The sequence below is a fragment of the Streptomyces sp. YKOK-I1 genome (assembly GCF_054660435.1).
Map to the genome: position 1 here is coordinate 7,968,999 of NZ_BAAGDR010000001.1, position 114,438 is coordinate 8,083,436.

Genomic DNA, 114,438 nt, shown 5'->3' on the forward strand with positions numbered 1-114,438 from the left:
CGAGTAGGTCAGGAACACCTTGTCGCCGTGCTGGATCAGCGCCGGCCCCTCGTTGACCTTGTAGCCCACCGTCTCCCAGGACAGCGTCGGCTGCGAGATCTCCGTCGGAGTGCCGGAGATCGTCCAGGGGTTGGACATCTTCGCGATGAACAGGCTCGTGTTGTTGTCCTCGGACGGGTTGCGCTGCGCCCAGGCGAGATAGCGCACGCCGTTGACCACGAACGTGGTGGCGTCCAGGGAGAAGCTCTCCCAGGTCGTGGTGATCTGGCCCTTCTCGGTCCAGGTCGCGGTCAGCGGGTTGGCGCCGGTGCCTTCGAGGACGTACATCCGGATCGCCCATACGTCGGACGTCGACCCGGCCGCGAAGTACACGTACCACTTGCCGTCGATGAAGTGGATCTCCGGCGCCCAGATGTGCGCGCCCATGATCCCGCTGGAGTGCTTGGTCCAGATGGTGACCTCGGAGGCCGTGGCGAGGCCCTGGATGGTCGTCGCCCGGCGCAGCACGATCCGGTCGTACTCCGGGACGGTGGCGGTGAAGTAGTAGTAGCCGTCGGTGTGCTTGAAGATGTGCGGGTCGGCGCGCTGCGCCGCGATCGGGTTGGTGTAGGTCACGGCGGGGGATTCCGGTACGGCGGCCTGGGCGGGGGAGCCCACGCCGGTGAGGACGGCCGCGAGGGCGACGAGGACGGCCAGGAGCAGCCGTACGGCGTTGCGTCTCAAGGGGGTTCTCCTGGGGGAGGGGGTGCGGGGATCAGGTGGTGGGCACGAGGCGCCACTGCTGGCAGGTGTTGTCCAGCCAGGTCCACTGACGTACGTCGGTGCCGTTCGCGGTACCGCAGTTCGCGACGTCGGCGACCTTGCCGGTGGATTCGTTGACGATCCGGACGTAGTCGCCGGTGGCGGTGAACACCAGCCGGAAACGCTGGCACTTGTTGTTCAGCCAGGACCACTGCCGGATGTCGGTGCCGTCCGCGCTCGCGCAGTCGGCGATGTCGGCGACCTTGCCGGTGGCCACGTTGACCAGCCGGTTGGTGTCGTCGCCGAGGTCCTCGATCTTCCACTTCTGGTTGGTCCCGCCGTTGCAGGTCCACTGGAAGATGTTCGTGCCGTCGGCCGTGGCGCCGCCCTCGACGTCCAGGCACTTGCCGCTGTTGCGGTTGACCAGGGTGTACGCGGTCGGGGTGGTCGCCGTCTCGCCCGACGGTCCGGGCAGCGAGGTGCCGAGGGCGACCGGGGTGCCGAAGTTCGGGGTGCCGTCGGCGTTCCAGGTGAACTTCTGCGCCCGGGTCGTGCGCCCGTTGCCGCAGCCGCCGCTGCTGGAGGAGTTGGCGTGGTAGACGATCCAGTTCTCGGTGCCGTCCGGCGAGCTGAAGAAGCCGTTGTGGCCCGGGCCGTAGACCCCGCCTGCATCACTGCGCTGGAAGACGGGCGACTGCGTCTTCGTCCACGAGGACGGGCTGAGCGGATCAGAGCCGGTCAGCTCCAGCAGCCCCAGCTTGTAGTCCGCCGTGGTGCAGTAGCTCGCCGAGAACGTCAGGAACGTCCGGCCGTCGTGATACAGCGGCTCGGGGCCCTCGTTCACCGCCGCGCCCGAGGTCTCCCAGCTCAGGGTGGGGCTGGAGATGATCGTGAAGGTGTCGCTGGACAGGGTGTACGGGTTGCTCATCGGCGCGATGACCAGGCTCTGCTTGCTGCCGTTGATGAACCCGCTGCCGACCAGGTACAGCTTGCTGTTCGCCTGGAGCACGGTGGCGTCGATCAGCCAGCCGCCCGGGGTGAGGTTGGAGCCGGTGAGCGAACCCTTGTAGGTGTACGGGCCCAGCGGATCGGTGCCGGCGCTCTCCAGGACATGGGTGCGCTGGGAGTCGCAGCAGGAGACACCGCTCGGTCCGGCCGAGTAGTACAGGTACCAGTGGCCGTTGAACTGGTGGAGCTCCGGCGCCCAGATGTTGGTGTTGCGGGTGGACGTGGTGTCCGACCACACCTGCACATTGGGCGCGGTGGCCAGGCCGGCCAGCGTCGGCGACTTGCGGATGCCGAGGATGCCGGTGAACGTCGTGGTGATCAGGTAGTAGTTGCCGTCGTAGTACTCCAGCCAGGGGTCGGCGCCCTTGTACGACTTCAGCGGGTTGGTGTACGGGCGGCCGTCCGCCGCGGACACCGGCTGGGTCGCCGCCACCAGGGCCACCAGCAGCGTCAGCACGCAGACGAGCAGAGGTCTGCGGCGGCGCTTCGCGGGCGAACCGGAGCGTCGACGGAACATCCGAGGCATACAGGACCGTCCCTTGTCCGTAATTTCGAACGTAGTTCGTAACTTCGGCCCAGAACATAAGGGGGCTGCATGTCCGCGTCAATGCTTTCGGCGGGGCGGGGTGGGGTCCGCCCGTTCGAAGGGGTTTTTCCTGAGGCGCCTGCATGGTGCATGCCTACTCGTGCGGGTGACGGCCCAGGTCTCGGCCTGGATCCGGAGCCATCGCCTCTGATGGCCCGAGGCGGTTCGCGCATGCCGGAGGAAATGGTCCCGGCGGTCGGTTCCGGAACATGTGAGTCCCGAACAATTGAAAAGGAAAGAACGGAAAGGGTGTGCTTCATGCCGCCTGTGGTTGCCCCGTTCCTGATCGGACTCATCGCCGCACCTCTCGCCGAAAGGGTCGTCAAACCCCTGATGCGCGGACTGGTGAAGACCTCCGTCGGACTCGTCCTCGAGGTCAAGCGTGCCGCCCGCGAGGCCGGTGAGGGACTCCAGGACCTCGCCGCCGAGGTGACCGCCGAGGTCGTGGCCGCGCAGATGGCGGGCGGTGACGGTGTCCGCGGCGCGGCCCCGGCCGGGCGCCCGCCCGCCGTCGCCACCGGCAAGGCGCACCGGGACACCCACGCCGTACCCGTTCCACGGAAAGACCTCGGGGATCCGCTGACCATGCTGGTGACAATGTGCTCCGCCGTTCCCGGGCGGCAGTGCCGGAAGATTCCAGAAATGGCGGGGAAAAGACATTTCGCGAGCGTATTCGCCGACGTGCTGGAAAAAGCTTCCGGCATCAGAACGGTGCGCGCCGGCGAGGTCACCGGAGGCGTCCCGGTCCTCCATGACCCGGCACTCGGAACCGCCGAGATCGGCGAAATCCTCAGGAATTCACCTACAGCCGTACTCCGCTGTGTCCGCCCCCGATCCGATGAGAAATCGGCACCGGCGAACCGGACGGCGGAATCGGCCGCGGCACCCGCCCGGAACGCCCCGGGCCGCACGCTCGCGCTCGCCGGCGGTGCCACCGTGGCCGCCCTCGCCCTCGGCCCCGGCAAGCTGCTGCGCCGCCCCTCGCCGTCCTCGGCGCCGTGGTCACCGCCACCGCCCTCGTCGTCCGCAGGGCCGTCACCACCGCGGCCACCGCCGCCGCCCCCGCCGACGAGACCTCACCCCGGCGCCCGGCCTCCTTGCTGCGCTTCCTCCTCGATATCGTCGGACCGCACCGGCCCCGGCCCCCGGCCCCGGCTCTGTCTCGCCTCCGCCCTGTCCGCCCTGTGCCGGCTCACCGAGGTCGCCCTCGGCCTGTTCCTCGGCTGGATCGCGCTCGTCCTCATCAAGGGCCAGGCCCACCCCTGCTCGCCCTCGGACTCACCACCGCCTCCGCCCAGTTGTGGTTCCTCGCCGGGGCGGCCGCCTACGCCGCCCCGACCCGCACGGTCATTCCGGGCGCACCACCACGACTGCCGCGGCTTCCGGTGCGGGGATGACGGACGGTCACCCCGGGTTCCACACGGCTTCCGGTCTCCAGGCAACCTCGGCGGGCCTGCGCCCCTCCTAGGAGTCGAACCCCGCGGAACCCGGACAGGAGTGCCCGTTGTCCCGTCAGTTGTCCCGTCGTCGTTTCATGGTCTACACGCTCGCGGCGTCCACCCTGACCGTCGCGGCCCCCCTCGCCTGCGACGCGCCGCCCGCCGAGGGGGCCGAGCCCGCGCGGCGGTCCTCCGACGTGCTGGTGACCGGGGCCGACGAGGAGATGCTGGTCCTCGAGGTCACCGCGGCCAACAGGATCGTCGTACGGCTGCCGAGGGTCGAGGTCGGGCAGGGGGTGACCACCGCCGTCGCGATGATGATCGCCGAGGAGCTGGACGCCCGGCTCGCCGACATCGACATCCCCCTCGCCGACGCCCGCACCAAGGGCAACCAGTACACCGGCGGCTCCAGTTCGGTCCGCTCGCTGTACGGACCGGCCCGGCAGCTCGCCGCCACCGCGCGGGCCAAGCTGGTCACCGCGGCGGCCCGGCTCTGGCACGTCCCGGCGCGCGCCCTGCGGACCAAGGACACCAAGGTCTACGCCCCGGACGGACGCTCGGCCACCTTCGGCTACCTCACCGGGTACGCCGCCGCCATCCGCGTGCCCGCCGTGTCCGCCAAGCCCAAGCCGGCGTCCAGGCACCGGGTGATCGGGCGGCCCACGACCCGGATCGACGCCCGTGACATCGTCACCGGCAAAGCCCGCTACGCCGGTGACCTCGCGGTGGCGGGTGCCAGGCCGACCGTGGTCGCGCGGCCGCCCACACTCGGCGGCACGGTGGTCTCCCTCGACGACCGCGCGGCCCGGGCGCTGCCCGGTGTGCACGCCGTGGTGCGGGTCGCGGGCGGGGTCGCCGTGGTGGCGGAGACCTTCCACCACGCCTTCCAGGCCCGCGACGCGCTGAAGATCACCTGGGCCCCGGGCCCGCTCGCCGCGCTCTCCGACGCCGACATCCGCCGCCGGCTGCGCGCCGCCGTGCCCCGCCTCGGCACCCCGCCACGCGGATCGGCGCAGGTGGAGGGCGAGTTCGAGTTCGCCTTCGTCAGCCACGCGCCGATGGAGGTGCTGACCGCGGTGGCGGACGTCCGCAGCACCAAGGCCGCGATCTGGTTCTCCTCGCAGACCCCGATGGACGCCCGCGACAGCATCGCCGAGGCCGTCGGCCTGCCCGCCGCCAAGGTCACGGTCCATGTGATGCGCGGCGGCGGCTCGTTCGGCCGGCGGCTCGACTCCGACGCCGCCCTGGAGGCGGCCCTCATCTCGAAGGCGGCGGGCCGCCCCGTCAAACTGATGTGGAGCCGCGCCGACGACCTCCGGCACGGCCGGATGCGCCCGGCCGGCCATCACCGCATCCGCGCCAGCCTCGCCGGCGGCCGCGTGGTGGCCTTCGCCCACTCCATGGCCTCGGTGAGCGAGGACTACGAGGGGAAGGGCGCCGTCCGGCGGGCGTCCTTCGCGTCGGCGGCCGGACCGCTGCCCAGCGACAGCGGCCTGTACAACTTCGGCGCCCTGTCCGGGGACTACGGCTCCGTCGGGCTGGCCAGGATCCCGCTGGGCGCCTGGCGGTCGGTGGACTCCGGGACCTCACGGACGGCGGAGGAGATCGTCGTCGACGAGATCGCCGTACGCCTCGGGAAGGACCCGGTCGCGTTCCGCCGTACGACCCTGCGCAGCAAGGCCGTCCGGGCCGTGCTCGCCAAGGCGGCGGCAGCCGGGCACTGGGGCCGCGCCCTCCCGGCCGGGCACGGACAGGGGGTCGCCGTGCACGAGGAGTACGGCTCCTGTGTGGCCTGCCTGGCCGAGATCGACGCCACCGACCCGAAGAAGCCCCGGGTGACCCGGATGGTGATGGCCGCCGACGTGGGCACCGCCGTCAACCCGCGCGGGCTCCAGGCCCAGCTCATGGGCACCGCGCTCGACGGCATCTCCACCGTCCTGACGGCCGGTCTGCACATCGACCGGGGCGCCGTCCGCGAGGGCAGCTACGCCGACTTCCGTTACGCTCGCCAGCGCGACGCCCCGCTCCGCTTCGAGGCGTACATCATGCCCTCGCACGGGGAACCGGGCGGCGCGGGCGAACTCGGCGTCCCGGCGGCGGCCGGCGCGGTCGCCAACGCCTACGCCCGCGCGACGGGCACCAAGCCGCGGCGCTTCCCCCTGAACTTCTGAACTTCTGAGCCCCTGAGCCCCTGAGCCCCTCAACGGAAGGTGCCCATGCCCTCCTACTCCTTCGTCCTCAACGGCAAGCCGGTCACCGTCGAGGCGCCCGCCGACATGCCGCTGCTGTGGGTGCTGCGGGACCTGCTGAACGTCACCGGCCCCAAGTACGGCTGCGGCGTCGGCGTCTGCCGCGCGTGCACGAGCCATCTGGACGGCGGTGAGATCCAGCCCTGTGTCGTCCCGGTCGCCGACTGCGCGGACCGCGAGGTCACCACCATCGAGGGCCTGGCCGACGGCGACCGGCTGCACCCCGTCCAGCAGGCCTGGCTGGAGTGCGACGTGGCACAGTGCGGCTTCTGCCAGCCCGGCCAGATCATGGCCGCGGCGGCCCTGATGAAGCGCACCGCCCGGCCCACCGACGCCGACATCGACCGCATCGAGAACGTGTGCCGGTGCGGCACCTACCCCCGGATCCGCGAGGCGATCAAGAAGGCGTCGGCGACCGGCTGAGACCGGGCCGGAGCCCACCGGGGCCGACGTTTGCCCGGCGCTGTCGGATCCGCGGGAACTGAACGGCGTTCCCGTCCGACTCGTGAGGGGGAGGCGGGATCAGCCGGGCGGAGGGCGTGGACGGTGGTGTGCATGTGGGGGCGAGCGGAGCGAGCCGTGGGCTGCGTGGCAGCATCGGGCGACGTGAGCGTGTCCCTGGCGGTGCGGAGCCTGCGGGCGGCGGTGTTCGCCGTACTGTGCGTGCTGCTCGCGGCCGGTGGCCATGTGCTGGCCACGGGCGTGGCCCCGCCGGTGCGGACCCAGGCCGCGGGGGCACTCGTGCTGTTCGCGGCCGGCTGTCTGCTGGGCGGGCGGGAGCGCTCGCTGGCCGGCATCGGGGGCGGCACGCTCGCGTCCCAGGCCGGGCTGCACTTCGCCTTCGCCACCGCCCGGCCGCAGACCGTGATGGTCATGCACGGACTGCGGATGACCCACTCCGCCGGGCACCCGCACACCCCGCACGCCACCGCCGCCCACCTCGGGGCGGCCCTGCTGCTGACCTGGTGGCTGCGGCGCGGCGAGGCCGCCCTGTGGTCGCTGCTGCGGTGGGCCGGCGCCCTCGTGCCCGGGCTCGTCGCCTGGTGGCAGGTGGCGCGGGGGGCGCGGGCCGTCCCGGCCGTGCCGCGCCCCGGCCGGCCGGCGGGCGGGGGAGCGGGAACGCCGCGGCAGGCGCTGCTGCGGTACGCCGTGCACCGGCGCGGGCCGCCGGCGTGGATGTCGTACGCGATCCGCTGAGCGGACCACCACCCGACATCCCGTCCCGACCGTCCCGAGTACGGAGAGCCACTCACCCATGTCCATGACCCGCACCACCACCCTGCGCCGGGCCGCCGCCGTCGCCGCCCTCGCCGTCGCCGGGGTCCTCACCGCCGCCGGCGCCGCCTCCGCCCATGTCACCGTCCACCCCGAGACCTACGCCAAGGGAGCCACCGACGGGCTGCTGACGTTCCGGGTGCCCAACGAGGAGGACACCGCCTCCACCACCAAGGTGCAGATCTTCCTGCCGACCGACCACCCCCTCCTCGGCGTCCTCGTCTCGCCCCGGGACGGCTGGACGGCCAAGGTGACGAACACCAAGCTCAAGACGCCGGTCAGGACCGACGACGGCACCATCACCGAGGCCGTCTCCGAGATCACCTGGACCGGTGGGCGGATCACCGCCGGGCAGTACGAGGACTTCGACGTCGCCTTCGGGCAACTTCCCGACGACACCGACCAGTTGGCCTTCAAGGCGCTCCAGACCTACTCCGACGGCAAGGTCACCCGCTGGATCGAGGAGGCGGCCTCCGGCGACGACGAACCGGAGAACCCGGCGCCGGTGGTCACCCTCACCGCCAAGGGGGCCGACGCCGGGGACACGGACACCGACGGCGCGACCGCCGCGACGGCCGAGAAGAGCGGCTCCGGCACCGCCTCCGCCGCCTCCGGCTCGGACAGCGACTCGACCGCCCGTGGCCTCGCGGCCGCCGGTCTGGCCGCGGGCGTCCTGGGGCTGGCCGCGGCCGCGTTCGCCGTGGTCCGCACCCGGCCGAACCGCTCACGGCCCGAGTAGACCGGACCGGTCGCCGCCCCGCCCTGCGGACCGTCCCGGGGCGGGGCGTCGGCGTGTCAGGGCCCGGAGTTCAGGGCGACCGCCTCGCGGAAGGCGGCGCGGCAGGCCAGGACCGCGGGGTGATGGGTGCGGCCCTGGCGCACGACGGTGAAGACACGGCGGGTGCGGCGGCCCCGGGGGAGCGGGTGGAGGGCGACGGTGGGGCGGCGGCCGCACCAGACGAGGTCGGGCAGGAAGGCCGCGGCGAGGCCCTGTTCGACCAGCCGGAGGTGGAGCAGGAGGTCCGTGCTCTCGAACCGTACGTCGGGCTCGAAACCGGCGTCCCGGCACAGCGCCACGGCCCACCGCCGCGCCGGGGTGCCCTCGGGCTCCATCACCCAGGGACACCCGGCGAGGGTCCGCAGCACGGCCGGCGGTGCGCCGGAGTCGGCCTCGTCGCCTTCCCGGGCGTCGGCGGCCGGGCCTTCGGCCGGGCGGGGCGGGGCCAGGCGCAAGGGGTCGTCGAGCAGGTCCTGCTGTTCGAGTCCGGCGGGGCGCGGGTTGGGGCTGCCGGGGTACTCCTCGGCGAGGACCAGGTCGAAGTCGCGGGCCTGGAGCGCGGGCAGCGCCCGCTCCGGCTCCCACTGCGTGACGTGGACGCGCAGGAGCGGATGCCGGTCGCGCAGCAGGGCGAGCGCCGCCGGGACCAGGGCGAGCGCGGCCGTCTGGAAGGAGGCGACGCGCACCGTGCCCGTCAGTTCGGTGAGCGAGGCGGCGATGTCCGCCTCCGCGCGCTCCAGACGCGCGAGCACCGCCTCGGTGTGCGCGACGAGGATCTCGGCCTGCTCGGTCAGCCGTACCCGCCGTCCCACCGGCTCCAGCAGCGGGACGCCGGCCTCGGCCTCCAGCTGCGAGAGCTGCTGGGACACCGACGAGGGGGCGTACGACAGGGCGGCGGCGACGGCCGCGAGCGTCCCGCGGTGCTTGAGCTCGCGCAGCAGGCGCAAACGGTGGAGGTCGAACAAGGGCCGTACCGCTTCAGGAGGGCTTATCCGTCGGGATCCGGCGGGATCCGGCGGGATCGGGCAGGATCCGTCGGTTTTTCCGATGAGTATAGGTCGGAAACATGCGCTGGACCGAACATGACGTCCGGCCCGAACCTGAACGGGTGCCCGAGAACCCTTCCTCCCTTTTCTCCCTCCCCGCGCCCCGCTGGCTCGCCCGCCCCGGCGCCCGCGCCTGGCGATGCGCCCCCGCCCCCGACGGGGTGCGCGACTTCCACGCCGCGCTCCCCGGCTACGCCCCCACCCCGCTCACCGAACTCCCGCCGCTCGCCGCCGAGTCGGGCGTCGGCCGGGTCTTCGTCAAGGACGAGTCCAGCCGGCTGGGCCTGCCCGCGTTCAAGGCGCTGGGCGTGTCCTGGGCCGTCCACCGCATCCTCGCCGAGCGGCCCCAGGACGGCCCGCTGACCCTGGTCACCGCCACCGACGGCAACCACGGCCGCGCGGTGGCCCGGACCGCCCGGCTGCTCGGCCGGCCGGCGCGGGTCTTCGTGCCGAGCGGCGTCCATCCCGGCGCCGTGGCCGCGATCGCCGCCGAGGGCGCCGAGGTCACCGAGGTCGCGGGCTCCTACGACGACGCCGTGCGGCGGGCGGCCCGGGCGGCCGACGCGCCGGACGCGGTCCTCGTCCAGGACACCGGATGGCCGGGATACGAGCGGATCCCCGGATGGATCGTCGAGGGCTACTCCACCCTCTGCGCCGAGATCGACGACCAACTGGCCGCCGCGGGAGTCCCGGGCCCCGGACTCGTCGTCGTACCGGTGGGCGTGGGCTCCTTCGCCCAGGCCGTAGTCACCCACTACCGCAGCCGTCCCGCCCCCGGTCCGGCGGCCCCGGCGCTGCTGTCCGTGGAGCCGGACACCGCGGCCTGCGTCCTCGCGAGCCTCGCCCACGGCGTACCGGTCAGCGTCCCCACCGGCGACACCACGATGGCCGGCCTGAACTGCGGCACCCCCTCCGGCCTCGCCTGGCCCCGTCTGCACGGCGGGTTGGACGCCGCGGTCGCCGTCACCGACGCCGACAGCGCCCGCGCGGCCGCCGACCTCGCCGCGCTCGGAGTGTCGTCGGGCCCCTGCGGCGCCGCCCCGCTCGCCGGTCTGCGCGCGGCCCTCACGGGCGACGGCGCCGACGCACGCCGTACGGCCCTGGGGCTCGACGCGACCTCGGTGGTCGTCCTGCTGAGCACCGAGGGCACGGCCGCCAACCCCCATGCCCACGCCGGCACCCGCGACGCCCGAACCACCCCGGAGAGCCCGTCATGACCACCCCCACGCTCACCGTCGACGGCCCCCGCCTGTGGCGGTCCCTGATGGACCTCGCCGCCATCGGCGCCTACGACGACGAGCGCACCGGACTGCGCGGCGTCAACCGTCTCGCGCTCACCGACGCCGACGCGGCCGGCCGCCGCCGGGTCGTCGCGTGGATGGAGGAGGCCAAACTGACCGTCCGTGTCGACCGCATGGGCAACATCTACGGCCGCCGCGAGGGCACCGACCCCACCGCGGCCCCCGTCCTCACCGGCTCGCACATCGACAGCGTGGCCACCGCCGGAGCCTTCGACGGCTGCCTCGGCGTCCTCGGCGGCATCGAGGTCGTACGGACCCTGAACGAGCGCGGCATCCGCACCCGCCACCCGATCGAGGTCGGCGTCTTCACCGAGGAGGAGGGCGTCCGCTTCGGCACCGACATGCTCGGCAGCGCCGTCGCCGCGGGCCGGCTCCCCCTGGAGTACGCCCACGCCCTGACCGACCGCGACGGCCGCACCCTCGGCGGCGAACTCGCCCGCACCGGCTTCGACGGCCCCGCGGACGTCCGCCTCGCCCCGCCGCACGCCTACGTCGAGTGCCACATCGAACAGGGCCCCGTGCTCGCCGAGAGCGGGGTGGAGATCGGTGTCGTCACCGGGGTGCAGGGCATCTCCTGGCAGGAGATCACCGTTCACGGCCGTGCCGCGCACGCCGGGACCACACCGACCCGCCTGCGCGCCGACGCGGGCCTCGCCGCCGCGCGGATCGTCGTCCGGCTGCGGGAGCTGGTGGACTCCGGGGCGTACGGGGACCTGCGCGCCACCGTCGGCCATCTGACCGTCCATCCGGACCTGACGAACATCGTCCCGGCCCGCGCGGAGCTGACCGTCGACCTGCGCAACCCCGACGACACCCTGATGGCCCGCGCGGAGGAGGCCCTCGCCGCCTTCCTGCGCGAGCTTCAGGAGAGCCGGCCGGGGCTGTCGGTGACCACCCGGCGGATGGCCAGGACCGGGTACGTCCCCTTCGACGAGGGCGTGCGGAAGGTCATCGCGCGGGCCGCCGACGAGCTCGGCCTGGCGCATGTCCCCCTGCTCTCCGGCGCCGGGCACGACGCCCAGGAGATCGCCGCGCTCTGCCCGACCGCCATGATCTTCGTACGCGGTGAGTACGACGGCATCAGCCACAACCCCCGCGAGTACTCCACCCCCGAGGCCTGCGCCCACGGTGTCGACGTCCTCGCGACCACGCTGCTGCGCCTGGCCGGCCAGGACTGATCCCCCGTACCTTCCCCGAGAGGCCCGCATGCCCACCGAGACCCCCTCCACGCCCTCCACCCCCTCCCAGCTGCTCGCCCGTCTCGTCTCGCTCGACTCCGTCAACCCGGACCTGGTGGCCGGCGGCGCCGGTGAGAGCGCCGTCGCGGACTTCTGCGGCCGGTGGCTGGCCGACCGCGGCTTCGAGGTGCACCGCCTGGAGCGGCGCCCCGGCCGGCCCTCGCTGGTCGCGGTCGCCCGCGGTACCGGCGGCGGCCGCTCCCTCATGCTCAACGGCCATCTCGACACGGTCGGCCACGCCGGCTACGACGGCGACCCGCTCGACCCGCGGATCCACGACGGCAGGATGTACGGCCGCGGCACCTTCGACATGAAGGGCGGCATCGCGGCGATGATGGTCGCCGCCGCCCGCGCCACCGCGCGGGGGCCGCTGCGCGGCGACGTCCTCCTCGCCTGTGTCGCCGACGAGGAGCACGGCAGCTCGGGCACCGAGGAGGTGCTGGAGTCCTTCACCGCCGACGCGGCGATCGTCACCGAGCCGAGCCACCTCGAAGTCACCCTCGCCCACAAGGGGTTCGCCTGGTTCGACGTGGAGATCGAGGGCCGCGCCGCGCACGGGTCCCGGCCCGACCTCGGTGTCGACGCCATCGCCAAGGCCGGCCACTTCCTGGTGGCCCTGGAGGAACTCGGCGCGCGGCTCGGCCGGGGCCCGGCGCACCCCCTGCTGGGCACCGGGACCGTGCACGCCTCGGTCGTCCACGGCGGTGAGGAGCCCTCCACCTATCCCGCGCACTGCCGGATCACCCTGGAGCGCCGGACCGTTCCCGGCGAGAGCGCGGAGGCCGTCGGGCGCGAGCTGACCGCCGTACTCGACCATCTGGCCGCCACGGTGCCCGACTTCCGGTACCGGCTGACGCCCGGGCTGCACCGCGAGCCGTTCGCGGCCGACCCCGGGGCGGCGATCGTGCGCACCCTCACCCACCACGCCGAGCGGGCCCTCGGCCGTCCGCCCGTCGTCCGCGCGGAGTTCTTCTGGACCGACTGCGCGCTCCTCGACCGCGCCGGCATCCCCTGTCTGCTGTTCGGGGCCGACGGCGAAGGCGCCCATGCGGCCACCGAGTACGTCGACCTCGCCTCCCTGGACCGTCTCACCGACGTCCTCACGGCGACCGTCGCGGACTTCTGCGCCTGAACCGGCGGGGGACGGGGGCCCGGGCGGGTGTGCTTGAGTGGGGGCGTCGCGACCGCCCCTCACGAACGGACCCGTACCCCCATGCATGTGCTGATCCTCGGCGGGACGACGGAGGGCCGCCGGCTCGCCGAACTGCTGCACGGCAGGCCCGGCCTGGCGGTGACCACCTCGCTCGCCGGACGGGTCGCGAGCCCCCGGCTGCCCCCGGGCGAGGTCCGCGTCGGGGGCTTCGGCGGCCCCGAGGCGCTGTCGGCCTGGCTGCGCGAGCGGCGGGTCGGCGCGCTCGTCGACGCCACCCATCCCTTCGCCGCGACGATGAGCCGCCACGCGGCCCTGGCCGCCGCCGGCGCCGAGATCCCCCTGCTGGCCCTGCGCCGACCCGGCTGGACCCCGGGGGAGGGGGACGACTGGCACGAGGCCGGCTCGGTCGAGGAGGCCGCCGCGGTGCTGCCCGCGCTGGGGCGCCGGGTGTTCCTGACGACCGGCCGCCTGGGGCTGTCCGCGTTCGCGGGGCCGGCCGACCTGTGGTTCCTCGTCCGGTCCGTCGACCCGCCCGAGGGCCCTCGTCCCGCCCGGGCACGGATCCTGCTCGACCGGGGCCCGTTCACCCTCGACGGGGAGCGGGAGCTGCTGCGCCGGCACCGTATCGACGTCGTGGTGACCAAGGACAGCGGGGGAGCCGCCACCGCCCCGAAACTGACGGCGGCCCGGGAGGCGGGCCTGCCGGTGGTCGTGGTCCGCCGTCCCCCGCTCCCCGAGGGAGTCCCCGTCACCCCCACCCCGGAGGCGGCGGCCACGTGGGTCACCGAACGGTGGTCCGGTACGGCCGGCTGACCCCCGTACCGCTCCCTGACCACCCGTCGGCCGTCGCCGCCGTCACTCCTCCTCGCTCGCGAGGGCATTGACCGCCGCCGCGGCGATCGCGCTGCCCCCGCGGCGGCCCCGCACCACCAGGTACTCCAGTCCGGACGGGTTGGCGGCCAGCGCGTCCTTGGACTCGGCGGCGCCGACGAAACCCACCGGCGCGCCGATCACGGCGGCGGGCCGGGGCGCGCCCGCCTCGATCATCTCCAGCAGCCGGAACAGCGCGGTCGGCGCGTTGCCGACGGCGACGACCGCGCCGTCCAGCCGGTCCCGCCACAGCTCCAGCGCGGCGGCGCTGCGCGTCGTCCCCAGCCCGGCCGCCAGCTCCGGCACGGCCGGGTCGGACAGGGTGCACAGCACCTCGTTGCCCGCGGGCAGCCGTCGGCGGGTCACCCCGCTCGCCACCATCTGCACATCGCAGAGGACGGGCGCGCCCCCGCGCAGGGCCTCCCGGGCCCGCGCCACGACACCCGGCGTCCAGGCCAGGTCCCGTACGAGGTCCACCATCCCGCAGGCGTGGATCATCCGGACCGCGACCTGTCCGACATCGGCGGGCAGCCCCGAGAGATCGGCCTCCGCGCGGATCGTGGCGAAGGACTGACGGTAGATGGCCGCGCCGTCCTTCTCGTAGTCGTAGCTGGTCACGGTGTTCGCCATGGCGGCGAGCATACCGAGGGCACCCGACCGCCCCTCGCCGGTGCGGGTGTGCGGGATGCCGGGCGCCTCGATGATCTCGTCGGGGACGTGCCGGGGCGAGGCGCCCCGCGGACGGCCGCGCGCATGCGCTCGCGCAGCGCCTCGTCCAGGACCGACACCTCCCGCCCCACCCTCCGGCGGCACCCCTCCCCGCCCGCCCGTCGGCCCCGGCCGTGACCCGGTCCACTCCACGCTCGTGGTCCCCCTGTGTGCCCGGGGCGCCACCCTCGGGGTCGCCCGGTTCTGTCGCCACCGCAACCCCGACCGCTACGACGACGAGGACCTGCTGCTCGCCCAGGAGATCGCCGCCCGCGCGGCCGTCGCCGTGGACAACGCCCGCCGCTACACGCACGCCCGCGCCACCGCCCTCAGCCTCCAGCGCAGTCTGCTCCCGCCGCGCACACCCCCGCAGTCCGCCGTGTCGGTCGCCTGCCGCTATCTGCCCGCCGGGGGCCGGGCCGGGGTCGGCGGCGACTGGTACGACGTCATCCCGCTGTCCGGGGCCCGGGTCGCCCTCGTCGTGGGGGACGTCGTCGGCCACGACATCCACGCCGCCGCCACCATGGGCCGGCTGCGCACCGCCGTACGCACCCTCGCCGACATCGACCTGCCGCCCGACGAACTCCTCACCCACCTCGACGACGTCGTGCTGCGCCTGTCCGCCGAGGCCGCCGCAGACCCGGACCGCGAGGACACCGGGGACATCGGCGCCACCTGCCTGTACGCGGTCCACGACCCCGTCGGCCGCTGCTGCACCCTCGCCCGGGCCGGCCATGTGCTGCCCGTGGTCAGGGCGGCGGACGGCACCGTCGACACCCTCGAACCGCCGCCGGGACCCCCGCTGGGCCTGGGCGGGCTGCCGTTCGAGGCCGTGGAGGTGGAGCTCCCCGAGGGCAGCCTCCTCGCCCTCTGCACCGATGGTCTGATCGCGGCCCGTGACCACGACGTCGAGACCGGCCTCGCCCTGCTCCGCGAGTCGCTCGCCCGGCCCGCCGCCGATCTGGAGGCCACCTGCGACACCGTCCTGTCCACCCTGCTGCCGGACCGCCCCGACGACGACGTGGCCCTCCTCCTCGCCCGCACCCACGCCCTCGGGGACGGCCAGGTGGCCGGCTGGGACCTGGAGCCCGACCCGGCCGCCGTCTCCCGGGCCCGCTCGGAGGTGTCCCGGCAGCTCGCCGACTGGGGACTCGACGGGCTCGACTTCACCGCCGAGCTGGTGGTCAGCGAACTGGTCACCAACGCCATCCGCTACGGCACCCCGCCCCTCGGACTGCGCCTCATCAACGACCGCGGTCTGCTGTGCGAGGTCTCCGACGCCGGCAGCACCACCCCCCACCAGCGCCGCGCCCGGGTCTACGACGAGGGCGGCCGCGGCCTCCTGCTGGTTGCCCGGCTCGCCGCACACGGGGGCACCCGGCACGCCCGCCACGGCAAGACGGTCTGGGCCCAGCTCGGCACCTCGGCCGGCCTCCCGGAGCCGGCCTTCGCGTAGACGGCGGCCGACGGGCGGCGGGACCCGTCCGGTGTCAGGCTGAAGGGGCCAGGACCTGCGGCTGCGGAAGGGAATCCCCGTGATCACCACCGACCCCACTCCCGGTGCCCCCTGCTGGATCGACCTCGGTTCCCCCGATGTGGGGACCGCCGCGGACTTCTACGGCGCCGTGCTCGGCTGGGAGTACGAGCCCATGGGCGGCGAGGGGGAGGAAAGCCAGGGCGGGATGTTCAAGAAGGACGGGAAGACCGTCGCCGGGCTCGGCAGGCTCACCGAGGAGGGGGCGCGCTCCGCCTGGATGATCTACTACGACGTCGCCGACGCCGACGCCACGACCGAGGCCGTCCGGCGGGCGGGCGGCACGGTCCGGGTGGAACCCCGTGACCTCGGCGAATGGGGTCGGATGGCCCAGTACAGCGATCCCCAGGGCGGCCAGTTCGCCGTCTGGCAGCCGGGCAGCGAGGCGGGCTTCGAACTGGTCGAGGAGCCGGGCTCGCTGTCCTGGACCGAGCTGTACACGACCGACGCGCGGGCCGCCAAGGAGTTCTACGGCGATGTCCTCGGCTGGCGGTTCGGTGACATGGAGATGCCGGGCGGCGGGGGCACGTACACCCTGATCACCCCCGAGGGGCTCCCCGAGGAGCGGATGCAGGGCGGTCTGATGGAGGTCCGCGAGCAGGACCTCTCCCTCGCGGACGGACACCCCTACTGGCACCCGGTCTTCGCCGTCACCGACTGCGACGCCGCCGTCGCCGAGGTGACCGGCCACGGCGGCAGTGTGCAGATGGGGCCGGTGGACGCGGAGGGCGTGGGCCGCCTCGCCGTCTGCGTCGACCCGGCGAACGCCGACTTCGTGGTGCTCAGGCCCACCAGGACCACCGGGAACTGAGTCCCCCGGCCGAGCTTTTTGCGGTGTCCGCCCCCAGCGCGTCCAGCGCGGCGGAGGGAACGGGCGGCAGCAGGGCCGCCGCGGCCGCGCCCGCGATCAGCAGATACGGGTGGGCGCTCGCGTCGCCGGGCCGCGGCTCCAGCCGGGCCCCAAAGCCACGCTCCAGCGGGATCCGGACCATGGCGCCGGGCCGCTGACCGCGCCCACGCGAAGGCGCCGCACCGCCACGACCCGGGGGCCGGTGGCGCCGTGCCTTCCGCGTCGCTCAGCCCTTCGCCCGCCGGCCGCTGCGACGCGGGGCCGGTTCGGCGCCGTCGAGGAGGGCCAGCCGGCGCTCCTCGCCGTGCTCCTCCACCTGCCGTACGACCTGGCGCAGCCCCTCGGCGACGCCGCGGCACTCCGCGTCGCTGAGCCGGGAGGCGACGAACGCCTCCTCCTGGTTGAACTCCGGGAACAGGCGCCGCATCAGCGTCTCGCCCTCCTCGGTGAGGCTCAGCAGCACCAGCCGGCCGTCCGAGGGGTGACCGGCCCGCCGGAGCAGCCCGCGCCCCTCCAGGGTCCGGGAGACCCCGGTGAGCGTGCCCTTGGAGATACCGGCCTCCTCCGCGACATGCCGGGTCTCGGACTCGCCCCAGACCCACACCACCCAGAGCACGACGAACGCCGTCCAGGTCAGATCGGCGCCGCGCAGCACGGAGTTCTCCAGGTGCTGGCGGACGGCCGACGCGGCGCGGTAGATGTTGGCGACCACCGCCATCTGCTCACCGTGGATCGGTATCCCGCCGAGCTTGGCCGCGGCCAGCTTCTCCGCTTCGGTGATGGACCGGTGCCCTGGCACTGGCACGCCCCCTTCGATTCGATCATCGGTCGATCGTTCGGAGTCAAAATATACGAGGGCGGACATGCTGGGGTAGACCAGGGGTTTCCAGGGGGCGGGTCACCCGCCGTACCAGGTCCACCCAGGTGGCCCGCAGACGGTCGGCCGGGATCCCGCAGGAGCCGCCCAGATGGTCCATCGTCTCGAAGTTGGTGAAGGCGAGGCCCGTCACGGAGTCGTTGCGAACCGGCGGAACAGGGTGCCCTTGCCGACCCCGACCCCGACCCCGACCCCGACCCCGACCCCGGCCGCGTCCGCGACCGCCTGCATGGTCACCTGCCGTGTTCGCCGGTCGGGTGTGCGGTCTCCGCCCTCGGCCGGTCATTGCGTCGGCTGCCGTCTGGGCGCGGGCGGCGGCTTCCTCACCCCGCTCAGGTCCAGGGCCTTGGCGAGTTCCTGCAGCCGGGCCCGCTGTTCCTGCTCGCTCCACAGGCCGGTGGTCGGCTCCGGGGTCGAGCCGTCCCAGAAGTCGTGGGGCTGCCAGTCCCTGCGGTCGCCGAGCTTCTCGACGGTTCCCCTCGGGCCCTGTTGGGTGACCGCACCGCGGTTCGGGTGCAGCTCGGGGTGATCGCGTTCCTGGAGGGGGTCCGCCGTCGCCATGGTCGCCGTGACCAGTGCCTGGGCGGCATGCCGCCAGGTGAAACTCCTGAGGATGTCGTACAGCTGATCGGCGTCCTGGCGGGCGGCCGGCAGTCTGTGGCGCAGCGCCGCGATGGCCGTGGCCCATGCCTGCGCCCGCGCGTCCGAACCGCCCTCGGCCTCCTTGCCGCTCCCGGGGTCGATGGTGAAGGGGGCGTCGACGGTCATGCCGGCGCCGATGTCGGTCACCTGTTGGAGGAACTGGGCCGCGCCGCTCTCTCCGTTGACCAGGACGGGGATGCTGCGTCCCGCCGCCTCGGTGGCGACCAGGCCGAAGCCTTCGTGCAGCGAGGGCATGATCAGCGCGTGGGTCCGTTCGCGGTCGTTCTCCAGATCCGCCGGGTTGGTGCTGAAGGGGAGCATGGTGACGCCGCCCTCGCCATGGGCCTGGATGATCGACGTCCACTGGGCGTGTTCGACCGGGTTCTTCTCCGGGTGCGGCCCGCCCCGGATCGTCAGCCGGACGTCCAGGCCCTGGCCGCCCCTGGCCTTCGGGCGCCGCAGCAACCCGATCGCCTGGACGGCCGCCTCGACGCCCTTGATCTCGTCCGTGGCCCGCCCCGGCAGAAGCAGTTTGAGCTTCCTCGGGAGGTGCAGCTTGTACTTGGCCTTGTTGAGGAACGACGGTTCGACCGGGGTCCCGATCTCTGTTCCCGGCACGAAGGCGTGCAGCGCGGGAACCCGCAGGATCTGCTCCGAGAGCCGTCCGGCCTCCTTGGCGAGCAGTGGTCCCACACCGGCCACCAGATCGGCCTTGTGCATCAGCTTGCGTTCGGTGACGGCCTTTCGGGCGCCCTTGTCCGGCTGGTGCTTGATCTTGTCCAGTCGCACGGGACTGGTGTGCAGGAAGTGCACCACCCGTGCACCGGGGTACCAGGCGTCCCGTATCCGCTGCGCCGCGGGACCGGAGAAACGGGAATGCCCGATGACGATGTCGAAGGCGTCCTCCGCCGTGGGCAGCTCGTACTGGCCGGGTGAGCCGTTGGCCAGGACGTCCAGGCGGTCCCGGCCTTCCTTCACACCGGGGACCGAAGCGTTGACGATCTTCGCGCCACCGTGCTGGCCGGTCATCTTCCTGTGGTCGTAGTCCTCGTGGTCGTCGACGGTGAGCAGCGTGACGTCGTGGTCGTGGTGGAGCCCCTTGACCAGCTCCATGTTGAACACCGGGACTCCGCCCAGGCCCAGCCCGCTCTCGTCGCAGACCACCAGCACCCGGCGGCGGGGTCCGGCGGCCGCCTCGGACTCCTCGTCGTCGGTCTTCACCCGCTGCACGATGTCCGGCCCGGCGGTACTGCGCTGCACGGCCGGGCCCTGGTGGTGGCCGTGCCCGTCGCCGGCGTGGTGCTGCGCGGGTGCCGGGGCGGCGGCCAGCCGCTCGTTGGCGGCGGCCTCCCGTTCGAAGGGGTCCCGCGGGTCGGACACCCGTACACCGTCTCCGCGGTCGGTGCCCGCGACGGGTCCCTTGCGCTGCTGGGAGACATGGGTCAGCTCGTGGAACAGGGTCCGGTCGTCGATGCCGCCGGTGCCGGAGACGATGTGGTCGCCCACCGTGTAGGCGCGGGCGCTCAGGTCCGCCGCGGACCGCTGGGCCACCACGTCCGTGTGGAGGCGTACGGCGGAGAAGTCCTCCTGGAGCACCGCCTCGGCCTTTTTGCGCCGTGTCGCGTCCAGCGGACTTCCGCCCCGGGACGTCACCTTCTTGATCTCCGCACCCACGTCGGTCCGTGAGGCCTCCGCCCCCGAGGTGTCCGGGCCCTGGAGATGTCCGGAACGCCGCAGCAGCTGGGCCACGGCGGCGTTGCCGGCGGTCCGCTGGAGTGTGGCCAGCCGTTCCGCCGGTGTGGGTGACGCCGGTCGCGGCGCTGGTCCGGGCTTCGCCGGGCGCTGCTCGTCCCGGGTCTCTCTACGCGTGCTCATCGCGGTCCTCGGCGTCGTGGGGCCTTCTCGCCAGCCTAGGTTCGCGGCCCCCGGGCCGCTGTGGCAACGAGGGCAGTCTCAAGGGCAGTCGAAGCGGCGGCGAGTGCATGATGACCATCAGCGGAACACTTCGCGCATCTCGGTGGACGAGGATCGTCACCGGGCGGCAGCTCACGCAGCTGCCCGGCGTCAACCGGCCCGCCGTGCGGGAGGCGATCAAGGATCGAGAGGCCGCGCCGGCGGCGCGAGCGGAGCAGTCGGCGCCCGGCGCCCGAGCCTGTGAGCACGGGTTTTCCTGAACAGACCAGGCGTCCCCTCCGTATACGCCGAGGTGACCGCGAAGAAGCCGGACCGTGCCTCCGCGTGGGTGCGAGCCGGGCTGTTCGCGCTCGTCGGCAGTGTGCTCGCGGCCCTCGGCCATCACGCCGTCACCGAACAGGCGGTGCCCTGGCGGCTGGTGACCGTCTTCACGGTGGCCCAGTGCGCGCTGGCCAGACCCTTCGTGCGGCGCGCGCTCTCCCTGCCGGTGGCCGTCGGCTGCACCCTCGTGGCGCAGACCGGGCTGCACCTCGCCCTGGCCCGGGCCGGAGACGGGCACGAGACGGCGACGGGCCCCATGGGGCACAGCGGTCATACCGGTCACGCCGCTCACGTTGCTCACGCCGCGATGACGGGCGGGCATGTCCCGCATCACGCGGGCACGGTCATGACGGTGGCTCACCTGCTGGCGGCGCTCGCCACGGCCTGGCTGCTCCACCGGGCCGACGCCGCCGTGACGGTGGCTCTGGCGGCGGCCCGGTCCGTGCGGTCGGCCGTGCTCGCCGTGCTGGCGAGGGTGCTGCCGCCGCTGGTCCGCGGCACGCTCCGCGAGACGTCGGCGGCCATGGACCGGACCGGGCACTTCACCCCGCGCGCCGCCGCGGGGACACGCGATCTGGAACACGCGCTGGTGCGCAGGGGACCCCCGGGACGGGCGTCGTACGTCCCGGTCCTTCCCTCACCCCGGCCGGCCGGCTTCGGCCCGCCGGGTCCCAGCACCAGCAAGGAGTGCCCCTGTGCCCCTGTTCCCCGTGTCCCCGTACGCGTCCGTCCGCACCGTGCGGCGGGCCGGTGCGGTCGGCGTCCTCACGCTGACCGCCGCCCTCGCCCTGGCCGGGCCCGCCTTCGCCCACGCGGAGGTGGAGGCCGACACCGCGCAGGCCCTGGCCGAGAACGTCACCCTCAGCTTCGTCTCCGAGGCGGAGTCCGCCGAGGCGGGCTTCACCGAGATGCGCGTCGTCCTTCCTGAGGGCATCGCGCCGGGTGACGTCACGCTCGTCGACGCCCCCAAGGGCTGGACGTTCAAGGCCACGAGCGACGGCTACACCGTCGGCGGCCCGAAGCTCGCCGTCGGCACGGACGCCGAGTACCAGGTCAAGGTCCGCCAGCTGCCGGACGAGAAGGAACTCGCCTTCAAGACCGTCGAGACGTACAGCGACGGTGAGATCTCCCGCTGGATCGAGCTGCCGGGCGGCGGGGCGGAGCCCGAACAGCCCGCGCCCGTCCTGAAGCTCAAGGCCGCCGCGGCGGGCGCCACCCCCGTCAGCCCCAGCCCCACGTCGAGCGCCTCGCCTTCGGTGACCGCGTCCACCCCTGCCGCCGACCCCTCGGAGGAGACGACCCCGGTCGCCGGCACCGAGGAGAAGGAGGACCGGGACGAGGGCGGCTCGACCGGGCTGCTCGCCGGTGGCGCGATCGCGGCGCTCGCCGTTCTGGGCGGCGGCGCGTGGTGGCTGGTCCGGCGCCGCTCGACGGCGGCCGAGGACTGACCCGCGCCTCACCCGCGCAGCGGGGTACCCCCGTCCGGTCCGGGCGGGGGCACCCCGCCGCGTCCCCGCAGGCCGCCCACCGGACGTCATACGACGATGCAGGTCGGCGCGGCCCAGAGCACGGTCGTCACCCCCGACGGCCGGGACATCGGGGTGCCCCGGCGCTCCGGAGGTCCTGCGGGCCGCGGGCCCGACACCCACCGATCACCGGGCACAGCGCCACCTCGTTGAAGCCCCCGCGACGCACCGAACGTTCGGGTCACGACATCCCGGAGGCGCGCAGGACCGCCTTCACCGTCTCGTCGTCGATCTGCTCGGTCAGCCGGCGCAGTACCTGTTCGCCCTGGCGCAGGGTGCCCCGCTCCAGGGAGCGGCGCACGCCCGTGTCGACCTCGTGCCGGAGGAAGGGGTCGGCGGCCAGGACGCGGGCGTCCAGTTCGAGGCGGTGGCCCTGGGTGTCCCGCAGGACGAGCCGGGTGGTGACGCCGTCGTGGCGCCGTACGGAGACGAGGGAGTCGGTCCGTACGGAACGTCGGCTCAGCGGGCCGCGGACCGTCAGCCGGCCGGGGCCCGCGGTGACGCGCGGGGGGAGCAGGACGGTGAAGAGCGCCACCGTCAGGGTGAGCCAGAGCAGGGCGCGCGGCCCGGTCAGCGTGCCGGCGTCCCAGTCGGTCAGCACGGCCATGGCGCCGAAGAGCAGGGCGCAGACCGCCGCGAGCCGGGCACTTCCGCACCAGTTGCGGTCCCCGGCCGGACTCGGCGGTCCGCTGCCTCGCATGCCGCCGACGCTAGGCGCGTGCGGCGGACCGGGCGACCGGCTCTGACGGTCCCCTGATGCCGCGGGGCCCGGTCTTGACGGGTTCCTGACGCCGTCGCCGTTCGGCCGTAAGAGACCCGTCAAAGCCGTGGGCGCCGCCGTATGGGACCCGTCAACGACCGGCCGTATCCGGCCACGGAGGAGCTTTCCTCTAAGCGTCCGACGCAACGAATCTCGACTTCAGGAGCCCACGGTGGCCGATCTGGCCTTCGTTCTCGTCACGATCGCGGTGTTCGCGCTGGTGGCCCTCGTCGCCCGGGGGGTGACGAAGCTGTGACCGCCGAGAACATCGTCGGCCTGGTCGTGGCCGTCGCCCTGCTGGGCTATCTCGTCCTCGCCCTGATCTTCCCGGAGAGGTTCTGAGCGCTGATGGGTCCCGTACTCGCCGGCGTGCTCCAGCTGCTCGCCCTCATGGGCGCACTGGCCCTCGCCTACATCCCCCTCGGCACCTACCTGGCCAAGGTCTACTCCTCCGACCGGCACTGGCGCGTCGAGCGATGGATCTACCGGGGCATAGGCGCCGACCCCGACACACAGATGCGCTGGCCCGCCTATCTGCGCGGGGTGCTCGCCTTCTCCGCCGTCTGTGTCCTCTTCCTGTATCTGCTCCAGCGGTCGCAGGGTGTCCTGCCCGGCTCGCTCGGCTTCTCCTCCATCGAGCCGGCGCAGGCCTTCAACACCGCCGTCTCGTTCGTCACCAACACCAACTGGCAGTCGTACTACGGCGAACAGACCATGGGCCATGTCGTGCAGACCGCCGGTCTCGCCGTGCAGAACTTCGTCTCCGCCGCCGTCGGCATCGCCGTCGCGGTGGCCCTGGTGCGCGGTTTCGCCCGGTCGCGCACCGGTGAACTCGGCAACTTCTGGGCCGACCTGGTGCGCGGCACGGTCCGCGTCCTGGTGCCGCTCGCGGCCGTCGCCGCCGTGGTGCTGGTGGCGTGCGGGGCGATCCAGAACTTCTCCGGCATCCATGCGGTCGGACAGTTCACCGGCGGCTCCCAGCAGTGGAACGGCGGGGCGGTGGCCTCGCAGGAGGCCATCAAGGAGCTGGGGACCAACGGCGGCGGCTACTTCAACGCCAACTCCGCGCACCCCTTCGAGAACCCGACCCCGTTCACCAACCTCTTCGAGATCTTCCTGCTGCTGGTGATCCCGTTCGCGCTGACCCGCGCCTTCGGCCTGATGGTCGGCTCGGTCCGGCAGGGCTACGCGATCCTCGCGACCATGGCCTCCATCTGGCTCGGCTTCGTCGCCCTGATGATGTGGACGGAGTTCGCCCATCACGGCCCCGCGCTCCAGCTCGCGGGCGGGGCGATGGAGGGCAAGGAGGTCCGCTTCGGCGTCGGCGGCTCGTCGATCTTCGCGGTGTCGACGACGCTCACCTCCACCGGCGCGGTGGACTCCTTCCACTCCTCCTTCACCGGCCTCGGCGGCGGCCTCACGATGCTCGGCATGATGCTGGGCGAGATCGCCCCGGGCGGCACCGGCTCCGGTCTCTACGGCATGCTGGTCATGGCGGTCATCGCGGTGTTCATCGCCGGTCTGATGGTGGGACGTACGCCCGAGTACCTGGGCAAGAAGATCGGCACCCGCGAGATGAAGCTCGCCGCCTGCTACCTCCTGGTCACCCCGGCGCTGGTGCTGGTCCTCACCGCGGTGTCCATGGCGCTGCCGACGCCGCCGCACTCGATGCTCAACCCGGGAGCGCACGGGTTCTCCGAGGTGCTGTACGCCTTCACCTCGGCCGCCAACAACAACGGTTCGGCCTTCGCCGGTCTGAACGCGAACACCGACTGGTACAACACGGCGACCGGGATCGCGATGCTGCTGGGCCGCTTCCTGCCGATGATCTTCGTGCTGGCGCTCGCGGGCTCCCTCGCCGAGCAGCGGCCGGTCCCGGTCACCGCGGGCACCCTGCGCACCGAGAAACCGCTGTTCACCGGCCTGCTGGTGGGCGCGATCCTGATCATCACCGGTCTGACCTACTTCCCGGCCCTCGCACTGGGCCCGCTCGCCGAGGGGCTGGCGACATGACCACCGACGTGACGAAGCACGAGGACACGATGTCCACAGCCACCGGGAACCGGGCGCCGCACAGCGACGTACCCACCGGGCACAAGCACCCCGAGGCCCGGGTGGGCGCGGGACTCTTCGACCCGAAGGCGCTGGTGAGATCCCTGCCGGACGCCTTCCGCAAGCTGGACCCACGGGTGATGGTCACGTCGCCGGTGATGTTCGTGGTGTGGATCGGTTCCCTGCTGACCACCGTGTTCTCGTTCAAGGACCCGGGTGACTGGTTCGGCTGGACCATCAGCGCCTGGCTCTGGCTGACCGTGGTCTTCGCCAACCTGGCCGAGGCGGTCGCCGAGGGCCGCGGCAGGGCCCAGGCCGACACCCTGCGCCGGGCCAGGACCGACACGGTCGCCCGCAGGATCGCCGGGGACTCCGAAGAGCGCGTCCCCGGCACCGAGTTGAGGATCGGCGACCTGGTCGTCTGCGAGGCCGGCGACACCATCCCCGGCGACGGCGATGTCGTCGAGGGGGTCGCGTCCGTCGACGAGTCGGCCATCACCGGTGAGTCCGCGCCCGTCATCCGTGAGTCCGGCGGCGACCGTTCGGCCGTCACCGGCGGCACGAAGGTGCTCTCCGACCGGATCGTCGTCAGGATCACGACCAGGCCGGGGGAGACCTTCATCGACCGGATGATCAGCCTGGTGGAGGGCGCGGCCCGGCAGAAGACGCCCAACGAGATCGCGCTGAACATCCTGCTGGCGTCCCTGACGATCGTGTTCCTGCTGGCGGTCGCCACCCTGCCGCCGTTCGCGGACTACGCGGGCACCCACCTGACGATGGTCGTCCTGGTCGCCCTGCTGGTCTGTCTGATCCCCACCACGATCGGCGCCCTGCTCTCCGCGATCGGCATCGCCGGCATGGACCGGCTCGTGCAGCGCAATGTGCTGGCGATGTCGGGGCGCGCGGTCGAGGCCGCCGGCGACGTCTCGACCCTGCTGCTCGACAAGACGGGCACCATCACCCTCGGCAACCGCCGGGCCGCCGCGTTCGTCCCCGTGAGCGGGACGACCGAGGCGGAGGTGGCCGACGCGGCCCAGCTGTCGTCGCTGGCCGACGAGACCCCCGAGGGCCGCTCCGTCGTCGTCCTCGCGAAGGAACGGTACGGCCTGCGGGAGCGGCACCAGGGCGAGTTGTCCGGCGCCGAGTGGATCGCCTTCACCGCCCAGACCCGGATGTCGGGCGTGGACGTCGACGGCCGGAGCATCCGCAAGGGCGCGGCCGGCTCGGTCGCCGGCTGGGTGAGGGAGCAGGGCGGCACGGTCGCCGAGGACGCGGAGGGCGTCGCCGCCCGTATCGCCGAGGAGGGCGGCACGCCGCTCCTCGTGGCGGTGAAGGACACCAGGGGCGCCCGCGTGCTGGGCGTCGTCCACCTGAAGGACGTCGTCAAGGACGGCATGCGGGAGCGGTTCGACGAGCTGCGCCGCATGGGCATCAGGACCGTCATGATCACCGGCGACAACCCGCTGACCGCGAAGGCGATCGCCGAGGAGGCGGGCGTCGACGACTTCCTCGCCGAGGCCACGCCCGAGGACAAGATGGCGCTCATCAAGCGGGAGCAGGCGGGCGGCAAGCTCGTCGCGATGACCGGTGACGGCACCAACGACGCCCCGGCCCTCGCCCAGGCGGACGTCGGCGTGGCGATGAACACGGGCACGTCGGCCGCCAAGGAGGCCGGCAACATGGTCGACCTCGACTCCGACCCCACCAAGCTCATCGAGATCGTCGAGATCGGCAAGCAACTCCTCATCACCCGGGGCGCGCTCACGACGTTCTCCATAGCCAACGACGTCGCCAAGTACTTCGCGATCATCCCCGCGCTGTTCGCCGCCGTCTACCCGGGCCTGGACAAGCTCAACATCATGGGCCTGTCCTCACCGGACTCCGCGATCCTCTCCGCCGTCGTCTTCAACGCGCTGATCATCGTCGCGCTGGTGCCGCTCTCCCTGAAGGGCGTGCGGTACCGGCCGGTCAGCGCGGACCGGATGCTGCGGCGCAATCTCACGGTCTACGGCATCGGCGGACTGATCGCGCCCTTCGCCGGCATCAAACTCATCGACCTGCTCGTCTCTCTGATCCCCGGGATCGGGTGAAGGACCATGAACAACTCCGTCACGAACACCGTCCGGCTGCTCGGGGCGGGCCTGCGCGCCCTCCTCGTCCTGACCCTGGTGACCGGTGTCCTCTACCCGCTGGCCGTCACCGGCGTCGCCCGGGGGCTGTTCCCCCACCAGGCCGACGGTTCGCAGATCACGGCGGACGGCAAGGTCGTCGGCTCCTCCCTGATCGGCCAGCAGGGCTACGGCCCGGACTACTTCCAGCCGCGCCCCGCGAACGGGCTCGGCGAGAACTCCGTCAACACCCGGTACCAGCTGCTGCTGTCCGGCGCCACCAACCTCGCCGCCGACAACAAGGACCTGATCCGGCAGGTCGAGCGGGCCAGGGCCAAGGTGATCGAGGAGAACTCCACCGCCGGCTACACCGTCCGGCCCTCCCAGGTCCCCGCCGACGCCGTCACCTCCTCCGGCTCCGGCCTCGACCCCGACATCTCCCCGCAGTACGCCGACCTCCAGGTCCACCGGGTCGCCGCACGCAACCACCTCTCCGTCGCAAGGGTCCAAAGGCTCGTCGACGCGCACACCGAGGGCCGCACCCTCGGCTTCATCGGGGAACCCCGGGTCAATGTGCTCGAACTCAACATCGCGCTCAAGGAGCTGGTGGCCAAGGGCTGACGGGGCGGTACGGCCCGGGGCACGGAAACCCCGGGCCGGGCCGCGCGCAGCGCACCACGGGCTTCACCACCGGACTTCAAGGAGTGTTGACCCGCCGACAACCCGATCGCGGTGTGCCCCGAGGCCCGGGTTGGTTAGGGTGCCGGGAGGGGCCGGCGGCAGTCGGCGCCCGCAGACCGATTCCGAACCGGCCACGGGAGAAGTGCTGTTACGGATCCGGAACACCGCCCACCGATCACGGCAGAGCACCGAAGGCCGCCCGTGACCGGCAGGCCGGCGCCCGCGGTGCTGCCCCCGTCGTCGCGGGGGTGGCTGGGGCTGACGGCCGCCCTCGCCTCTCTGCTGGTCGTCGTGCTCGGCATCCGCTACGCCGACGACAGCCGGCCCGGCCTGGTCGACACGCGGATCTCGGCGGTGGTGGACGGTGTGACGCCGCCCTGGCGGGACGTCGCGCTGGCCCTGGACTCCCTGGGGGAGCCCGCGGGAGCCGTGACGGTGGTCATCGCCACCGTCACGGGCTGTCTGCTGCTACGGCGGCCCCGCGCGGCGGTGCTCGTCGTGGCCGGGGTCAGCGCCGCCGTGGGCACGGCGACGCTGCTCAAGTCCCTGGTGGGACGCACGATCCACGGCGCCGACAACCTGTCCTATCCGAGCGGGCACACCGCCTTCCTCACCGCGCTCGCCCTCGCCGTGGCCCTGCTCGCGACCGAGCGGCTCCGCCTCGGCAGGACGGCCGGCGCCTCACTCGTCCTCGGCGCCGCGCTGGTCGCCGGCGCCGCCATGGGCTGGGCGCAGGTCGCTCTGGGCGCGCACTACCCGACCGACGTCCTCGGCGGCTGGTGCACCGCGCTGGCGCTGACACCGGCGACCGCGTGGCTGGTCGACCGGACGGCTGACCGGCTGACGGACCGGCCCGGCGGCCCGACGACTGACCGGACGTCCGAACGGACGGCTGACCGGGCAACCGACCGGACGGTCGAGGCCGGCCGACGGGAGCGCCGCTGACATGGGGTCACGCCAGACGGCGGAACACCGGCTTCACCGGCCGCCCGGCCAGCCAGGGCGTCGGGTCGGTGGCGTCCAGCGCCTTCCGGTACACCGCGCACGCCTGCGCCACCACATCGACGGTGTGATCGATGTCGGCCTCGCTGAGCGCGCTGCTCACCACGAACGACGGGGCCAGCACCCCGCCCGCGAGGAGCCGGCGCAGGAACAGCGTGCGGTACCGCTGCGACGGCTGCCCGTGTTCGTCGAGGGTGGCGAAGACCAGATTGCTGGCCCGCCCCCGGACGACGAGGTGGTCGCCGACGCCCATACCGGCCGCGGCCTCGCGGACCCCGGCGGCCAGCCGCTCGCCGAGGGCGTGCAACCGCGCCGTGACGCCCTCCTCGACGTAGGTCGACTGCACGGCCATCGCGGCCGCCAGGGAGTGCGTCTCCGCGCCGTGCGTGGTGGACAGCAGGAACACCCGGTCGCCGGAGTGCCGCAGCCCGCCCAGCTCCATCAGATCGCGGCGCCCGGCCAGCGCGGAGACGGCGAATCCGTTGCCCAGCGCCTTGCCGAACGTGGAGAGGTCGGGGACGACGCCGTACAGTCCCTGGGCGCCCGCCTCGGACCAGCGGAAGCCGGTGATCATCTCGTCGAAGATCAGGACGCAGCCGTGCCGGTCGGCCAGCGCGCGCAGACCGGCGAGGTACCCGGGCGGCGGCTCGCTGTGGGTGGCGGGTTCGAGGATCAGACACGCGACCTCGCCCTCGTACCGGGTGAGCAGTTCCTCGGTGGCGGCCAGATCCCCGTACGGGAACGCCACGGTGAGCTCGTTGGTCGCCGAGGGGATGCCGGCGGACATCGGTGTGGTGCCGATGAACCAGTCGTCGACGGAGAAGAAGGGATGGTCGGCGCAGAGGGCCACCCGCGGCCGTCCGGTGGCGGCCCGGGCGAGGCGCACCGCGGCGGTGGTGGCGTCGGAGCCGTTCTTCGCGAACTTCACCATCTCGGCGGTCGGCACCGTGGCCAGGAAGCGTTCCGCCGCCTCCACCTCCACGATGGACGGCCGGACGAAGTTGCTGCCGCGTTCGAGCTCCCGCCGCACCGCCTCGATCACCCGGGGATGCGCGTGCCCGAGGCTGACCGACCGCAGCCCGGAGCCGTACTCGACATAGCGGTTGCCGTCGACGTCCCACACATGGGCACCGCGGCCGTGGCTGATGACCGGGGCCAGGTTGTCGGGGTACTGGTCGTCGCCCTTGGCGTAGGTGTGCGCGCCCCCGGGGATCAGGGCGTGCAGCCGCTCGTTCGCGGTCCGCGACCGGGGCAGGGCGAGCACTTGGGTGTCTTCGGTGTCCACACCGACCTCAACTTTCTTTCTTACTTCAGGACCTCGGCGAGGCTCGGCGCCTCCCGGTCCCGCTGGGACATCGAGGTGACCGGCAGCGGCCAGGGAATGGCGAGCTCCGGGTCGTCGAAGGCGATCGTCACGTCCTCGGCCGGATCGTGCGGGCGGTCGATCCGGTAGGAGGTGTCGGCGGTCTCGGTCAGCGCCTGGAAGCCGTGCGCGCACCCCGCCGGGATGTACAGGGTCACCTGCGTGTCGCCGGACAGCTCGAAGAAGCCCTTGCCGAGGTAGGTCGGCGAGTCCGGCCGCAGGTCCACGACGACGTCGAAGATCCTGCCGTACGAGCACCGCACCAGCTTGGCCTCGCCGGCGCCGGAGCGCAGGTGCAGGCCGCGCAGCACGCCCCGCACCGAGCGGGACAGGCTGTCCTGCACGAAGGCGTCCGGGTCGAGGCCCACCGAGCGGACCACGTCGGCGTCGAAGGTCCGGCAGAAGAAGCCGCGTTCGTCGGCGTACGGCGTCGGCTCGAACAGGTACGCGCCGGCGATCTCCGGAACTTCTCGCGCTTTCATGGAGCCTCCCGCAGGGTGTGGGTGGGGCCGGTGGCCGGGAACAGGGCCGCCGTCAGGGCGGTGAACTGGCGCTCGAGGTGCTGGGCGGCGGCCAGGTTCCGCTCGGCGAGGGTCCGCCGCAGCTCCGCCGATCGCCGTTCCAGCTCCCGGAACTGCCCGAGCAGCCGGTCGGCGTCGACCTCGCGCGCCGGGTGGCAGTACGCGCCCAGCCCCATCTGCGCCATCAGCGCGTCGCTCTTGGCCGCATAGCTGAGCGCGAGCGTGGGCGTGCCGGCCTTCAGCGCGCAGATCAGATTGTGGTAGCGGGTCGCCACCACGCTGTCGGCCGCCGCCGCCTCCTTCATCAGGTCGGCCAGCGAGGCCGTCCCGGCGGCGGTGACCAGCGGCGAGTCCACCGCGTCGAGGATCGCCGCGACCACCGGCGCGTCGACGTCGTCGCCGGTGAGCAGCCGGACCGGCCTGCCGTCCTCGACCAGCGCGCGGACGAACCGGGTCACCCCGTCGAGGTAGAGGCGGTGGATCTCCTCGGCCCGGGCGCGGTCGTCGTCGCCGCCGTGGAAGGCCATGACGCCGACACAGACCTGGCCGGGGGTGTCCGAGGGCGCGCCCGCCGGCGGGGCCGGCAGGGCGAACGCGAGGTCCGGGTGGACCTCGTCGCGCGCGGTGTCCACGCCCATCGCCCGCATCGCGTCGCGGGACGGGGCGTCCCGGTACGACCGGTAGGCGGCCAGCCGCGCCGACCAGCGCACCAGGGTCCGGGTCGCCCGGTTGCCGATCGGGGCGGCGCCGACGCCGACCAGCGCGACCCGGGCGCCGGTGACCCGGCCGCTCGCGCAGAGCAGGAACAGCGCGTACGGGAAGCCCCACGGCCGCAGCGGCAGGGTGGCCTCCAGCACGCCCATGCCGGGGACGATCACCACGTCGTGCCGGCGCACCCAGGCGGCGGTGCGGAACACGTCGACGAGCTTGCCCAGGGCCTTGCCCGCGACCGCGCCCGCCCGTGACGCGGTCCGGTACTCCCCGCGGTACCAGTGCAGCCGCGTCGCGGGGATCCCGTACCGGGCCGTCACCGCCTCGGGGCCGCCGCACAGCGCGTCCACGACGGCGTCCGGATGCTCGGCGCGCAGGTATCCGAGGACGGCTTCCAGCGATCCGTCGTTGCCGAGGTTCCCGGAGCCGAGCAGACCGAACAGCCCAATACGGGCCGGGGTCACGGCTGCCTCCCTTCCCGGCCGGCGACCAGGGCGTCGACGGAGACGGTGAGCCGGGCCGGGTCGACGGGGGCGCGGTCCTCGACCCGCTCGCCGGCGCCCGGCCGTACCCGGCTGGTCATCCACGCGGCCAGATGGCGGAAGCAGGCGCGCCGGTCGGCCGGGGACAGCGGCGCCCGCCGGATCGCCGAGGCGAAGCCCCAGACGTACTCGGCGAGCAGCCGCGGCGTCGGGTGCAGCGGGCCGGCCCGGCGCGGGTCCAGGTTGACGCACCGGGAGCGCTTGGAGGGGTTCGCCCGCTCGGCGCGGGTGGGGTGGTCGCGGCGGAAGTACAGCAGCTCGGGCACCTGGTGGAAGGGGCCGTGCAGGGTGATCTCGGCGACGAACGTGCGGTCCGCGTGGTGGTAGCTGTCCATCGGCTTCACCCGGCGCAGCATGTCGGCCCGCAGCACTCCGTAGAAGTCGTCGCCGCCCGGCTCGAACAGCAGACTGCGGAAGCGCTCCGGCGCGTGCGGCGAGTCGGTGGCGAGCGTGTACTCGTACGGCACCTTCACCCGGCCGTCGCCGTCGATGACCGCCTGGCCGGTGTGCGCGAGGATCATGTCCGGCCGCTCGTCCAGCGCCTCCACACAGCGCCGCAGCAGGTCCCGGCCGTACAGGTCGTCGTGCGAGGCCCACTTGAACAGCTCGCCGCGGGACTCGGCGAACACCAGGTTGTGGTTCGGCGTGGCGCCGATGTTCCGGGCCAGCCGCAGGTACCGGATCCGCGAGTCCTTCGCGGCGTACCGGCGGCAGATGTCCTCGGTCCCGTCGGTCGAGGCGTTGTCGGAGACGACCAGCTCGAAGTCCTCGTACGTCTGGCCGAGCAGGGCGTCGAACGACTCGGCCAGGTACTCCTCGCCGTTGTACACGGGCAGGCCGATGCTCAGCCTGGGTCGGTCGGTCATGAGGTCCTCACTTCGGGAACGGAGTCGTGGTGCCGCTCGCGCAGGGCCGACCGCAGCTGCAGCCACCACACGGCCGAGGCGCTGACGGTCGCGGCGGCGGCGCCCCAGGCCGAGCCGACCGTGCCGCCCAGGACCGCCCCGCCGAGCCCGCCGCCGACATAGCAGGCGGAGGCGAACAACTGGCAGCGCAGGCTGCGCCGGGCCGCGCCGAGCGCGCGCAGCCCGGCCGCCGCGCCGGTGCCCAGGCCCGCGCCCGCGACACCGAGGGTGATCGGCACGATGAGCTGTGCGGCGGAGTGCCAGACGTCGCCGAGCACCAGCTCGCCGAGCCGGTCCGGCACCGGCAGCAGCGCCCCGCCCCAGAGCAGCGCGCCGACGGCCTGCCCGCCGCCGAGCAGGAGACAGAACGTGCCGAGCCGCTGCGGGGCCTGCCGCAGCACCCGTGCCGCCTCCGGGACCGTGACCAGGGACAGCCCCATCAGTACGGCGAGGAACGGGCCCATCAGGAGCTCGGCGCCCCGCACCGCGCCCACCGCGCCGACCCCGGCGATGACGCCGAGCCCGTACGCCCGCAGCTGGCTCGCGCCGCTGAGGCTGACGTTCTCGACGAGGTACCGGTAGCCGAGATCGCGCTGCTCGCGCAGCCAGCCGCGGGCTCCGGCCGGCCGGGGCCGGATGCCGGACTGGAGGCAGCCGTAGACGGCGGCCACCGCCGCGGACGCGCCCCAGGCGAGCACGAAGGCGGCCACGCTGTCCACATGGGCCGCCACGACCATGGCGGGGATCAGCGCGACGCCCCACACCAGGTCGTTGAGGAACGCCTTGCGTCCGGCGCCGGCGGCGAAGAACGAGAACCGCCAGGCGTCCTGGAGCAGCAGCCCCGGCAGCACGACCGCGAGGCAGGCGAACGCGGGTCCGACCCGCCCGCCGAGCGCGAGGCCGGCCAGCAGACACGGCACGGCGATGGCGGCGCCGACGCCGAGCGCGGTACCCGTCGAGCGGGCCACCGCCCCGCGCCAGGACGCCTCCGGCACACCGCTGAAGCGCACCACGAGCGGGTCGGTGGCCAGCCCGCGGGAGACGTTGAGCACCACGCCGTAGGTCACCCAGGCCAGGCTGAACACCCCGAACGCGGTCACCCCCAGCGAGCGGGCCACGTAGATGCCCACCGCGAAGTTGGAGATGCTGGAGGCCGCCTGGTCGGCCAGCCCCCAGGACAGCCGGCCGACGAGGGCCCGCCGGGCGGATCCGGCCGGTGCCCCCGGTTCCGCCGGGGCCGGCGGCCGGGGCGGCTGCGTCGTCTTCTTCTCCTCGGTGGTCATCGGCGTCACACCTTGATCAGTTCGGCGCCGCGCAGGGCGTCGGCCGCGGCGGCGACGGCGTCGAACGGCAGCCCGGACCGCTCGGCGACGTCCAGCAGACTGTGCTCGCCGTCGGAGAGGCTGAGCACCCAGAGCATGGCCATCTGGGCCTGCTGGGTGTCGCTGCGGCCGCCGAGCGCGTCGTACAGCCCGCGTCGGCCCAGCTGTGGTTCGCCGTAGGGGCTGAGATTGACGTACCGCCGGTTGCGGTCGAGGACGTCGAACGCCTCGCGGCAGACCGCGAGGGTGTCCTCCATCGCCTCCGGGGAGACGAAGTCCAGGTTGTCCGCCGAGGTGTGGTACTCGGGATAGCCCGCGTACGGGGTCCGGCTGAGCGAGCCCACGCCGAGATCGAACCCGGGCGAGCAGTACTGCCGCTCGTCGTAGCCGTACGGGGTGAACTCGGCGATGTGGTGCGGACGTCCGGAGACGGTCAGCACATGCCGCAGCACCCGGTCGATCTCCGCGTCGCCGCGCCTCGACCGCTTGTACGTCAGCCGGCCCGGATCGCCGGCGCAGGCCAGCACCAGCCCGTGTCTGACCCGCTCCACGCGCTCCGCGTTGCGGGCCAGCCAGGTGATCGCCCCGATGGTGCCGGGCGCGAAGATGAACCGGTAGGTGTAGTACGGCGTCCGCTCCGCCAGCGCCCGGGCCAGGAACACCGCCACCGCGACGCCGGCCATGTTGTCGTTGGCCAGCGACGGGTGGCAGACATGGCAGGAGACGATCACCTCGTCGGCGACCTGCCCGGGGACCACGTGCTCGGCGTAGGTGAGGTGGCCGTCGGCGAGCGTGGAGTCGATCCGCACCTCGTACTCGCCGTCCGGCAGCGCGTCCAGGGTCTCCTGGGCCAGGCAGAACCCCCACTCCGGCCGGTAGTAACTCGTGCGGTACGGCACCCAGGACGGGTGGTCCGGCAGGGTGTGCAGATGCCCGCGCAGCTCGGACAGCGGCAGGGTCGCCGACACCGGCACGCTGTAGCCGAGCACATGGAGGCTGGACTCGGCGAAGTCGACGACCCGCCGGCCGGTGGAGTCGGCGATGTACGCGTCCCGGATGTTCCACTCCTGCGGCACCGTCCAGTCGAGCACCTGTGTCCCGGTCGGCACCTCGTGCACCCGCAACGGGACGTACTCGCCGACGATGTCCAGGGTGGCGCGCACCCCGTCGCCGGTGATGCTCCGGCACAGCGGGTACAACCGCTCCACCAGCGCGTACATCTCCTCGCCGGCCGTCGTCATCGGCGCCACCGCAGGGTGTCGTCGACCGCGCCCGCCTCGGACGCCGCGCGCAGCACGGCCAGCCGGGTGAAACGCCGGTCGAAGTCGTCCTTGGTCAGTCCGAACGTCCGGTAGGCGTCGGCGAGTTCGAGCGCGCCCTGCTTCACCGTCCACGCGCAGTCGAAGCCGGGTATCGCGGCCCGGAACCGGGAGAAGTCCACCCGGTACGACCGCGGATCGGCGCCGTTCTCCCCGGTGATCCTCACCTTCGCGCCGGGTACCGCCTCGGCGACCTGCCCGGCGATCTCGGCGACCGTGACGTTGTTGACCTCGCTGCCGATGTTGAACGCCCGGTCGTGCACCGCTTCCCGCGGCGCGGTCAGCGCGGCCGTGAAGGCCCGGGCGATGTCGGCGGCGTGCACCAGCGGACGCCAGGGGGTGCCGTCGGAGAGGACGAGGACCTCGCCGGACAGCAGGGCGTGCCCCACCAGGTTGTTCAGCACGATGTCGGCGCGCAGCCGGGGCGAGAAGCCGAAGGCGGTGGCGTTGCGCATGTACACCGGGGTGAAGTCGTCGTCGGCCAGCTCGTGCAGGTCGTCCTCCACCCGCACCTTGGACTCCGCGTACGGCGTCACCGGCCGCAGCGGGGCGTCCTCGGCCACCAGCTCGTCGCCGCCGGCGGCGCCGTAGACCGAGCACGTCGACGCGTAGAGGAAGCGCCGCACCCCGGCCTCGCGGGCCAGCCGGGCCAGCCGTACGGACGCGTGGTGGTTGATGTCGTAGGTGAGTTCCGGCGCCAGCGACCCCAGCGGGTCGTTGGACAGCGCGGCCAGATGGATCACGGCGTCCACCCCGGCCACGTGCTCGGCCGTGACGTCACGCAGGTCGACGCGCGGCCCCTTCGGGTCGTCCGGCGTCGGGCCGAGCACGCAGTCGGCGAACAGGCCGGCGTCCAGTCCGACGACCTCGTGCCCGGCGGCCGCGAGGACCGGGGCCATCACGGTGCCCAGATAGCCCTGGTGCCCGGTCAGCAGTACACGCACGGTTCATTCCCCCAGGTTCAGAGTGAGTTTGGTGACGGCGAACGCCTCGGCGTAGCGCGCGTGGCATTCGATACCGCGGATCCGGGCGAGACCCAGGAAGGCCTCGCGGTCGTACCAGGGCCGGTGCCGCTGCGAGGGATAGTGCTCCTGGAGCAGCCGCACCTTCTCCTCGGCGACCTCCGGCGACAGCGGCTGGTACGCCGTCGGACGGCCGAGATCGCCGTCCCACTTGACGATCTCGTAGCCGAGCACCAGGTGGTCGCGGAAGGCGGTGGGGATCAGCTGGGCCAGACCGCGGTGGTCCTGGTGCGCGTCATCGGCGCGCGGCGCCAGGATCAGATCCGGGTCGGTCCGTCCGCGCAGTTCCTCGACGGCGGCCTTGGCCTCGTCCCAGTGCACGGGCATGCGGCCGTCCGGCAGTTTGAGTACGGTCAGCCGCAGGTCCGCGCCCGGGCAGAAGGCGGCGAGCGCGGCCCGCTCCTCCTGCTCGCGTTCGGTGCCACCGCCGGAGAGCACCAGCGCGTCGACCCGCAGTCCGGGCCGCGCGAGGCACAGGGCGAGCAGGGTGCCGCCGGCGCCGATGGCGATGTCGTCGCAGTGCGCGCCCACGGCGACGATCGCGTCCAGGGACCCGGACCCGAGCCGGATCACGCGCGCACCCCCTGCTCCCACACGGCCCACGGACGCTCGCCGCGGGCGTAGTCGGCGTCCAGCGCGGCCCGCTCCTTCACGGTGTCGGTCGGCTTCCAGAAACCGCGGTGCTGGTGCGCCACCAGCCGGCCGCGCTTGGCCAGCTGGGCACATCCGTCGGCGACCAGGTCCCCGTTCTCCGGTATGTGGTCGAAGATCTCCTGGCGGAGCACGAAGTAGCCGCCGTTCTCCCACAGCGGCAGTTCGCTCACCGCCGTGATACCGCCCACCAGTCCGTCCTCGCCCAACTCCACGCAGTGGAACGACGACTGCGGCGGCACCACCATCATCGACGCACCCGCGTCGCGCGCGGCGAACCGGTCGATCATCTCCGGCAGCGGGGCGTCGGTGAGCACGTCGGCGTAGTTGGCGAGGAACATCTCGTCCCCGTCCAGGTGGTGCCGTACCCGGCGCAGCCGCTCCCCGATCGGCGACTCGATGCCGGTCTGCGCGAACGTGATCGTCCAGTCCGAGATGTCGGTGGACAGCAACTCGGTCCGCCCGCCGCGCAGCACGAAGTCGTTGGACGTGGTCTCCTCGTAGTTGAGGAAGAAGTTCTTGATGTGGTCCGCCCCGTACCCGAGGCACAGGATGAACTCCGTGTGCCCGAAGTGCGCGTAGTAGCGCATGACATGCCAGATCAGCGGGCGCGGGCCGACCATCGCCATCGGCTTGGGGACGTCGTCGGAGGTTCCGTTGCGCATCCGCATCCCGTAACCGCCGCAGAACAGTACGACCTTCATCGCTCGACCTCGACAATGCTCAGTTCCGGGATGGGGAAGACCAGCCGGCCGCCCCACTCGTGCACGTAGGACAGCTGCTCGACCAGCTCGGTCCGCAGGTTCCAGGGGAGGACGAGGACGTAGTCGGGCTTGTCGGCGGCGATCTGCTCGGGCGGCAGGATCGGGATGCGGGTGCCCGGGGTGAACCTGCCGTGCTTGTAGGGGTTGCGGTCCACCGTGTACGCGAGCAGGTCGGGCCGGACACCGCAGTGGTTGAGCAGCGTGTTGCCCTTGCCCGGCGCGCCGTAGCCGACGACCGTCTCGCCCCGCTCGGCCGCCTCGACGAGGAACCGCAGCAGGTCCCGGCGCACCTTGGCCACCCGCGCGGAGAACTCGGTGTACCCGGACAGCTCCTGGAGCCCGGCGGCCTTCTCCCGGTCCAGTACGTCGGTCACCCGCTGTGTGGGTTCGCCGGCCACCTCGGCGGGCCGGGCCCACAGCCGGATGGAACCGCCGTGCGTGGGCAGCAGCTCGACGTCCACGAGCGTGAGTCCGCCGCTCTCAAGGGCTCGGATCGCGGAGGCAACGGTGTAGTACTGGAAGTGCTCGTGGTAGATGGTGTCGTACTGGTTCTCCTCGATCAGGGTCAGCAGGTGCTGCACCTCGATCGAGACCCAGCCGTCGTCGGCGACCAGGGCGCGCAGCCCCTGGGTGAAGCCGACCACGTCGGGGATGTGCGCGTACACGTTGTTGGCCACGACCAGGTCCGCCGGGCCGTGCTCGGCACGGACGGCCGAGCCGGTCTCCGGCGACAGGAACGCCGTGAGCGTGGGCACACCCGCCTCCCGCGCCGCGGCCCCCACGTTCACCGAGGGCTCGATGCCGAGGCAGCGGATCCCCCGGTCCACCACATGCCTCAGCAGGTACCCGTCGTTGCTCGCGACCTCGGCCACGAAGGCGTCGGGGCCGAGACCCACCCGCTCCACGGCGCCGGCGACGAACGTGCGCGCGTGCTCCACCCAGGAGGTCGAGAAGGAGGAGAAGTACGCGTACTCGCTGAACGTCTCCTCCGGCGTGATCAGCGGAGGTATCTGCGCGAGCCAGCAGTCGGTGCAGACCCGCAGATGCAGCGGGTACGTCGGTTCCGGTCGGTCCAGCTGGTCAGCGGCGAGAAAGCTCTCGCACGGTGGCGTCGCCCCCAGATCGACGACGCTCGCCAGCGCCGCCGAGCCGCAGAGTCGGCATCGTGTCATCTACTGCCCCCCATTGCTTCCGTCCGACCCGCGATCGCGGTGCGGTACTCCTCCACCAGGCGCTCCAGGCCGACGGCCGGGCTGAAGCCCTGCTCGTAACGGCGCCGGGCCGCCCGGCCCATCTCCTGGCCCAGGGCCGGCTCGCCCGCGATCCGGCGCAGAGCGGACGCGAGCGAGGCGGCCTCGCCCGGCCGGTGCAGCAGCCCGGTCACCCCGTCCTCGACGAGTTCGACGAAGGCGCCGTGACCGGCGGCGACGGCCGGGACCCCCGCCGCCATCGCCTCCACGACCACCAGACCGAACGCCTCCAGCCAGGTCGAGGGAGCCACCACGGCGACCGACCGCGCGATCGCCCGCCGGCACGCGGCCTGGTCGTACAGACCGACGTACCGCACGTCGTCCCGGCCCGCCGCCCAGGCGCTCACCTCCGGCTCCAGCGGCCCCGAACCGGCGATCACCAGCGGCACGCCCACCCCGCCCCCGGCGGCGATCTCGTCCCAGGCGGCCATCAGCAGCCGGATGCCCTTGGCCTCCGCGAGCCGGCCGAGATAGAGCAGATGCTCGCCGGCGCCCTCCCTGCGGGCGCCCGGTTCGGGCACGAAGTTGTGCTTCACCGCAAGGCGCCCGGCCGGCAGGCCGGCCCGCACCAGGACCTCGCGCTGCGCCGCGGAGATGCACAGGAACCGCTCCACACCGGACCACCACCGCCGCCGGTTGACCGACAGGCTCACCGCCAGCGGCACCGTCGCCAGCCGGGAGCCCCGGTAGCAGCCGTGCCGCACGGCGGGCAGCGGTGTGGAGCCGACGCACTCGGTGCACGGCCGGCCGTCCCGTTGCAGGGTGCCGGGCGGGCAGACCTGGGTGTAGTTGTGCAGCGTGGCGACGGCGGGCACACCGGCGTCGGCGCAGGCGGCCAGCACCGCGGGCGACAGCAGCGGGAAGACGTTGTGGACGTGCACCACGTCCGGCCGTTCGGCGCGCAGCCGGGCGGCCAGCTCCGTGCGCACCGCCGGGTTCCACGGCACGAGCAGCGGTATGGCGACCTTGCCCGGCAGGGACCGGGCGGCGATGTCGTCGCTGCGCCGCTCGAACACCTCGACCCGGTGACCGGCTCCGCGCAGCAGCTCCACCTCCTGGTCGACGACCTTGTTCTCCCCGCTCGGCTGCGCCGAGGCGTAGCGGTTGTGCACCACGAGGACGTGCATGTTCAGGTCACCTCCGATCTCTGGGCCCAGCGCGGGACGCGTTGTCCGGGGATGTAGGGGGCCGCCGGGGGAGCGGCCTCGGCAGGTGCCGCCAGCAGTGAGGCGGCCAGGGCGAGATGCAGCAGATACGGCGAGGCGTCGCCCAGCCCGGCCTCGGTGTACGACGCGATCGCGCAGTAGCTGATCAGGAAGATCGCGCAGGCCCTCGACAGCGACGGCGGCCGCAGCAGCGCGACACCGCCCAGCACGACGATGATCGCCGCCACCAGGGCGATGCCGGCCATGCCCTGCTCGTTGTAGACGGCCAGCCAGCTGTTGTCGATCGGGAGCCCGCCGAACGACTTGTCGCCCAGGCCGGTGCCGAACAGGTACTGCGAGGTCGTCCGGGGCGCCGCCAGCAGGGCGTGCCAGACCTTCGCCCGGCCGGTCAGGCTGGCGAAGTTCTCCTGACTCTGCCCGCGCAGGAACCACGCCTGCAGCGCGGAGCTGAACCCCACCGCGGCCACCGTCGCGCACACCACCGCCCAGGTGAAGAAGCGGCGGGCGGCGGCGCTGGTCAGGACGAGCGAGCCGATCGCCAGCACCAGCCCGATGATCAGGCCGAGCGTCGCCGTCCGGGTGTGGGTCAGCGCGAGCAGGACGAGGGACGGCACGATCACCACCGCCGCGCCGGTCCGGTCGGTGCGGCGGCCCAGCAGGAGCAGCACGGTCAGCCCGATGATCACCGCGGCGTACTGTCCGATCTGCGGCGGGGTGAGCGGCCACAACGCGCCGACCAGCCGACCGCCGTAGAGGTCGGGCAGGGCCGCGCCCGGTGAGACGACCAGGCCGACGGCCACCGTCCCGAGCACCGCGAAGTACATCCGGATGTGGTGCCGGACGAACGTCGTGCCGCCGTCCCACCAGCGGCTGAGCAGCCACAGCGTGCCGATGAACAGCGCCAGCCGGGTGCAGCGGAACAGCGCCCCGAACCCGGCCCCCTGGCTCACGCTGGAGATCAGGCTCGGCACCAGCAGCAGGGTGAGCAGGAAGACGTAGGCGCTGGCCCGGACGCGCACCCGGGGGTTGACCAGGAGCGCCAGCGCGAACGCGGCGACCAGTGAGCCCATGGTGACCATCTGGATGAGCGAGCGGGGCAGCGGGACGATGGTCCTCGCCCCGGCGGAGCCCAGGGTGTTGAGGATCAGCAGCCCCCAGACCGCCCCGACGATCCTCGGCGTGCGGTCCGTGCCCGTGTCGGCGGACCTCATCTCAATCACCGTCCCCTGCGCGCAGGGTGCTGCCCGCGTCCTGCCGGTACGGCGCGGCCCGCCACTGCTTGAAGCCGACCGTCCGGCTCGCGTCGTGCACGACGAAGGTCCACGGACCGACGTAGACGTTGTCGTGCCAGCGGTTGTGCTGCTGTTCGGTGATCGCCTCGGCCACCCGCTCGCCCTGGTAGGGCGACCAGTCCGGATAGGTGCCGTAGTTGGACAGCACCGCCATCCGGTCGCACTTCACCGTGCAGTCGAGGACCGACTTGTCCAGTACGAAGCGGTTGTCGTGGATGTCCACCCGCTGGGTCCTCCACCGGCAGTCGGAGTAGAGCGGCGCCTTGGCGATCGCCGGCTGCACACAGCGGTCGGTGTTCTTCACCAGCAACGTGCAGTCACCGGAGGAGGTGTTGGCCGGGCTGTTGCAGAACCGGTCGGCGTTCTCCCACAGGGTGATCCCGGACCAGTTGTCCTCCAGCACGTTCCGGTAGACGTCGATCTTGTCCGTGCGGGCGCGGACCCGCGGCTCCCCGCCGGACTCGGACAGGTAGACGGTCGCGAACGGGAAGGTGTCGCCGGCGGCGGCGTAGGCGCGGCCCTCGACCCAGTTGTTCTGCCGGATCGTGTTGTTCCGGATGATCGCGTTGTAGCTGATCTCGTAGATCAGCGCGGCCCCGTCGTTGCCCTCGATCAGGTTGTTCTCGATCAGGAAGTCGTTGTTGTTGGTGTCCGCCCACAGCCCGGTCCCGCGGTTGTCGTGCACCCAGTTGCCGCGTACGTCCGCGCCGTCGACGGCCCAGAACTTGACGCCTCCGCTGCAGCCGCAGTCCGGCCGCCGCCGCTCCCAGTCGTCCGCGTTGTTGCCCACGATCTCGTTGCCCTCGACCACCAGGTCACGCAGGGCGCCGCCGCCCTTGTACGCGTTCATGCCGTACTGGCCGTTGTCGCGCAGACAGCTGGCGCGGACCTGCTGGCGGGCGCCGGCCATCAGCCCGGCGCCGGAGTTCTTCCGGATCGTCGCGTGCTCGATCACCCAGCCGTCGGCCGAGTCGTGATTGACCACGCCCTCGTCACGGGGCGCGACGAACCCCTGCACGGTCAGGTAGCGGATCGTGACGTCGGGGGCGGTGCCGCCGAACGCGTACTGGTTGCTCCTGCGGCCGTCGAGCACCGCGCCCGGCGCGCCGAGGTAGACGTCCCCCTCCTTCGGGATCACCTGGTCGTAGGTGTCCGACATGAGGGTGTGCTTGCCCGGCCGGAGCCAGAAGGTGGTGTGCGGGGGACTGCTCTCGGTCTTGGCGGCCAGGTCGCCCGGCACCGCCGGGTCGACCGTCACCGCGCCCGCCGGTGCCTTCGCCGGCCCGGCCTTGGGCTTGGCGCACACCTGGGCCACGGATCTGGAGGGCGCGGAGGTCGGCTTCGGCGCCGCGTCCGTCGTGCCGCTCTCACAGCCCGTCGCCGCCAGCAGGGCCAGCACCAGCGGTGCCGCCGGCCACACCCGGTGCCGCCACTTGATCCCCACGCGTCCTCCCCCCCTTCCTAACCGTGGAACCCGAGTACGGTGGTGAACTCCCGCAGGCCGTCGGCGAATCCGGTGCCGATCAGCACGGTGGCGGGTTCCTTGCGGCCGAAGCCGGCGGAGTACCAGCCCAGCGGCGGGTCGCTCTCGCCGCGGTGGGCCCGCCAGCTCAGCTCCGCGGGCAGGTCGAGCGCCGCGGAGCGGTCCTCGCCGTCCAGGGTCCAGGTGAGCCGCGCCCGGTTGCCCACCAGGTCCGCGGTGATCGCCGGGCCGAGGTGGAACGCCAGCCGCACGGCCCGGCGCGGACCGCGCACCTCGTCGACGATCTTCAACTCCCGGGTCGCGGCCGTCAGTTCCACCTGGCGGCGGTGCGCGGAGGGCTCGTAACCGTCGTGCTCGGCGCACCAGCGGGCCACGCCTTCGTCCGACGGGTCCGCGACCAGGACCCGGGTGCGGGCCTGCCGGGTCCACAGGAACGGGCCGCCGGAGACGGACTGGTCGGCGCCGTCCAGCTGCAGGGTGTTGTGGCCGAGCGTCGACCGGAAGTACCGCCGCCACTCGGGCTGTCCGTGGTAGCAGTACGTCCCCGGGTCGGCGAGTACGTCGACGCCGTCGTGCCGGACCTCCACGGACAGCGCGTCCGCGTGGGCGTGCGCGGCGATGGAAAGAAAGCCGTGCGGCCCGCCGTCACAGCGGCACCAGATCTCCGCCCTTTCCTCCCTGTCCTGGGTGCTCCGCAGGATGGTCATGCCCGCGTCGGCGAAATGGGCCGGCCGGTTCGCCGGGCGGGACACGCCCCGTTCCGTGGGCTTGATGAGCGCGGCCAGCAGCGGGGTGCGCACATCGGTGCCGGTCACCTCCGGCCACCAGGAGAGCCGCCCGAACACGGCGTCCCCGGTGGCCAGCAGCGAGCCCCAGCGGTCGGTGCCCGCGCCGTCCACGACCAGACCGTGCCCGTCGTCCGCGTCCCCCTGGCGCGGCGGCCGCAGCCGGCCGTCCACGACGGCCGCGAGCGCGTCGGTCATCCGCAGCAGCACCAGCCGGACCGTCGCGGGAACCGGCACCCCGGCGGCGTCCGCCTCGGCCACCGCGGCCAGGCCCAGCTCCAGCACCAGTCCGTGGTACTCGGTGGCCAGCTCACGGTTGAGACCGGAGAGGAAGGTGTTGGCGCGCAGCTGCCGGTCCAGCGACCGCAGCGCGTCGGCCCGCCAGCGCGCCGAGCCGGGGAACCAGTCGAACGCGCAGGCCGCGGCGAACTGTCCGGCGTCCTCGGCGATGACGTGGTTGTTCGCCGAGGACCCCCGGCTGGGGAAGGCGGCCAGCCAGCGCTGGTGGTGCCAGATCTGGTCCCGCGCCACCGGGTTGTCCTCGAACAGGGCGGCCGCGCCCGGCCAGCCGTCGAGCAGCCGGCGGATCCACACCCAGGACAGCAGCCGGATCCCCAGCTCGATGCCGCTGGTCCAGTGCACCCCGCGCAGCGGCGGGTTGGCCGCCCACCACGACCGCAGATGCGCGGCCACCCGCTCGGCGTACCGCTCGTCCCCGGTGACCGCGTAGGCGGCGGCGAGGCGGGTGAGGTACTGGTGCCGGGAGGGCTCCCAGATCTGCTTGATGTCCCCGACCGCGTCCTCGTCCCGGTACGGCACGTCGAACGCGTAGCCCGCCGGCGCCCGGCGCCCGGTCTTCGGGTCGTACCACCAGTCCGGGTCGGCCAGGTCGTCGCGGTCCACCCCGAAGAACTCCGCGTGCCCCTCCATCAGCCGGTCCGCGTCGGCGACGAGGCGTTTCGCGGCGTCCGGCGGCACCGCGGCGATCGCCCCCGCGGGCAGGACGGCGGTGAACCGGGCACCGGTCACGTCCGGACCGGCCGGCGGCGCCGACCGCCACCGGCGCCTGCGCACCGCGTCGGTCACCCGGCCGCCGACCTCCCGCGGCCCCATCCGGGACAGCCGCCGCAGATACCAGCCCGCGCTCATGCTCATCGCGCCCCCGCCAGGGTCACCGGCACGCCGGAGGCCAGGCCGCTCTGCACGGCGAGGGTGGCCGCCGTGGTGGCGACCAGCGACTGAAGCGGCACCGGCATCGGCCCGCCGGTCCGCACGGCCCTGACGAACGCGGCCAGCTCGGCCTCCTGGCCCTTGTCCCGGGCCTTGGGCAGCCGCGAGCTGACCCACCGCTTACGGCTGTGGACCGAGGCACGGACGAAGTCGTCGAGCCGCAGCACCCTGCCGTCCGCGACGAGGTCCAGCGTCTCCTTGGGGAAGCCGGGCGCGCCGGTGGTGACGTAGCTGATGGCGGCGGTGGAGCCGTCCGGGTAGCGCAGCAGGACCTGGAGGTCCTCGGTGCCGGGCGTGGCGACCGCGTACACCGAGACCGGGTCGGCCTCCAGCAGCCAGCTCGCCGTGTCGATGAAGTGGCCGCCCTCGCCGGCGAACCGCGAGCCCTCGGTGCCCTGTTGCAGGTACCAGCTGCCGTGCTCCAGCCGTCCCGCGTTGACCAGGTAGCGCAGGCTCGCCGGCCCGGTCCGGGCGCCGAACTGCTGCCTGGCCTCCGTCAGGAGCGGCGCGAAGCGGCGGTTGAAGCCCACCTGGAGCCGGTCGTTGCCGGACTCCTCCACCGCCGCGAGCACCCCGGCCAGCTCGTCCTCGGTCAGCGCCAGGGGCTTCTCCACGAAGACCGTCTTGCCCGCCAGCAGCGCCTTGCGGGTCAGTTCGGCGTGCGAGCTGTGCCGGGTGACCACGAACACGGCGTCGATCGACCCGTCGCCGAGGACGGCGTCGAGATCGGTGGTCGCGTCGGCGAAGCCGAACTTGCGTTGCGCGTTGGCCGCGGACAGCGCCGTCGTGGTGACGACCGTCGACAGCTCGACACCCTCGCGCCCCGACAGGTGCGGCAGCAGCATCGACGTGGCGTAGTTCCCGGCGCCGACGAACGCGAGCCGCACCGGCTTCCCGGCGGCCCGGACCGGTGCCGGCTTCCCGGTCACCACCGGCACGGCGGGCACCGTCACCGCCGGGACCTCGGCCTCGACCGTGTGCCCGGGGTACCGGAACAGCACGGCCACGGCCTTCAGTTCGCCCTCCTTCAGCCGCCGGTACGTCTCGACGGCGTCGTCGAACTCGGCGATGTGGGAGATCAGGGGTTCCACGTCGACCCGGCCGAGGGCGAGGAGATCGAGGAAGCACGCCAGGTTGCGGCGCTCGGTCCAGCGCACATAGCCGATCGGGTAGTCCCGCCCCTCGAGTTCGTACGAGGGGTCGTAGCGCCCGGGGCCGTACGAGCGGGAGAAACGGACGTCCAGTTCCTTCTCGTAGTACGCGTTCCACGGCAGGTCCAGGCGGCACTTGCCGATGTCGACGACCCGGCCGCGGTCCCGGCTCAGCCGGGCGGCCAGCTCGACGGGCTGGTTGCTGCCGCCGCCGGCGGCCAGATAGACCTGGTCGACGCCATGACCGCCGGTGAGTTCGGCGACGGCGTTCTCCACGGCGGAGGAGGCGGGATCGCCGCAGGCCGCCGCGCCCAGACGCTCGGCCAGCTCGCAGCGCGCCGGGTCGGGGTCGGCCCCGACGACCCGGACCCCCGAGGCGGCCAGCAGCTGCACCACCAGCTGCCCGATCAGCCCGAGGCCGATGACCAGCGCCACCTCGCCGAGCCGTGACTCGCCCTGCCGGACGCCCTGCAGCGCGATCGACCCGACGGTCCCGAAGGCCGCGTGCCGCGGCGCGAGGCCGTCCGGCACCCGGGCGTAGAGGTTCCTCGGCACCCAGTTCAGCTCGGCGTGCAACGCGTGCTCGTTGCCGGCGCAGGCCACCAGGTCGCCGACCTTCACGTCGTCGATCCCGGCGCCGACCTCCTCGACCACCCCGCACAGCGAGTAGCCCAGCGGCGTGTAGGAGTCCAGCTTGCCCATCACCTTGCGGTAGGTGGCGGGCACCCCGTTGGTGGCCACGCTCTGCACCACCTTGGCCACCTGGTCCGGCCGGGACCGGGCCTTGCCCAGCATCGACATGCCGGCCTCGGACACCTTCATCAGCTCGGTCCCGGTGGAGATCAGCGAGAAGGCGCTGCGGACCAGCACCCCGCCCGGCTTGCACCCCGGCACCGGCACGTCGAGGAGGGCCAGCTCGCCGCTCTTGTAGTTCTGTACGACCTGTTTCACCCGAAGTCCTCTGTCTCTACGCCGTCACGGGAGAGTTCTGGCCGGCCCCGGAGGTCGCGCCGCGATACCAGTACTCGAGGGTCAGCACATGCCACAGATGTTTGGAGAAGTCCCGCTGCCCGGCGGCGTCCTCGGCGACCATGCGCGCCAGCGCGTCGCGCCGCAGCAGCCCGGAACGGACCAGCTCGCCGTCGTCGACCACCTCCCGCACCAGCGGCGCCAGATCCCGGCTCATCCAGGCCCGCAGCGGGGCGCTGAACAGGCCCTTGGGCCGGTACACGATCTCCCGGGGCAGGATCGAGCAGGCCGCCTCCTTCAGGACGGCCTTGCCCTGCCGTCCCACGATCTTGCGGTCGCCGGGCACGGCGAACGCCGCCCGGACCACCTCGACGTCCACGTACGGCACCCGCACCTCGGTCGACGCGGCCATGCTCGACCGGTCCGTGTAGGCGAGGTTCAGGCCCGGCAGGAACATCCGGGCGTCGCCCAGGCACATGCGGTTGACGAAGTCGTCGAGGTCGTTGTCCTCGTAGACGTCCGCGTGCTCGGTCAGGACGTCCTCGACCGTCCCGGCCAGGTCCGGATCGATCAGGGCGAGCAGCTCGTCCTGGTCGTACAGGGTGTAGCTGCGCCGGAACGCGGTCTCCTCCGGCAGATCGGCGAAGGAGAGGAACCGCTTGGCGAAGCGCACCGACCGGTACCCCCGGGTCGCCGAGGCCACCGGCAGCCGGTCCACGGCCGAGGACAGACCACGCCGCAGGGGACGCGGGACGCGCTGGTAGCGCAGCGCGATCTTGTTGGCCAGGTGCTTGCGGTACCCGGCGAACAGCTCGTCGGCGCCCATCCCGGAGAGCATCACCTTCACCCCGGCCTCCCGGGCGGCCGAGCAGATCAGGAACGTGTTGATCGCGGCGGGGTCGCCGATCGGCTCGTCCAGCGCGTGCGTCATCCGCGGCAGCAGATCGAGCACGTCCGGAGCGATCTCGATCTCGTGCAGGTCGACGCCGAACCGCTCGGCCACCTGCCGGGCGTAGCGCAGGTCGTCCGGCATCGCCTCGAACTTCGCGTCCTCGGCGCGGAACCCGATCGTGTAGGCGGAGATCCCGGGGTGCTCGCGGGCCGCCAGCGCGGTCAGATAGCTGGAGTCGAGACCGCCGGAGAGGAAGGTCGCCACGGGGACGTCGGAGAGCAGATGGCGCCGGGTCGACTCCTCGACGACGGCGGCGATGTCCGGCAGGTCACCGCTGCGGGCCCGCTCCCGGCCCTCGGCGGCGACGTCCCGGAGGTTCCAGTACCGGCCGCGCTCCACCCGGCCGTCCGGCCGGACGCGCATCCAGCTCCCCGGCGGCAGCTTCTCCGCCTCGCGGAACGCGCACCGTGAGTCCGGCACCCAGTAGTAGAGCAGCGACGCCACCAGCGCCGCCGGGTCCACCTGCAGCGAACCGCCCGTCACGGCGGCCAGCGCCTTCAGCTCGGAGGCGAACAGCAGACCCTCGCCGCGCCGCAGCAGGAACAGCGGCTTGATGCCGAGCTGGTCGCGGGCGAGCACCAGCTCACCGGTGCGCTCGTCGAAGACCCCGAACGCGAACATGCCGCGCAGCCGGGGCAGACAGTCCGTGCCCCAGCGCCGCCAGGCCTCCAGCAGCACCTCGGTGTCGGAGGTCCCGCGGAAGCGCACCCCGGTGCCCTCCAGCTCGGCCCGCAGCTCGGGCGCGTTGTACAGCTCGCCGTTGTACGTCAGGACGAGGCCGCCCGAGGCCATCGGCTGGGCGCCGGTCTCCGACAGGTCGATGATGGACAGCCGGCGGTGCCCGAGGTGCACCTCGCCGTCACCGACGGGGTGGCTGTAGCGGCCCGCCCCGTCCGGACCGCGGTGGGCGAGGGTGTCGGTGAGCCGGTCGGTCACCGCCTTCCCGTCCGGCCATCGGTAAGCTCCTGCGATGCCACACATGTCCTACTGAGCCTCCTGGTCGCTGTCCGGGACCCGCGCCGCCCACAGGGGCAGCCGCTCCGCCCGCCGCGGGACCGTCCCCTTCGGCCGGGCCGGCCGCTCGCTCTGGCCGCGCAACGCGGTTGCCAGCCCGTCCCACAGCGTGCCGTCGGTCCGGTCACGGGGATCGGGGTCGATCAGCACCACACCGATCACCGGGATGCGCTGGTCCGCGAGCTGCCGCGCCACGGTGTGCAGCCATGCGGCGCTGCCGTGCCCGGCCCGCACGACGAGCACGGTCCGGGTGCCGAGATACTGCAGGTCGGTCCATGCCGTGCCGGGCGCCACCGAGCCGACGCCGAGCCGGCGCTCCTGGGGCGACACGGCCTCGGCGCGCTCGCCGCCCACCACGGTGGGATCGCCCGGCTTCGGGCGGCGACGCGAGAGCTGCGGTCCGGGCAGACCGTCGACGACGACCACCGGCGGCCCGTCCGCCGCCAGCGCCCTCGCGAGGTCCAGGGCGATCACACAGGTGTGGCGCGCGCAGCCCAGTTCCAGCAGCGACACGGGTTCCGCGGCGCCGCGCACGGCGCGGGCCAGCGAGGTGGTGAGCCGTTCGCGGGCCGCCCGGACCCGGCGGCGCTGCCAGCGCCCCGCCGACCGGTGGGGCAGCTCGGCGATGACCGAGGCGCCGAGGTTCGCGGCGATCTCCCGGCGCAGCACGGGACGGTCCGCCACCACCGCGCCGACCGCGGCCACCGCGAGCCCGAGGAAGAGCCCGAGGAAGAGCCCGATCCCGGCGTCGGTGGCCGCCGTCTTCGGCAGGGACTGCCGCACCAATTGCGGGGAGTCCACGATCTGCGTGCCGGCGACCAGCCGCGGTGTGCCGATGCTCGCCTCCGCGGCACGCTGGCCGAAGTCGGTGATCTGCGAGGTGAGTTCGGCCCGGCGGGCGTAGAGCGACTCCAGGTCGGCCGAGGACTCCGGCCCGCTCTCCCCGCTGCCGTCCCCGATCGCCTTGTTGACCTGGGCCAGTTGGTCCTTGAGCTGGTCACGCTGGTCGAGCAGGGCCTTGGCCTCGGCGCGCGCGGACGACTGGATCCGCCGCACGTGGTCCGCGACGAACGCGTCGGCCAGCGCCTTGGCGCGGGCCACCGCCTGTGCGTCGCTGTCACCGGTGACGGTGATCTGCAGCACGTTGTTGGTCAGTCCGAGACCGCTGTAGTCCTTCATGAACTCCTCGGCCCTCTCCTGCGACCTGAGGGACTTCAGGGCCGTGTCCGCGATCCGTGTGGTCTGCAGCAGCGCGACATCGGTGCGGATCAGCGTTCCGGGGTCGTTCGGCTGGTCCTCCTCGTGCGCCACCAGCACCTTGGTCACCGCGGTCGGCGGCTGCGGCAGCAGGAACGCCACCGCCGTGCCGGCGAGCAGCCCCAGCAGCGCGAGGGAGCACCACAGGCGGCGCCGTCTGCGCACCGCGGCCACCAGGGCCTGCAGATCGATCAGCGGAGCGGCGGCCGACGACTCCGCGGTCGTACTCGTCGTCACCCTGTGACCCCCGTAGCGTCGTCCAGCTCACCGTCGAACTCCGCGAGCGCCGGTACGGCGGCCCGCCGAGGGTGGTCGGCCGGCCGCGTCGCACGGACCGGACCGGCGAGGACGACGCCGACGACCGCGTGCTTGGCGTCCGCGCACGCCTCGGCGATGCCACCGAGTTCCCCCGCGGTCCAGCTGCCCGCGCTGACCACGACCAGGGCACCGGACTCGTGGTCCCGGTCCGGCACCATCGGCCGGGACACCGGGACCGCCACCGCCCGCAGCAGCGGATCGCCCGCGGCCTCGACGACGAGCTGTCCGGCCGCCCGGCGGGCGCTCTCGTCCCCCTCGGGGAAGACGACCAGCAGCCGCCGCGGGACCGGCTGCTGGTCCCTCAGCCGGGAGCACACCCGCCGGTAGCGGATCTGCCGGCTCGCCTCGTCGCCGGAGGACTGTGGCGCCGGCAGGTCCCACCGGACGTCGAGGCCCAGCAGCCGGCGGAGCCAGCGCGGACCCCGGCCGTCCGGCCGGTGCCCGGGCCGTTCGACGGGGACGTCGACCGTGCCCAGCAGCGCTGAGCCCAGCGCCGCGGTGATCTCCGCCTCGCCGCGCAGCCGGCGGCTCATCCGCGCGGCGGTGAGATGCCCGATGACCGCGCACAGGAAGAACAGCAGCGCTCCGCCGGCGATCAGCTGTGTCCTCGTCGGCGGTGCCTCGCCGGTCGGCCGGGCCGCCGACCCCATGACGACCATGTTCTTCGCCTCGTCCTCGGCCGGGTCGGCCTGCTCCAGCGTGTTGATGGCCTCCCGCAGCGCGGTGCGCAGCTTCTCCAGCTCGGTGCGGGTCTGCACGCTCTCCACGGTCTGCCCCGGATCGGCCGCGTCGGCCAGCTGGCTGATCCGGCGGCTGGTGGCCTCCACCGACTTCTGCAGCGCGGCGAGCTCCTGCGCCGCCTCGGGGTCGGCGCTCTCGCTCGCGATCCGGGTGGCGTAGGAGACGAACTCCTTGGCCACCTGGTCGGAGAGCCGCTGGGCGCGCTCCGGCGTCCCGGCCGTGCCGGAGATCTTGATGATGTTCCCGTCGGTGGCCTTGGCGCTGACCTGCTCCCGCAGGTCACTGGCGCTCACCCCGGCCCAGCCGAGCGTGGCGGCAGCCCGGTCGACCACCACCGAACTGGTCGCCACCTCCGTCTGCGTCAGCAGCTCACGCTCCTCCCACGTCCCCGGCAGCAGCACCGACGCCGAGGTCGTGTAGCGCGCCGGGAACAGCACGGAGGCGCCGTAGCCGACGAGCGCACCCACCAGGGCGAGGAGGGCGAGCAGCCGCCAGCGCCGACGGACGATCCGCCCGATCGTGACCAGGCGTATGGTGTCATCGCTCAAAGGTGCGGCCTTCCCCTGCCGGATCCGGGTCGCGTGCCGTCACCGGGGTCCGGTCCCGGCACGCGGCGGCGTAGGCGGCGAGCAGTGAGCGCTGGGAGTTGCGCCAGGACAGCGGTCCGCTGATCCGCTCCTGGCCGATCTTGCCCATCAGGGCGCGCTTCTCCGGATCGTCCAGCAGCCGCGCGATGAGCCCGGCGAACTCGCTCTCGTCGTTGGCGGGTGCGTAGACGGCGGCGTCACCGGCGGAGACCCGCGCCTCCCGGAGGTCGAAGGAGACGAGCGGCCGGCCCATCACCATGTACTCCAGGACCTTGTTCATGGTCGACACGTCGTTGAGCGGATTGTGCGGGTCGGGGGAGAGGCACACGTCCGCGGTGGACAGGTAGCGCACCAGGTCGGCGTCCGGGATGCGCCCGGTGAACTGCACCTGTTCCGCGAGCCCGAGCCGCCGGGACAGCTCCACCATCGCCTCGAAGGTGTCCCCGGCGCCGACGAACACGGCGTGCCAGTCGGTCCGCCCCTGCTCGTCGCGCAGCTTCGCCAGGGACCGCAGGGCGTAGTCGACGCCGTCCTGCGGGCCCATGACGCCGAGGTAGCACAGCAGGTGCGGCTTGCCGCGCTTCAGCTCCGGCTCGGGCGGTACGGGGTGGAACCGGTCGATGTCGGGTGCGCTGCGCACCACGAAGACGTCCTCCGGCCGACGTCCGCCGCGGCGCACCGCGACGTCCCGGTAGCTCTCGTTGGTGGCGAGCACGACGTCGGCGGCCCGGTAGGTCATCCGTTCCAGCGCGCACACCCCGCGGTAGAGCAGGTCCTGGCCGCGGTCGAACCGGGAGAGGTACAGCTCGGGCACCAGGTCGTGCTGGTCGAAGACGAACCGCGCGCCGCGCCGCTTCAGCCACAGCGCCGGCAGGAACAGCAGGTCGGGCGGGTTGCAGGCGTGCACCACGTCGACCGGGCCGACCTTGCGGGCCAGCCGGACCGTGTGCCACAACGCCGAGCCGTACTCCCGCAGATACCCGGCCGGCCCGCCGGTGGCGGCGCGCAACGGGTAGCGGTGGATCCGCACCCCGTCGATCTCCGCCTCCGGCTCGGTGTCCCGTTTCGTTCCCTGCGGGCAGATGACGTCCACCGTCCAGCCCGCGTCGCGCAGCGTCGTGCACTCCTGCCACACCCGCCGGTCGAAGGGCACCGACAGGTTCTCCACCAGGATCAGCGCGCGCCGGCCCGGCCGCCCGCCCCCGGTCGTGTCACCAAGCAAGGCCCATGTACCCCGGTTCGGCCCGGCGCACATCGGCGTCGGGGAGGCGGATCAGGTCGACGATCACCGGGCCGTCGCCGCCGTGGGGCAGCGCCGACAGCACCTCCGGGTCCCTGGTGCCGACCAGGCACACCTCGGCGTGGTCGAGCACCTCCTCGACGGAGTCCGCGAGGAGCTGCGCGAGATGCGGCAGCCGGGTCTCGATGTACTCGCGGTTCGCGCCGAGCAGCCGGGAGAGGCTCACATTGGCGTCGTAGATCTTCAGGTCGTACCCCTTGCCGAAGAGCCGCTCCGCCAATTCGACGAGCGGGCTCTCGCGCAGGTCGTCGGTGCCGGGTTTGAAGGACAGCCCGAACAGCCCCGCCCGGCGTTTGCCGGTGCGCTCGACCAGCTCCACCGCGCGTTGCAGATGGTCGGAGTTGGACGGCAGCACATGCGACAGGATCGGCACCGAGACGTCGGCCCGCTGCGCCGCGTGGACCAGGCTGCGCAGGTCCTTGGGCAGGCAGGAGCCGCCGAAGGCGAAGCCGGGCCGCAGATAGGCGGGGCTGATGTTCAGCTTGCGGTCGGCCAGGAACACGTCCATCACCTGGTGCGAGTCCACGCCGAGCGCCTGGCACACCGCGCCCAGCTCGTTCGCGAAGCCGATCTTGAGGCCGTGGAACGCGTTGTCCGCGTACTTGATCGCCTCGGCCGTCGGGATCGGCACCCGGAACACCTCGCCGGGCAGGCCGTCGTACAGCGCCAGCACGGTGTCGCCGCTCGCCGCGTCGAGTTCGCCGACGACGGTCTTGGGCGGGTCGAAGAAGTCCCGCACGCTGGTGCCCTCGCGCAGGAACTCCGGGTTGACCGCGACCCCGATGTCGACGCCGGCGGTGCCGCCGACGTACTTCTCCAGGATCGGGACCAGCAGGTTCAGACAGGTGCCCGGGAGCATGGTGCTGCGGAACACGACGGTGTGCCGCCCACCGCGCTCGGCCAGCGCCGCGCCGATCTCCTCGGTGACCCGCTCCAAGTACGTGGTGCACAGGCTGCCGTTGGGCTCCGAGGGGGTGCCCACACAGACCAGCGACACCTCGCTGTCCCCGACCGCCTCGCGGACGTCGCCGGTGGCGCGCAGCGCGCCGGTCCGCACGACCTCGGCGATGAGTTCGCCGATCCGCTCCTCGACCACCGGGGCCTTGCCGTTGTTGACCAGGTCGACCTTCACCTGGTTGACGTCGACCCCGATGACCTCGTGCCCCATGCTGGCCAGGCACGCGGCCGACACACAGCCCACGTAGCCGAGCCCGAAAACGCTGACCTTCATGAATGGTTCCTCCCCCCGGGCAGGCACTCCCGGCCTGCCGTCGGCCTGTCGGCCGGACGACGATTCCCGCGCATCAGTAGGCCCCCTGCCCGTAGAGCACCGCACGCAGCGTCTTCCACAAGATCACCGTGTCCAGGGCGAGCGACCAGTCCTCCACGTACCGCAGGTCCAGGCGGACCGCCTCCTCCCACGACAGATCGCTGCGTCCGCTGATCTGCCACAGGCCGGTGAGTCCGGGCTTGACCAGCAGCCGCCGCCGGATGTCCGGGCCGTACGCGGCGGACTCCTCCGGCAGCGGAGGCCGCGGACCGACGAGCGACATCGAGCCGGTGAGGACGTTGAACAGCTGCGGGAGCTCGTCGATCGAGTACCGGCGCAGCACCGCTCCCACCCGGGTCACCCGAGGATCCCGGCGGAGCTTGAACAGCGGGCCGGCGCCCTCGTTGCGGTCGGCGAGCTGGGCCCGGGCCCCGTCGGCCCCGGCGACCATGGTGCGGAACTTGAGGATGGTGAACTCGCGGCCGTCCTTGCCGACCCGGCGCTGGCGGTAGAACGCCCCGCCCCGGCTGTCCAGCAGCACGAGCAGCCCGACGCACACCATCAGCGGCGCGAACAGCAGCAGCAGGATCGCGGCGCCCATCCGGTCGACGACCATCTTGACGGCCCGGCGGCCCCCGGTGAAGGTCGGCATGCTGACCCGCAGCAGCGGTATCCCCAGCACCGCGTCGACGTGCAGCCGCGGTCCGGCCACCTCCATCAGCACCGGGGCCACGACCATCTCGGCGTCGGTGCCCTCGAGGTTCCAGGCCAGCCGCTGCAGCCGCTCGGGCGACCAGTGCGGGTCCGGGGTGACCGCGAGGACACGGTAGCCGTCGCCGTGGACGTGCTTGGCGACGTCCGCCAGCCGGCCGACGACGGGCACTCCGTCCAGCAGGTCACCGTCGATTCCGGGACCGTCCGTCGTGCACACGGCGTCCACCCGCCAGCCGAGGTGCGGGAACTTGCGGGTCCGGGTGATCAGGTCGTGCACGGTGTCCGGGCTCCCGGCGGCGAGCACCGGTCGCAGACACTGGCCGTCCTTGCGCTGTTTGTGCAGCGAGAGCCGCAGCAGGTACCGCACGGTCATGGTGACGACCGCGATCGCGGGGATCGCCACGAAGATCCAGAGTTTGATGTTGCGTGAGGTCAGGGCGATCCCGCCGAGCGCCAGGACGACGGTCGCCGCGAACAGCGAGCGTCCGAGGCGGCGGAACTCCTCGGCGCCCTGGCCGAGCACGGCCGGCGCCCAGGAACGGCTCACGGCGAGCGACCCCAGCACCAGCAGCTCGGTGCCGAAGGCGAGAATCCCCCATTTCTCATGCCAGTTGGCCGCGTCACGGGCCCCGAAGAAGTTGCCGATCGCCGCCACCACACAGGCGGTGGCCACGGTGTCGCTGGTGATCACGGTACGGCGGTACCGCTGCTCCCAGTCGATAGCGGGCCGGCTGATTGTCCCGTTCGCCAGACGTCCGCGCGCAGACGTGAACGGGCTGACAAGTCCCCCTTGCCGCACAGAACCCCCCAGGTCCCCAGTGGTTCGACGTGTTCGTCCAACACTGTTGCTCCCGTTGCTCCCCCCCGGGAGGCCCCCGCCTCCCGCACCGATCTCCCCTCCGGGGCCCCCGCCCCCCGCGCCGTGCCGTTGCTCCCCCGCGAGAGGCCCCCGCCTCCCGCGCATGGCATCGCGGCCGTCTCAGAGCTGCTTGAACTCACCCCGGTGGCAGTGGACTCGCAGGTCCTGCCGAACGCTCGGGGTGTACGGAACCCGTCGGAACCCCGGATGCTCCCCGCATCCCAAGTCCCTTGCCGGGCTCATGAATTGATCATCCCCACGCCTGACGCCGGGGACGCGACTGCTGGTACTCCGTAGCCCAGGACCTATTGATCATTAATGGTCGCCTCGTCTCCGAACAGCTGAAGCACGGTCAATCTAGACCATCGGGGCCGGTATGAAGAGAGGATGTGTGTATTTTGTGCTCAACCTTTGAGACTTGATCGCTTTACCGTTGCCGAGGCGTGGTCGAGCGCTACGGGGCCGGTCACCGGGGGTGGCGGTGGGTTCAGGCATGATCACTCAGAGTTGATCAAGATGCTCGAAGATCATGTGTAAACGGGTGCAAAACGCCCTGCCAGGGCTATGGTGAGGCGATGGTCGAATCTGCGGTGCGGTTCCGACATATGGCCGAAGTGCGTCCCCCGTCTGACGGAGCGTCGGTCCCCGGGCCGTGATCAGCGGATGAATCCCGCGTCGCGGTCGGCGCTGCCGCCGCCCCGGGCGAGGGGGGACCTCGCGCTCGCGCGGGGTGAGCCGGTCCAACCGGGCCTGAGCCGCGGCGGCTTGGGGCCGGCCCGTCGCACGGCGCCGGCCGATCGGACGGCGGGCCGCCGGTCCGCCACAGTGGCCCTGGATATCGAGGAGGGCAGCACCGCCGTGGTGCGCGCCGCTCCGGAAGCCGGCATCACCCTGCCGAGGAGTCATCCCGGTCGAGGAGACCCTGGCTGCCCTCGACACCCTGGTGCGGCAGCTCGGCATGTCGAGTCCGGTGGCGCGCGCGTCCTCGGCCCCCGCGTCGAGGCACTCCCGGTACGGCGGCTGATCCGCCACCCGCCGCCGGACCTCCCGCGGGACGAGGTCGCACACGGGTTCTGGTACCGCCTCGCGCACAGCATCATGCGTCGCCCCGTCGCCTGCACGGCCGGGGTGCTCACCGTCCTGCCGCTGGCCGCCGCGCCGTTCCTGCGCCCCTGCGGCGCTTCTACGCCCGCCACGGCCTCCGGGAGGGCGACGACCCGCCCCCCACACCCGAACTCCGTCCCGTACCGGCCCGTACGCCGCCCGACCGACCCTCCCGCCGAGGACAGGAACCGGCCCCGTTCCCGGCTAGCTTGCTCTCCATGACGAACAAGACGTCCGCGCCCGGCCCCGTGCTCTCCGCCCGTGCCCTCAACCGCGCGACCCTCCACCGGCAGCTCCTCCTGCGGCCCGCCGCGCTGCCGGTGGAGGCGGCCGTCGAGCACCTGCTGGGTCTGCAGGCGCAGAACGTCAAGCCCCCGTACCACGCCCTCGCCGCCCGGCTGGAGGGCTTCGCCCCCGAGCGGCTGTCGGCGCCGATGGCCGACCGTGAGGTGGTCCGGATCGTCACCCTGCGCTCGACCATCCACACCCACACCGCCGCCGACTGCCTCACCCTGCGGCCGTTCGTCCAGCCGGCCCGGGACCGGGAGCTGACCCACTTCCGCACCGGCCTCGCCGGGGTCGACCTCGACCGGCTCGCCGTCCTCGCCCGTGACCTCGTCGAGGCCGAGCCGCGCACCATGAAGCAGCTGCGCGAGGCCCTCTCCGCCGAGTGGCCGGACGCCGACCCGCAGTCCCTGGCCGTCGCCGCCCGCTGCCGGCTGCCCCTCGTCCAGGTCACCCCGCGCGGACTGTGGGGCAGGAGCGGACAGGTCGCCCTCACCACCGCCGAGCACTGGCTCGGCCGGCCCGCGCGGGCGGCGCCCGCCCCGGAGACCGTCGTCCGGCGCTATCTCGCCGCCTTCGGCCCCGCCTCCGTCAAGGACATGCAGACCTGGGCCGGACTCACCCGGCTGCGCCCGGCCTTCGAACGGCTGCGGCCCGCACTCCTCACCTTCCGGGACGAGCACGGCACCGAACTCTTCGACCTCCCGGACGCCCCGCGCCCCGACCCGGACACCCCGGCCCCGCCCCGCTTCCTCCCCGAGTTCGACAACCTGCTGCTCTCGCACGCCGATCGCACCCGGGTGGTCCCGCCCGCCCTGCACGGCCGTGCCTGGCAGGGCAACCAGGCCTTTCGCACCCTCCTCGTCGACGGCTTCCTCGCGGGCCTGTGGAAACAGGAGGAGGACGCCCGTCGCGTCGGCCTCGTCGTCGAGCCGTTCGGCCGGTTCACCCGGGACCAGCGGGCGGCGGTGACCGCGGAGGCGGAGCGGATGCTGCGGGTGCTGCACCCGGGGACGCCGTACGACATCCGGTTCGGGACCGTCGTACCCCGGTAGCCCCCGCGGACGGGGTCAGGGCATGGAGAGGGGGCGCTGCGGGCCGCTCGTGGAGGCTCGCAGCGCCCCCTGGTCGTTCACCTGAGGGGTGCTCAGGACTTCTTGCGGGTCACTCGTCCGCCGGCTCTGCGCCTACGAGTTGACCTGCGCGGTGACGAGGTCGGAGAAGGTGGTCAGCCGGGTGTACACACCCGGGTAACCGGCCTCCGCGCAGCCCTCGCCCCATGAAGTGATCCCTGCCAGGACGCCCCCGATGAGCAGGGGACCGCCGCTGTCGCCCTGGCAGGTGTCTACACCGCCGGATGTGTATCCGGCGCAAACCATGTCGGTCGCGACGTAGTCGGAACCGTAGGAGGAGCGGCAGCTGGAGTCGGACACGATCGGGACGGTCGCGGTCCGCAGCTGGTTGGAGGAGCTGCCGTTCTCCGAGGTGGTGCCCCAGCCGAGGACGCGGGCCGTGGTGCCGGCCGCGTACACGCTGGTCTGGGAGGAGGAGACGTACGACGCCGGGGTGTACGACATCGAGGTCGCCAGGGTCAGGACGGCCACGTCGTCACCGTTGGTGGCGTCCGTGTAGTCCGGGTTGATCCAGATCTTGCTCACCCGGCTGACCGTGCCGTTGGTGCCGTTCAGGTAGGTGCGGCCGCCGACGACCCGCACACTGCTGGTGGTCTCGCCGACCATACAGTGGGCCGCCGTGACCACCTTGGTCGCCGAGACCAGGGTGCCGCCGCAGAACTGGTTCTGCGAGGCGTCCGTGATCTGCATCATGAACGGGTACGCCGTCGTGGTGGTGGTCGTGCCGCCGACGATCGGCTGCGGCGCTGCGACAGCGGTGGGGGCGCTGAGCAGAGCCGTCGCCGCCGCGGCGGCGGTGGCCGCGACGAGCGCCGCGGCCTTCTTGGCACGGTTGAGCGCGAACATGCGTCTCCTCGTGGGGGATTTGCCGGTGGGGGATCGCGCGGGTGCTGGTGTGGGGGGTAGTGCACGGGGGCCGCGGGACCGACCCCCGTGTGCCCGGGCGAGCGGCACATCCCGAACGCTAGGGGCCGCAGCGGCCTCCTCCCAATGAGGGAACCCCCTAGGGGCATCGGGGCAGGGAAAACCCTCGGTCGGTCCGCGGGCGCCCCTCGTCAGCCCGCGTACGGCAGTTAACCTCCGCGTGGCTCACTTCGCGTGACGCCCCGCCGCCAGCCGGACGATGTCCACCCGGGAGCGGATCCCGAGCTTGCGGTACACCCGGGTCAGGGTCGCCTCGACCGTCTTGACGCTGATGAACAGCCGTGCCGCGATCTCCCGGTTCGTCGCGCCCTCCATGACCAGCGCGGCCACCTGACGCTCCATCGCGGCCAGGCCCTCGAGGGCGTCGGAGGCCGGCGGCCCCTGCGGGGCGACCGGCACGGGCTCGCCGGCGCCCGCCGCCGCTGCCGCGTCGACCTGCCGCAGCCAGGGCAGCGCCCGGCACCGCCGGAACAGCCGTGCCGCCTCGTCGTACGAGGTCGGACCGGGCCGTGGCGCGCGCAGCCGGGCCAGGGCGAACGCGGCCCGCGCCTCCTCCAGGCCGTACCCCAGCTTGGCCAGCCGGTCCTGAACGGACGTCAGCCGGGCCAGCGCCCCCTCGTGGTCGCCGTGCGCGGCGCGGACGAGGGCCTCCGCCCGGTCGAGGACCGCGAGGACGCTCTCCCGGCCGAGCCGCAGCGCCTGCTCGCGGGCGACGTCGATGACGTCCTGCGCCTCGCCCGGCTCGCCGACGCGGACCAGGGCCTCGGCGAGGTCGCCGTGCCAGCGGCCGCGCGCCGGGTCGGTGATGCGCAGTCCCGTCTCCAGCTCCCGCACCCGGCGCAGCGAGCCGACCGCGGCCGCCGCGTCGCCGGCCACGAGCTGGGCGTGGCCCAGGGCGGCCAGGGCACGCGAGAGGTACATCTGGTCGCCGTCCTCCTCGGCGCGGTCGGCGGCCTCCCGGGCGAGGACCAGCGCCCGGTCCAGATCGCCGCCGGAGGCCTCGGCGAGCGAGGCGAGCATCGCGGACGCGCCGAGGCCGATGCCGGAGTCACGGGCCAGCCGCAGGCTCTCGCGGGACAGGTCGAGGGCGCGTCCGCAGTGCCCGGAGCGCAGTTCGGTCTCGGCGAGGAAGCGCTGGAAGTGCACCTCGCTCTCCACCATGCCGCGCCGGCGCACCTCGCGCAGCAGCGCGGTGATGGTGGCCCGGGCCTCGGGCAGCTGGTCGCTCATCAGCAGCCAGCGGAACCGGGCGGCGCCGACACCGTTGTGATGGCACGCCACATACGGGTCCTGAGGCTCCCTCAGCGCCCGTTTGATGGTGGTGGGCGCGTTCGGATGGCCCATCAGGGTCTCGGTGGAGGCCTGGAAGGACAGCGCCATCAGCTCGGTGCGCCGGTCGTCGCCGCGCGCGGCCAGCTCCGCCGCGTGCGCGGCCTCCTGGCGGGCCTCGGAGAAGTCGCCCTCGACGATCAGCTTGCGCCAGGCGAGGTGGTAGTGGACCAGGGCGAGCAGCCGGGGGTCGTCGCCGGCGTCGGCGAGGGCCTGCGGGAAGACGGCGTCGACGTCGCCGAGGGCCTGCCCGGCGGACTCGATGACCACCTCCCAGGCGCGGATCCGGTCGGCGGGCACGGTGGCCCGGGTCAGCACCTCGCGGGCGATGTCCCGCGCCAGGTCCACCTCGCCGGCGGTGATCGCGTCCTCGGCGGCCTTCAGCCGGTGCTCGTCCGGGGGAGGGGTGCCGTCCGGCGGGGTGTGCCGGGCGGCGAGCAGCCCGAGGGAGGCGGCGACGGACGGGGCGCCGCGGTCACGGGCGAGGGCCGCCGCCTCGGCGAGCCGCGCGGCCACCTCCGGGTCGGTGCCGGTGGTGGCGAGGGCGAGGTTGCGGGCCCGCTCGATCGGGTCGGAGGCGGCGGTGGACAGCGCTGCGTGCGCGGCCCGGCGCTCCTGCACGGGCGCCTCGGCGTACAGCGCCGCCGAGATCAGCGGATGCGCGAACCGTACGGCGGGACCCTCGGGCTCGGTCGCCAGCAGGCCGAGTGCGGCGGCCTGGGCGGTCTCGGCCTCGGCGTTCTCCCGGCCGGCCGCGTGCAGCAGGGCCAGGGTGGGGCGGGCGCCGGCGCTGGCCACCAGCAGGGTGCGCCGGGCCTCGTCGGAGAGCATGTCGAGGCGGCTGAGCACCAGGGCGCGCAGCGAGGTCGGCACCGGCAGCGGCTCGCCGGGGCGCGGCGGGGTCGGGTTCTCGCCGAGCGCCCGGCCGAGCTCCAGCGCGAACAGGGGGTTGCCGCCGCTGGTGCGGTGGATCTCGCGGACCGTGGAGCGGGGCAGGTCGGTGTAGCCGCGGTGGTCGAGCAGGGCGGAGACCTGGGCGCGGGAGAGCGGGTTGAGGCGGACGGCGAGGGTGTCGGGCGGGGACGCGCGTAGATGGCGGTCGTACTCCTGGCCCTCGGTGCGGACCGCGCAGAGCAGCTGGACGGGGGTGTCGCCGAGGCGGCGGGCGGCGAAGCCGAGGAGTTCGGCGCTGGCCGAGTCCAGCCACTGGAGGTCGTCGGCGACGAGCAGGACGGGACCGGAGGCCGCGAGGGCGCGCAGGGCGGAGAGCACGGCGAGCCGCAGGGCGAGTCCGTCGCGCTGCAGGGTGGACTCGCCGCGGCCGGTCAGGGCCGATTCCAGTGCGGTGCGCTGCGCCGCCGGCAGCTTGTCCGAGATCTCGTCGAGGACCAGGCCGAACAGATCGGCCAGGGCCAGGAAGGGGAGGTGGGATTCGGACTCGGTCGCCGAGCAGCGCAACACGGTGTGCGCGGCGTCGCCGTAATCCGCGGCCAATGCCCGCAGCACGGTCGACTTTCCTATTCCGGCGGGGCCGTGGAGCAGCACACTGCCGCCGCGCGCGAGCTGGTCACGGGCCGAGGTGAACAGCTCGTCCCTGCCTATGACCAGGTCGGGGCGGCACCTGGCAGGCTCCTTGAAGTCCCGTCGCACGGTCACCGCTCCCTTCCGAGTGTCGTGTCCGGGCCAAATTCTAGGCAACGTCTCTTTGAAATTCGGAGGGACGGCCGGGTGAGGGAGATAACAACGTTACGCATAAGTAAATTCACTGTGGCGGCGGATGAATGAGTAGGCGTCCGTGGTAGCCCCTCCCTGGCTTGAACCGAGCGGTTCGCACCCCCCGCGCTCCGGGTGCCGCGACAGGTGTGGGAGCACTCTTCCATGCCCTTGTTACCGACGGGAACCACTCGTCTCGGGCAAGAAACGACCCAGGTCGCCTAGGGCAGCAGCCCCGACCGGCGGGCCGCGGCCACCGCCTCGCCACGGGTGTGGGCGCCCAGGCGGCGCATCGCGGAGCGGAGGTAGGCCTTCACCGTCTCCGGGCGCAGGCCGAGACGCTCCGCCGCGGACGCGTTCGTCGCGCCCGCCGCCACGCACGCGAGGACGTCCAGCTCGCGCGGGGCGAGCACGACCTGCTCACCGGCCTCGCCCGGGGTCAGCAGACCGCACGCCTGGAGCAGCTCCTCGCGCAGCGCCGGGTCGCCGATCCGCGGGGCCAGCGCCCGCAGCGCGGCATGCGCCTCGCGCACCTGCTCCCAGCCGGGCCCCGGCCCGGACGCGGGGCCGGGGGCGGGCCCCGGCCGGGCCTCGGCCAGCAGCCCGCGCGCCTCGTCCTCGACGACCAGCGCCTGCTCCACGTCCCGCGCCACGTCGACGGCCACGTTCAGCGTGCGGTCGCCGAGCGGCTGGGCGGTGCGCAGGGCGCCGTACAGCACCCCGCGCACCCGGCGCCGTACCACCACCGGGATCGCCAGCACCGAACGCAGCCCCTCCTCGGCGACCGCCGCGTCGTACTCGTGGCTGATCTGCTGGGAGAGCGAGTAGTCGGTCACCGCGCACGGACGGGCCCGCGCGACCGCCTTGCCGCCGAGGCCGTTGCCCGAGATCACATGGAGGCCGCTGAGCGCGAACGTGGTCGCGCCGCTGAACTCGCTGATCCGCATCCGGGCACGCCCCGGCTCCACCAGGCCGCCGAAGGCGACCGGCAGCCCCGTCTTACGCCGCAGGCGCGCCAGCGCCCCGCGGATCTCCGCCGTACCGGCTGGGTCTGCTGCCACGTCCTCGCCCTTTCCGCGTGGCTGGGGATGATCCCACATGTCACCCCCGCGCGCCGCACTCCCCCCGTTCGGGGGTAGTGAGACCTGCATCACGGATTACACGATGGCAGAGAGCCGCCCGGCAATGGCCCGGCACCTAGGAGGACACCGATGACGACGGCCACCGAGCAGTTCCGCAGGGCACGGGACTTCCTGCTGGAACACCGTGAGGACTACACCGCCGCCTACGAGGGCTTCGCCTGGCCCCGCCCCGAGCACTTCAACTGGGCCCTCGACTGGTTCGACGTCATCGCGCAGGACAACCACCGCGCCGCGCTCCACATCGTGGAGGAGGACGGCACCGAGACCCGGCTGACCTTCGCCGAACTGTCCGACCGCTCCGACCGGGTCGCGAACTGGCTGCGCGGGCGCGGGGTCGCCGCCGAGGACCGGATCCTCGTCATGCTCGGCAACCAGGCCGAGCTGTGGGAGACCGCGCTGGCCGCGATGAAGCTGCGCGCCGTCGTCATCCCCGCCACCCCGCTGCTCGGCCCCGCCGATCTGCGCGACCGCGTCGAGCGCGGCCGGGTCGCGCACGTGCTCGTGCGCGCGGAGGACGCCGGCAAGTTCGACGAGGTGCCCGGCGGCTACACCCGGATCGCGGTCGGCGGCGCGCCCGGCGGCTGGCAGGCGTACGAGGACGCGTACGCCGCGCCCGCCGGCTTCACCCCCGCCGGCCCCACCCTCGCCGACGACCCCCTGATGCTGTACTTCACCTCCGGCACCACCGCCCGCCCCAAGCTGGTCGAGCACACCCACACCTCGTACCCCGTCGGGCACCTGGCCACCATGTACTGGATCGGGCTCCAGCCCGGTGACGTGCATCTGAACATCTCCTCGCCGGGCTGGGCCAAGCACGCCTGGTCGAACCTGTTCGCGCCGTGGAACGCGGAGGCGACCGTCTTCATCCACAACTACACGCGCTTCGACCCGGCCCGGCTGATGGCGGAGATGGAGCGGGCCGGCGTCACCACCTTCTGCGCCCCGCCCACCGTGTGGCGGATGCTCATCCAGGCCGACCTGACCCAGCTCGCCACCCCGCCGAGGGAGGTGGTGGCGGCCGGCGAGCCGCTCAACCCCGAGGTGATCGAGCAGGTGCGGCGGGCCTGGCGGGTGACGATCCGGGACGGCTTCGGGCAGACGGAGACGGCCGTGCAGGTCGCCAACAGCCCCGGGCAGGAACTGAAGACCGGCTCGATGGGCCGGCCGAGCCCCGGCTACCGGGTGGAGCTGCTGGACCCCGTCTCGGGCGCCCCGGGCGCCACCGAGGGCGAGATCGCGCTGGACCTCGCGGCCCGGCCGGTGGGCCTGATGACCGGCTACCACGGCGACGCCGACCGTACGGCGGAGGCGATGGCCGGCGGCTACTACCGCACCGGCGACATCGGCGCCCGCGACGCCGACGGCTACATCACCTACGTGGGCCGCGCCGACGACGTGTTCAAGGCCTCCGACTACAAGATCAGCCCGTTCGAGCTGGAGAGCGCGCTGCTGGAGCACGAGGCGGTCGCCGAGGCGGCCGTGGTGCCCGCGCCGGACGAGCTGCGCCTCGCCGTGCCGAAGGCGTACGTCGTCCTCGCGGAGGGCTGGCAGCCGGGGCCGGACACGGCGAAGGTGCTGTTCGAGCACTCCCGTGAGGTCCTCGCCCCCTACAAGCGCATCCGCCGCCTGGAGTTCGCCCCGCTGCCCAAGACCGTCTCCGGCAAGATCCGCCGGATCGAGCTGCGCGAGGCGACGGCGGCGGGATCGGCGGGCGAGTACCGAGAGGAGGACTTCCGGTGACGGGGACGTCGTACACCCACGGGACCGGTGGGACGGCCCTGCTCGGGGACACCATCGGCGCGAACCTGGACCGGGCGGTCGCCGCCTGGCCGGACCGCGAGGCGCTCGTCGATGTGCCCTCGGGACGGCGCTGGACCTACGCCCGGTTCGCCGCCGACGTCGACGAGCTGGCGTACGCCCTGCTCGCGAGCGGGATCGCCCGGGGCGACCGGGTGGGCATCTGGGCGGTCAACTGCCCGGAGTGGGTCCTGGTCCAGTACGCCACCGCCCGCATCGGGGCGATCATGGTGAACATCAACCCGGCCTACCGCACCCACGAGGTGGAGTACGTCCTCGAGCAGGCCGGGGTCTCGCTGCTCTTCGCCTCGCTGCGGCACAAGACCAGCGACTACCGGGCGATGGTCGAGCAAGTGCGGGGAAGATGCCCGGAGTTGCGGGAGACCGTCTTCATCGGGGATCCGAGCTGGGCGGCCCTGACCGCCCGGGCCAGGCCGGTGCCCTTCGCGGACCTGTCCTGCGACGACCCGATCAACATCCAGTACACCTCGGGGACCACGGGCTTCCCCAAGGGGGCCACCCTCTCCCACCACAACATCCTCAACAACGGCTACTTCGTGGGCGAGATGATCGCCTACACCGAGCAGGACCGGATCTGCGTCCCGGTGCCCTTCTACCACTGCTTCGGCATGGTCATGGGCAACCTCGCGGCCACCTCGCACGGCGCCTGCGTGGTGATCCCGGCCCCCGCCTTCGACCCGCGGGCCACCCTGGAGGCCGTCCAGCAGGAGCGCTGCACCTCCCTGTACGGCGTGCCGACCATGTTCATCGCGGAGCTCAACCTCCCCGACTTCGCGTCGTACGACCTCTCCACCCTGCGCACCGGCATCATGGCGGGCTCGCCCTGCCCGGTGGAGGTGATGAAGCGGGTCGTCTCGGAGATGAACATGGCCGAGGTGTCGATCTGTTACGGCATGACCGAGACCTCGCCCGTCTCCACCCAGACCCGCCGCGACGACGACCTGGGCCGCCGCACCGGCACGGTCGGCCGGGTGCTCCCGCACATCGAGGTGAAGGTCGCCGACCCCGCGACCGGGGTCACGCAGCCGCGCGGCACGGCGGGCGAGCTGTGCACCCGCGGCTACAGCGTGATGCTCGGCTACTGGAACGAGCCGGAGAAGACCGCCGAGGCGATCGACGTGGGCCGCTGGATGCACACCGGGGACCTGGCGGTGATGCGCGCGGACGGTTACGTGGAGATCGTCGGCCGGATCAAGGACATGATCATCCGCGGCGGCGAGAACATCTACCCGCGCGAGATCGAGGAGTTCCTCCACGGCCATCCGAAGATCCAGGACGTCCAGGTGGTCGGCGTCCCGCACGAGCGGTACGGCGAGGAGGTCCTCGCCTGTGTCATCCCGCGCGACCCGGCCGACCCGCCGACCCTGGAGGAGGTGCGCGCCCACTGCGAGGGGCGGCTCGCGCACTACAAGGTGCCCAGCAGGCTCCAGGTGCTGGAGGTGTTCCCGATGACCGTCTCCGGGAAGGTCCGCAAGATCGAGCTGCGGCAGACGTACGGCGCCTGAGCCCCGGCGGCGGCCGTCGCCTCAGGCGCCCCGGGCGTCGAGGGCGGCGGCCGCCGCGTTCACGGGCTGCGGGGTGCCCGTCAGGTCCAGCAGGAACAGCGGGACGCGCAGCCGGTCGGCGCCGGCCCGGGCCTCGTCGGCGTACCCGGCGAGCGAGAAGTACACACAGTCCGCGGACTCGGTCATCGCCGTCAGCCACAGACACTCCACGTCCCGCAGCGCGGCCGGGCGCACGCTCGGGTCGACCTGGGCCAGCAGTCCGGGTGCGGCGAGGCCGATCCCCGAGGTGGGCCGTTGATCGGCCCGCCGGACCTCGCCGTGGCCCAGCCAGCGCAGATAGAGGGCGGCCGCGGTGACCGCGTCGAGCGCGGTCCTGATGGCGACGGACCGGAAGACGGCCCGGTGCGGCGCAGGCGGCTCCGGAGCCGGTTCCCTCACGCCGGGTTCCGCGCGCCGGGTCCCGCCGGTCACCGGCAGCCGCAGCGCCGTGCCGCACGGGCAGCCCAGTTCCGGGTGCGGCCACTGGCCGTCGCGGCCGCAGGAGCCGCAGTGCAGGGTGACCCAGTCCTCGTCCCAGGCGCGGTGCACGACGGCCGTCGGAGCCGCCCCCGGATCGAGCGCGGGGGCGACGGGGGCACCGCACGCGCACAGATAGGACGGCACGGTGTAGAGGCGCTCGCGCCGGCAGGCCGGGCAGCGCACCGGCACGCTCTCGGACATGGCCCCATCGTCCTCCTCGGGCCCTCTCCTGTCCGTGTCTTGACCACCTTCGGGCACGGCTTTACATTGCTTCCGGATAGCAGAAAACAGTTTCCACATAATGGAAGTGCGGGGCCCCTCGTGGCGGGCGCGACGGGAGGGCGGCCCCCCAGTCGAAGAGGAGCACGCGATGGCTCGTATGACCGCTGCCCGCGCGGCAGTCGAGATCCTCCGGCGTGAGGGCGTCACCGCCGCGTTCGGTGTCCCCGGCGCGGCGATCAACCCGTTCTACGCCGCGCTCAAGGCCTGCGGCGGCATCGACCACACCCTCGCCCGCCATGTCGAGGGCGCCTCGCACATGGCCGAGGGCTACACCCGCACCCACCCCGGCACCATCGGTGTCTGCGTCGGCACCTCCGGACCGGCCGGCACCGACATGATCACCGGGCTCTACTCGGCGATCGGCGACTCGATCCCGATCCTGTGCATCACGGGCCAGGCCCCGACCGCCGTGATCCACAAGGAGGACTTCCAGGCCGTCGACATCGCCTCGATCGCCCGGCCGGTGACCAAGTGGGCGGTCACCGTCCTGGAGGCCGCCCAGGTCCCCGGGGTGTTCCAGCAGGCCTTCCACCTGATGCGCTCCGGCCGGCCCGGTCCGGTCCTGATCGACCTGCCGGTCGACGTCCAGCTCACCGAGATCGAGTTCGACCCGGACACCTACGCACCGCTGCCGGTCCACCGGCCCGCCGCGACCCGCGCCCAGATCGACAAGGCGCTCGGCATGCTCAACGCCGCCCGGCGCCCGCTGATCGTCGCGGGCGGCGGGGTCGTCGGCGCCGACGCCTGCGCGCTCCTCGTGGAGTTCGCCGAGCTGACCGGTACCCCGGTCGTGCCGACCCTGATGGGCTGGGGCGCGATCCCCGACGGCCATGAGCTGAACGCCGGCATGGTGGGCCTGCAGACCTCGCACCGCTACGGCAACGCGACCTTCCTCGAGTCCGACTTCGTCCTCGGCATCGGCAACCGCTGGGCCAACCGCCACACCGGCCGCCTCGACGTCTACACCCGGGGCCGCACCTTCGTCCACGTCGACATCGACCCCACCCAGATCGGCCGGATCTTCGCCCCCGACTACGGCATCCCCTCCGACGCCGGGGCCGCCCTCGCCCTGTTCGTCGAGGCGGCGAAGGAGCTGAAGGCCGCGGGCGCCCTGCCCGACCGGTCCGCCTGGGCGGCGGCCGCGCAGCACCGGCGGGCCACCCTCCAGCGCCGTACGCACTTCGACGACGTGCCGATCAAACCCCAGCGGGTCTACGAGGAGATGAACAAGGCCTTCGGCCCCGAGACCCGGTACGTCACCACCATCGGCCTCTCCCAGATCGCCGGAGCCCAGCTGCTGCACGTCCACCGGCCGCGCCACTGGATCAACTGCGGCCAGGCGGGCCCGCTCGGCTGGACGATCCCGGCGGCGCTCGGCGTCGCCAAGGCCGACCCGGACGCCCAGGTCGTCGCCCTCTCCGGCGACTACGACTTCCAGTTCATGATCGAGGAGCTGGCCGTCGGCGCCCAGCACCGGATCCCGTACGTCCACGTCCTGGTGAACAACGCCTACCTGGGCCTGATCCGCCAGGCGCAGCGGGCCTTCGACATCGACTTCCAGGTCAGCCTGGAGTTTGAGAACCTCAACTCCCCCGAGCTGGGCGTCTACGGCGTCGACCATGTGAAGGTCGCCGAGGGCCTCGGCTGCAAGGCGATCCGGGTGACGGACCCGGACGACCTCGGGTCGGCCTTCGAGCGGGCCCGCAAGCTCGCCGCCGAGTTCCGGGTGCCGGTCGTCGTGGAGGCGATCCTGGAGCGGGTCACGAACATCGCGATGAGCGTCACCAACGACATCGGCGAGGTCGTGGAGTTCGAGGAAGTCGCCACCGAACCGGGCCACGCCCCGACCTCGATCAGACCGCTCGAGGTCTGACCCCGGCCGTCAGCCCGCCCCGCAGCTGTAACCGCCCCCGCCGAAGTGCTCCGTCCCGCCCGTGCCGCCGCCCCGGGACGTGCCCCGGGGGCGGTCCCGGTCCTTCACCTCGACGCGGGCCGTCAGTCCTGTGCGCAGGGCGAAGCGCGCGGCCACGACCTTGAGGGCGGGCTCGCCGTGGAGGGCGACCGCGAGGAGGGCGTCGGCGTCCGACAGGCCCTGCCGGCTCGTCGGGAGGGGATGTGCGGCGAGCAGGTCGTCGAGGGCGCGCCGGGCGGCGCGGGTGCGGCGCGGCGGAAGGGTGCGCAGGAACCCTGCGGCCTTGAGCCCGGCCCGCACCCGCCCGAGCCCCCGCCGGACGTCCGCCGCCCGCAGCAGGTCCCGTGGACCGGCGGGCTCGAGGAGCGCCCCGTGCACGGCCTCGGCGAGCAGGGGCAGGTCCTGCCCGGCACCCTCGGTGGACGTCTCCGAGGTCCGCAGGGTGCCGGGCCGGCCCGCTTCCACGACGCCCCGCAGATGCAGGTCGACGACGGCCACGGTGACGGCGGCGCGGGCTCCCGCCCGCAGCAGCGCGACCTCGTGCGCGCGGAGCTGGTACACCGTGTCGCCGTCACCCATGGCTCACCCCCCGTCACGGAGGCCCGCCACCCCCGTGCCGGCGGGCCTCGTGTGACCACGATGTGCCCGCACCCGGGCCCGGTTGAAGCCTTCTGACCGAGGTTCAGAGGTTGATTTGAGGTTGGCGTACCCGCCCTACGTCGGTTGCTGTCCGTGGTGCTCCGACAGCCCGGGCCAGTCGTCGGGCCCACCGCCCTGCCACTCGATGAAGTCGCTCTCCTCGAGATCGGTCACATACAGATCGGCCAGCCGCAGGATCTCGCTGACGTCGTCCGCGTGCGTGGCGATCCCCAGCGTCTCGTCGCCCTCGGTCACCCGCCGGGAACCGTCGAGGGCCGGCGGATGCACCACGACATGCGGATGCTCCGTTGGATGTGCCATGCCTTCAGCGTCCTGCCGGCGGGGCGGATCCGCACGCGGAAAGGGATCCGGGCGGTGCCGTCGCCCGGGCGCGACATGACAGATGTCGGCGACGGCACCGCCCGGAGCTCTCGGGGGGAGGGGTGTCAGACCCGGGCGCCGGAGAGGCGTTCCACGGCCCGCAGCAGTGCCGAGTGGTCCAGGCCGCCGTCGCCCTGGGCCCGCAGCGACGCCACGAGCTGGGCCACCACGGCACCGGCCGGCAGGGCCGCGCCGACGGCACGGGCCGCGTCGGTCACGATGCCCATGTCCTTGTGGTGCAGGTCGATCCGGAAGCCCGGCCGGAAGTCGCGCCGCAGGAAGTTGTCCTTCTTGCGGGTCAGGACCGTCGAGCCGGCCAGACCGCTGTTCAGCACGTCCAGCGCGGCCCCCAGCTCCACGCCCGACTTCTCCAGGAACACCACGGCCTCGGCGCACGCCTGGAGGTTCACGGCCACGATCAGCTGGTTGGCGGCCTTCACGGTCTGCCCGCAGCCGTGCGGCCCGCACCGCACCACGGTCCTGCCGAGCACCTCGAAGAGCGGCAGCGCGGCGTCGAAGTCGGCCTGCTCGCCGCCGACCATGATGGACAGCACCGCCTCGACCGCCCCCGCCTCGCCGCCGGACACGGGTGCGTCCAGGACCCGGATCCCCTTCTCCCGCGCCGCCCGCGCCAGCTCGACGGAGGTCTGCGGGGTGATCGAGGACATGTCGACGAGCAGGGCGCCGGGGCGGGCGTGCGCCAGGATGCCGTCCGGGCCGTACGCGACGGCCTCGACCTGCGGGGAGGCCGGCACCATCGTGACGATCACCTCGGCGTCCCGCACGGCCTCGGCGACCGAGGCGGCGGCCGTGCCTCCGGCGGCGGCCAGCCGGTCCAGCTTGTCCCGCTCCAGCGTGAACCCGGTGACGTCGTAACCCGCCTTGAGCAGGTTCTCGGACATGGGGGAGCCCATGATGCCGAGACCTATCCAGGCGACCTTGGGCAGGGGTGCGGTGCTCATGGAGGGATGCCTCTCGTACGGGGGTCAGCGGGCGGCGCGGGCCTCGCGGGGGAGCCAGTCGAAGGCCTCGGCGCTCGGGCGGTCGCCCGGCTTGTACTCCAGGCCGGTCCAGCCGTCGTAGCCGGCCTTCGCCAGCCGGTCGAGGAGGTATGCGAGCGGCAGCGTGCCGGTGCCGGGCGCGCCGCGGCCGGGGGAGTCGGCGATCTGGACGTGGCCGGTCCGCGCCGCGTGGGTCTCGATCACCCGGGGCAGGTCCTCGCCGTTCATCGCCAGGTGGTACAGGTCCATCAGGAACATCGCGTTGCCGAGGCCCGTCGCCTCGTTCACCCGGTCCGCGACCTCGACCGCGGCCTGGGCGCTCACCAGCGGACAGTGCGGCGACTCGAGCCGGTTCAGGGCCTCGACCAGCAGGGTCGCGCCGATCCGGTCGGCGGCCCGGGCGGCGAGGGCGAGGTTCTCCAGCGCGAGCGCGTCCTGCTCCGCCGGGTCCACGCCGGCGACGCGGTTGCCGTAGAGCGCGTTGAGCGCCGTACAGCCCAGGGAGCCGGCGAAGTCGGCGGCCGGCTCGATGTTGGCGCGGAAGCGCTCCGACTCCTCGCCGGGCAGGGAGAGGGCGCCGCGGTCCGGGCCCGGGAGCCGTCCGGCGTAGAAGTTCAGGCCGGTCAGCCGGACGCCCGCGTCCTCGATCGCGCCCTTGAGGGCGTCGAGTTCCGGCCGGGCGGGGGCGGGGGAGTCGACCCAGGGCCACCACAGCTCGACCGCGGTGAAGCCGGCCGCGGCGGCGGCCGCGGGGCGCTCCAGGAGCGGGAGTTCCGTGAAGAGGATCGACAGGTTGACGTCGAAGCGCCGGTCTTCGAGTCCCATGGGATGCCGCGCCCCCTTCTTCTGGTCTCTTCTGTCTATTCCGTATGGTGGAAGTGATTTTCTGCTTACTGGAAGACTGGCGGGCGGGTTGTGGCTTGTCAAGGGCGTGCGCCGCGCCGGTCCGTTAAGGTCGGGGTCCTGGTGAGGCCGGTCGGAGAAGGTGTGGGGGCGCGATGCGACTGAAAGTGGAGTTCACCACCGAGCCCTTCGATCTCGACGAGGCGCCCGCGCACGCGCTGGTCGCCCGCGAGGTGATCGAGGCCGCCGATCTGGACGCCGTCGACGTCGGGCCGTTCGGCAACACCGCGGAGGGCGGCGCCGAGACCGTGATCGCCGCCGTCGACGCCCTGCTGCGCCGCTCGCTCGGCGCGGGCGCCACCCGGATCACCCTCCAGGTCAACGTCGTCGACACGGCCGCCGAGGAGGAGGGCGCGTGACCGGCACCGGCGACGAGCCCTTCATCGCGGCCGTGAAGCCGCTGGTCGACGCGATGGGCGGCGAGATGCTCCCGCCCGACGAGGCCGGCCCCGACGACGTGGTCCTCGCCTGGGAGGGTGCCGACGTCGTCGCCGTGCGGCTGCCCCAGCTCGCCGACTCCCTCGACCACATCCTGGCCGCCCTGGAGCGCAGGAAGGGCAAGCCCCTCGCCGACCTGGACCGCAAGGCCAAGCAGGAGGTCGTCCGGACGCTCGAGGCGCGCGGCGCCTTCTCCGTGCGGCACGGCGTGGAGACCGTGGCGAGCGCCCTCGGGGTGAGCCGCTTCACCGTCTACAACTACCTCAACCGGGAAAAAGGGGTCTGAAGCGCGGGATGCGCCACGGCCCGCTCGGAGGGGGCATCCCGTAACCCGGAATTTTCAACAAAGTGTTGACGCGGGTCCGTGGGGAGGCGTTAGCTGACCCCGTGACTTCGACTTCGACGCCCCCGGGCCTGGCCCGGTTCAACGACCTGGAGGAGCATGCGGCGGCCGCCGCCCTCCACGAGGCGTGCGCGTCCGCCGCCTGGGGGCGGCGCCTGATCGCCGGCCGCCCCTACCCCGACGTCGACGCCCTGTACGCCGCGAGCGACGCCGCCATGGCGGAGCTGACCGAGGCCGACCTGGCGGAGGCGATGGCCGGGCATCCGCCGATCGGACGCCCCGCACCGGGGGACCCGGTCTCCGCCCGTGAGCAGCGCGGCATGGCCGGGGCGTCCGCGGACCTCAAGGCCGAGATGCTCGCGCTCAACCTGGCCTACCAGGAGAAGTTCGGGCATGTGTTCCTGATCTGCGCCACCGGCCGCACCGGCGCCGAGATGCGCGACGCCGCCCGGGAGCGCCTCGGCAACACGCCGGAGCGGGAACGCGAGACCGTCCGCACCGAACTCGGCAGGATCAACCGTGTCCGTCTGGCCCGACTCGCCGAAGAGGACTGACGCAGGATGAGCACCGGTACCACCGCCTCCGTGTCCACCCACATCCTGGACACCAGCGTCGGCCGCCCCGCCCGGGGCGTCGCCGTCCGGCTCTCCGTCCGGACGGGCCAGGAACACGAGTGGCAGGCGCTCGGCGGCTCCGCGACCGACGCGGACGGCCGGTGCAAGGACCTCCCGGCGCTGCCGGAAGGGGTCACCCGGGTACGGCTCGACTTCCTGGTGGAGCCGTACCTCACCCAGAAGCAAGCCGAGGCGCAGCAGGACGCCCCCGCGCACCGGGACAGCGGTGCCGTGTTCTTCCCCGAGGTCGTCGTCACCTTCGCGGTGGAGCCCGGCGAGCACTACCACGTACCGCTGCTGCTCAACCCGTTCGGCTACTCCGTATACCGAGGGAGCTAGCTAGATGCCCATCCTGGGACCGAACCAGTACGGCAAGGCCGAGAACCGCGTCGTCAGGATCACGCGGGACGGCGCCACCCACCACATCAGGGACCTGAACGTGTCGGTGTCGCTCTCCGGCGACATGGACGAGGTCCACTACTCGGGCTCCAACGCCAACGTCCTGCCGACCGACACCACCAAGAACACGGTGTACGCGTTCGCCAAGGAACACGGCATCGACTCCCCCGAGCAGTTCGGCATCCACCTCGCCCGGCACTTCGTCGGCTCGCAGGAGCCGATCCACCGCGCCCGCATCCGCATCGAGGAGTACGCCTGGGAGCGCATCGAGCACTCCGGCGAGGGCGCCCACTCCTTCGTCCGCAGGGGGCAGGAGACCCGGCTCACCCAGGTCACCCACGACGGCTCGTCCTGGGAGGTCGTCTCCGGCCTCAAGGACCTGACCGTGATGAACTCGACCGACTCCGAGTTCTGGGGCTACGTCAAGGACACGTACACGACCCTCCCCGAGGCCCACGACCGGATCCTCGCCACCGACGTCTCGGCCCGCTGGCGCTTCGGCTGGAGCGACGACGCCGAGGACGCGCCGGACTGGGAGGAGTCGTACGCTCAGGTGAAGGGGCATCTGCTGCGGTCCTTCGCCGAGACGTACTCGCTTTCGCTCCAGCAGACCCTCTACGCGATGGGCGCGCGGATCATCGACCACCGCGACGAGATCGACGAGGTCCGCTTCTCCCTCCCGAACAAGCACCACTTCCTGGTGGACCTGGCGCCGTTCGGCCTGAAGAACGACAACGAGGTGTACTTCGCCGCCGACCGCCCCTACGGCCTGATCGAGGCCACCGTGCTCAGGGACGGCCACGAGGCGAAGATCCCGGCTGACCTCACCAACCTCTGAAGGACGGACCATGGCAGCAGCCCTCCAGCGCGTCGTCATCGAGAACTGCTCGATCGCCACCGTCGACGCCGACGACACCGAGTACCCGGCCGGACACCTCGTCCTGGCCGGCAACCGCATCGAGGCGGTCGGCGCGGGCCCGGCCCCCGAGGGCCTGGAGAACGTCGTACGCCGGATCGACGCCACCGGCCATCTGGCCACCCCCGGCCTGGTCAACACCCATCACCACTTCTACCAGTGGATCACCCGGGGCCTGGCCACCGACCACAACCTCTTCGACTGGCTGGTCGCTCTGTACCCGACCTGGGCGCGCATCGACGAGCCGATGGTCCGGGCGGCGGCCCAGGGGTCGCTGGCGACGCTGGCCCGGGGCGGGGTCACCACCGCCATGGACCACCACTACGTCTTCCCCCGCGGCTCCGGCGACCTGTCCAGCGCGATCATCGGCGCCGCCCGGGACATGGGCGTCCGCTTCACCCTGGCCCGCGGCTCGATGGACCGCAGCGAGAAGGACGGCGGACTGCCCCCGGACTTCGCCGTCGAGACCCTCGAGGGGGCCCTCGCCGCCACCGAGGAGACCGTCGCCGAGCACCACGACGCCTCCTTCGACGCGATGACCCAGGTCGCCGTCGCCCCCTGCTCGCCCTTCTCCGTCTCCACCGAACTCCTGCGGCAGGGAGCCGAGCTGGGCCGCCGGCTCGGGGTCCGGCTGCACACCCACGGCTCGGAGACGGTCGAGGAGGAGAAGTTCTGCCACGAACTGTTCGGTCTGGGCCCGACCGACTACTTCGAGTCCACCGGCTGGCTCGGCGAGGACGTGTGGATGGCGCACTGCGTCCACATGAACGACTCCGACATCGACGCCTTCGCCCGGACGCGGACGGGCGTCGCCCACTGCCCGTCGTCCAACGCCCGGCTGGCCGCCGGTATCGCCCGCGTCCCCGACATGCTCGCCGCCGGTGTCCCGGTCGGCCTCGGCGTGGACGGCACGGCGTCCAACGAGTCCGGCGAGCTCCACACCGAACTGCGCAACGCCCTGCTCGTCAACCGCCTCGGCGCCCACCGCGAGGCCGCCCTGAGCGCCCGTCAGGCCCTGCGGCTCGGAACCCACGGCGGCGCCCAGGTGCTGGGCCGGGCCCGCGAGATCGGCTCCCTGGAGCCGGGCAAGCTCGCCGACCTGGTGCTGTGGCGGATGGACACCCTCGCCCACGCCTCCATCGCCGACCCGGTCGCCGCGCTGGTCCTCGGCGCCGCCGCCCCGGTCACCGCCTCCTTCGTGAACGGCCGTCAGATCGTGGAGAACGGCCGGCTGCTCACCGCCGACGAGGACGCGATCGCCCGCGCGACCCGCGAGGAGGCCCGGCGGCTGGCGCGGATCGCCGCGCGGGACTGACCGGACCGCCTCGAACTCCGGCCGAGGGGGACGGCCCTCGGCCGGTCACCTCAGTCGATCTCGTAACTGTCGCCGTACACCTTCCACTTGAGCGGCGGCTCCAGATCCAGGTTCCCCTGGTTCAGGAACACCCGCTGGGCCGTCTCCACCCGGCTCACGTCACTGTGCGCCGGCTCCTGTTTCATCGCCCACACCCGGGCGTCCAGGAAGGCGTGCAGATACGTCGTCTCGTCGCCGCCGTCCGCCGGGGTGTCCGCGTGGGCGCGGGCCCGCTTGCGAATGCCGCCGAAGCTCAGGGTGTCGGTGCCCGGGCCGTGCATCACCAGGGCGTCGTAGTAGGCGAACTGGCCGAGCGTGCCCACACCGTCCTTCCTGCCCCGCGCGACCGCCGGGTCGAAGTAGACGCGGTCCCGCTCGTCGCGCTGGGCCTTGCGGAACCCGGCCGTCTTCGCCGCCGTGCGCCAGGCGGCCGGGAATCCCGGGTCGAGCCCCTCGTGCGAGTCGCTGCCGTTCACGGTGCGCAGCGCGGGCAGATACCCGGCCAGCGCGTTGCCCGGGTGCCGCTCGGTGTACAGCTCGACGAGGGCGAGCATGTCGCTCGTACCGGAGCAGAAGCCGATGATCCCGCCGGTGTAGCCACGGCCGTCGCCGATGTCCTCGAGGTACTTGTACTGCGCCTTCCAGTCCAGTGACGAGTTCTCCGCGCTGGACACCAGCCGCATCGCGATGTCCTTCTTCTCCGGATCGGCCAGTCCGGTCGCGGTGGCGGCCTCGGCCGAGGGCCACTGCGTGGCGAGCACCCCGGCGCCGAGGGCGGCGAGCAGAGTGCGGCGGGTGGCTCGTGCGTGCGGGAAGGGCAACGTCATCTCCCAAGTCGGGCGTTGTCAAAGGCGGTTGAGCCTGCCGCGGGATCTTGGGAATGTCGTGGGACACAGATGGGACGGCGCTGTGAGTGGGGCACGGCCGGATGGCCGGTTCCAGGGCGGCCGGGCACCGATCCTGGCACGTCCCTCACACCCGGCGTGGGGAAGCCAGCAGATAGCGCGCCCTGGTGCGGGGATCGGTGTGCTCGCCGACCTGCCAGCCCGCCCTCTCCAGGGTCGCCGCGCAGGCGCTCAGCGTCGCGTCGTCCGGTCCGCGCACGGCCACGGCCTCCGGCTGGGGGGTCGCCCGGACCCGGTACCCCTCGCCGTCCGGCCCGGCCGGGCGGTGCCCGCCGGCCTCCAGGGCGAGGGCGGCGGCTCGCACCAGGTGCGCGCGCTCCCAGCCGCAGGGACGGTCCACCGATCCGTCCGGATGCGTCATCCGGCGCAGCTCCAGCAGGCCCTGCCAGGCACTGTGCACCTCCCGCGCCCGGGCCGGGCCGTCCGCGCCGGGGTCCTCCTCGCCGCCGACCCGCGCGGCGAACACACCGGCGCCGGTCTCCTGCCCCGGGGACGCGGGCGCCGGCTCGGCCCCCGCCGTCTCCGGCGCCGTCTGCGCCCGGGGCTCCGTCTCCCGTATCCGGTGGCCCGCCGGGGTCAGGAAGTGGTCGTGCGGCGGCCGCGGGTGGCGGAAGGCGAGCCCTCGCCGCACCAGGGCCGCCAGCTGTGCCTCCGTACCCCTGAGCCGGCCCGTGACGGGTTCGGCGGCGTCGATCACCCGCCGTTGCGCGGCGGTCGGCGGTCGGGTCACGGCCTGCTCCCCCCTGTCGGCCCCGCCCTGCGCAGGGCCCACTCGAAGGCTACGGCCCGGGTCTGACATTCCAGGCGGCGACCACCGGCCGCCCGTGCTCCGTGCCCAGCCGGCCCAGGGTGCCGGTGGTGAGCCGGAAGAGCGCCCCGGCCGACGGGGCGAGTCCGAGGTAGCGGGCGGTCAGCACCCGCAGGAAGTGCCCGTGCGCCACCAGCGCCACCTCCCCGTCGGCAGCGGCCGCCCGCACCCGCGCGAGCACCCGGTCGGCCCGCTCGCCGACCTCCCCGGGCGTCTCCCCGGGATGCTCCGGCGGGCCCGGCGCCACCCCGTCGTCGAACAGGAACCAGTCGGGCCGCCCCCGCTGGATCTCGGCGGTCGTGACGCCCTCGTACCCGCCGTAGTCCCACTCCCGCAGATCGGGGTCGACCCGGGCGCCGTACAGCCCGGCCAGTTCCGCCGTCTCCCGGGCCCGCTCCAGCGGGCTCACGTACGCGGCGCCGATCCGCAGCGATCCGATGAGCGTCGTCAGCCGCCGTGCCTCGTCCCGCCCGTGCTCGGTCAGCGGAACGTCCGTCCAGCCCGTGTGCCGCCCGGACCGCGACCACTCGGTCTCACCGTGCCGGACGAGGAGGAGATCGGCCACGTTTGTCAGGGTACGACGGTGATCGACGGCGCACGACACGAGGACGGCCCGGTGCCGTCCCACTCGTGCGGGTGAAGTCTCCGCCGTCCGGTCCGCACCGCCGTCGCGGCGTCCTACGTTCGGAGCCGACACCGGGAGCACGAGCGGACGCGGGAGGCCAGGTGGCGGGGTGGGGACAGCGCACGGGCAGGACGGACTACGCGCCGAACAGCGCCACGGACCGGGTGGTGAGGCTGTGTACGCAGCTCGTGACCGAGTTTCATCCGCTGCGTACGCCCATGCCCCTGCTCGCCCTGCACGCGGTCGCGGAGCAGGGCGCCGGGACGGCCGCGGACGACAACGTCCGCAAGGGGGTGGGGTTCCTGCGGGAGCTGCACCTGCGGCGCGGGCTGCGGTGCCGGGTGGTCGAGGCGGAGCGGGAGGGGGACGACTTCCAACGGGGTCTGGCGGTCCTGACGGACCTGGCGGGCAAGCCGTGGGAGAGCCGCCACCGGCCGCACTCCGAGACGTACGCCTTCCCGCGGTCCGGGCTGTTGGAGGCCGTCGAGCAGGCCGTGGCCGCCGAGGACGAGCACGGGGTGCTGCCCCGGCTGGAGCGCATGCGGTGGCGGCCCGGCCCGACGGGTGACCCCGACGGCTGGGCGCAGCAGGCGCTGCGGGCGGCCATGAGCCCGGCCAACCTCGTCGGCGCGGCCGTCGTCGCGACGCTCGGGGGTGTCGCGGCCGTGCACGGAGAGCTCGTGGCCGGCCTGCTGGCCGGACTGCTGCTGGTGCTTCTGGGCAGTGCCTGGTCGCGCCACCACGAGGGGCTGCTCCCCTGGCACGGTCCGGCCGGCCGCTGGCTGTCGACCACCACCTTCGTGGCCGTCGAGAGCGACTTCGCCCCGGTCTGGTCGTTCTGGCGGCCCCGTCTGTCCCGTGCCACGCGGGCGGCCCGGGCGCAGGAGGTGGCCCGGACCTTCCGGCTGGCGTGCGACGGGCCCGGGGGCCCCGAGCGGGAGCGGGCCCGCCAGTTCTACCTCGAACTGCGCACCCTGGCCCTCCTGGACGACCTCCGGCACAACTTCCGGCCCCGGCCGGTGCTGCGGGTCCGCCGGCACGCGACCCCACCGGTGGTGTTCGTGCCGCGGGCCTGCCCCGCGAACGGCGGGATCACCCTGCTCCGCGTCATCAGTGACGTGCGCAGCCGCCGCAGCGAGCTGGACCCCCTGCTCGTCATCGCGGGCCTGACCCGGGCGGACGAGGCCGAACTGCACGTCCGCAGGGTGGTGCCGCCGGCGTTCACCGACGCGGAGGCCGACCCGGACCCCTCCGCCCTGTACTGGGCGTGGGTCCGCGACCATCTCAGGGTCGGCCAGTCGCCGAGCGTCGCCGCCAGTCTGCCCTGGGTGCTGTCGATCCGCCTGCCCGCCTCCCTGCTCGGCTCGACGGGGACGCAGGCGCACGACGCGTCGCCGATCGGTCCGCCCCGCTGGGTGCGCGGCGCTCCGCGGCTGCTCGCCGCGCTGGTCGTGACGGGCATGCTGACCGGCGCCGGGGTGCTCGCGGGCGCGCAGCCGGAGAACTGCGACGACCGTCGGCTGCACGCCTTCGACCGGGCCACCGAGGTCGTCGGCGGCGAGTGCGTGGGCCTCTCGGACGGCACGGTGGTGTTCGGCCCGGACGGCGGGGTGCGGCTGGACGGCAGGACCTCCGACCGCCCCGGTGACGGCAAGGGGGCCGCCGGGACCGGCCTGCCCCAGCTGATGAGACGTGTCGCGGCCGAGAACGAGGACGCCCGGTCCGGGCCGCACGTGGTGGTGTTCTACGTGGGAGAGCTGACCACCGGCGGCAGGAAGCAGGCGGCGACGGCGCTCAACGGGCTCCGGGAACTCGCCGGTGTCCACGCCAAACAGAAGGCCGTCAACGCCAGGGACGGCGCGGGCGAGGCCGGGCGTCCCAAGGTCGTCGTCGAGGTGGCCAACGGCGGCCGTCTGATGGAGCGGCAGGACAAGGCGGTCACCCGCGTCATCGACTACGCGCACGCCCACCCGGACGAGGTGCTGGGGGTGGTGGGGTTCAGCCGGGACGACGAGGACACGGAGGGCTCGGTGCGGCGGCTTCGGGACGCCGGGCTGAACGTCCTGGCCCCCCAGAACTCCGACGACGGACTCGCGGCCGGGTACGCGAACTACTTCGGTCTCGCCGCCACGAACCGGGAGGAGGCCCGCGCCTTCCAGGACGCCGTCGACACGGGACGGGTGGCCGTGGAGCCCGGCGAGGTCCTGATCCTCACGCCGGACGGCACCGGGGACAAGTACAGCACCCAGCAGGCGGACGACGCGGAGCAGGCTCTCGACGCGACCGGGAAGCTCACCGCCCGGAGGATGACGTACGACACTCTGGCCGAGGTGGGCGAGGAGTTGTGCCGGCCGGGGCTGACCGCCCTCTACTTCACGGGCCGGGCCGAGAAGCTGACCGAACTGGCCGACGCGGTGTCGAGTTCGCGGTGCGCGCCCGAGAAGCTGACGATCATGACCGGGGACGACTCGACCAAGACGCTGGCCACGGCGGGCCAGGAGCGGCTCATCGGCGACGTGACGCTCTACTACGCCTCGCTCGCGGCTCCCGAACACACCCTCTCCGACTCCCCGTTGCCCACGCACATCGCGGACGTCCTGGACGTGGAGACGCCGGACGACGACGATCCGCTGTTCGAGGACGGCACGATGGCGCTCGCGTACGACGCCATGACCGTCCTCTACGACGCGGCCCAGAAGGCTTTCTGGCGGCCGGAGTTCGTCAACGGGGAGCTGCTGAAGACGAAGGGTAAGGGCGCCGGGGGGCCGATCGATCTGAGCCCGGGGCGACGCCCCAGGCCGTGCGGGCACACCGTGGCCCTCTTCAAGGTGTACAAGGAGGCCGGATCGGCCGGGTCCGGGCAGAAGACCGAGGAGGCCTACTACGCCGGGCCCGATGCCGCCGCCGACGGCTGCCCGGCCTCCTGACGGGGCCTACTGCCGATAACCGCTCAGGAACCGCCCGATCCTGCCGATCGCCGTCTCCAGGTCCTCCGCGTGCGGGAGCGTCAGGATGCGGAAGTGGTCCGGAGTGGGCCAGTTGAAACCGGTGCCCTGGACCACCTGGATCTTCTCCTGGAGCAGCAGGTCCAGGACGAACTTCTCGTCGTCGTGGATCGGGTGGACCTTGGGGTCGATGCGCGGGAACGCGTACAGCGCGCCCTTCGGCTTCACGCAGGACACGCCCGGGATCTCGTTGAGCTTCTCCCAGGCCACGTCGCGCTGTTCATGCAGCCGGCCGCCCGGCGTGGTGAGGTCCCGGATGGACTGCCGGCCGCCGAGCGCGGCCTGGATGGCGTACTGGGCGGGCGCGTTGGCGCACAGCCGCATGGAGGCCAGCATGGTCAGGCCCTCCAGGTAGTCGCGCGCGTGCTGCTTGGGGCCCGTGACCACCAGCCAGCCCGAGCGGAAGCCCGCCACCCGGTAGGTCTTCGACAGCCCGCAGAAGGTCAGCACGACCAGGTCCGGGGCGAGCGCGGCGGCGGAGTGGTGCACGGCGTCGTCGTACAGGATCTGGTCGTAGATCTCGTCGGCGAAGACCATCAGGCCGTGCCGGCGGGCGAGGTCGAGGATGCCCTCGACGATCTCCTTGGGGTAGACCGCGCCGGTGGGGTTGTTGGGGTTGATGATGACCACGGCCTTGGTGCGGTCCGTGATCTTCGACGCCATGTCGTCCAGGTCGGGGTACCAGTCGGCCTGTTCGTCGCAGAGGTAGTGGACCGCCTTGCCGCCCGCGAGGGTGGTCACCGCCGTCCAGAGGGGGAAGTCGGGGGCGGGGATGAGGATCTCGTCGCCGTCCTCGACCAGCGCCTGGACGGCCATCGAGATCAGCTCGGAGATGCCGTTGCCGAGGAAGACGTCGTCGACGCCGACCTCCAGGCCCAGCGTCTGGTAGCGCTGGGCGACGGCCCGGCGGGCGGAGAGGACACCGCGCGAGTCGGTGTAGCCGTGGGCCTTCGGCAGCATCCGGATCATGTCCTGGAGGATCTCCTCCGGCGCCTCGAAACCGAACAGCGCGGGGTTGCCGGTGTTCAGGCGGAGCACGCTGTGGCCCGCCTCCTCCAGCGCGTTGGCGTGCTCGACCACCGGGCCGCGGATCTCGTAGCAGACCTCGCTGAGCTTGTTCGACTGCCGGAACTCCATGCGCGCTCGCCCCTCCGGTTTCGTGTGTTGCTTGGTTTTACCAAGTTCCAGCTTGGAAAGTCCAACGACATGTCTAGACTGCGTCGCATGTCACCTCGTCGAAGCTACGACCAGTACTGTTCCGCCGCCCGGGCGCTCGACGCCGTCGGGGACCGCTGGACCCTGCTGATCGTCCGGGAGCTGCTCGCGGGCCCGCGCCGGTACACGGACCTGCACGCCGATCTGCCGGGCGTCAGCACGGACGTGCTCGCCGGACGACTGAGGGACATGGAGCGCGACGGCCTCGCCACCCGCCGCCGGCTGCCCCCGCCGGGCGCCGCCTATGTCTACGAACTCACCTCACGTGGACGGGAGTTGCTGCCGGTGCTCCAGGCGCTGGGCCGCTGGGGCGAGGGGGAGCTCGGCGAGCGCCGCCCCACCGACGCCGTCCGCGCGCACTGGTTCGCCCTGCCCCTGCTGCGGGCGCTGGACGGTGAGGGGCTCCTCGAAGTCCACCTGGACGAAGGGGACTTCCATCTCTACGTCGGCGCCGAGGACGGCCCGGTCCACGGCGCCGGCCCGGCCCCCCGGGAGCCCGACGCCCGCCTGGCGCTGGACGCCGCCACCTGCGCGGCCGTGGCCCGGGGGGAGGTGGCACTGCTCGACGCGGTGCGCGCCGGACGAATCACCGTCAGCGGGGAGGGCACCCTCGCCAAGACACTCCGCGAGGCATGACCCGCCCCCGCCCCGAAGACCGCCCCGAGGCCGGGTCCGAGGCCGGATCCTAGGCCGGGTTCGAGGCCGGGCCTGAGGCTGGATCGGAGGTTGCCCGCTGGGCCGGAGGGGAGGCTGGGCCCGAGGCTGCCCGTTAGGCCGGGCCCGAGGCCGGGCCTGAGGCTGGATCGGAGGTTGCCCTATAGGCCCGGTCTGAGGCTCCCCCCCCAGGCTGGGCCCCGGGCGATTCGAGGCCGGGCCCCGGCCGGATCGGAGGCTGCCCCGAGGCCGGGCCTGAGGCTGGTTCGGAGGTTGCCCGCTGGGCCGGATCGGAGGCTGGGCCCGAGGCCGGATCCGAGGCCGGGCCTGAGGCTGGTTCGGAGATTGCCCGCTAGGCCGGATCGGAGGCTGCCCCCGAGGCCGGGCCGGAGGCTGGATCCGAGGTTGCCCTCCAGGCCCGGTCGAGGCTGCCCCCGAGGCTGGGCCTCTGGCGGATTCGAGGCCGGGCCCCCGGCCGGATCGGAGGCTGCCCCGAGGCGGGCCTGAGGGTGGGGCCGAGGTTGCCCGCTAGGCCGGATCCGAGGCTGCCCCCGAGGCCGGGCCTGAGGCTGGGTTCGAGGTTGCCCGATGGGCCGGGTCGGCGGCCGGTACTGTGGCTGCCCCCTAGGCCGGGCCCGAGGCCGGATGCGAGGCTGCCTCCGAGGTCGGGGCCGCGGGGGTCCCCGTGGGGCGGTGTGGCGAAGGCCCATCACCGTGCGGTGATGGGCCTTGCTCGGGTGTCGGGGACGCTCAGGCGGCCGGGGGTGGTGGTACGTGTCGCGGGCGGCCCGAGCCGCGGGTCAGTGTGTAGCCGCCGATGCCGGCCAGCGCGGCCAGGATCGCGCCGATCGCGGTCCACACCCAGCGGTCGGACCACCAGCCCGAGGCCCAGCCGTCGTCCGGCTCGATGCTCGACAGCACGGCCGTCGCCGAGGAATCCTCCTCCTCCGCCTCGGACTTGACGGCGATGCCCGGGACGAGCGGCTTCGCCAGCGAGCCGTCCACGGCCGCCGCGCCGCCGATGTCCTTGGAGTCGACGCGCAGTTCGGCGCTCACCGGCTGGCCCAGGTCGGCCGCCTTCAGAGCGACGGCCGTCAGCCGGACGTAGTACGTGCCCGGCAGCGGGTCGTTCGCCCACGGCTCCGACCAGGCGCGGACCGTGCGCAGCACACACGCCAGCTCCACGGTGGCCGCGTCCTGGGCGGCGGTGCGCGTCTGGGCGCCGTACTGGCAGGCCTGACGGCGCCGCAGACCGTCGTACACATCGATCTGCCAGCTCTGGGCGAGGTGCGAATCCGGCAGCTTCACCGTCGCCTTCACGGTGGGCCGCTGGCCCGAGTCCGCCGGGAACGACCAGTACAGGTAGTCACCCGTGGAGGCGCTCGCGGTGGCCGTCTGCCCCTGCTCGACCTCCACCGCCGTACGGAACGCGGTGCCCGCCGAGGTCGGCGCGGCACTGTCCCCGGAGGGGCTCGCCGAGGGCGAGGAGTCCGCGGCGGCCGGTCCGGCCGCCAGGCCCAGCGCCAGCAGCGCGCCGCCCAGCACGCGTGTGATCCGCATCGGTTGGATCCGCATCAGTTGGTCCTCCAGACCGCGACACGCCAGCGCGACAGCCAGCCCCAGATCAGACCCGCGAGGAAGCCGGTCAGTACCAGCAGGCCGAGCAGCCACCAGCCCCGCCCGAGCCCGAACGACGCCACGTCGCTCGCCTGTGACGGCGCGTCGACCACGTCCACGGTCAGCTCCACCGGCATACCGGGCGTGGTCTTCACCCCGGCGCCCGCCGAGAAGGAGTTCGTCACCTGCAGGCACACCGTCTCGGCCGCCGCGTCCTCGTCGTCGCTCTCCGCCTTCGGGTAGCGCAGACCGGTTGAGACCACGTCGGTACGGCCGTTGCCCGCCGCCTCACCGCGGACGATCTCCCGGCCGTGCACCGTGACGGCCCGCAGCAGCACCCCGTAGTCCGGGTTCATCGCCCGGTCGGAGGCCACGCTCACCGAGGCCCGCAGCTCCTGGCCCGGCTCGACGTCCACCTTGTACCAGCGCTCCTGGCCGAACTCCTCGCGGTCGGTGTACAGACCCGACTTCAGGGTCGGCGCGGCCGAGCAGGAGTCCTTGCCCTCGGTGGCGACCGGCGTCACCACCGGGTCGGCCGCTCGGTCCACCAACTGGTTGACCTTGTCGGTGAGTTCCTCGGTGTGCTCGACCGAGGTGTAGGTGCCGCCGGTGGCCTCGGCGATACAGCTCAGCTGCTGGCGCATCTTCGTGTTGGGCACCAGACCCAGGGTGTCGATGGTCAGACCGATCCCCTTGGCCGCGATCTCGCGGGCCACCTCGCACGGGTCGAGCGGGGCACAGGTGTCCTCGCCGTCGCTGATCAGCACGATCCGCTTGGAGCCGGTGCCGCCCTCGAGGTCGTCGGCCGCCTTCAGCAGCGCGGGGCCGATCGGCGTCCAGCCGGTGGGGGACAGGGTCGCCACCGCCGCCTTGGCCTCGGTGCGGTCCACCTGGCCGACCGGGTAGAGCTGTGCGGTGTCCTTGCAGCCCGTCTTCTGGTCGTCGCCCGGGTAGTTGGCGCCGAGGGTGCGGATGCCGAGGAGGACGGTCTCCGGGGTCGCGTCCAGCACCTCGTTGAACGCCTGCTTGGCCGCGGCCATGCGCGTCCCGCCGTCGATGTCCTTCGTCCGCATCGAGCCGCTGACGTCGAGGACCAGGTCGACCTTGGGCGCGAGGGCGGTGGTCTCGTCGGCCACCGCCCCGGCCGGGAACGCGAGCCCGGCCGTGAGCGCGGCGAGCAGGGCGCACACGCCCGCCGCCAGCCGTTGTGTTCTGATCATCGGCGGATCTTATTGATCAGGGGTGTCCCGCCACAAAACGGGGCCGACAACAGTGCGTGAACGCATACCGGATACACCGTCAGTTCCCCTGCTCCACCAGCGGGTTGGGCAGCTCGGCCCACTGGTCCCCGGGGGTGCCGGGCGAGAGCCGCATCAGCGTCAGCGCCTTCGCCGGCAGCGGCCGCTCGCACAGTGCCACCAGATCGGGGGTGCGCGGCAGATCCCGTACGGCCGTGCCGAGCGCCGCCCCCAGGGCCGTACCGCTGCCCGCCGTCGCCGCCAGCGACCCCGCCACCAGCGAGCCGAACAGCTTGCGCCGCAGCGCCGACTCGTCGTCGGTGAGGATCCGCGCGGGCAGATCGGCGGGCAGCGCGACGCCGTGCCGGGCCAGCCGGGCGGGGCAGACGCGGATGTCGGCGAGATCGCGGTAGACCAGCCGCAGCGGCGCCCCCGACGCCGACACGACGAGCAGCAGATTCTGCCCGTGCGCCTCCAGCGCCACCCCCAGCTCCAGCAGCCGCAGCCCCACGGTGAGCGCGAGCCGGGCGAACTCCGCCGTCCACGCCGCCGACGCGGGCAGGCCGGTGCCGGCGAGCGCGGCCACCGGGACGACATGCTCGCCCGGACCCGCGTACACCGCCGGCGACTCCCGCAGCACGGCGGCGAGTTCGGGGGAGTCGGGGGTGGCCGCGCCGAGCGTGCGCGTGATGTGCAGCAGGCCGTCCGTGCGCGCGGCGAGGGTCTCCGCGAACGCCGACAGGGCCGCCGAGGAGGCGACGGACCCCACCGAGATGTCCCGCACCGAGGACGTCAGCCGGGCGCTCAGCGAGGTCTTCACATGCGGCCCGCCCGGCAGCGCCAGCGTCCGCAGCGACATCAGCGGACGCGCCGGCACCTCCCCGGCCTCCTGCCCGCCGGACCGCTTCAGGACATGCGCCGCCTGCCACGGATGCACCGGGATCAGCAGCCGCTCCCCGTCCCGCAGGTCCGTCGGCCACACACCCGACACCAGGCACTCCCCGGCCGGCACCGGCACCAGCCCCAGCCGCACCACCGGCCGGTGCTCCGGACCGTACGCCAGCTGCTCGGCGACCGAGAAACCGGGCCGGGAACGGCAGTTGGGGTGATACGGATGCCCGTCCACCACCCGCTGCTCCCACTCCCAGTCGTGCGCCGGCCACCCCGGTGCCACGGGCTCCTGCGCGGCCCGCGACAGCGCGAGCGAGGCCGCGCTGTGCCCCAGCTCGGCGGCGAAACCGCTGCCGTGGGGCACCGCCAGCGCCGTCATCAGACGCGCCGGATCGTCGTACGCCACCGCGTCCAGCCGTACCTCGGTCACATACCCGGCGGTCGCGTACGGGTCGGCGCGCGGGCCGTGCAGCCGACGGCCGTCCGCCAGCCGCAGCACGAGCGCGTCCCGGCGGGCGTCCCGGCCGGTGATCCACGGCAGCGGCTCCTGCGCGAGGGCCCGCCACAGCCGGGTCAGCACGGCCGCCCGGGCGCCGGGCAGCGCGGCGGCGTACCGGGCGACGAGATCCGGACGCAGCGCGGAGAGTTCGGCGGCCACCTCGGCCTCGGCGGTGGGCGGTCGGTCCACGGGTGGGCTCCTCGGGGTGCGGGTACGTGAGTCACGAAGGGGGCCGCGACGCCAGCGATACTGATCGTCTCCGCCCAGAAGAACCGTAGGGAACGAGTGCAACGCGTGGACCTCATCCCCCCGCCCGCCGAGGCCGCCCGGCCCGCCGACCCCGCCGTGGACGACGGCCGGGCCGACGCCTGCGCGGTCGCGCCGCTGCTCAACTGCCTCCTGAGGGAGGTGGCCGAGCCGCTGCCCGAGCCCCCCGGGCCGGACGGCGGGCGCGTCTACCGGCTGCCCGGCACCGGCCGGCTGCTCCGGGTGCGCGGCGCGCGCCGCCCCGCCGGACCCGAGCTGCGCACGGGGGACACCTGGGAGCCGCTCGGCCACGCCGAACTCGTCAAACTGGTCGCGGAGGAGCTGCGCCGCCACACCGGCCTCTCCAACCACGAGCTGCCCATCGAGATGACCGACAGCCGGGACGCCGTCGCCGCGCTGCTCGCCGCACGCGCGCGGGCCACCCCGCCCGCCGGCCGCTATCTGCTCTCCGAGCAGTCCCTCGTCACCGGTCACCCCCACCACCCCGCCCCCAAGGCGCGTGGCGGCGGCCCGGTGGCCGGCTGGCTGCCCTACGCCCCGGAGGCCCACGCCCGCTTCCCCCTGGTCCTCCTGGCCGTCCGCGAGGACCTGGTCGTCGAGGAGGGCGACACCTGCGCCCTCGACGCCCTCGGCGCGGCCCCGGCCGGCTACCGGCTGCTGCCAGCCCACCCCTGGCAGCTCGACCTGACGGCCCCGGAACTGGCCCCCGCGTTCGCCGACGGCCGTCTGCTGCGGCTCGGCACGACCGCCTTCGACGCCTGGCCGACGGCCGCCGTGCGCACCCTCTACGCACCCGGACACGACCTGTTCCTGAAGTTCAGCCTCGATGTGCGCATCACCAACGACGTCCGCCGGCTGTGGCGGCACGACCTGCTGAAACTGCGCCGCACCGACACGGCCGTCACCCGCGCCTTCGCCGCCCTCGACGGCCCGGCCGCCTGGCTCAGCGACCGCGGCTACCGCACCGCGTCCTTCGCCTTCGAGGAACTCGCCGTCCTCATCCGCGACGGCCTCGACGGCCCGCTGCTGCCCGGCGCCACCCCGCTGCTCGCGGCGGGCCTCACGGAGGGGTTCACGGGCAGCCCGCTCGACACCGCGACGGACCCGGCGGCCTGGTGGGAGGCGTATCTGCGGGCCGTCGTGCCGCCCGCGCTCACGGTCTTCGCCGAGCACGGCGTGGTCCTGGAGGCGCACCTGCAGAACACCCTGGTCGCCGTCGACGCGGCCGGTGTGCCGGTGCAGGCGCTGTTCCGGGACGCCGAGGGCGTCAAGCTCCTCGCGGACGTCGAGCGGGCGGCCGGCTGGGAGCGGCTGGTGTACTGCCTGGTCGTCAACCACCTCGCCGAGATCGCCGCCGCCCTCGCCGAGCGGCACCCCGGCCTCGACCCCTGGCCCGCCGTCCGCCGCGAGCTGGCCCGCCACGACCTGCCCGAGGCGCACGCCCTGCTCACCGCCCCCACCCTGCCCGGCAAGACGAACCTGCTGCTGCGCTGGACCGGCGCGGACGGCGCGGACGCCCGCTACCTGCCGCTGCCGAACCCGCTGGCCTGTACATGATCTGAATTAAGGTGGGGCGTGTGCTGCGCGAAGTGACTGCCGTCCGATACGTGACCCCGCTGCGGTCCGGCGGCTCCGTACCCGGAGTCGTCGAGGCCGACGACCTGGGGACCTACGTCGTGAAGTTCACCGGCTCCGCGCAGGGCCGCAAGGCGCTGGTCGCCGAGGTGATCGTGGGCGAGCTGGCCCGGGCACTGGGGCTGCGCTTCCCCGAGCTGGTCCTGGTCCACTTCGACCCGGCGATCGCCGACGACGAGCCCCACCAGGAGGTGCGCGACCTGCACGGCGCGAGCGCGGGCCTCAACCTCGGGATGGACTACCTCCCGGGCGCGAAGGACTTCACACCGGAGGCGGCGAAGACCTTCCCGGTGGATGCGCGGGAGGCGGGGAAGGTCGTCTGGCTGGACGCCCTCACGGTCAACGTCGACCGTACGGTCCACAGCTCCAACCTGATGATCTGGCCCACCCTCGGCGTCGTGCCGCCGCGGCTGTGGCTGATCGACCACGGCGCCGCCCTCGTCTTCCACCACCGCTGGGACGCCTCCGACCCCACCAGGGCCTACGACTTCCGCCACCACGCCCTCGGCCACTACGGCCCAAACGTGCGCGCCGCCGACGCGGAGCTCGCGCCGAAGGTGACCCGGGAGCTGCTGCGGGACATCGTCGCCGAGGTCCCGGACGCCTGGCTGCTCGGCGAGGAGGGCTTCGCGACGCCGGACGACATCAGGGCGGCGTACGTGGACTACCTCCACGCGCGCGTGGAGGCCTCCGCGGCCTGGCTCCCCACCGCCTTCCCGTCGCGGGAGGAACTCGCCGCCGAGGAGGCCCTCCGGGCGGCACGTACCCAGCAGGGCCGTCCGGGCTGGCTCAAGCGGGTCCCCGACCTGCACGGCAAGCCGGCGGCGGAACAGGATTGGTCGGTGCACCTCGGATGAGTGACCAGCAGCCCGTTGACCAGCAGCGCGTCGAGATCGAGTACTGCACCCAGTGCCGCTGGCTGCCGCGTGCCGCCTGGCTGGCGCAGGAACTGCTGACGACGTTCGAGACCGAGCTGACGGAGCTCGCGCTGAAGCCGGGCAAGGGCGGGGTCTTCGTCGTACGGGTGAACGACGAGGTGGTGTGGGACCGCCGGGAGCAGGGCTTCCCGGAGCCGACGGCGGTCAAGCGGCTGGTCCGCGACCGGGTGGCCCCGGGGAAGCCCCTGGGCCACTCGGACCGCGCGGCGGACGTCAGCCCCTGAGCTGCTCGTAGGCGGGCAGGGTGAGGAAGTCGACGTAGTCCTGGTCGAGCGCGACCTCCAGGAACAGGTCGTGCGCCTGCTGCCAGTGACCGGCGGCGAAGGCCGCCTCGCCCAGCTCGGCGCGGAGGGCGGCGAGCTCCTCGGCCGCGATCTTCCGGGCCAGCTCCGGGGTCGCCTTCTCGCCGTTCTCGAACTCCACGCCCGCGTTGATCCACTGCCAGACCTGCGAGCGGGAGATCTCGGCGGTGGCCGCGTCCTCCATGAGGTTGAAGATGGCGACGGCGCCCAGGCCGCGCAGCCAGGCCTCGATGTACCGGATGCCCACCTGCACGGCGTTGACCAGACCCGGGTAGCTCGGCCGGGCGTCCAGCGAGTCGACCGCGATCAGCTCGGCGGCCTCGACCCGGACGTCCTCACGCAGGCGGTCCTTCTGGTGCGGCCGGTCGCCGAGGACCTTGTCGAAGGACTCCATGGCGATCGGCACCAGATCGGGGTGGGCGACCCAGGAGCCGTCGAAGCCGTCACCGGCCTCCCGGTCCTTGTCGGCGCGGACCTTCTCGAAGGCCACCTTGTTGACCTCGGGGTCCCGGCGGGAGGGGATGAAGGCCGCCATGCCGCCGATGGCGTGCGCGCCGCGCTTGTGGCAGGTGCGCACGAGGAGTTCGGTGTACGCGCGCATGAACGGGGCGGTCATCGTGACCTGGTTGCGGTCCGGGAGGACGAACTTCGGCCCGCCGTCCCGGAAGTTCTTCACGATGGAGAACAGGTAGTCCCAGCGGCCCGCGTTCAACCCCGAGGCGTGGTCGCGGAGTTCGTAGAGGATCTCCTCCATCTCGTACGCGGCGGTGATCGTCTCGATGAGGACGGTGGCGCGGACCGTGCCCTGCGGGATGCCGACGTACTCCTGCGCGAAGACGAACACGTCGTTCCACAGGCGGGCTTCCAGGTGCGACTCCGTCTTCGGGAGGTAGAAGTACGGGCCCTTGCCGAGGTCGAGCAGCCGCCGTGCGTTGTGGAAGAAGTACAGGCCGAAGTCGACGAGGGCGCCGGGGACCGGGCTGCCGTCCCCGTCGACCAGGTGCCGCTCGTCGAGGTGCCAGCCGCGCGGACGCATGACGACCGTCGCCAGCTCCTCGTCCGGCCGCAGGGCGTAGGACTTGCCGCTCGCCCGGTCCGTGAAGTCGATGTTCCGGGTGTAGGCGTCGGCCATGTTGACCTGGCCCAGGATCACGTTCTCCCAGGTGGGCGCGGAGGCGTCCTCGAAGTCCGCGAGCCAGATCCGCGCCCCCGAGTTGAGGGCGTTGATCGTCATCTTGCGGTCGGTGGGGCCGGTGATCTCGACCCGGCGGTCCTCCAGGGCGGGCGGGCAGGGCGCCACCCGCCAGGAGTCGTCGGCGCGGATCGCGGCGGTCTCCGGCAGGAAGTCGAGCGTGGAGGTGCGGGCGATCTCGGCGCGGCGCTCCGCGCGGCGGGCGAGGAGTGCGTCGCGGCGCGGGGTGAACCGCCGGTGCAGCTCGGCCACGAAGGCGAGGGCGGCCTCGGTGAGGACCTCCTCCTGCCGCGGCAGGGGCTCGGCGTCGACGATGGCCGGCGGGGACGGCGCTGGTGCGGACATGAACGTCACTTCCTTCAGCGAGCGTGGCACCGGGTGCCCTGGTGAAAGTGGATACTAGTTTCCTCATCGTGGAAGTTCAATGGTTTGTTGATCTCAGGGCGCCTCCGGGTCGGGGCCGAGCCGGACCAGATCCCCGGGGGTGTCGATGTCGTACGGCAGCCCGGCGTCACCACACTCGACGAGGACGATCTCGGCCGAGTGCGCCTTCAGATAGACGCGCGCCCCCTGGTCGCCCCGCGCGCCCTCCGCCACTCCCGCCCAGTGGGCCGCACCGAACAGGACGGGATGCCCGCGCACCCCGTCGTAGGCCGCCGCGGCCAGCGACCCCTCGCCCTCGTACGCGGCGAGCACCCGGGCCGTCGCCTCCGTTCCGATGCCCGGCTGGTCGACGAGCGACACCAGCGCCGCCCGCGCCCCCGTCCCGGTGAGCGATTCCAGCCCGGCCCGCAGCGAGGAACCCATACCTTCCTCCCACCCCGGGTTCTCCACCAGCACGCACCCCTCCAGCCGCGCCCGCTCCCGTACGGCCTGGGCGGCGGCCCCCAGGACCACGTGCACGCGCGTGCAGCCGGCCGCCCGCAGCACCCCCACCGCATGCTCCACCAGCGGCCGTCCCCGGTGCGTCAGCAGCGCCTTCGGGCGCCCGCCGAGCCGCCGCCCGCCCCCGGCCGCGAGCACCAGCCCGGCGACCTCGTCCCTGTCGTACGTCATGGATCCTGCATACCGCACGCGGCCGGTGACGCGCGGATCACGCTGTGCAGCAACTCGGTGACGCAGCGGACTGGCGCCCGCGGCCCGAGGTGGCGTTAACTGGGCGCCCGCATCGTCCGGGGCCCGACCGGCACCCGGTGCGGGAGCATGCACGCGTACGACGGGGTGCGAGGGGGAGGACTGCGGTGCGGAGCGTGGAGCAGAGGCCTGTGACCGGCACTGACAAGGACCCACGGGTGGTGGAGCTGCGCTCCGCCGTGTCCCGGCTGCGCCGGGAACTCGCCGCGCACCCAGCGGAGTTCCGGGACCGGGACATCGCGGAGGAGGAACTCGCCGCCCTGGCCGCGATGGCCGCCGGCGGCGCCCCCGAGATACCGCGCCTGCGCCGCTCGCTGCTTCTGATCGCCGGAGCGATCGGCTCGGTCAGCGCCCTCGCCCACGGCCTCACCCAGGTCCGCAGAGCAGTCGACCTGTTCGGCGAGCCGCCGCGCGGCTGAGGGGTCCGGGGCGGGGTGATCCGGCGCCCGGGCCGCAGACGCGCCGCCGTGCGGCTGAAGGCGCCGGGGCCGGTAGAGCCGGTCGGAGCCGGTCGGAGCCGGTCGGGCCGGTCGGAGCCGGTCGGGCCGGTCGGAGCCGGTCGGGCCGGTCGGAGCCGGTCGGGCCGGTCGAGCCGGTCGAGTCCTAGGCCACCGGGCCCGAGTGGGTCAGGGCCTGGGAGAGGTCGGCGGCCACCTGTTGGAGGACCGGGACGATGTGTTCCGTCGCCGCGTCCGTGACGCGGCCCGCCGGGCCGGAGATGGAGACGGCCGCCGCGGTGGGGGAGTCGGGGACGGACACCGCGAGACAGCGGACGCCGATCTCCTGCTCGTTGTCGTCGACCGCGTAGCCGGCGCGCCGGACGTCCGCGAGGGCCGCGAGGAATCCCTCCGGCGTGGTGATCGTCTTCTCGGTCGCGGCCGGCATGCCCGTCCGGGCGAGCAGCGCACGCACCTCGGCGTCCGGGAACCCCGCGAGCAGCGCCTTGCCCACCCCCGTGGAGTGCGGCAGCACCCGCCGCCCCACCTCGGTGAACATCCGCATCGAGTGCTTCGACGGCACCTGGGCCACGTACACGATCTCGTCCCCGTCGAGCAGCGCCATGTTCGCCGTCTCCCCGGTCTCCTCGACCAGACGGGCCAGATAGGGGCGCGCCCAGGTGCCGAGCAGCCGGGACGCCGACTCGCCGAGCCGGATCAGCCGCGGACCGAGCGCGTAGCGGCGGTTGGGCTGCTGCCGGACGTACCCGCAGACGACCAGTGTGCGCATCAGCCGGTGGATGGTGGGCAGCGGCAGCCCGCTGCTCACGGACAGCTCGCTCAGCCCGACCTCGCCGCCCGCGTCCGCCATCCGCTCCAGCAGGTCGAAGGCGCGCTCGAGGGACTGGACCCCTCCGCCGGCGGACCGGGCGGAGTCGGAGGTGCTGGCGCTCGACGTCGGCACGGCGCGTTCCTTTCGACACGGGCGGGAGGAGCTGAAGCGTCTCTAATCAGCTAAGCGATCCTATGCGAGACCTGGTGTCTGGCATGGGTTGTGTCCACCGTGGTGGGGTGGCGTGGGCGTGCAGGTGGAAGCCTGCGCCCAGTGCTGCCCCTTGGGGCCGGTGTCGGCGGGTGGTGGGTGTGCTGATCGTCGTCACGCCCTGGTGCCGGTGGGCTGCGCGGGGCAGCCGGATCCGGCCCGTGTGAGTGTGTCCCTCCGGACGCTTGCCCGCCGGTCCTGAGGGGCCGGTGGGGGAGGGTGCCCTGCGTCGCCTGGGCGCGGGGCGTGGGCTGGTGCGCCGGGTGGGCCCGGTCTTGGACCGGTCCCGGCGGGCTGGTGGGGTGGCCGGTTCGACCACGGCGGTGGCTTCGAGCTTGTCGACCACGCTGCGGATGGTCATGGTGCCGCTTGTGCGGTCGGTGACGGTTCTGCTTTGGTGGGTGAGTCCGCGAGCGGCGATGCGCTGCCATGCTCCGGTGTCGCGGTCGCCCTGCCAGCCGCACTGCGGGTTGGGGCAGATGGCCCATGTCCAGCCGGGGGTGGTGGGCCGGTCGGGGGCCTTGCGGTGGCGCAGCGGGACGAGGCAGCGGGGGCAGTGCCATGAGGTGCCCCGGGCCGGGACCGTGACCACGGCGATGCCCGCTTCGGCGGCCAGGTGCCGCATCTGGTTCACGATCTGCCCGCGGACCTGCTGGGACAGCCGGGTGTTGAGGGTGCGGCCCATGCCCCGGGCCTGAAGCGAGCGCAGGTCCTCGACGTAGATCACACTCACACCCGCGGCGAGAGCCTGGTCGACCGTCCAGCGGGCCGCGGACCGGGCGAGCGCGTCGTTGAGGTTCGAGCGCCGGTCGGCCAGGTGCCGGAACTCCTCGGCCAGCACGGCATACCTGCCGGACAGGCGGTGCCCGTCGGTGTCGCCGATGAGGCGCTGGTAGTGGCCGGTCTTGGCGTGCAGGTACTCGCTCTCGCGGCGCAGCCGGTGCTGCTTGGCCAGTACTCCGGCGGCCCGGAACTGGGCACCGGAGCCCAATGCGGTAATCGTCCCGTTGCCGTGGAGGCGGACAGGGCCCGCGCTGAGCAGGGTGTTCAGTCCCCAGTCCACGCCGAGCGCGCTCGTGTGCCCGGTGCGCCGGGTGGCGGGTACGGCGTGGGTGTGGGCGAGGTCGGCGTGGATGCGGCCGGAGTGGATGCGCAGGGTGGGCAGGTGCAGCACCGCGCCGGGCGGGACGGTCGGCGGCAGCTTGATCGGGCAGGCCACCCACGTCCAGTCCGCGTACGAGCGCGGGTTGGGGCGGGTGGGCAGCTGTAGCCGCAGCAGTGCCCGGCCCGGATCGTCAGCGCGTGCGATCGACGCCTGCTGGCCGTCACACGCCGACAGCAGCAGCATCCGCGCCGCCCGGGGTGCGGCCTCCAGCTCGAACACATCGGCCGGCATGCGGCCGTGCTTCGTACCGAACGCGGCGATCTGCCGGGTCCGGGACCTGACCACACCGGACGGCAGATGCTTCCCCTCGGGGGCCGCCTCACGGACGGCATCCCACTCGCCCGGGGTCCGCCTCGCCGGAGCGGCGGGCCACGTCGCGAGGATCCCGGCGGTCAGATCGGCCCGCCACTTCACCGACCGCAGCACACGCCCGGCCTGCTCCTGAGCCATCCGCACGACCCGGTCGTTGACCCGGACGCCCTCGGGCGGGCTGATCGCCCAGCCCAGACGCCGCAACGCCATCCATGCCTGCGACGGCAGCCCGCGGCCCCCGGCATCCGCCCCCGAGGCCAGCAGGTCGACATCGGCCGTATTCCAGTGCTCCGCCAGCAACCCGGCCGCCATGCCGGACACCAGATCCGCCGTCCAGCCCACCCGCTCCGCCACGGCCGTGGCCGACAGCACCTGGCCCGTCTTCTCCACCACACCCGTACAAAGCAGACCACGAGCACACGCCGTGCGGGCCGTCTCACCCTCACCCAGCGGCAGTCTGCGGCTCACCGGCCCCCCTTCCCTCACCCGTGGTGCTGTCATCCGATCAACGACACACCCGCGAAAAGGTCACCCATTCGATCCACGCACTCACACACGACACCTATCCCGGACACGCCGGTCGGTTGACTCCCCGGTCGTGCGTAGCTACGTTCTGATCACTGGAATTCTATTTCCACTTTATGGAAACTTCCAGAGTGGCGGCGGTGGAGGCACCCTGGAGGCGGGGCGCCCTTGACGCTCGCGAGGCGGCGGGGAAGACTCCTTCAACAGAACGTTGAATTCCGTTACGCGGAAGTAAACGGCGGCAGAGAGGGGTCCGGGTGTCCGACGCTGAACTGGTGCTGCGCTCGACGCGCGTCATCACCCCCGAAGGGACGCGCGCCGCCTCGGTCGCCGTCTCCGACGGGACGATCACGGCCGTGCTGCCGTACGACGCCCCCCTCCCCGCGGGGGCCCGACTGGAGGACCTCGGCGACGACGTCCTGCTGCCCGGCCTGGTCGACACTCATGTGCACGTCAACGACCCCGGCCGCACCCACTGGGAGGGCTTCTGGACCGCCACCCGCGCGGCGGCGGCCGGCGGCATCACCACCCTCGTCGACATGCCCCTGAACTCGCTCCCGCCCACCACGACCGTCGACCACCTGCGCGTCAAGCGGGAGGTCGCCGCCGACAAGGCGCACATCGACATCGGCTTCTGGGGCGGCGCCCTGCCCGGCAACGTCAAGGACCTGCGCCCCCTGCACAACGCCGGTGTCTTCGGCTTCAAGGCGTTCCTGTCCCCGTCCGGCGTGGAGGAGTTCCCGCACCTGGACCAGGACGGACTGACCCGCTCCCTGACCGAGATCGCCGGCTTCGGCGGCCTGCTCATCGTCCACGCCGAGGACCCGCACCACCTCGACGCCGCCCCGCAGCAGGGCGGTCCGCGCTACGCCGACTTCCTGGCGAGCCGCCCCCGCGCCGCTGAGGACTCGGCCATCGCCACCCTGATCGACCGGGCGAAACGCCTCGACGCGCGCGTGCACGTCCTGCACCTTTCCTCCAGCGACGCGCTGCCGCTGATCGCCGCCGCCAAGGCGGAGGGCGTGCGCATCACGGCCGAGACCTGCCCCCACTACCTCACCCTCACCGCCGAGGAGGTCCCCGACGGCGCCAGCGAGTTCAAGTGCTGCCCGCCCATCCGCGAGGCCGCCAACCAGGACCTGCTCTGGCAGGCGCTCGCCGACGGCACCGTCGACTGCGTGGTCACCGACCACTCCCCGTCGACGGCCGACCTGAAGACCGGCGACTTCGCGACGGCCTGGGGCGGCATCTCCGGCCTCCAGCTGAGCCTCGCCGCGGTCTGGACCGAGGCCCGCCGACGCGGGCACGGCCTGGAGGACGTGGTCCGCTGGATGTCGGCGAACACCGCGCGGCTCGTGGGCCTGGACACCCGCAAGGGCGCCATCGAGGCGGGCCGCGACGCCGACTTCGCCGTCCTCGCCCCCGACGCGAGCTTCACCGTCGACCCGGCCGCCCTCCAGCACCGCAACCGGGTCACCGCGTACGCCGGCCGGACCCTGTACGGCGTCGTGCGGTCGACCTGGCTGCGCGGTGAACGCATCGTCGCGGACGGCGAGTTCACCGCACCGCAGGGCGCCCTGCTCACCCGCACCCCCTGAGCGCACCCGCACCGGCCGATCCCGAAAGGCACACCCCGTGGCAGCGATACCGACGTTCACCGGCGACGCGAACCCCTACGGCGGCGGCGACCCGTACGCGGACTACCGCACCGCCGAGTTCTCCTTCACGGACCTCGCCGACCTCGCCGACCGGCAGCTCGGCGCCGCCGTCGTCGCCGCCAACGACGAGTTCTTCGCCGAGCGCGAGAACCTGCTCCTGCCCCACCGCGCCGCGTTCGACCCCGAGCGCTTCGGCCACAAGGGCAAGATCATGGACGGCTGGGAGACCCGCCGCCGCCGCGGCGCCTCCGCCGGCCACCCGTGGCCCGCCCCCGAGGACCACGACTGGGCCCTGGTCCGCCTCGGCGCCCCCGGGGTGATCCGCGGGATCGTCGTCGACACCGCCCACTTCCGCGGCAACTACCCGCAGGCCGTCTCGGTCGAGGGCACGTCCGTCCCGGGCGCCCCGTCCCCGGAGGACCTCCTCGGCGACGACGTGAAATGGACGACCCTGGTGCCGCGCACGCCCGTCGGCGGCCACGCGGCGAACGGCTTCGCCGTCTCCCTCGAACAGCGCTTCACGCACCTGCGCGTCAACCAGCACCCCGACGGGGGCATAGCCCGCCTCCGCGTGTACGGCGAGGTCGTCCCGGACCCCGCATGGCTGGAGCTGCTCGGCACCTTCGACGTCGTCGCCCTGGAGAACGGCGGCCGGGCCGAGGACGCCTCGAACCGCTTCTACTCACCCCCGTCGAACACCATCCGCCCCGGCCGCTCCCGCCAGATGGACGACGGCTGGGAGACCCGCCGGCGCCGCGACCAGGGCAACGACTGGATCCGCTACCGGCTGGTCGCCCAGTCCCTGATCCGCGCCGTGGAGATCGACACGGCGTATCTGAAGGGCAACAGCGCCGGCTGGGCATCGGTCTCGGTCCGCGACGGTGACGAGGGGGGCTGGACCGAGATCCTCCCCCGCACCCGCCTCCAGCCCGACACCAACCACCGCTTCCCCCTCCCCACCCCCACCGTCGCCACCCACGCCCGCGTGGACATCTACCCCGACGGCGGGATCTCCCGCCTGCGCCTGCACGGCTCCCTCACCGAAAAGGGCACCAACCACCTGAAGGCCCACCACCGCGAACTGAACGGCTGACCCTCCGACACCGCGACTGTCCTGCCCCCGCCCCGACCTGCCGACCGCCCGCACCAGGGCCCAGCCCGGGGTCTGGCGTCCTGCCCCCGGTCTGCCGACCGCCCGGACGGGGGTCGGGCCGGGGCCTGGCGTTCTGCCCCCCGGGCCAGCCGCACCGCCATGGTGCCGTCGGTGTCCCGGTCGCCCCCGGTCGCGAGGGCCACCTTGTCGGGCAGGGTTCCGTAGGCCGTTGTCATGGGTCCATCCCACCGGTCGTCCCACGGGCGCGCCGGCGGGCAACGGACGCCGGCCTCAGCTCACACGCGCCGAGCGGAACTCTTCCCTCCGCCTCCCGCGTTCTCCCTCCGTGACCCTTCAGCAAGAAATCGTCGGCAACGCCATGCAGATGGCGGTCGTCCACCTCGCCCCCGGCCAGACCGTGTACTGCGAAGCCGGAAAGTTCCTGTTCAAGACCACGAACGTGAGTATGGAGACCCGCCTGGGCGGCCCGTCCGGCAGCAACGGCGGCCAGCCTCAGAACGGCGGCGGCAGTGGCGGCGGCATGGGCGGCATGCTCCGCCAGGCCATGGGCACCGCCCTGCAGGTCGGCCAGCGCGCCCTCGCGGGCGAGTCGCTGGCGTTCCAGTACTTCACCGCCCAGGGCGGCGAGGGCACGGTCGGCTTCGCGGGTGTCCTCCCGGGCGAGATGCGCGCCCTGGAGCTGAACGGCACACGCGCGTGGTTCGCCGAGAAGGACGCCTTCGTCGCCGCCGAGTCCACCGTCGAGTTCGGCATCGCCTTCCAGGGCGGCCGCACCGGCATGAAGGGCGGCGAGGGCTTCGTCCTGGAGAAGTTCACCGGGTACGGCACGGTGATCATCGCCGGCGCGGGCAACTTCATCGACCTGAACCCGGCCGACTTCGGCGGCCGCATCGAGGTCGACACCGGCTGCGTGGTCGCCTTCGAGGAGGGTATCCAGTACGGCGTCCAGCGCGTCGGCGGCCTCAACCGCCAGGGCCTGATGAACGCGGTCTTCGGCGGCGAGGGCCTCTCCCTGGCCACCCTGGAGGGCAACGGCCGCGTCATCCTGCAGTCCCTCACCATCGAGAGCCTCGCCAACGCCCTGAAGAAGGCCCAGGGCGGCGACAAGCAGGGCCCGACGGGCGGACTGTTCTCGACGAACGCGGGCTGAGCGCGGACGCGGCGATGAGTTGCGGGCTCCCGCGGGGTCTGAGGTGATGACAACGGACCCCGCACGAGAAAGCAGGCACCCGCCATGGGCAAGCTCGTCTCCACCATCTTCGTCACCCTGGACGGCGTCTACCAGGCCCCCGGCGGCCCCGAGGAGGACACCCGGGACGGCTTCGCGCACGGCGGCTGGAGCTTCGCGTTCGCCGACGAGGACTTCGGCGGCTTCGTCGACGAGGTCTTCGAGGGGGTCGGGGCGTTCCTCCTCGGCCGCCGGACGTACGACATCTTCGCCTCGTACTGGCCGAAGGTGACCGACCCCGCCCACCCGGTGGCCGGCAAGCTGAACGCCCTGCCGAAGTACGTGCCCTCCTCGACCCTGACCGACCCGCGGTGGGCCGGCACCACGGTCCTCGGCGGCGACCTCGCCCAGGAGGTCACGGCCCTGAAGGAGACCACCGACGGCGAGCTCCAGGTGCACGGCAGCGGCGCCCTCGTCCGGTCGCTGCTCGCCCTCGACCTCGTCGACACGCTCCATCTGCTGACCTTCCCGGTGGTCCTCGGCACCGGCCTGCGCTTCTTCGCCGAGGGCGCCGTCCCGACGGCGTTCCGCCACACCGCGGGCCGCATCACGGGAAAGGGTGTCTCCATCCAGACGTACGACTTCGCGGGCCGTCCGAGCTACGGCTCCTTCGGCCCCCCGGAAGAGGCCTGACACACGCGGCCGTCCACCTTCCCGTCGGCTCCGCCGGGCCCGGTCGGGGGCGTCGACCCCCCTCCCGGAACACATCCCTCCCCGGCCTCGGGCACCCGGCCCGCGAAGTTAATTCGCGGAAAACTCATGGGACGTGACGGGAAAATCTCCGGAGTTGTCATTGACATGCCATGGTCTACGCGCGTCATCATGAAGCCATGAGATTCCCCCCACGTATCACCCGCGTCGGCGCCGCGGCAGCCGTGCTGTCCGCCCTCCTGGTGGGCGGCGCCGTCACCGCCACGCCCGCGGCCGCCGCGGTCGGCAGCATCTGTTACAGCGATCTGCCGTCCCAGGCGTACGACACGCTCGAACTGATCGAGCAGGGCGGTCCGTTCCCGTACTCGCAGGACGGCAGCGTCTTCCAGAACCGCGAAGGCGTCCTGCCGAGCCGGTCCACCGGCTACTACCACGAGTACACCGTGAAGACCCCCGGGTCCTCCACGCGCGGCGCACGCCGCATCGTCACGGGTCAGCAGTACGAGGAGGACTACTACACCTCCGACCACTACGCGACCTTCGACCTGATCGACTACGACTGCTGAGTCCCCCCACGGACCAGCCCTAGGAGCGGCGCACCCCCTCGCCCCGCGGCCCCCCCCACGCACCACGGCCGCGGGGCGAGGCATGTCCGCCCGCACCCGCGTCCCTGAACTCGCCCTCTCCGCAGGGGGAAAGAACGCCATATTGGGTAAGTATCAGGTTATGGGAGTGTTTCTGATCACAGGTGCCGGTTCCGGCATCGGCGCGGCCCTGGCCGCCCATTTCGCCGAGCGCGGCCACGAGTTGTGGCTGCTGGCCCGGGACGAGACGAGGGCCAGAGCGCTGCGGGCGCGGTTCCCCCGGAGCCGCACCCTGGTGGCGGACCTGGCCGAGCCGGGCGCGCTGCGCACCCGGCTGGAGACGCAGGCGCTGCCCCCGCGGCTGGACTCGCTGCTGCATGTGGCCGGTGTGGCCGAGTCGGGCCGGGTCGGTGAGGCCGGTGCGGAGGTCTGGGAGCGCACGCTCGCGGTCAATCTCGTCGCTCCGGCGGAGCTCACCCGGCTGCTGCTGCCCGCGCTGCGGGCGGCCCGCGGGCAGGTCGTCTTCATGAACTCGGGAGCGGGCATGCACGCGCCCCCGCGGCTGGGCGCCTACGCGGCGTCCAAGTTCGGTCTGAAGGCGCTGGCCGAGTCCCTGAGAGCGGAGGAGTACGAGCACGGCGTCCGGGTCACCACCGTCTACCCGGGCGAGACCGACACCCCGATGCAGGTCCGGCTGCACCGGGAGTTCGGGCTGCCCTACCAACCGGAAGCCCATATGAGCCCGGCCTCCGTGGCCGCCGCCGTCGTCACGGCGCTCGGTCTGCCGAAGGACGCGACGATGAGCGATCTGATGCTGCGTCCGGGCTGCTGAGCCGGTTCCCGCCCGCGCCGGGCCCGTCGTCGCCGGGCCCGGCCGTCCCGGTGTTCCAGATGCCCACCAGGTCGGCGTAGAACGGGACTTCGGCCAGCAGCGCGTCATGGGTGCCGACCCAGGCGCGTCGCCCGTCCAGGAGGAGCACCTTGTCCGCACGGCGGGCGAGGGCGAGCCGGTGGGCGAGGGTGACGACCGTACCGGGCCGCCGCCGGAACGCCTCCTCCACCCGCCGTTCCGCCTCGGCGTCCAGGTGCCGCGTCGCCTCGTCGAGCACGACGAGCGCGGCGGGGGAGAGATGGACCCGTGCCAGCGCGACGAGCTGCCGCTCGCCCGAGGACAGCCCGGCCGGGTCCACCTGGCCGTCGAGCCCGCCCAGCCGCCGTACGACCCGGCCCAGGCCGAGTTCCTCCACGGTGCGGGCGACGGCCTCGTCCGGGGCATCGGGGGCGAGTTGGCAGAGGTTCTCGCGCAACGTCCCCGCGAACACATAGGGGTTCTGCGGCAGCAGGGCCCGGGCCCGGCTCAGGTCGGCCCGCGCGATCCGGTCCAGCGGCACGCCCCCCAGGGTGACCCGCCCGCCGTCGGGCGGGAGGATCCCGGTGAGGAGGTCGGCCGTCGTGGACTTCCCCACGCCGGAGGGCCCGACCACGGCCAGGTGGTCGCCGTGCGCGAGGCGGAGATCGAGGCCGTCGACCACCGGATCGGCGTCCGGGCCGTAGGCGAAGGTGACGTCCGACAGCACGACCGATCCGTCGGCGGGCCGGAGCGCGGGATCGGGGTCCTCCGGGAGCCCGGGGTGGCGCGCGGCCCCGGCGAGCCGCTCCGCCGCCACCGACAGCCGCAGCCAGGAGGCGCCGACCCCCTGCACCAGCAGCCGGACGGCGGGTTCGAGCGTCGACAGGACATAGCTGAGCACCCCCACGACGTCGCCCGGCGTCATCCCGCGGTCCACCAGGCCCGGCGCGGCCAGCACCACCAGCAGCAGCGGGCTGTGCGCGCCCAGCGCCACGATCACCCGGCGCGCCGCCGCGACGGACGCCAGCTTCCGGGAGGCGCGCAACTGGGCCCGCACCGCGTCCAGCACCTCCCGCTCCGCCCGGTCGTGCGTGCCGGTCGCGACGATGTCGCGCAGCGCCCCGACCGTGACGACGGTCTCCCGCGCGAGCGTCTCCTCGGCCTGGAACGCCGCATGCTGGCGCCGGACGGTCGCCGGCGCCAGGACGGCGAACACGCCCAGCGCCAGCACCAGCGGCACGGCCACGAGCGGTACGGCGGCCGGGGCGATGAAAGCGGTGCCCACGACGACCGCCCCGACCGTCAGCACGAACTGCCAGACGAGCATGAGCTGTCCGGCGAGCGCGTCACGGACCGCCTCCACCTGCCGGGTGAGCTGCGCCACCGCGACGGCGTCGACACCGTCCCGCCGGGCGCCGCGCCCCACCGCACGGCGCAGGGTGCCGGTGACCACCTCGCCGAGGAGACGGTCCCGCAGCGGCTCGACGATCTCGGCCAGCCAGGGGTAGGTCTGCCGGCTCGCCCAGGCTCCGCCCAGGGTGCACAGGGCGAACACGGCCAGGCCCAGGGCTGCCGTCCGGGGGCGGTGCGCCAGGAAGCCCTCGTCGACGGCGAGGGCCAGGGCCTTGCCGGAGACGAGGGCGGGCGCGGCCGACACCAGCGTCCACCAGGCCAGCCGGAGCGCCGCGGCCCGGCTGTGGGCGAGGGTGCCGCGCACCAGGTGCAGCGCCGCGGCGCTGGTGGTGAGCGGCGCCGGGACCGTCGTACGAGAGCCCGGGTCCCCGTCGGGGCCCGGGTGAGGGTGAGGGCGCGGGCGGGGGGCGTCGGCGGTGCCGTCGGCCATGCGTGCCTGTCCTTTCGTCCGTGGTCCGGTCCGGTCGTCCGTGGTCCGGTCCGCTCCGCATCCGGGCGTACGGGCCGTCAGTCCCCGGAGCCCCCGGGCCCGTCGGATTCGCCCGTGCCGGTGAAGATGCGGCGGTAGGCCGGTGTCCGCCACAGCTCGTGGTGGGGGGCGACGGCCCGGACGCGTCCCTGGTCCAGCCAGGCCACCGCGTCCGCCCGGGCCGCCGTGGACGTCCGGTGGGTCACGATCAGCCGGGTGCGGTCCCCGTGGGAGGCCTCCACGGCGTGCAGCACCGCGGCCTCGGTGGCGGTGTCGAGGCTGGAGGTGGCGTCGTCGAGGACGAGCAGCCGGCAGTCGCGGGCCAGGGCGCGCGCGAGCCCCACCCGCTGCCGTTGTCCCCCGGACAGGGGCGCGTCGGCGAGAGGGGTGTCGTAACCGGCGGGCAGCCGGCGCACGAAGGGGTCCGCCTGCGCCGCGCGAGCGGCCCGGCGGGCGTCGGCGGCGCGGACCGGCTCCGCGGCGGCCGTCAGGGCGTCGAGGACGGTGACCCCGGTCAGCGCCGGGTCGCCGAAGGCGTAGGAGACGGCGCTCCGCAGGTCCGCGGGACGGATCTCGTCCAGCGGTACGCCGTCCAGCAGCACCAGGCCCCCGTCCGGGACCAGCAGCCCGCCGGCGACCGCGGCCAGCGTGGAGCGGCCCGACCCCGAACTCCCCACCAGGGCCGTGCAGCTGCCCGCCGGGAGGACCAGCTCCAGCCGGTCCAGGACGGCCCGCCCGGACCGCCGTACGGTGACCTCACGGATCTCCACCCGTCCGGGACCCGGCGGCAGGGCGCGCAGCCCCACCGGCCCCCGGGGGGTGTCGAGCACCTCGGACACCCGGGCCTGTCCCGCCCGGGCGCGGGCGAGGTCCAGCAGGCTCTGCGCCGTGCCGAAGCCGCCGAGACCCAGCGCGGTGTAGCCGAGCGCGGCGATCAACTCGCCCGTGCTGAGCGCCCCGGTGGAGAGTTCGTGTCCGGCGACGGCGAGCACGGTGATCTGGGTGGCGGGAGCGAGCAGACCGGTGGACCAGGCGACCCGGCGCTGGCTGTCCCACAACGCGCGTCCGTGCCGGGAGAGTTCGCCCACCGGCCGCAGCACGCGCTCGATCTCCTGCTCGACGGTTCCGGCGGCGGCGATGGTGCGGCTGCCCGCGAGGGCGTCCAGCAGCCGGGCGGCCACGGCGGCCTGTGCGCTCTGGTAGCCGGTGCCGCGCCGTACGGTGCGCCGCAGTTGCCGGCGCAGCAGCAGCCAGCCGGCCGGGGCGGTCACCAGGAAGGCCGCGGCCAGTTCGGGGGCGAGCAGGCCGAGGGCCACCACGGCGCCGGTCGCCATGGCGAGTTGGGCGACCGCGTAGACGATCGCCTGGCCGGCCAGGCCGGCCTCCGCGGTGCCGGCGGTGAGCCGGGCCACCAGGTCGCCGGTCGCCGTCTGCCGTGCGGGGTGGGGGCCGCCGGCCATGATGTGGCGCACCAGGGCGGCGCGCAGCCGGGCCGTCGTCTCGGCGGTGGCGCGCGGTCCCGCGTACTGCGCGACGGCCTCCGCCACCGTGAGCAGTCCGACGACCGCGGCCAGCGGGACGACCCCGGCGCCGCCGCCACCGGACAGGGCCCGGTCGACGGCCCGCGACACGGCGGCGGGCAGCAGCAGCGCGGCGAGCGAGCCGGCCGCCACGGACAGCGCGAGCGCGGTGGGCCACCACAGACGGAGTACGGTGGTGGTGAGGCCGTGCCGCATACGGGGCTCCTGCGGGAGAGGGACGGACGGTCCGAACGGGTGGCACATGAGCGCCGGCCCGGGCTCTAGGTCAGCCCGGGCCGGCTCTGTTCATCCGGCCTTCCGGTCACCCGGCCGTCCGGTGGTGGGGCGCACCGGCCCCGGGGGTGCCGACTACAGGCACAGCAGGGTGCTGACGGTGCTGTTGGTGCAGTTCACCGCGGAGAGGGAGCTGATCACCGACATGTACTCGGTGGTCTCTTCGGGGGTCTCCAGGGCCTGCAGGCTGAGGATGGACATGGTGCACTCCTGTCACTTCGGTTGGTGCTTCTGCTTCCCGGCGGTCGCCGGAAACTCTGGGCCGCGAAGGGTGTTCGCGGAGGGTGGTGCGCGCAGGGGACACCGCGGGCGGTGTCAGGCCGTCCGCTGCCAGAAGGGCAGCGCCGGGGTGTCGGCCAGGGCCGATCCGAGGGCGAGCAGGACGCCGGCGGAGCCGGTGGCCAGGTCCATCGACAGCCGCAGGAGCTGCTCGCCGGGGAAGGCCACGTGTCCCTGATAGGGGATCAGATGCCAGACCAGCCGCCGGATGTGACGCCGGATCACCCGGTCGTGCGCTCCGCTGTCGTCCTGGAGCAGGCACAGCAGCCAGACCAGCCCCGCCCGCCCGTTGAACAGCCCGGGCTGGACGATGAACTCGGGCTCGGCCGCGCCGCGGATGCGGTCCAGGCTCTGCCGCAGTGCCGGATCCGGGCGGTGGCGCAGATAGGTGTGGAGGACGGCGGCGATACCGGCGCTGCCCGACTCCAGGTACGGCAGCACCCTGCTGCCTTCGTCGACCTGGAGGGTGCCGTCCTCGACGAGGATGCAGCGGTCCAGGTCCCGGCCTAGCGCCACCTCCGCGAGGTCGAGCAGCTCGCGGTCGCCGGTGCTGTCGTACAGGCGCAGGAACAACAGCGCGGCTCCGGTGCTGCCGTGCATCAGCCCGCTGCGGGCGGCGGTCGGTGGGCCGCCCTCGCCGGAGGGGGCCCGCAGGCGGTCGGCGAGGCGTCCGGCGGTGTCGACCGCGGCGGCGTGCAGGGAGGCGTCGCCGGTGGTGCCGGCGAAGTGCAGCAGGGTGAGCCCGATGCCGGGCAGTCCGCCGGCGAGATCGCTGCCCTGGCCGTCCGGCGGGTCCTTCAGCAGCCGGTCGAGGAGGTTGTGCGCCTGCCGGGCGTGGCCGAGGCGGTCGAGGGCCAGGGCGACTCCGTGCGAGCCGGTGTAGAGACCGGGGCGGCAGGGTTCGCGGGCGACGGCGTCCAGGAGCCACTGGACGTGGTCGGGGGCGACGGGTGCGCCGGTGCAGTGCAGGGCCCACAGCACGCCCGAGGCGCCGTACGCGAGTCCGAGTCCGTCGTGGGTGAACTGGTTCGGGTCGCCCGGGAAGAGCCGGTCGGTGCGTTCCGGGGTGGCGCTGGCGTTGATCGCCGCGGCCATCGAGTCGCGCAGGGCGGGCCAGGAGGCGCGGTCGCCGCCGAAGAGGGCGGTGAGCGTGTCGCGCCCCGGTGGGCCGGAGGGAGACGGCGAGGTGGGCGGGGACGAGGTGGGGGCGGGCAGTCCGAAGCGGTCCGCCGCGGCGCCGGCCAGCTGCGCCCGTTTCCCCGGGTCCAGCGACGTCAGCTGCATCAGCGGCATGAAGATCCACAGGCGCAGGGCGTCGAGGGCGTGCAGGTCGATCGCGAACCCGTGCAGGTCGGCGGGGGCCGCGAAGCCGGCGGCGCCGAGTCCGGGTCTGACGAACGCGTCGACGGGGGAGGCGAGTTCGAAGTCGATGAAGCAGACCCGCCCGTCGGGGCGGACGATCAGGTTGCGCGGATGGAGGTCCCCGAAGACGACCCCGCGGTCGTGGATGGCGCGCAGCCCTTCCTCGATGCCCTCCAGGACCTCGAGCGCCTCCGCTCTGTAGCGGTCGACGTCCGTCTGGTCGGGATCGGGATGGACCAGGGGGTAGCGTCGCGCGAACCACCGGTTCAGCGGCTCGCCCTCCACGTACTCCTGGACCAGGAAGTGGTGTTCCCAGGCGGTGAAGTAGTCGAGGGCGGCGGGTACGGCGGACACCCCGTCCAGCCGGTGGAGGATGTCCCGCTCCTTGCCGAGCCGGAGCACGGCGTCCTCCCCGCGCTGGTCGAGCCCGGCGTGCGGGCGGGCCTCCTTGAGGACCACCTCCTCGCCCCCGCCGGTGGGCCGGGCGATGTAGATGCCCCCGCCGTTGGAGAAGTGCAGGGCCCGTTCCACGGAGTAGCGGAACTCGGCCGTGCTCGCTCTCGCCCGGTCGGCCAGTGCCTGTGCCAGGACACCGGGCACGGGAGCCCAGTCGGGCACCTCGAACACCGCGCGCCGCACGTCGGGCCGCAGCCGGCCCGAGGGTTCCCGCAGCGCCAGGACCAGCTCGCCGGTCTCCGAGCGGCAGAACTGCTCGGTGAACCCGCCGTAGCGCAGATACAACGGCCCTTCGCGCCAGCGCAGATCACTCAGGATGTACGGCCCCTGCTGCCCCGCGAGGGCCGCGTCGAGGTCGTGCAGACATCGCTCCAGTGCCGGTTCGTCGACCGGGTACAGCGTCATGAACTTCCCGCTCGACCCCCGTGAGGCGTACTTCGCGTTCTGGGTCTGCACCAGCGCCGGGCTGCGCAGGAACTTGAACGCCACGCGGTTCTCGAAGCAGTAGGCGGCGACCACCGACAGGATGTGCTCCGCGTTGTCCATGCACGCGGACACATGGATCTTCCAGCCCTGGTCGGGGAGTTCGACGTCCGTGAGCTGCCGCCCCACCCAGACGTCCCGTGCGTTGCCGGCCCAGCCGGCCGGTAACGGCTGGGCGACGGCGTCGAACTCCTCCACCGTCGCCCAGCGGACAGGCGAGTCGTAGAACACCGGATCGGCATACGAAAACGCCTCGTAGCGCATGTCCATAAGGCCCCCCATCGCAGTGATTCGACATTCCCGGACGGATGCAGTGGCAACGCCGGACCGTTTCACCCCCCGAGGGGAGTGGTACTGTGACCGGTTTGCGTCCACGAAGTGAAGGTAACGTAAGGCCGGCTTGCGCAGGCAGGGCGCATACAGCGCTCTCGCCGAGCGCGCGAAGCCCGCCCCTCCCCGGAAAAGCACGACCAATTGCACCCGCATATCAGTTCGACCTTGTGGACCGTGAATAAATCCAGATATCCGGGTTTCCAGAAATGTGGCCGGCCGGGCGAAGGCGGGTGCGCGCCCCGGGGTTCGTCGGTCCGGAATGAGTGATTTGGGCAGCATTTCGGGCGGCAGGTGCTGAAGTATCGATTCGGCGAACGGATGCGCAATGTGGAGGATGTGTGCGCTTTGTGTGATTGAATCATGCACAACTCGGCCAGGTGGCTTGATCTGATCGACCGGATCCCCCGTGTCCTGCATCCCCTGTCAGGACTGCCGTGCGCCCGGGTCAGGGCCACCGGCCGAGCCGAAACGCACGTGAAGGGAACCCTCGATGACCGCGACCGTCTCCAACTTCTACTACGGCGCGGTGACTCCGGTTTCCGCGTATCTGATGGCCTGTCTGGGCGCGGCGCTGGGGCTGCGGTGCACGACGAGGTCGCTGCGCCGGCCGCACCGCCGGGCCGCCTGGCTGGCGCTGGGCGCCGTCGCCATCGGCTGCGGCATCTGGACCATGCACTTCATCGCCATGATCGGCTTCAGCGTCCAGGGCGCCCTGGTCGGCTACGACACGACGAAGACGCTCCTCAGCCTGGTCGTCGCGATCGTCGTCGTCGCCCTCGGTGTGTTCCTCGTCGGCTACCGGGGCGGCTCCCCGGCGAACCTGGCGACGGCGGGCACGGTCACCGGCCTCGGCGTCGCGGCCATGCACTACCTCGGCATGGGCGCCATCCACACCAACGGCACCCTGCACTACGACACCGTGACGGTGGGGCTGTCCGTGGCGATCGCCGTCGCCGCCGCCACCGCGGCCCTCTGGGCGGCGGTCTCCATCCACAAGCTCTGGTCCAGCCTGGGCGCGGCCCTGGTCATGGGCGTGGCCGTGACGGGCATGCACTACACCGGCATGGCCGCGGTCTCCGTCCACCTCACCGGCACGTCCGCCGTCGCCCAGTCCTCCACCAGCCTGCTGTCGTTCCTCCTCGTCATGCTCGCCGGCCCCCTCGCGGTCCTGCTGATCGCCGCGGTCATCGTCATGTTCGACCCCGACATGATGCTCGGCGACGACGACTGGAACCAGGCGGCGCCCGCGGCACAGCACCCGGCCGGCGACTACTCCGCCCAGCCCTCGCAGCAGTACGGCTCCTGGTAGGCGTACGCTTCCGGCCCGCGCGGCCGGTCGGTCCGGCCCCCGGCTCTCCGGAAGGCCGACCCACTGCACGAGTCCCACCCGCCCGTGGGCGAACTCGCGCATCCGGCCCAGGACCGCATCGGCCGTGGGGCGGTGCGGCCGGGACGGAAGGCGCGCGGCCGCCGGGCGGGGCGGTCCGAAAGTGGACGGGGGCGCGACCTTCGTCGACGCTCGCGCCGACAGGGAGGTGCCGGCGCTCCCCACTGCGTAGATTTGCCGACCATGAGGGGACAGGACGGCACGGCACGGACACCGGACGCGCTGGGCACGGCGCCGGGACTCGTACGGCGCAGATGGCTGTTGCCGTCCGCGCTGGTCGCCGAACTCGACACGGATCCCGGGACGTCGGGGCGGCGGCCCCGGCGCACCGCGCGGGACTGGGCCGTCGACTTCACCTGCTTCCTGCTGGCCGTAGTCGTCGGCCTGATCGCCTCCGAGAGCCTCGGCGCCGACGACCTTCCGCGCGCCCTCGTCGTCACCGACCAGCTCCTCGGCGTGCTGTCCTGCGCCGCGCTCTGGCTGCGCCGCCGCCGCCCGCTCGGCCTCGCGGTGGCGATGATCCCGGTCGGGTTCCTCTCCGACACCGCGGGCGGCGCCTGCATGGTCGCCCTGTTCACCCTCGCCGTGCACCGCCCCTTCCGGTACGTGGCGTTCGTCGGCGGTGCCGACCTCGCGCTGGTCCCGTTGTTCGTCTGGCTGCGCCCCGAGCCGGACCTGGCGTACCCGGCGGCGGTGGTGTTCACCGTGATCGTCACCGTCGCGGTCATCGGCTGGGGCATGTTCGTCCGGTCCAAGCGGCAGCTCGTGCTGAGCCTGCGCGACCGGGCCCGGCGCGCCGAGACGGAGGCGCGGCTGCGGGCCGAGCAGGCGCAGCGGCTGGCGCGTGAGGCCATCGCGCGCGAGATGCACGACGTGCTCGCGCACCGGCTGACCCTGTTGAGCGTGCACGCCGGCGCGCTGGAGTTCCGCCCGGACGCGCCTCGCGAGGAGATCGCGCGGGCCGCCGGTGTCATCCGGGAGAGCGCCCACGAGGCCCTTCAGGACCTGCGCGAGATCATCGGTGTCCTGCGGGCCGGGGAATCCGACGACGGCGGACGCCCCCAGCCCACGCTGGCCGCCCTGGACGCCCTCGTCGCCGAGTCCCGCGAGGCCGGTCTGAAGGTCACCCTCGACCAGCGTGTCACCGACCCCGCCGCCGTGCCCGCCTCCGTCGGCCGCACCGCCTACCGCATCGCCCAGGAGGGCCTCACCAACGCCCGCAAGCACGCCCCGGGTGCGGAGACCGAGGTCGCCGTCGGGGGCGGTCCGGGCGAGGGCCTCACGGTGCTCGTGCGCAACGCCGCCCCCGACGGCGACATCCCGGCCGTCCCCGGTTCCGGCCAGGGCCTGATCGGGCTGACCGAACGGGCGACCCTGGCCGGCGGACGGCTGGCGCACGGGCCCCGGGACGACGGCGGGTTCGAGGTGCGCGGCTGGCTGCCGTGGCCGGGGACGGCCCCCTCGTGATCCGTGGTTGTGTGGGGCCATGACTGCGATCCGACTCCTCCTCGTCGACGACGATCCCCTCGTGCGCGCCGGTCTGTCCCTCATGCTGGGCGGTGCAGAAGACATCGAGATCGTCGGTGAGGCCGCCGACGGCGGGGAGGCCGAGACGCTCGTCGACCGCGTCCGCCCCGACGTCGTCCTGATGGACATCCGGATGCCCGCCGTGGACGGCCTGACCGCCACGGAACGGCTGCGCCGCCGCCCGGACGCCCCGCAGGTCGTGGTCCTCACCACCTTCCACGCCGACGAGCAGGTGCTGCGCGCCCTGCGCGCGGGTGCCGCCGGTTTCGTCCTCAAGGACACCCCGCCCGCCGAGATCCTGGACGCCGTGCGCCGGGTCGCGGGCGGCGACCCCGTGCTGTCGCCGGCCGTCACCCGGCAGCTGATCGACCACGCGGCCGGATCCGCCGCCGACACCCGGCGCACCCGCGCGCGTGAGCGGCTCACCGTCCTCGCCGAGCGCGAGCGGGAGGTCGCCGTCGCGGTCGGCCGGGGCCTGTCCAACGCCGAGATCGCCGCCGTGCTCTTCATGAGCGTCGCCACCGTCAAGGCCCACGTGTCCCGCATCCTGGCCCGGCTCGGCCTCAACAACCGCGTGCAGATCGCCCTGCTGGCGTACGACGCGGGCCTCCTGGACGGCGAGGACGGGCACTAGTGCCCTTCTGACGCAGCCTGCCGGTGCGCTGGTGACGCGGTGAGGGGAAGGGGGAGGGTGGGCTCACGCGCCCGGGATCTCCGCCAGGGACACCGGCCGGCGCTCCCGGCGCGAGACGTCACAGGCCTCCGCGATCCGGAAGGCCTGCAGCGCCTCCCGCCCGTCGCAGGGGTTGGCGCGCCCGCCCCGCAGCACCTCCACGAAGGCGATGAGCTCCGCCTCGTACGCGGGCCCGAAGCGCTCCAGGAAGCCGCCCCAGGGCTTGTCCGCGGCCGGCGGACCGGTGGGTTCGGTGGAGGCGATCGGCGTACGGTCGTCCAGACCGACCACGATCTGGTCGAGCTCCCCGGCCAGCTCCATGCGGACGTCGTAGCCGGCGCCGTTCAGCCGGGTCGCGGTGGCGGTGGCGAGGGTGCCGTCATCGAGGGTGAGGACCGCCGCGGCCGTGTCGACGTCCCCCGCCGCCCGGAACATCGCGGGACCGGCGTCGGACCCGGTGGCGTACACCTCGCGCACCTCGTGCCCGGTCACCCAGCGCAGACAGTCGAAGTCGTGGATCAGGGCGTCCCGGTAGATCCCGCCGGACAGCGGCAGCCACTCGGCGGGCGGCGGCGACTGGTCGGAGGTCAGCGCCCGCACGGTGTGCAACCGCCCGAGCCGACCGGACCGCACGGCCTCCCGGGCCCCCGCGTAGCCCGCGTCGAAGCGCCGCTGGAACCCCATCTGGAGCACCGTTCCCGCGGCCTCGACCTCTCCGATCGCCTGTAAGGTCCCCGCCAGGTCCAGCGCGATGGGCTTCTCGCAGAACACCGGGAGCCCGGAGCGTGCTGCCCGACCGATCAGTTCGGCGTGCGCCGCGGTGGCCGTGGTGATCACGACCGCGTCCACACCCCAGCGGAAGATCTCGTCCACCCCGGGGGCGGCCGTCTCGCCCAGCCGCAGCGCGAGCTCCTGGGCCCGCGCGGGGTCCGCGTCCGTCAGGATCAGGGATCCGACCTCGCGGTGACGGCTGAGTGTGT

The 114,438-nt window shown here is 73.2% G+C and carries 94 protein-coding genes and 2 pseudogenes (2 of these 96 running past the window's edge); 42 read left to right on the forward strand and 54 right to left on the reverse strand.

The window, feature by feature from the left end; all coding sequences use genetic code 11:
- Positions 1-723 carry the 5' end (the start) of a family 43 glycosylhydrolase gene (locus ACYQ8Q_RS35415; protein WP_460070729.1) on the reverse strand. 726 nt of this gene lie to the left of the window's left edge, so the window shows 723 of its 1,449 coding nt (coding positions 1-723); it begins with the start codon at positions 721-723; its stop codon lies off the left edge, out of view.
- Between the two features lie 31 nt (positions 724-754).
- Positions 755-2,266: a family 43 glycosylhydrolase gene (locus tag ACYQ8Q_RS35420; RefSeq protein WP_460070730.1), complete on the reverse strand. Its 1,512-nt coding sequence runs from the start codon at positions 2,264-2,266 to the stop codon at positions 755-757.
- A 327-nt stretch (positions 2,267-2,593) separates the two neighbouring features.
- Here ACYQ8Q_RS35420 and ACYQ8Q_RS35425 point away from each other — a divergent pair.
- The 5 genes and pseudogenes from ACYQ8Q_RS35425 to ACYQ8Q_RS35445 form a co-directional block, all read left to right on the forward strand.
- A pseudogene (locus ACYQ8Q_RS35425) lies at positions 2,594-2,779 on the forward strand (DUF5132 domain-containing protein); the annotation flags it as partial.
- 1,090 nt (positions 2,780-3,869) lie between these two features.
- Positions 3,870-5,945, forward strand: coding sequence for a xanthine dehydrogenase family protein molybdopterin-binding subunit (locus tag ACYQ8Q_RS35430; RefSeq protein ID WP_460073617.1), 2,076 nt, complete (start codon positions 3,870-3,872; stop codon positions 5,943-5,945).
- A gap of 45 nt (positions 5,946-5,990) precedes the next feature.
- The gene (locus ACYQ8Q_RS35435) at positions 5,991-6,446 is read left to right on the forward strand and encodes a (2Fe-2S)-binding protein (protein ID WP_460070731.1); all 456 of its coding nucleotides are present in this window, start codon (positions 5,991-5,993) and stop codon (positions 6,444-6,446) included.
- 183 nt (positions 6,447-6,629) lie between these two features.
- Positions 6,630-7,220 (forward strand): hypothetical protein, encoded by a 591-nt coding sequence (locus ACYQ8Q_RS35440; RefSeq protein ID WP_460070732.1) that lies wholly within the window; start codon positions 6,630-6,632, stop codon positions 7,218-7,220.
- A gap of 58 nt (positions 7,221-7,278) precedes the next feature.
- Positions 7,279-8,037 (forward strand): YcnI family copper-binding membrane protein, encoded by a 759-nt coding sequence (locus ACYQ8Q_RS35445; RefSeq protein WP_460070734.1) that lies wholly within the window; start codon positions 7,279-7,281, stop codon positions 8,035-8,037.
- Positions 8,038-8,093: 56 nt separating this feature from the next.
- Here ACYQ8Q_RS35445 and ACYQ8Q_RS35450 read toward each other — a convergent pair whose 3' ends face one another.
- Positions 8,094-9,041 (reverse strand): LysR family transcriptional regulator, encoded by a 948-nt coding sequence (locus tag ACYQ8Q_RS35450; protein WP_460070735.1) that lies wholly within the window; start codon positions 9,039-9,041, stop codon positions 8,094-8,096.
- Positions 9,042-9,184: 143 nt separating this feature from the next.
- On the opposite strand from ACYQ8Q_RS35450, the gene ACYQ8Q_RS35455 reads away from it, so the two are divergent.
- From ACYQ8Q_RS35455 to ACYQ8Q_RS35470, 4 genes are all read left to right on the forward strand, one after another.
- On the forward strand, positions 9,185-10,339 hold the full coding sequence (locus ACYQ8Q_RS35455; protein ID WP_460070736.1) for a diaminopropionate ammonia-lyase: 1,155 nt from the start codon (positions 9,185-9,187) through the stop codon (positions 10,337-10,339).
- A complete protein-coding gene (locus ACYQ8Q_RS35460) occupies positions 10,336-11,601 on the forward strand; it encodes a M20 family metallo-hydrolase (protein ID WP_460070737.1) in 1,266 nt (421 codons plus the stop codon). The genes ACYQ8Q_RS35455 and ACYQ8Q_RS35460 overlap by 4 nt, the downstream gene beginning before the upstream one ends.
- A gap of 28 nt (positions 11,602-11,629) precedes the next feature.
- Complete coding sequence (locus tag ACYQ8Q_RS35465) at positions 11,630-12,793, forward strand: ArgE/DapE family deacylase (RefSeq protein WP_460070738.1); 1,164 nt, start codon at positions 11,630-11,632, stop codon at positions 12,791-12,793.
- Positions 12,794-12,874: 81 nt separating this feature from the next.
- Positions 12,875-13,627, forward strand: a complete 753-nt coding sequence (locus tag ACYQ8Q_RS35470; RefSeq protein ID WP_460070740.1) for a cobalt-precorrin-6A reductase — start codon at positions 12,875-12,877, stop codon at positions 13,625-13,627.
- Positions 13,628-13,669: 42 nt separating this feature from the next.
- On the opposite strand, the gene ACYQ8Q_RS35475 is transcribed toward ACYQ8Q_RS35470, so the two are convergent.
- Positions 13,670-14,314: a precorrin-8X methylmutase gene (locus tag ACYQ8Q_RS35475; RefSeq protein WP_460070741.1), complete on the reverse strand. Its 645-nt coding sequence runs from the start codon at positions 14,312-14,314 to the stop codon at positions 13,670-13,672.
- A gap of 220 nt (positions 14,315-14,534) precedes the next feature.
- Between ACYQ8Q_RS35475 and ACYQ8Q_RS35480 the strand changes: the two are divergent.
- Together ACYQ8Q_RS35480 and ACYQ8Q_RS35485 are read left to right on the forward strand one after the other, a co-directional pair.
- Positions 14,535-15,848, forward strand: a pseudogene (locus ACYQ8Q_RS35480) (SpoIIE family protein phosphatase); the annotation flags it as partial.
- Between the two features lie 79 nt (positions 15,849-15,927).
- Complete coding sequence (locus ACYQ8Q_RS35485) at positions 15,928-16,737, forward strand: VOC family protein (protein ID WP_460070742.1); 810 nt, start codon at positions 15,928-15,930, stop codon at positions 16,735-16,737.
- Here ACYQ8Q_RS35485 and ACYQ8Q_RS35490 read toward each other — a convergent pair.
- The 4 genes from ACYQ8Q_RS35490 to ACYQ8Q_RS35505 form a co-directional block, all read right to left on the reverse strand.
- Entirely contained in the window at positions 16,709-16,918 is a 210-nt protein-coding gene (locus tag ACYQ8Q_RS35490) for a hypothetical protein (protein WP_460070743.1), read from the reverse strand. The two genes, ACYQ8Q_RS35485 and ACYQ8Q_RS35490, sit on opposite strands and share 29 nt — an antisense overlap.
- Positions 16,919-17,002: 84 nt before the next feature.
- Positions 17,003-17,575 carry a MarR family winged helix-turn-helix transcriptional regulator gene (locus ACYQ8Q_RS35495; RefSeq protein WP_460070744.1) on the reverse strand — a complete coding sequence of 191 codons (573 nt, stop codon included), beginning with the start codon at positions 17,573-17,575 and terminating at the stop codon, positions 17,003-17,005.
- Between the two features lie 360 nt (positions 17,576-17,935).
- Positions 17,936-20,170: an eCIS core domain-containing protein gene (locus ACYQ8Q_RS35500; protein ID WP_460070745.1), complete on the reverse strand. Its 2,235-nt coding sequence runs from the start codon at positions 20,168-20,170 to the stop codon at positions 17,936-17,938.
- Positions 20,171-20,887: 717 nt separating this feature from the next.
- The gene (locus ACYQ8Q_RS35505; RefSeq protein ID WP_460070746.1) at positions 20,888-21,055 is read right to left on the reverse strand and encodes a hypothetical protein; all 168 of its coding nucleotides are present in this window, start codon (positions 21,053-21,055) and stop codon (positions 20,888-20,890) included.
- Positions 21,056-21,225: 170 nt separating this feature from the next.
- On the opposite strand from ACYQ8Q_RS35505, the gene ACYQ8Q_RS35510 reads away from it, so the two are divergent.
- Entirely contained in the window at positions 21,226-21,978 is a 753-nt protein-coding gene (locus ACYQ8Q_RS35510; protein ID WP_460070747.1) for a DUF1775 domain-containing protein, read from the forward strand.
- Between the two features lie 259 nt (positions 21,979-22,237).
- Here ACYQ8Q_RS35510 and ACYQ8Q_RS35515 read toward each other — a convergent pair whose 3' ends face one another.
- A complete protein-coding gene (locus ACYQ8Q_RS35515; protein WP_460070748.1) occupies positions 22,238-22,756 on the reverse strand; it encodes a hypothetical protein in 519 nt (172 codons plus the stop codon).
- Positions 22,757-23,068: 312 nt separating this feature from the next.
- Here ACYQ8Q_RS35515 and kdpF point away from each other — a divergent pair, with 312 nt between their 5' ends.
- The 5 genes from kdpF to ACYQ8Q_RS35540 all read left to right on the forward strand — a co-directional run bounded on the left by kdpF (position 23,069) and on the right by ACYQ8Q_RS35540 (position 28,602).
- Positions 23,069-23,158: a K(+)-transporting ATPase subunit F gene (kdpF, locus tag ACYQ8Q_RS35520; RefSeq protein WP_016434100.1), complete on the forward strand. Its 90-nt coding sequence runs from the start codon at positions 23,069-23,071 to the stop codon at positions 23,156-23,158.
- Positions 23,159-23,164: 6 nt separating this feature from the next.
- Positions 23,165-24,829, forward strand: a complete 1,665-nt coding sequence (gene kdpA, locus ACYQ8Q_RS35525) for a potassium-transporting ATPase subunit KdpA (protein WP_460070749.1) — start codon at positions 23,165-23,167, stop codon at positions 24,827-24,829.
- A gap of 29 nt (positions 24,830-24,858) precedes the next feature.
- On the forward strand, positions 24,859-26,958 hold the full coding sequence (gene kdpB, locus ACYQ8Q_RS35530) for a potassium-transporting ATPase subunit KdpB (protein ID WP_460073619.1): 2,100 nt from the start codon (positions 24,859-24,861) through the stop codon (positions 26,956-26,958).
- 6 nt (positions 26,959-26,964) lie between these two features.
- On the forward strand, positions 26,965-27,597 hold the full coding sequence (locus ACYQ8Q_RS35535) for a potassium-transporting ATPase subunit C (protein ID WP_460070750.1): 633 nt from the start codon (positions 26,965-26,967) through the stop codon (positions 27,595-27,597).
- 261 nt (positions 27,598-27,858) lie between these two features.
- Positions 27,859-28,602, forward strand: coding sequence for a phosphatase PAP2 family protein (locus tag ACYQ8Q_RS35540; protein WP_460070751.1), 744 nt, complete (start codon positions 27,859-27,861; stop codon positions 28,600-28,602).
- Positions 28,603-28,609: 7 nt separating this feature from the next.
- Here the strand turns inward: ACYQ8Q_RS35540 and ACYQ8Q_RS35545 are convergent, their stop codons facing one another.
- The 21 genes from ACYQ8Q_RS35545 to ACYQ8Q_RS35645 all read right to left on the reverse strand — a co-directional run bounded on the left by ACYQ8Q_RS35545 (position 28,610) and on the right by ACYQ8Q_RS35645 (position 56,057).
- Positions 28,610-29,944, reverse strand: a complete 1,335-nt coding sequence (locus ACYQ8Q_RS35545; RefSeq protein ID WP_460070752.1) for a glutamate-1-semialdehyde 2,1-aminomutase — start codon at positions 29,942-29,944, stop codon at positions 28,610-28,612.
- Between the two features lie 20 nt (positions 29,945-29,964).
- On the reverse strand, positions 29,965-30,504 hold the full coding sequence (locus ACYQ8Q_RS35550) for a dTDP-4-dehydrorhamnose 3,5-epimerase family protein (protein WP_460070753.1): 540 nt from the start codon (positions 30,502-30,504) through the stop codon (positions 29,965-29,967).
- Positions 30,501-31,718, reverse strand: a complete 1,218-nt coding sequence (locus ACYQ8Q_RS35555) for a polysaccharide pyruvyl transferase family protein (protein WP_460070754.1) — start codon at positions 31,716-31,718, stop codon at positions 30,501-30,503. Before ACYQ8Q_RS35555 ends, ACYQ8Q_RS35550 begins: the two co-directional genes overlap by 4 nt.
- Entirely contained in the window at positions 31,715-32,662 is a 948-nt protein-coding gene (locus ACYQ8Q_RS35560; protein WP_460070755.1) for a glycosyltransferase family 2 protein, read from the reverse strand. Before ACYQ8Q_RS35560 ends, ACYQ8Q_RS35555 begins: the two co-directional genes overlap by 4 nt.
- Positions 32,659-33,984, reverse strand: a complete 1,326-nt coding sequence (locus tag ACYQ8Q_RS35565) for a hypothetical protein (RefSeq protein WP_460070756.1) — start codon at positions 33,982-33,984, stop codon at positions 32,659-32,661. The genes ACYQ8Q_RS35560 and ACYQ8Q_RS35565 overlap by 4 nt, the downstream gene beginning before the upstream one ends.
- Positions 33,985-33,989: 5 nt before the next feature.
- Positions 33,990-35,273 (reverse strand): DUF4910 domain-containing protein, encoded by a 1,284-nt coding sequence (locus ACYQ8Q_RS35570; RefSeq protein ID WP_460070757.1) that lies wholly within the window; start codon positions 35,271-35,273, stop codon positions 33,990-33,992.
- Positions 35,261-36,286, reverse strand: a complete 1,026-nt coding sequence (locus ACYQ8Q_RS35575) for an NAD-dependent epimerase/dehydratase family protein (RefSeq protein WP_460070758.1) — start codon at positions 36,284-36,286, stop codon at positions 35,261-35,263. The genes ACYQ8Q_RS35570 and ACYQ8Q_RS35575 overlap by 13 nt, the downstream gene beginning before the upstream one ends.
- Positions 36,287-36,289: 3 nt before the next feature.
- Positions 36,290-36,937 carry a PIG-L deacetylase family protein gene (locus tag ACYQ8Q_RS35580; RefSeq protein WP_460070759.1) on the reverse strand — a complete coding sequence of 216 codons (648 nt, stop codon included), beginning with the start codon at positions 36,935-36,937 and terminating at the stop codon, positions 36,290-36,292.
- Positions 36,934-37,719, reverse strand: coding sequence for a sugar phosphate nucleotidyltransferase (locus ACYQ8Q_RS35585; RefSeq protein ID WP_460070760.1), 786 nt, complete (start codon positions 37,717-37,719; stop codon positions 36,934-36,936). Before ACYQ8Q_RS35585 ends, ACYQ8Q_RS35580 begins: the two co-directional genes overlap by 4 nt.
- The gene (locus tag ACYQ8Q_RS35590; protein WP_460070761.1) at positions 37,716-38,951 is read right to left on the reverse strand and encodes a class I SAM-dependent methyltransferase; all 1,236 of its coding nucleotides are present in this window, start codon (positions 38,949-38,951) and stop codon (positions 37,716-37,718) included. Before ACYQ8Q_RS35590 ends, ACYQ8Q_RS35585 begins: the two co-directional genes overlap by 4 nt.
- Complete coding sequence (locus tag ACYQ8Q_RS35595) at positions 38,948-40,156, reverse strand: glycosyltransferase (RefSeq protein ID WP_460070762.1); 1,209 nt, start codon at positions 40,154-40,156, stop codon at positions 38,948-38,950. The genes ACYQ8Q_RS35590 and ACYQ8Q_RS35595 overlap by 4 nt, the downstream gene beginning before the upstream one ends.
- A 2-nt stretch (positions 40,157-40,158) precedes the next feature.
- A complete protein-coding gene (locus tag ACYQ8Q_RS35600) occupies positions 40,159-41,406 on the reverse strand; it encodes an O-antigen ligase domain-containing protein (RefSeq protein WP_460070763.1) in 1,248 nt (415 codons plus the stop codon).
- Between the two features lies 1 nt (position 41,407).
- Positions 41,408-42,931, reverse strand: coding sequence for a right-handed parallel beta-helix repeat-containing protein (locus ACYQ8Q_RS35605; protein WP_460070764.1), 1,524 nt, complete (start codon positions 42,929-42,931; stop codon positions 41,408-41,410).
- Positions 42,932-42,948: 17 nt separating this feature from the next.
- Positions 42,949-44,910 carry a heparinase II/III family protein gene (locus ACYQ8Q_RS35610; protein WP_460070765.1) on the reverse strand — a complete coding sequence of 654 codons (1,962 nt, stop codon included), beginning with the start codon at positions 44,908-44,910 and terminating at the stop codon, positions 42,949-42,951.
- Complete coding sequence (locus ACYQ8Q_RS35615; protein WP_460070766.1) at positions 44,907-47,087, reverse strand: bi-domain-containing oxidoreductase; 2,181 nt, start codon at positions 47,085-47,087, stop codon at positions 44,907-44,909. Before ACYQ8Q_RS35615 ends, ACYQ8Q_RS35610 begins: the two co-directional genes overlap by 4 nt.
- Before the next feature lie 16 nt (positions 47,088-47,103).
- Positions 47,104-49,038: an asparagine synthase (glutamine-hydrolyzing) gene (gene asnB / locus ACYQ8Q_RS35620; RefSeq protein ID WP_460070767.1), complete on the reverse strand. Its 1,935-nt coding sequence runs from the start codon at positions 49,036-49,038 to the stop codon at positions 47,104-47,106.
- Positions 49,039-49,041: 3 nt separating this feature from the next.
- Positions 49,042-50,565: a Wzz/FepE/Etk N-terminal domain-containing protein gene (locus tag ACYQ8Q_RS35625; RefSeq protein ID WP_460070768.1), complete on the reverse strand. Its 1,524-nt coding sequence runs from the start codon at positions 50,563-50,565 to the stop codon at positions 49,042-49,044.
- Complete coding sequence (locus ACYQ8Q_RS35630; protein WP_460070769.1) at positions 50,562-51,935, reverse strand: polysaccharide biosynthesis protein; 1,374 nt, start codon at positions 51,933-51,935, stop codon at positions 50,562-50,564. The genes ACYQ8Q_RS35625 and ACYQ8Q_RS35630 overlap by 4 nt, the downstream gene beginning before the upstream one ends.
- The gene (locus ACYQ8Q_RS35635) at positions 51,925-53,229 is read right to left on the reverse strand and encodes a glycosyltransferase family 4 protein (protein WP_460070770.1); all 1,305 of its coding nucleotides are present in this window, start codon (positions 53,227-53,229) and stop codon (positions 51,925-51,927) included. The genes ACYQ8Q_RS35630 and ACYQ8Q_RS35635 overlap by 11 nt, the downstream gene beginning before the upstream one ends.
- Positions 53,186-54,505 (reverse strand): nucleotide sugar dehydrogenase, encoded by a 1,320-nt coding sequence (locus ACYQ8Q_RS35640; protein ID WP_460070771.1) that lies wholly within the window; start codon positions 54,503-54,505, stop codon positions 53,186-53,188. Before ACYQ8Q_RS35640 ends, ACYQ8Q_RS35635 begins: the two co-directional genes overlap by 44 nt.
- Before the next feature lie 73 nt (positions 54,506-54,578).
- Positions 54,579-56,057 (reverse strand): sugar transferase, encoded by a 1,479-nt coding sequence (locus ACYQ8Q_RS35645; RefSeq protein WP_460070772.1) that lies wholly within the window; start codon positions 56,055-56,057, stop codon positions 54,579-54,581.
- A 1,382-nt stretch (positions 56,058-57,439) separates the two neighbouring features.
- Here ACYQ8Q_RS35645 and ACYQ8Q_RS35650 point away from each other — a divergent pair.
- Positions 57,440-58,561 (forward strand): winged helix DNA-binding domain-containing protein, encoded by a 1,122-nt coding sequence (locus tag ACYQ8Q_RS35650; RefSeq protein WP_460070773.1) that lies wholly within the window; start codon positions 57,440-57,442, stop codon positions 58,559-58,561.
- Positions 58,562-58,693: 132 nt separating this feature from the next.
- On the opposite strand, the gene ACYQ8Q_RS35655 is transcribed toward ACYQ8Q_RS35650, so the two are convergent.
- From ACYQ8Q_RS35655 to ACYQ8Q_RS35665, 3 genes are all read right to left on the reverse strand, one after another.
- Positions 58,694-59,485: a S1 family peptidase gene (locus ACYQ8Q_RS35655; RefSeq protein WP_460070774.1), complete on the reverse strand. Its 792-nt coding sequence runs from the start codon at positions 59,483-59,485 to the stop codon at positions 58,694-58,696.
- A gap of 243 nt (positions 59,486-59,728) precedes the next feature.
- A complete protein-coding gene (locus tag ACYQ8Q_RS35660) occupies positions 59,729-62,548 on the reverse strand; it encodes an AAA family ATPase (RefSeq protein ID WP_460070775.1) in 2,820 nt (939 codons plus the stop codon).
- A gap of 278 nt (positions 62,549-62,826) precedes the next feature.
- Positions 62,827-63,666, reverse strand: coding sequence for a helix-turn-helix transcriptional regulator (locus tag ACYQ8Q_RS35665; protein ID WP_460070776.1), 840 nt, complete (start codon positions 63,664-63,666; stop codon positions 62,827-62,829).
- Between the two features lie 150 nt (positions 63,667-63,816).
- On the opposite strand from ACYQ8Q_RS35665, the gene ACYQ8Q_RS35670 reads away from it, so the two are divergent.
- Complete coding sequence (locus ACYQ8Q_RS35670) at positions 63,817-65,487, forward strand: AMP-binding protein (RefSeq protein WP_460070777.1); 1,671 nt, start codon at positions 63,817-63,819, stop codon at positions 65,485-65,487.
- Entirely contained in the window at positions 65,484-67,070 is a 1,587-nt protein-coding gene (locus tag ACYQ8Q_RS35675; RefSeq protein WP_460070778.1) for an AMP-binding protein, read from the forward strand. Before ACYQ8Q_RS35670 ends, ACYQ8Q_RS35675 begins: the two co-directional genes overlap by 4 nt.
- Before the next feature lie 21 nt (positions 67,071-67,091).
- On the opposite strand, the gene ACYQ8Q_RS35680 is transcribed toward ACYQ8Q_RS35675, so the two are convergent.
- Positions 67,092-67,790, reverse strand: coding sequence for a hypothetical protein (locus ACYQ8Q_RS35680; protein WP_460070779.1), 699 nt, complete (start codon positions 67,788-67,790; stop codon positions 67,092-67,094).
- A 169-nt stretch (positions 67,791-67,959) separates the two neighbouring features.
- Here ACYQ8Q_RS35680 and gcl point away from each other — a divergent pair, with 169 nt between their 5' ends.
- Entirely contained in the window at positions 67,960-69,744 is a 1,785-nt protein-coding gene (gene gcl / locus ACYQ8Q_RS35685; protein ID WP_460070780.1) for a glyoxylate carboligase, read from the forward strand.
- Positions 69,745-69,753: 9 nt separating this feature from the next.
- Here gcl and ACYQ8Q_RS35690 read toward each other — a convergent pair whose 3' ends face one another.
- From ACYQ8Q_RS35690 to ACYQ8Q_RS35705, 4 genes are all read right to left on the reverse strand, one after another.
- A complete protein-coding gene (locus tag ACYQ8Q_RS35690; RefSeq protein WP_460070781.1) occupies positions 69,754-70,362 on the reverse strand; it encodes a TIGR04222 domain-containing membrane protein in 609 nt (202 codons plus the stop codon).
- Positions 70,363-70,497: 135 nt separating this feature from the next.
- A complete protein-coding gene (locus ACYQ8Q_RS35695; RefSeq protein WP_460070782.1) occupies positions 70,498-70,743 on the reverse strand; it encodes a hypothetical protein in 246 nt (81 codons plus the stop codon).
- 125 nt (positions 70,744-70,868) lie between these two features.
- Positions 70,869-71,765: a 2-hydroxy-3-oxopropionate reductase gene (locus ACYQ8Q_RS35700; RefSeq protein ID WP_460070783.1), complete on the reverse strand. Its 897-nt coding sequence runs from the start codon at positions 71,763-71,765 to the stop codon at positions 70,869-70,871.
- 24 nt (positions 71,766-71,789) lie between these two features.
- A complete protein-coding gene (locus ACYQ8Q_RS35705; protein WP_460070784.1) occupies positions 71,790-72,629 on the reverse strand; it encodes a TIM barrel protein in 840 nt (279 codons plus the stop codon).
- A 173-nt stretch (positions 72,630-72,802) separates the two neighbouring features.
- On the opposite strand from ACYQ8Q_RS35705, the gene ACYQ8Q_RS35710 reads away from it, so the two are divergent.
- The 6 genes from ACYQ8Q_RS35710 (at position 72,803) to ACYQ8Q_RS35735 (ending at position 76,732) form a co-directional block, all read left to right on the forward strand.
- A complete protein-coding gene (locus ACYQ8Q_RS35710) occupies positions 72,803-73,066 on the forward strand; it encodes a hypothetical protein (RefSeq protein ID WP_460073778.1) in 264 nt (87 codons plus the stop codon).
- Complete coding sequence (locus ACYQ8Q_RS35715) at positions 73,063-73,431, forward strand: helix-turn-helix domain-containing protein (RefSeq protein ID WP_460070785.1); 369 nt, start codon at positions 73,063-73,065, stop codon at positions 73,429-73,431. The genes ACYQ8Q_RS35710 and ACYQ8Q_RS35715 overlap by 4 nt, the downstream gene beginning before the upstream one ends.
- 101 nt (positions 73,432-73,532) lie before the next feature.
- Positions 73,533-74,042, forward strand: coding sequence for a 2-oxo-4-hydroxy-4-carboxy-5-ureidoimidazoline decarboxylase (uraD, locus tag ACYQ8Q_RS35720; RefSeq protein WP_460070787.1), 510 nt, complete (start codon positions 73,533-73,535; stop codon positions 74,040-74,042).
- A gap of 6 nt (positions 74,043-74,048) precedes the next feature.
- Positions 74,049-74,441 carry a hydroxyisourate hydrolase gene (gene uraH, locus ACYQ8Q_RS35725; protein ID WP_460070788.1) on the forward strand — a complete coding sequence of 131 codons (393 nt, stop codon included), beginning with the start codon at positions 74,049-74,051 and terminating at the stop codon, positions 74,439-74,441.
- 4 nt (positions 74,442-74,445) lie between these two features.
- Positions 74,446-75,339 (forward strand): factor-independent urate hydroxylase, encoded by an 894-nt coding sequence (gene pucL / locus ACYQ8Q_RS35730; protein ID WP_460070789.1) that lies wholly within the window; start codon positions 74,446-74,448, stop codon positions 75,337-75,339.
- Between the two features lie 10 nt (positions 75,340-75,349).
- Positions 75,350-76,732 (forward strand): 8-oxoguanine deaminase, encoded by a 1,383-nt coding sequence (locus ACYQ8Q_RS35735; protein WP_460070790.1) that lies wholly within the window; start codon positions 75,350-75,352, stop codon positions 76,730-76,732.
- A 50-nt stretch (positions 76,733-76,782) separates the two neighbouring features.
- Here ACYQ8Q_RS35735 and ACYQ8Q_RS35740 read toward each other — a convergent pair whose 3' ends face one another.
- The 3 genes from ACYQ8Q_RS35740 to ACYQ8Q_RS35750 form a co-directional block, all read right to left on the reverse strand.
- A complete protein-coding gene (locus ACYQ8Q_RS35740) occupies positions 76,783-77,598 on the reverse strand; it encodes a chitosanase (protein ID WP_460070791.1) in 816 nt (271 codons plus the stop codon).
- A gap of 145 nt (positions 77,599-77,743) precedes the next feature.
- Complete coding sequence (locus ACYQ8Q_RS35745; protein WP_460070792.1) at positions 77,744-78,406, reverse strand: hypothetical protein; 663 nt, start codon at positions 78,404-78,406, stop codon at positions 77,744-77,746.
- Positions 78,407-78,455: 49 nt separating this feature from the next.
- Positions 78,456-79,049, reverse strand: coding sequence for a histidine phosphatase family protein (locus ACYQ8Q_RS35750; RefSeq protein WP_460070793.1), 594 nt, complete (start codon positions 79,047-79,049; stop codon positions 78,456-78,458).
- Positions 79,050-79,297: 248 nt separating this feature from the next.
- Between ACYQ8Q_RS35750 and ACYQ8Q_RS35755 the strand changes: the two genes are divergently transcribed.
- The gene (locus ACYQ8Q_RS35755; protein ID WP_460070794.1) at positions 79,298-82,036 is read left to right on the forward strand and encodes a hypothetical protein; all 2,739 of its coding nucleotides are present in this window, start codon (positions 79,298-79,300) and stop codon (positions 82,034-82,036) included.
- A 6-nt stretch (positions 82,037-82,042) separates the two neighbouring features.
- On the opposite strand, the gene ACYQ8Q_RS35760 is transcribed toward ACYQ8Q_RS35755, so the two are convergent.
- Positions 82,043-83,251 carry a pyridoxal phosphate-dependent aminotransferase gene (locus tag ACYQ8Q_RS35760; protein ID WP_460070795.1) on the reverse strand — a complete coding sequence of 403 codons (1,209 nt, stop codon included), beginning with the start codon at positions 83,249-83,251 and terminating at the stop codon, positions 82,043-82,045.
- Between the two features lie 87 nt (positions 83,252-83,338).
- On the opposite strand from ACYQ8Q_RS35760, the gene ACYQ8Q_RS35765 reads away from it, so the two are divergent.
- On the forward strand, positions 83,339-83,965 hold the full coding sequence (locus ACYQ8Q_RS35765) for a winged helix-turn-helix transcriptional regulator (RefSeq protein WP_460070796.1): 627 nt from the start codon (positions 83,339-83,341) through the stop codon (positions 83,963-83,965).
- A 768-nt stretch (positions 83,966-84,733) separates the two neighbouring features.
- Here ACYQ8Q_RS35765 and ACYQ8Q_RS35770 read toward each other — a convergent pair.
- The 3 genes from ACYQ8Q_RS35770 to ACYQ8Q_RS35780 all read right to left on the reverse strand — a co-directional run bounded on the left by ACYQ8Q_RS35770 (position 84,734) and on the right by ACYQ8Q_RS35780 (position 88,417).
- Positions 84,734-85,543, reverse strand: coding sequence for a hypothetical protein (locus ACYQ8Q_RS35770; protein WP_460070797.1), 810 nt, complete (start codon positions 85,541-85,543; stop codon positions 84,734-84,736).
- 14 nt (positions 85,544-85,557) lie between these two features.
- Positions 85,558-86,820 (reverse strand): VWA domain-containing protein, encoded by a 1,263-nt coding sequence (locus tag ACYQ8Q_RS35775; RefSeq protein ID WP_460070798.1) that lies wholly within the window; start codon positions 86,818-86,820, stop codon positions 85,558-85,560.
- 79 nt (positions 86,821-86,899) lie between these two features.
- A complete protein-coding gene (locus ACYQ8Q_RS35780) occupies positions 86,900-88,417 on the reverse strand; it encodes an IucA/IucC family protein (protein ID WP_460070800.1) in 1,518 nt (505 codons plus the stop codon).
- A 96-nt stretch (positions 88,418-88,513) separates the two neighbouring features.
- Between ACYQ8Q_RS35780 and ACYQ8Q_RS35785 the strand changes: the two genes are divergently transcribed.
- From ACYQ8Q_RS35785 to ACYQ8Q_RS35795, 3 genes are read left to right on the forward strand one after another with little or no spacing between them, the layout of a single operon-like run.
- A complete protein-coding gene (locus ACYQ8Q_RS35785) occupies positions 88,514-90,052 on the forward strand; it encodes an IucA/IucC family protein (protein ID WP_460070801.1) in 1,539 nt (512 codons plus the stop codon).
- Between the two features lie 20 nt (positions 90,053-90,072).
- Entirely contained in the window at positions 90,073-90,987 is a 915-nt protein-coding gene (locus ACYQ8Q_RS35790; protein WP_460070802.1) for a HipA family kinase, read from the forward strand.
- Positions 90,984-91,292 carry an Rdx family protein gene (locus ACYQ8Q_RS35795; RefSeq protein ID WP_460070803.1) on the forward strand — a complete coding sequence of 103 codons (309 nt, stop codon included), beginning with the start codon at positions 90,984-90,986 and terminating at the stop codon, positions 91,290-91,292. Before ACYQ8Q_RS35790 ends, ACYQ8Q_RS35795 begins: the two co-directional genes overlap by 4 nt.
- On the opposite strand, the gene aceB is transcribed toward ACYQ8Q_RS35795, so the two are convergent.
- Entirely contained in the window at positions 91,282-92,907 is a 1,626-nt protein-coding gene (gene aceB, locus ACYQ8Q_RS35800; RefSeq protein WP_460070804.1) for a malate synthase A, read from the reverse strand. The two genes, ACYQ8Q_RS35795 and aceB, sit on opposite strands and share 11 nt — an antisense overlap.
- Before the next feature lie 93 nt (positions 92,908-93,000).
- Positions 93,001-93,618 carry a nucleotidyltransferase family protein gene (locus ACYQ8Q_RS35805; protein ID WP_460070805.1) on the reverse strand — a complete coding sequence of 206 codons (618 nt, stop codon included), beginning with the start codon at positions 93,616-93,618 and terminating at the stop codon, positions 93,001-93,003.
- Positions 93,619-93,827: 209 nt separating this feature from the next.
- Here ACYQ8Q_RS35805 and ACYQ8Q_RS35810 point away from each other — a divergent pair, with 209 nt between their 5' ends.
- Complete coding sequence (locus ACYQ8Q_RS35810) at positions 93,828-94,115, forward strand: DUF5955 family protein (RefSeq protein ID WP_460070806.1); 288 nt, start codon at positions 93,828-93,830, stop codon at positions 94,113-94,115.
- A gap of 184 nt (positions 94,116-94,299) precedes the next feature.
- On the opposite strand, the gene ACYQ8Q_RS35815 is transcribed toward ACYQ8Q_RS35810, so the two are convergent.
- Both ACYQ8Q_RS35815 and ACYQ8Q_RS35820 read right to left on the reverse strand, forming a co-directional pair.
- Positions 94,300-95,097, reverse strand: coding sequence for an IclR family transcriptional regulator (locus ACYQ8Q_RS35815; RefSeq protein WP_460070807.1), 798 nt, complete (start codon positions 95,095-95,097; stop codon positions 94,300-94,302).
- 46 nt (positions 95,098-95,143) lie between these two features.
- Positions 95,144-97,045, reverse strand: coding sequence for a zinc ribbon domain-containing protein (locus ACYQ8Q_RS35820; protein WP_460070808.1), 1,902 nt, complete (start codon positions 97,043-97,045; stop codon positions 95,144-95,146).
- Positions 97,046-97,434: 389 nt separating this feature from the next.
- Here ACYQ8Q_RS35820 and allB point away from each other — a divergent pair, with 389 nt between their 5' ends.
- From allB to ACYQ8Q_RS35850, 6 genes are all read left to right on the forward strand, one after another.
- Positions 97,435-98,775, forward strand: coding sequence for an allantoinase AllB (gene allB / locus ACYQ8Q_RS35825; RefSeq protein WP_460070809.1), 1,341 nt, complete (start codon positions 97,435-97,437; stop codon positions 98,773-98,775).
- A gap of 37 nt (positions 98,776-98,812) precedes the next feature.
- Entirely contained in the window at positions 98,813-99,928 is a 1,116-nt protein-coding gene (gene alc / locus ACYQ8Q_RS35830; protein ID WP_460070810.1) for an allantoicase, read from the forward strand.
- 346 nt (positions 99,929-100,274) lie between these two features.
- Entirely contained in the window at positions 100,275-101,099 is an 825-nt protein-coding gene (locus tag ACYQ8Q_RS35835; RefSeq protein WP_460070811.1) for an AIM24 family protein, read from the forward strand.
- Between the two features lie 84 nt (positions 101,100-101,183).
- Positions 101,184-101,810, forward strand: coding sequence for a dihydrofolate reductase family protein (locus tag ACYQ8Q_RS35840; RefSeq protein ID WP_460070812.1), 627 nt, complete (start codon positions 101,184-101,186; stop codon positions 101,808-101,810).
- A gap of 197 nt (positions 101,811-102,007) precedes the next feature.
- Positions 102,008-102,394: a guanyl-specific ribonuclease gene (locus ACYQ8Q_RS35845; protein ID WP_460070813.1), complete on the forward strand. Its 387-nt coding sequence runs from the start codon at positions 102,008-102,010 to the stop codon at positions 102,392-102,394.
- Between the two features lie 160 nt (positions 102,395-102,554).
- Positions 102,555-103,244, forward strand: coding sequence for an SDR family oxidoreductase (locus ACYQ8Q_RS35850; RefSeq protein ID WP_460070815.1), 690 nt, complete (start codon positions 102,555-102,557; stop codon positions 103,242-103,244).
- Here ACYQ8Q_RS35850 and ACYQ8Q_RS35855 read toward each other — a convergent pair.
- The 4 genes from ACYQ8Q_RS35855 to lanKC all read right to left on the reverse strand — a co-directional run bounded on the left by ACYQ8Q_RS35855 (position 103,180) and on the right by lanKC (position 109,820).
- Positions 103,180-105,105, reverse strand: a complete 1,926-nt coding sequence (locus ACYQ8Q_RS35855) for an ABC transporter ATP-binding protein (RefSeq protein WP_460070817.1) — start codon at positions 105,103-105,105, stop codon at positions 103,180-103,182. The two genes, ACYQ8Q_RS35850 and ACYQ8Q_RS35855, sit on opposite strands and share 65 nt — an antisense overlap.
- 77 nt (positions 105,106-105,182) lie before the next feature.
- Positions 105,183-106,880 carry an ABC transporter ATP-binding protein gene (locus ACYQ8Q_RS35860; protein WP_460070818.1) on the reverse strand — a complete coding sequence of 566 codons (1,698 nt, stop codon included), beginning with the start codon at positions 106,878-106,880 and terminating at the stop codon, positions 105,183-105,185.
- Between the two features lie 153 nt (positions 106,881-107,033).
- Positions 107,034-107,159: a SapB/AmfS family lanthipeptide gene (locus ACYQ8Q_RS35865; protein WP_125528864.1), complete on the reverse strand. Its 126-nt coding sequence runs from the start codon at positions 107,157-107,159 to the stop codon at positions 107,034-107,036.
- 114 nt (positions 107,160-107,273) lie between these two features.
- Positions 107,274-109,820 carry a class III lanthionine synthetase LanKC gene (gene lanKC / locus ACYQ8Q_RS35870; protein WP_460070820.1) on the reverse strand — a complete coding sequence of 849 codons (2,547 nt, stop codon included), beginning with the start codon at positions 109,818-109,820 and terminating at the stop codon, positions 107,274-107,276.
- A gap of 541 nt (positions 109,821-110,361) precedes the next feature.
- On the opposite strand from lanKC, the gene ACYQ8Q_RS35875 reads away from it, so the two are divergent.
- The 3 genes from ACYQ8Q_RS35875 to ACYQ8Q_RS35885 all read left to right on the forward strand — a co-directional run bounded on the left by ACYQ8Q_RS35875 (position 110,362) and on the right by ACYQ8Q_RS35885 (position 113,419).
- Entirely contained in the window at positions 110,362-111,180 is an 819-nt protein-coding gene (locus tag ACYQ8Q_RS35875; protein ID WP_460070822.1) for an MHYT domain-containing protein, read from the forward strand.
- A gap of 261 nt (positions 111,181-111,441) precedes the next feature.
- Positions 111,442-112,725, forward strand: coding sequence for a sensor histidine kinase (locus ACYQ8Q_RS35880; protein ID WP_460070823.1), 1,284 nt, complete (start codon positions 111,442-111,444; stop codon positions 112,723-112,725).
- A gap of 19 nt (positions 112,726-112,744) precedes the next feature.
- A complete protein-coding gene (locus ACYQ8Q_RS35885) occupies positions 112,745-113,419 on the forward strand; it encodes a response regulator (protein ID WP_460070824.1) in 675 nt (224 codons plus the stop codon).
- A gap of 63 nt (positions 113,420-113,482) precedes the next feature.
- On the opposite strand, the gene ACYQ8Q_RS35890 is transcribed toward ACYQ8Q_RS35885, so the two are convergent.
- A protein-coding gene (locus tag ACYQ8Q_RS35890) for a Gfo/Idh/MocA family protein (RefSeq protein WP_460070825.1) crosses the window boundary here: on the reverse strand, positions 113,483-114,438 show its 3' portion. Its footprint extends 49 nt past the window's final position; only the last 956 of its 1,005 coding nucleotides appear in the window; its start codon lies off the right edge, out of view — the gene reads right to left on this strand; its stop codon occupies positions 113,483-113,485.

What these genes read in the sequence shown, in the direction of transcription:
- ACYQ8Q_RS35420 (WP_460070730.1), bottom strand. Translation starts at nt 2,266, where the DNA reads ATGTTCCGTCGACGCTCCGGTTCGCCCGCGAAGCGCCGCCGCAGACCT.
- ACYQ8Q_RS35430 (WP_460073617.1), top strand. Translation starts at nt 3,870, where the DNA reads ATGGTCTACACGCTCGCGGCGTCCACCCTGACCGTCGCGGCCCCCCTC.
- ACYQ8Q_RS35435 (WP_460070731.1), top strand. Translation starts at nt 5,991, where the DNA reads ATGCCCTCCTACTCCTTCGTCCTCAACGGCAAGCCGGTCACCGTCGAG.
- ACYQ8Q_RS35445 (WP_460070734.1), top strand. Translation starts at nt 7,279, where the DNA reads ATGTCCATGACCCGCACCACCACCCTGCGCCGGGCCGCCGCCGTCGCC.
- ACYQ8Q_RS35460 (WP_460070737.1), top strand. Translation starts at nt 10,336, where the DNA reads ATGACCACCCCCACGCTCACCGTCGACGGCCCCCGCCTGTGGCGGTCC.
- ACYQ8Q_RS35465 (WP_460070738.1), top strand. Translation starts at nt 11,630, where the DNA reads ATGCCCACCGAGACCCCCTCCACGCCCTCCACCCCCTCCCAGCTGCTC.
- ACYQ8Q_RS35470 (WP_460070740.1), top strand. Translation starts at nt 12,875, where the DNA reads ATGCATGTGCTGATCCTCGGCGGGACGACGGAGGGCCGCCGGCTCGCC.
- ACYQ8Q_RS35475 (WP_460070741.1), bottom strand. Translation starts at nt 14,314, where the DNA reads ATGGCGAACACCGTGACCAGCTACGACTACGAGAAGGACGGCGCGGCC.
- ACYQ8Q_RS35490 (WP_460070743.1), bottom strand. Translation starts at nt 16,918, where the DNA reads ATGGTCCGGATCCCGCTGGAGCGTGGCTTTGGGGCCCGGCTGGAGCCG.
- ACYQ8Q_RS35500 (WP_460070745.1), bottom strand. Translation starts at nt 20,170, where the DNA reads ATGAGCACGCGTAGAGAGACCCGGGACGAGCAGCGCCCGGCGAAGCCC.
- ACYQ8Q_RS35505 (WP_460070746.1), bottom strand. Translation starts at nt 21,055, where the DNA reads ATGGCCGCCGACGTCTCGCGGAGCGTGCCGCGGACCAGCGGCGGCAGC.
- ACYQ8Q_RS35515 (WP_460070748.1), bottom strand. Translation starts at nt 22,756, where the DNA reads ATGCGAGGCAGCGGACCGCCGAGTCCGGCCGGGGACCGCAACTGGTGC.
- kdpA (WP_460070749.1), top strand. Translation starts at nt 23,165, where the DNA reads ATGGGTCCCGTACTCGCCGGCGTGCTCCAGCTGCTCGCCCTCATGGGC.
- kdpB (WP_460073619.1), top strand. Translation starts at nt 24,859, where the DNA reads ATGTCCACAGCCACCGGGAACCGGGCGCCGCACAGCGACGTACCCACC.
- ACYQ8Q_RS35535 (WP_460070750.1), top strand. Translation starts at nt 26,965, where the DNA reads ATGAACAACTCCGTCACGAACACCGTCCGGCTGCTCGGGGCGGGCCTG.
- ACYQ8Q_RS35550 (WP_460070753.1), bottom strand. Translation starts at nt 30,504, where the DNA reads ATGAAAGCGCGAGAAGTTCCGGAGATCGCCGGCGCGTACCTGTTCGAG.
- ACYQ8Q_RS35560 (WP_460070755.1), bottom strand. Translation starts at nt 32,662, where the DNA reads ATGACCGACCGACCCAGGCTGAGCATCGGCCTGCCCGTGTACAACGGC.
- ACYQ8Q_RS35565 (WP_460070756.1), bottom strand. Translation starts at nt 33,984, where the DNA reads ATGACCACCGAGGAGAAGAAGACGACGCAGCCGCCCCGGCCGCCGGCC.
- ACYQ8Q_RS35585 (WP_460070760.1), bottom strand. Translation starts at nt 37,719, where the DNA reads ATGAAGGTCGTACTGTTCTGCGGCGGTTACGGGATGCGGATGCGCAAC.
- ACYQ8Q_RS35590 (WP_460070761.1), bottom strand. Translation starts at nt 38,951, where the DNA reads ATGACACGATGCCGACTCTGCGGCTCGGCGGCGCTGGCGAGCGTCGTC.
- ACYQ8Q_RS35595 (WP_460070762.1), bottom strand. Translation starts at nt 40,156, where the DNA reads ATGCACGTCCTCGTGGTGCACAACCGCTACGCCTCGGCGCAGCCGAGC.
- ACYQ8Q_RS35600 (WP_460070763.1), bottom strand. Translation starts at nt 41,406, where the DNA reads ATGAGGTCCGCCGACACGGGCACGGACCGCACGCCGAGGATCGTCGGG.
- ACYQ8Q_RS35610 (WP_460070765.1), bottom strand. Translation starts at nt 44,910, where the DNA reads ATGAGCATGAGCGCGGGCTGGTATCTGCGGCGGCTGTCCCGGATGGGG.
- asnB (WP_460070767.1), bottom strand. Translation starts at nt 49,038, where the DNA reads ATGTGTGGCATCGCAGGAGCTTACCGATGGCCGGACGGGAAGGCGGTG.
- ACYQ8Q_RS35635 (WP_460070770.1), bottom strand. Translation starts at nt 53,229, where the DNA reads ATGTGCGCCGGGCCGAACCGGGGTACATGGGCCTTGCTTGGTGACACG.
- ACYQ8Q_RS35640 (WP_460070771.1), bottom strand. Translation starts at nt 54,505, where the DNA reads ATGAAGGTCAGCGTTTTCGGGCTCGGCTACGTGGGCTGTGTGTCGGCC.
- ACYQ8Q_RS35650 (WP_460070773.1), top strand. Translation starts at nt 57,440, where the DNA reads ATGACGAACAAGACGTCCGCGCCCGGCCCCGTGCTCTCCGCCCGTGCC.
- ACYQ8Q_RS35655 (WP_460070774.1), bottom strand. Translation starts at nt 59,485, where the DNA reads ATGTTCGCGCTCAACCGTGCCAAGAAGGCCGCGGCGCTCGTCGCGGCC.
- ACYQ8Q_RS35670 (WP_460070777.1), top strand. Translation starts at nt 63,817, where the DNA reads ATGACGACGGCCACCGAGCAGTTCCGCAGGGCACGGGACTTCCTGCTG.
- ACYQ8Q_RS35680 (WP_460070779.1), bottom strand. Translation starts at nt 67,790, where the DNA reads ATGTCCGAGAGCGTGCCGGTGCGCTGCCCGGCCTGCCGGCGCGAGCGC.
- gcl (WP_460070780.1), top strand. Translation starts at nt 67,960, where the DNA reads ATGGCTCGTATGACCGCTGCCCGCGCGGCAGTCGAGATCCTCCGGCGT.
- ACYQ8Q_RS35690 (WP_460070781.1), bottom strand. Translation starts at nt 70,362, where the DNA reads ATGGGTGACGGCGACACGGTGTACCAGCTCCGCGCGCACGAGGTCGCG.
- ACYQ8Q_RS35695 (WP_460070782.1), bottom strand. Translation starts at nt 70,743, where the DNA reads ATGGCACATCCAACGGAGCATCCGCATGTCGTGGTGCATCCGCCGGCC.
- ACYQ8Q_RS35700 (WP_460070783.1), bottom strand. Translation starts at nt 71,765, where the DNA reads ATGAGCACCGCACCCCTGCCCAAGGTCGCCTGGATAGGTCTCGGCATC.
- ACYQ8Q_RS35705 (WP_460070784.1), bottom strand. Translation starts at nt 72,629, where the DNA reads ATGGGACTCGAAGACCGGCGCTTCGACGTCAACCTGTCGATCCTCTTC.
- ACYQ8Q_RS35710 (WP_460073778.1), top strand. Translation starts at nt 72,803, where the DNA reads ATGCGACTGAAAGTGGAGTTCACCACCGAGCCCTTCGATCTCGACGAG.
- uraH (WP_460070788.1), top strand. Translation starts at nt 74,049, where the DNA reads ATGAGCACCGGTACCACCGCCTCCGTGTCCACCCACATCCTGGACACC.
- pucL (WP_460070789.1), top strand. Translation starts at nt 74,446, where the DNA reads ATGCCCATCCTGGGACCGAACCAGTACGGCAAGGCCGAGAACCGCGTC.
- ACYQ8Q_RS35735 (WP_460070790.1), top strand. Translation starts at nt 75,350, where the DNA reads ATGGCAGCAGCCCTCCAGCGCGTCGTCATCGAGAACTGCTCGATCGCC.
- ACYQ8Q_RS35740 (WP_460070791.1), bottom strand. Translation starts at nt 77,598, where the DNA reads ATGACGTTGCCCTTCCCGCACGCACGAGCCACCCGCCGCACTCTGCTC.
- ACYQ8Q_RS35760 (WP_460070795.1), bottom strand. Translation starts at nt 83,251, where the DNA reads ATGGAGTTCCGGCAGTCGAACAAGCTCAGCGAGGTCTGCTACGAGATC.
- ACYQ8Q_RS35765 (WP_460070796.1), top strand. Translation starts at nt 83,339, where the DNA reads ATGTCACCTCGTCGAAGCTACGACCAGTACTGTTCCGCCGCCCGGGCG.
- ACYQ8Q_RS35770 (WP_460070797.1), bottom strand. Translation starts at nt 85,543, where the DNA reads ATGCGGATCACACGCGTGCTGGGCGGCGCGCTGCTGGCGCTGGGCCTG.
- ACYQ8Q_RS35775 (WP_460070798.1), bottom strand. Translation starts at nt 86,820, where the DNA reads ATGATCAGAACACAACGGCTGGCGGCGGGCGTGTGCGCCCTGCTCGCC.
- ACYQ8Q_RS35795 (WP_460070803.1), top strand. Translation starts at nt 90,984, where the DNA reads ATGAGTGACCAGCAGCCCGTTGACCAGCAGCGCGTCGAGATCGAGTAC.
- aceB (WP_460070804.1), bottom strand. Translation starts at nt 92,907, where the DNA reads ATGTCCGCACCAGCGCCGTCCCCGCCGGCCATCGTCGACGCCGAGCCC.
- ACYQ8Q_RS35805 (WP_460070805.1), bottom strand. Translation starts at nt 93,618, where the DNA reads ATGACGTACGACAGGGACGAGGTCGCCGGGCTGGTGCTCGCGGCCGGG.
- ACYQ8Q_RS35840 (WP_460070812.1), top strand. Translation starts at nt 101,184, where the DNA reads ATGGGCAAGCTCGTCTCCACCATCTTCGTCACCCTGGACGGCGTCTAC.
- ACYQ8Q_RS35845 (WP_460070813.1), top strand. Translation starts at nt 102,008, where the DNA reads ATGAGATTCCCCCCACGTATCACCCGCGTCGGCGCCGCGGCAGCCGTG.
- ACYQ8Q_RS35850 (WP_460070815.1), top strand. Translation starts at nt 102,555, where the DNA reads ATGGGAGTGTTTCTGATCACAGGTGCCGGTTCCGGCATCGGCGCGGCC.
- ACYQ8Q_RS35855 (WP_460070817.1), bottom strand. Translation starts at nt 105,105, where the DNA reads ATGGCCGACGGCACCGCCGACGCCCCCCGCCCGCGCCCTCACCCTCAC.
- ACYQ8Q_RS35860 (WP_460070818.1), bottom strand. Translation starts at nt 106,880, where the DNA reads ATGCGGCACGGCCTCACCACCACCGTACTCCGTCTGTGGTGGCCCACC.
- ACYQ8Q_RS35865 (WP_125528864.1), bottom strand. Translation starts at nt 107,159, where the DNA reads ATGTCCATCCTCAGCCTGCAGGCCCTGGAGACCCCCGAAGAGACCACC.
- lanKC (WP_460070820.1), bottom strand. Translation starts at nt 109,820, where the DNA reads ATGGGGGGCCTTATGGACATGCGCTACGAGGCGTTTTCGTATGCCGAT.
- ACYQ8Q_RS35875 (WP_460070822.1), top strand. Translation starts at nt 110,362, where the DNA reads ATGACCGCGACCGTCTCCAACTTCTACTACGGCGCGGTGACTCCGGTT.
- ACYQ8Q_RS35880 (WP_460070823.1), top strand. Translation starts at nt 111,442, where the DNA reads ATGAGGGGACAGGACGGCACGGCACGGACACCGGACGCGCTGGGCACG.
- ACYQ8Q_RS35885 (WP_460070824.1), top strand. Translation starts at nt 112,745, where the DNA reads ATGACTGCGATCCGACTCCTCCTCGTCGACGACGATCCCCTCGTGCGC.